We start from the raw sequence: 115343 nt of genomic DNA, 5'->3' as shown, positions 1-115343 counted from the left end.
CCGGCTGCTCGGCTATGTGGACGGGCGGATCTACCACAGCATCACCTCATTCACGAAGATGCTCGCTGTCCTGCCGCTCTTCGAGGGGCTGCGCCGGGACTGGGAGCGGCTGGTAGCCGAGCTGGACACCGCGTACGCCGAGCCCGCGCCACCGCCCGCGACGCCCCTGGGGCGTGCCCGGCACCACGCTCGACTGGCTCGCAGCTGGGGCCGCGCGGCCCGCAACCTTGCCACTCTGGTACCGGACTTCACCGCATTCGACCGGGATTGGAACCGGATTGTGCGCGAGCGGCGTGGCGCCGCCTCTGCCGACCAGCATCCGCTCGTCCTCGTCGCCGACTTCCGTGAGGTGTGGCGGCGCGCGGGCGACCTGTGGGGGGTGACGCTGGTCAACTACCAGTTCATGGTGGTGTGCCACAAGCTGATCGAGCAGGTCCTGGAGCGCAACGGGGTGCGGGAGTACGCGACGCTCTTCAGTCAACTGCTGTGCGGAGGACGCCAGTTGAAGGGCGCGGAGATAGCCCTGGAAGCAGTACGGCTGGCTGAGCGGGTGCGCCGGGATCCAGAGCTGTCGGCACGGTTCACCACCGGCGGGGCCAGGGAGGTCTGGGCGGAGCTGGACGCGGGGCGGTTCCCGGCGGCATTCACCGCCGAGTTCCGCGCTCATCTGCGCCGCTACGGCGACCGGGGCATCGAGGAGCTGAAGCTGGAGCGCCCCAACCTCCGGGACACTCCCTGGCACCTGGTCGAGCTGGTGCGGCAATACGTCGCGTCGGGCATGACCGTTGTGGAGCTGGAGGGCGCCGAGCGGCGCAACCGGGCGGAGGGCGAGGCGGAGTTGCGGCGCCTGCTGCCCGACCGTCCGGCGGCGCGCGCCCTGCTGCGGCTGCTCTTCGCCCGGCTGCGGACACACCTCTACCACCGAGAGGCCGGCCGGTACCTGCGCAGCGAACTGTTCGGCTACAGCAAGCAGGTGATCCTCGCCCTCGGCACCCAGCTGCACCAACGCGGCGTCCTCGCGGACCCGCAGGACGTGTTCCTGCTCGACCTGGACGAGCTGTTCGGTTTCGTGGACGGCTCCGGCTCGACGTACGACCTGGCCGGCCTGGTCGAGGTACGTCGGCGGGACCTGGAGCGGGCGACGCGGCTGGAGCCGCTCCGCGAGTTCGCCACCGCCGACGTGGTGGCACTGTCTGTGCCGCACCACGCACGGTCCGTCGACGCTCCCGACAACGACGCCGGCACCGTGCTGAAGGGGCTCGGTTCGTGCCCCGGCCGGGTCCGCGGCCGGGCCCGGGTGGTCCTGAGCCCGTCGCTGGACGCCGCGCTGGAACCGGACAGCATCCTGATCGCCCGGGAGACGGATCCGGGTTGGCTGTATCTGATGCTCGCGTCCCGCGGGATTGTCGTGGAGCGCGGCTCCATGCTGTCGCACACGGCCATCACCGGCCGCAAGTTCGGCATCCCGACGATCGTGGGGGTGCCGGGTGCGATGGACATCGTGGACGGCAGCCTGCTGGAGATCGACGGCGCGACGGGCCACGTCACGGTTATCCAGGACGCGGCGTGAGACACGAACTGCTGCTCTTCGGGCGGTTCTTCGTGAAGCGGTTCCCGCTCGGCCTGTACAGCGTGTACGTGCTGCTCCTGCCGGCCGCGGTGTTCTGCACCCTCGTGCCGGCGGACCGCTCCGGTCCGTCGGCGCAGCCCAGCGCGGCGGGCTCCGCCTCAGCTGTCGTGTCGGGACTGCTGGGTCTGGTGTGCGTACTGTTCTTCATGCGAGTCGTCGACGAGGTGAAGGACCTCGACTATGACCGCGTGTTCCACCCCTCGCGCCCGCTCGTCACCGGCGTGGTCGGCCCTCGACAGGTCGTCTGGTACCTCGGGGGAGCGGCGGGGGCGGCCGCCGTCCTGGCCGCTGGGGCGGGCGCGGCGACGACGGTGACGGCGGCCCTGATCATGGCCTACAGCCTGTTCCTGCTCCGCCTGGAGCAGACGTCGGCATGGTTCCGCGACAGCATGCACCGGAACATCGCGGTCACCATCCAGCTGAAGACGGGGGTGGTCGGCTACGCGGTCACGCTCGCGTACGCCGCCGGGGCGGCCCGGGCGTCCTGGCCCGCGCTGCTCTGCGCTGTGCTGACGTTCGTGCTCGCGTATTCGTCCTGGGAGGTGGCGCGCAAGACGGTGCGCCCCGAGTTCGCCCAGCCGGGGGAGAAGCTCTACTCCACCGCCGTCGGCGCTTCGGGAAGCCTGGTCCTGGCGGCCGGCCTGCTGGTCGCGGCATGTGTGCTGCGGGCGGTGGTGGCCGCCGTCTGGCAGGAGTGGGATGCGGGGTGGGTCGCCGCGTGCACCGTCCCGCTGGCCTGCGCGGTCTGGGGGTGGCTGCGCTGGCGCGGCCGGCGCACGGTGCGGTACGCGCCGGCCGGCCCGGCGCTGCTGGGCTATGTGCTGTTCCTCGCGGTGCCCGTCGCCCACTGGGCGTCGTCCGGCCTGACTCCGTGACCGGGCTCACCGGATGGACCGGACGGCCCGCCGGATGGGCTCGGCCGTGCGGTCATCTGCGGTGACCGCCGCCGTGCCGCAATGAGCGCTCCAGCCGGTCCACCAGCTCGCTCATACCGGGCGGCACCTCGGCCGGCGGCGAGAGCGGGCCGCTAGCCAGCCGCAGCAGCCGGGTGGCGAAGTACTCCGCCGCATACTCCTCGGGTCGGCTGTACTGGGTGCGCCCCAGCATGTGCTCGATGAGCGCGGGGTCGATGTCCGCGGGCAGCAGGGCGCTGCCCGCGGACATCTCGTCCGCCGCGCCGGGTCCCGCCGGGCCGTGGTCCCACAGGAGGTGGCCCAGTTCATGCATGATCACGTGAGTCTGGTGGACCACTGTGGTACAAGCCTCATAGAAGACGTAGTCCGTGGTGGCGGTGGAGACCAGGAGCCCGGCGGGGCCGCTGGCAGGGAATGCCAGCGGGGCCAGCTGGATCGGGCGCCGCCGGCGCTCGGCGATCTGCTCGCAGAGGTACTCCAGGGAGAAGGAGACGGGCAGGTCGAGACTCTGTACCAGGTCGCCGCATCTCCTGCGGATTTGCCGGCGTTTCATCGCTTGCCGTTCTCCTCGCTGCCGTGGGTGTCGCGGCTGCCCATGATGTGTCAGGCACCCCCAGGACGGAAGATCCGTTTCTCGGCCAGCGGATGACCGGATACTGTTCTCCGAGCTCCGTTCTTCCCGTGATAACTTTCTCCAAGCCGCTGAGCGCAACGACGAGTTCCGATACGTGCATTGAACCACTAGTTTGCCGAGTGAGCCTCGAACTGTGCGAAGGCGTGTTCGTCGGATGCGCACAAGTGGGCGTCGGCGCGGTGGCACTTGTTGGCAGAGGTCGGGCAGTTCACGGTGGCCGTAGCAGGGGGTGCCTGGGCGGTCATGCCGTGCATCTTGTGCTTCTGCGATGGTACGGCTTGTTTCACCCTCCAGCACAGGATGACAGAGGCTCAGTGTCGGCTGCGGTCTGCCTGAGCCGGAGCGGTGGGCGCGGCGCCAACCCACGCCGCAGGCACGGGATTTGCGATGCGCCTGGTGCTGGACAACCACGTCACCCGCAAGACCCGGCCGTCGAGCCGCGGTTGCTCGCCCGTACCCGCTTTCACCTGCACTTCACGCCCACGCGGTCGCCCTGGCCGGACCCCGTGGCGCGATGGCTCGCCGAGCCGGGAGAAGGGCGTCCGCGTCTGGAACGCCGCAGGGAACACCGTGCCCAAGTCCTGTGTGGGGACGACGGCTTGGGCGAGATCCTCTGACATCTTGCCGCATATCTGGCAAGAATTCCCGACTCAGAAGACTGGATGGTATGCAGTAACCTGACACAGGGAACGTTCAAGATCCTGCGTAACCCCTTGTGGATGCTTTGTCGCAGCCATGGTCTCGTCAACCTGCATGATGGCACCCCTCTGAGCTTCCACCCGATCGGCAGCTCAGGGACCAAGGAGTGGGGATAAATGAGGACAGACCCACCTGGATTGCTGGCTCGGCGGTTGAACCATCTGTTCGACACCGTGCATCCGCGCGGTCGTGGCCCCTTCAGCAACGAAGAGGTGGCCCGCGCCATCCGGGCCCAGGGCGGTGACATTTCGAAACAGTACATCGCCTACCTCCGGAAAGGGGAACGAGGTAATCCGCGGGTCCAGCATGTTGAAGCTCTGGCAAAGTTCTTTGGTGTACCGGTTGCCTATCTTCTCGACGACGAATCAGCGAGCCCGACCGAAAAGCGGCTGGAAGAACTGGCGGCCTGGCGCGACGCTGGTCTGACCGAGGAGGACCTGCGGTCCTTGGAGCGCGCCGGAGTCACCGGCGTGGCCATGCGCGCGGTGGGTCTCTCCCCGAAGGGGCTGGAGTTCGCGAAGGTCCTCCTCGACCAGCTCCGAGAGATGGAAGGGCTGGAGCCCAAGCAGCCCGGCTCCGGCAGCGACAGCCCGCGGCCCGCCGGCTGAGACGGCACCAGCACCGGCCGAGGCAAGAAGCCCCCGGGTGGGGCGTGTTCATGGCGGGAGAGCGGAATGCGTGCCCTGCGATACGAGCGGTTCGGAGGCCCCGAAGTCCTGCTGGAGGCCGATGTGCCGGACCCGGTGCCGGGACCGGGCGAGACTCTGGTCCAGGTGGAGGCGGCCGGCGTCAACTTCGGTGACATCAAACAGATCGCGGGCGAGCACACCGAAGGCCCCTACGCTCCCGAGGGCCCGCTGCCGCGGATCCCGGGAATGGAGGTGGCCGGCCGGACCGCGGACGGGCGCCGGGTCCTGGGCTACCTTCCGCAGGGCGGATACGCGGCCCGGGCGGTCGTTGCCGATCGCGACCTCGTGGCGCTGCCCGACGAGGTGGATGCCGGCGCCGCCCTCGCTGTCCTCGTCCAGGGCTTGACCGCCTGGCACCTGCTGAGGTCCATCGCGCGGATCCGGCCCGGTGAGAGCGTCGTGGTGCACTCCGCGGCGGGCGGCACGGGCAGCCTCGCCGTCCAGCTGGCCCGGGAGTACGGAGCCGGCCGGGTCATCGCGACGGCGTCCTGCGACGACCGGCGCGCCTTCGCCCTCGGGCTCGGCGCGGACGTCGCGGTCGACGGCGCCGCCGAGGGTTACCGGGAGCGCGTTCTCGACGCCAACCGGGGACGTCCCGTCGACGTTGTCCTGGATGCCGTCGGCGGCCCCGTCCTCGACGCCGCCCTCGACGCCCTCGCCCCTCTGGGCCGGCTGGTGACGTACGGCGCCTCGGCACGACGGCCGGCCGCTCCGGTCGACCCGGGCCGGCTCGCGCTGCGGAGCGTCAGTGTGGCCGGCTTCTGGCTCGTCCCGCTCCTCGCCGGGCACGGCGCCGGCGGCAAGGCACTCACGGAACTCCTCGAGCTCACGGCACGGGGCCGGCTGCGGCCGCTTGTCGGCGCGGAGTACGACCTCGGCCGGGCCCGCGACGCCCACGAAGCTCTCCTCGACCGCCGCAATAAGGGCAAGCTGGTCCTCCGCCCCTGAACGCAGTGCGGACATGGTCTCGGTGATCATGTGAGTGTCGAAGTCGCATGAACGCTCGGCGAGTCCGTTGTCGCTTTGCGCTGCCCGCGCTGGTGGCCGCTGCTGCGGGGGCGTCCTGGCGATCACCGGGTGGATCACGGATGCCCCGGCATGGGCCTGCCCAGCTCTCGGCTTGCCCTCGACCCGCTGACCGGCGCGGTGCACGTCCCACACCCTGACACTCCCGCACGCCGTCTTCTCGTCCAACTCGACGGCGACGCCCTGTACCGGGCGACCGGAGCGTTCCTCGCCGCCCGCACCGCCACCCCCGGCGGGGCTGCGGGCGATCGCCGTCGACGGCAGGCCCTGCGTGGCTCGCGCACCACCACGACCACGCACCACACGCTGCTCGCCGTAATGGACCACACCGGTCACGTCCTCGCCCAGCGCCAGGTCGCCGACACAGGCAACGAGATCCCCGGTGTCGAGCCCTGCTGGACACCATCGACCTGACCGGCACGGGCGTCACCGCCGACGCCCCGCACACCCAGCACGCTCACGGCACCTTGCCCCGCCGCCCCGGCGCGAGATCACGCCCGACCACCACGACCGGGCCCGAGCCCACCACCGCCCGGAGATCCGGCGGCTGAAAACCGCCGCCTTCGCCCGCCTCGATTACCCCGACGCCCGCCAGGCCCTCCACGCCATCCGGTGGAGAAAGGACTGCACCGCTGGCGAACTCACCACCGAACGCGCCTTCCTGATCACCAGTCTGGCGCGGGGACGGCGACCGGTGCCCAGCTCGCCGCCTGAACCAGAGGGCACCGGAAGATCGAAAATCTCCTGCACCATTTCCCCGACCGCACGTTCCACGAGGACGACTCCAAGATCCATATCGGCCATTTCCCGCGCATCATGTCCGGCCCCTGGAGTGGGACCTGTGTCCTATTGATGCTGCACAAGCCCCCTGACACGCTTTCCGACCATGGACGCAGTGAAGCCGGATATTCTTTACAACCCCCGCGATCCGAGAATGCGCAGCGACCCTTATCCGTTCTACGCACGGCTTCGCGAGGCTGAACCGGTCCACCAGACCCCCTTCGGATTCTGGGTCGTCTCCGGATATGACGAAGCCGCAGCCCTCCTCCGGGACCCGCGGCTCACCAGCGAGTTCCACCGGGACGCCAAATGGGCGGAGCACCGTGGCGGCTGGGAGAGCCCCGTGGTGAGCGACACCCGGCGCTGGATGCTCATGCTGGACGGCCGGGCCCACCGGCGCATCCGCACCTTGGTCAACCCGGTGTTCAGCGCGGGCTCCATCCAGAAGATGCGCCCGCAGATCTCCGGGATTCTGACGAAGGTCCTGGACCAGATGGGCGCGGGCGAGGGCATTGACCTCATCGACTCCCTCGCGCTGCCGCTGCCGGTCACGGTGATCTGCGGTCTCGTCGGACTGCCCGTCGAGGACCGGGATCAGTGCCGCAAGTGGACCGAGGCGATCGGACACGTCGTCGACCCGGCCCTGGACGAGGTCACCGAGAAGGCTATGAACCAGTCGGTGCTGGAGTTCCGCTCCTACATCGCCGAACACCTCGCCAAACGGCGCACCGACCCCCAGGACGACATCCTGACCCGGCTGATGCTCGCCGAGGTGGACGGCGAACGGCTCACCGACGACGAGATCATCGGCAATGTGCTGCTGCTCTTCAACGCCGGTCACGAGACGACCGTCAACCTCATCGGCAACGGCATGCTGGCCCTGCTGCGCCACCCCGAGCAGCTCCAGACCCTGCGGAACAACCCCGATCTCATCGAGGAAGGCGTCGACGAGTTCGTCCGCTACGACGCCCCCGTCCAGCTCGTCGCCCGTATCACCACGGCGGACGTCACCGTCGGCCAGAAGACCATCCCCTCCGGGTCGAAGCTGATGATCCTGCTCGGCGCCGCCAACCGCGATCCGCGCCGGTACGACGACCCTGATTCCCTGGACGTGTCGCGCACCGACATCAAGCCGCTTGCCTTCGGCGGCGGTCCGCACTACTGCATCGGCGCGCTCCTCGGGAAACTCGAAGGCCGCCTCGTATTCCGTGAACTGCTGCGGCGCTACAAGAGTGTCTCCCTCACCACAGAGGACGTTGTCTGGCGTCCGCATGTCAACTTCCGGGGACTGAGCGAGCTGCGGGTCGACCTAGTCTCCTGACCTGCCCGGCCCTCCGGCCACGGACACAGCCCCCCACGAAAGGAACCAACCCCTTGCGCGGCTCCCTGTTGTCCGGCGACACCCTCACCGAGACCTTCCTCCAGCACACTCGCAACTCACCCGAAGCTGTCGCCGTCTTTCCCGGCAGCGAGGAGCGGATCACCGCGGCCGAGCTCGCCGAGACCTCCTTGCACTGCGCCCTGGGCCTGCGAGAGCACGGCGTTGGCCCCGGGGCCATCGTCGGCCTGCTCGTTCCTACCGACGCACGATTCCTCAGCCTGTTCTTCGGTGTGCAGCGAGCCGGTGCCGCGTGCAGCGTGCTGCCGCTGCCGGCCGGCTTCGGCGACGAGCAAGGCATCGCCCGCCGGTTGGCCGGCATCCTGGGCGTCGCCGGCATCCGTCACCTGGTCCTCGGCGAGGCCTTCGGGAACCTGGGTGCCCTGCTCACCGAGCAGATCCCCGGGCTTGTCCTCATCGACCCCGACGTGTCCGCTCCCGGCGGTACCCACCAACTGCCCGGCGTCGACCCGGATGCCCTGTCCGTGGTGCAGTTCACCTCCGGCTCCACCAGCGCGCCCAAGGGCGTGCAGCTCACCCAGAGCGCGATGGCAGCCGGGCTGCGGGCTTGTGTGGTCTCCGGGCACTTCAGCCCCGACGACGTCTTCATGCAGTGGGTGCCCACCTTCCACGACATGGGCCTGGTCGGACTCTTCTCGCACCTGCTCAACGGTGCTGACGTGCACGTGTTCACCCCGACCGCGTTCCTGCGCCGCCCGGCGCAGATCCTCAAGTACTTCGCTGAGCACCGCGGCACGGTCATCACCGGACCCAACTTCTCCTACGAGCAGTTCGTGGCCGCCGCCCCCTTGGAGTTCGTCAAAGAGCTGGACCTCTCCGCCTGGCGGCTGGCGTTCAACGGTGCCGAGCCGGTCAGCGCCGAGACCGTCGAGCGATTCAGCGCCCACCTGGCCCCCGCCGGACTGCGGGACACCGTCATGTATCCGGTGTACGGCATGGCCGAGGCCACCTTGGGCATCACCTTCCCCGAACCCGGCAGCCCGGTACGAATCCTCTCCATCGACCGGGCCGAAATAGCCGCCTCCGGTCGGGCGGTCCCGGTGGCCCGCGGTGACCGGGGTGCCAAGGACGTGGTAGCGGTCGGCCGCCCCGTGCACGGCATCGAGATGCGTCTGGTCGCCGCGGACGGCCGGGTGTGCGCGCCCGGCGAGCTGGGTGAGGTACAGATCACCGGCCAGGCCGTGACCACCGGCTACTACAACGCGCCCGAGGCCACAGCGGCCGCCTTCGACGGACGCTGGTTCCGCACCGGCGACGTCGGGTTCCAGGACAGTGGCGATCTCTTCGTGACCGGCCGCATCAAGGACATGGTCATCATCCGCGGCCAGAACTACTACCCCGACGACATCGAGGCCGTGGCCCGCGAGGTACCGGGGGTCTACCGCAAGCGCTGTGTGGCCTTCTCCGACGTCACCGACGATGGTCGTGAGGTGGTTCGCGTCGTGGCCGAGGCCGACCCGAAGAAGGCCGGCGCCGACCTGGGCCCGCAGATCGCCACCCGGATCGTCCAGGAGATGGACTTCACCGACGTCCTTGTGCACCTGGTCAAACCACGCTCAATTCCTCGCACCACCAGCGGCAAATGGCAGCGCACCCGCACCCGCGAACAGCTGTCGGCGTCGGCCGACGTGGGGGCAGTCGGCACCCGGCCCGCCAGCCGAATCGAACCGGAGGAAACCACGTGACCACCCCTTACAAGCTCGAGAGCGCACGGAACCCGGAAGCGGAGCCGCTGCACAGCTACGACGTCTTCCCCACGTACCAGAACGCCTCGTGGGAGATGAAAGACATCCCGTGGGACGACTTCCGCCCCGACCTTGTGCGGCCGGAGTACATCGCCTTCGCGATGGGCGCCGTCATGGGTGAGTCCAACTCGATAGCCGCCCAGCACGGCTTCTTCAACGAGTTCGTCGACGACTACGACTTCTCGGCTTTCGTGTGCCTGTGGGGATACCAGGAGCTCCAGCACCACCTGGCGTTCAAGAAGTGGCTGCGGCTGGCCGGCAGCGACGTCGCCTACGAGCAGATCAACGCGATGCGGGCGCCGTACCCGCCCGGCATCACCCCGTCGGCGACACTGGCCACCAACATAATCTCCGAGATCGCCACCAACCACATGTACAAGTGCGTGAGCCGGGTCGCGGAGGAGCCGGTCATCGCCAAGATCATGAAGCGCGCGAGCGGCGACGAGGCACGCCACGCACGGGAGTTCATCCACTACACCGCCCGTCGGCTGGTCACTCACCCAGAGGAGCTGGCCTCGGTCCTGGAGACCTTCTACGTCTACATGGCCGACCCCGAGGGCCGCTACAACCACCCGGTCAGTAAGTTCAAAGGCAACCTCCCCGAACTCGACGGCCACGTCACCATCGATGAGGTCTTCCGCTACTTCGGCGAGGTGGACGACGGCACGGAATGGGCTCGGATCCACAAGCAGCTCTTCGACACGCTCGCCGAACTCACCGGCCGACCGGTGGAGAAACTCCGCGACATCCGGCGCATCCTCGCCGACCTGCCGTCCGCCGGAGACGGGGCCCGATGAACGAGGAGAACGCTCCCGTCGTGCTGCCCTGGCTCGACGAGCCGCGGTTTGAGTGCTTCGGCTGCTCGCCCCGTAACAAGATCGGCCTGGCCCTGAAGATGTACCGCCTCGGCGACGGCCGGCTCGGCACCGACATCACCTTCTCCGACGCGTATGCCTCCTACCCCGGGGTCGTCCACGGCGGCATCGTCAGCGTCCTCGTGGACGAGCTGATGGGCGACCTGATCGCCCTCGACCGCGGTCTGCTGGCCTTCTCGGTCACCCTGCGCACCAAGTTCCTGCAACCGCTGCAGACGGGTACCCCCTATCGGGCCGTCGCCCGCATCGTCCGGGAGAGCGGCGGTGTGGTGCACGCGGAGGCCGATGTCCTCGATGCCGACGGCACCCCGCACGTGATGGCGAACTCGGCCTACCAGCCGATCAGTTCGGAGCAGGCCGAGGGCCACATGGGGCTGGTCGGCGCAGACCGTGAACGCCTCGCACACTACTTCGATCACGCGATTGGATGACCATGCCGCAGCAGAACCACCCCCAGACCGTCTCTCTCCAGGACGCCACGGTCCTCGACGAGGTCCGCGCCCAGACCGCCAAAGAACTCGGCATCAACGTCGCCGAGATCTCCGAGACCACCGTCCTGAAGGAACTGCCCGGCGCGGACTCGGTACGCCTGCTGCGCGTCGTCGCGCAGATCGAGCGCGTCTACGACGTGGAGTTCGAGGACGAGGACATCTTCGCCGTGCGCACCCCCCGCGAACTCACCGACCTCGTCCTCGCTCAGGTACGCACGGAGGCATGAGATGACCACCGATGCGCATACGGAGGTCGGCCCGGTGCTCCACGCGGGACGGGACGACGATCTCTCCCTCCTGCCGAAGGACGCCGAACTGGCGACCAACGAGCACTATGAGCTGCCCCCGGAACTGTTCCGGGCGTTCCTCGACGAACGTGTCAAATACAGCTCGGCGCTCTACCGCACCCCGGGCGCCACCCTGGAGGAGGCGCAGACTGCCAAGCTCCACTTCGTCGCCGAGCGCCTGGGCCTGAAGGGCGGCGAGTGTCTGCTCGACATCGGCTGCGGCTGGGGCAGCCTCACCCTGTTCATGGCCCAGGAGTACGAGTGCGAAGTCGTCGGGGTCACTCCCTCCGGCCCGCAGGCCGAGTACATCCGGGAGCAAGCGGACCGGCTGAAGGTGTCTGCCAGGGTCGACATTCGCGTCGGCTCCTACACGGACCTGGACATCGAAGGACGCTACGACGCGGCGACGATGCTCGGTTCGATCATCCACATGCCCGACCGGGTGGCCGTGCTGCGCAAGGTGTACGACTCGCTGCGCCGCCAGGGCCGGCTCTACCTCTCCGAGAGCTGCTTCCGCAGCACCGAGGCGTACCGGAAGTTCGCGCTGCGGCCCGGCACCCGGCACGTCACCGAGACGATCTTCGGCTTCGCCGACATGGTTCCCTTTTCCCACCTCATCGAGTCGGCGGAGTCGGCCGGCTTCAGCCTGGAGCAGCTGGACGACCTCACCGCGCACTACCACCGCACCATCGAGGAGTGGCAGCGCCGGGCCGAGGCCAACCGCGACCGGATCGAGGCCGTCGCGCCCGGCATGGCGGAGCACCTCGTCCGCTATCTGCGCGTCGCCAACGCCGGCTGGGGCTACACCTCCAAGCACTATGCGCTGACGGCCACCAAGTCCCGGCTCGGCCCGAAGGTGGCGACATGACCGAGACGACCGTGTTGGACGACCTCCTGCCCGCTTTGGAGATGCACGAGCTCGTCGACCAGGCGGTGACCCGTGCGGGTGAACGGTCCTGGACGCTCGCCGAACTGGACTGGGACTCCCTGCGCCCGGAACGGCTCACCGAAGCCGACCGGTCCGCCGTGCAGTTCATCACCTACGTCGAGGACCACATTCCCGGCTATCTGTCGCACTTCCTGGAAGCGTTTCCGGTGGCCGAGGCCGAACAGGAGCTGGAGCGCTTCGGGTTCAACCGGGAGTACTTCCGGTTCTTGGTCGCCTGGGCGGGCGACGAGGAACGGCACGCCTCGGCCCTCGCCCGCTACCAGGTCGAGACCGGCATGGCGACTCGGGAGGGGCTGCTAGCCGCCCTTGCCGAGGAGGGCCGCAAGAAGTTCGCGCTGCCCTACGAGCACCCGGTGCAGTCCTTCACCTACACCCTGATCCAGGAGAAGGCGACCCAGCTGTTCTATCAGCGCTTCCGCGAGACGGTCAGCGAGCCGTTCCTGAAAAACCTGCTCGGTCGGCTCGCCCGCGACGAGGCGCGGCACTTCGCCTTCTACAGCAACCTGGTGGGCGCCTACGTCACCAGGGACGGCGCCTCGTCCGTTCCTGGCCTCAAGGAGGTCATCGCCACCTTCCGGATGCCGCTCGCTGACACCATGAAGGGCTACTGGCGCTGGTCGCTCAAGGTCGCGGATGCCCAGTCCTACGACCACACCGAGGCGTACGACGCGGTGGTCCGGCTGGTACAGGGCTTCGTGGACACCCCGGGCGAGCCGAGTGTCGCGGACCTGGGCTCCTTCGTGCAGGCCATTCGGCGTATCAAGTGACCTCCGGCGGTGCCCGGATCCTGGTCGTCACCTGCGACTGGAGCGGGCGGGAGGCCCCCGAGACACTGCTCGGGGGCCTCGAGCGCGCCCACGCCGCGCGGCTGACCGGGCCCCGGCGCGCCGAGTGGGTCCGCACTCGGCTCACCGCCAAGGCCGCGGTGATCTGGGCTACCGGGGACCGCGGCGCCCAGATCCTGCCCGACTCCGACGGCGCGCCGCGGGTGCTGGATTCCCCCTCCGGCGCGGCCGTCTCTCTCTCCCACTCGGGTGACCTCGCCGTCTGCGCGGTCACCCGCGCCGGGCCCGCGCCCGCGCTCGGGGTGGACGTCGAGCCGGTCGACGCGCGTAACGACGTACTGCTACCGCGGCTGCTCGGCCCGGGGGAGCCGCTCTGGACGGGACCGGGGCGGCTGCCGGACCCGCTGCCGCCCGGCTTCGTCGCCACGGTCCTGACGGCCTGCAAGGAGGCAGCGCTCAAGGCCTACCGCCGACCCTCGCCGGCGCTGCGCCACTACCGACTGGGCCGGGGTCCCGACGGCGGCCTATGGGTTCGGGCCGACGGCTCTGCCCTCGGCGAGTTGCGGGTCCGGTGGAGCTGTCAGGCAGGCCGGGTGACCGCCGTGTGCGCCGCGGGTCACCGGACACCGCTGTATGAAGTGGTCTCGGTGGACCGTGTCGTCGCCGCGTTCATACCCGTCCACGCACCCGTCCAGGGAGGATGAAACGTGATTCGGCACATCGTTCTTTTCAAGTTCAAGCCGGGAGTCTCCTGGGACGATCCCAGGGCGCAGGAAGCGGAACGTGTCGCTGCCAAGGTGGGCAGCGAGGTGCCCGAACTCCATGAATGGAGCGTCGGCCGCAACATATCCACGCGGCCCATTGCCTACGACTTCACAGTGATCGGTCTGCTGGGTGACTCAGCGGCGCTGGAGCGCTATTTGGTGCACCCGTTCCACCAGGAAGCGATTCGGCTGTGGCGAGAGATCAGCGACTGGGTCATCGCCGATCTCGAAGTATGACGAGAGAACAACGGGAACACGGAAAGGGCAAGGATCAGCGGTGAGTGCGCAGTACGAGAAGTGTGCCTTTGTTATCGAACGAGATCTCGCTGCCGGGCTGGCGATGAACACGGTGGCGGCGCTCTCGATGTCCGTCGGACGCTTCGTGGAGGGAATCGTCGGTGACTCGGTCAAGGACGCCGATGGCGAGGCGCACATCGGCATCACGGCGATTCCGTTGCCCGTGCTGAAGGGCGAGGCGACGGACCTGCGGGACATCGTGCTGAAAGCGGCCGGCCTGCCCGACGTCTTCGTGGTCGACTTCACCACGGTTGCCCAGTCGTCACGGAGCTACGACGAGTACACCCGCCGGACGGCCGAGCTGGCCACCGCCGAGCTGCCGTACATCGGAGTCGCCGTCTGTGGCAGCAAGAGCGCGGTGAACAAGCTCACCGGCAGCCTGCCGTTATACCGCTGACGCAACCGACACGCGAGGGGACCATGTTCACTGTCTTCAACGAAGAACTCGCCCAGCTCGCACGCGAGATACGCGACCGGCACCAGTCGTTCACGGCGGGTCGATGGACCGACGCGGCCCTCGCCGACCACCAACTCCAGGAGTTCCGCCGCACGGTGGCGTACGTGAAGGAGAAGTCACCGTTCTACGCGAGGCACCTGGCCTCCGTGGACCCCGAGGCCATCCCGTCTCTGGCTCCCGAGCACCTGGCCTCCGTACCGTTCACCACCAAGGACGACCTGCGACGCGAGTTCGAGAGCGTGCTCTCGCTGCCGCTGTCCAAGGCGTGGATCTTCTACGAGACCACCGGTACCACCGGCCGGAGCACGCCCTGCCCGCGCAACAACACCGACTCGCTGCACAACAACACGGCGCTGACGGTGTACTACGACACGATCTTCCGGCAGTTCGGCGAGGAGCAGGTGATCGGCGTCTCGGGGCCGACCGAGTTACACGCATTCGGGGACACCTTCGGCGACGTCTGCCGCAACCTGGGGCACGCGGTCGCCAAGATGTGGCCCCACTCGCCGATGGTCGGGTACGACCGCGCGCTGGAGACCCTGCGCGTCCTTCCGGCCACCGGCCTGTTCAGCACGCCAGGGATGGCGTTGTCCCTGGCGAAGAAGGCGTACGCGGCCGGTCTCCACCCGCGGCGGGACTTCGGCCTCGACGTTCTGATGTGCACGGGGGAACTCGCCTCTCCCAGCCTCCTGGAGAACATCGGCGAGGTGTGGGGCGCCAAGGTCTACAACGCCCTGTACGCCTCACAGGAAGCCTCCGTGATGGGCGCGGCGGGCGCCGACGGCGCTCTGTACACAGCCCCACTGCTCAACCTGTACGAGGTGATCGACCCGGACACCGCACGCGCGGTCGACCCGGGACCCGACGGGGTGCGCACGGGCGAACTCGTCGTCACCTCCCTCTACCAGGGCAGCAAGCCCCTGGTGCGCTACCGCACGGGGGACCTGGTCCGGCTGGGCCCCGTCGCCGCGGACCGCACCTTGCCCGCGCCCACCCTGGAGGTCCTTGGCCGGACCCGCGACACCCTGTCCATCGGCGGCAGCCGGATCAGCGGTTACGACCTCGAGGAACTGCTGCTGACCCACCCCCGGGGCTACCTCGACTACCAGATCGTCATCGACGAGGTGGACGGTCAGGACGAGCTGACCCTCCACTTCGAGACGCCCCCCGACGACGAAGGCGTGCGCGTCGACCGGGCGGCGATCGCCGACGCCGTGCGCGAGCGGCTCGGCGTCCCGGTCCGGTTCGCGTTCGGCCCGCTCGGCGGCGTCACCACGACCGGCGCCATGGTCAGTTGGAAGGCCGCCAGGGTCGAGGACCGGCGCCGGGCCGCTGCGGACGCGGAGCGCGTCGCCGCGCTCACCGTCGCAGGCGGGAGGGCCCAGTGACCAGCGCCGTAGCGGCGGAACCAGGCACGGCGACGCCCGCCGTCGCCGCCCTGGCCTACCACGACGGGCAGTTCGTTCCGTTGGAGCGGGCCCAGGTGTCGGTCACCACGCAGGCACTCCAGTACGGCACGGGCGTCTTCGAGGGAATCCGCGCCTATGCCCAGGCGGACGGCGGCCTGGCGGTCTTCCGCGGCCACGACCACTATCTGCGCTTCCTCAGGAGTTCTCGGACCCTGCGCATCGACGTCGGGCTGGACGCGGAGCAGTTGTGCGAGGTGACGGCGGAGCTGCTGCGTCGGATCGGCCCGACCACCGACATGTACGTCCGCCCGCTGGCGTACAAACGCGCGCTGCTGCCCGGGACGCCGCCCGGTGTGCAGCTCACGGGAGTCTCGGACGCGGTGTCGATCAACGCGTTCCGGATGGGGTCGTACACCGACCGCGGCGGCATCCGCGTCGCGATCAGCTCCTGGCGCAGGCCGAACTCCGGTGTGTTACCGGTCCGCGCGAAGGTCACCGGCGGCTATGTCAACAACGCGCTCGCCGTGGACGAGGCACGCGCCGCCGGATACGACGATGCCATCCTGCTCAACAGCCGTGGCCAGGTGGCGGAGGCCAGCACCTCCAACGTGTTCGCCGTCGTCCACGGCCGGCTGGTCACGCCCCCGGTCACCGCCGATCTGCTCGAGGGCATCACCAGGGACACGGTGGTAACCCTCGCGGCCGGCCTGCTGGACGTCGAGACCGCCTTCCACGATCTCGGCCGCGAGGACCTGGGCAACGCCGACGAGGTGTTCCTCACCGGCACGGGCGCGGAGATCGTACCGGTGACCGAGATCGGCGGCCGCCCGGTCGGGGACGGCGTCCCCGGACCCCTCACCACCGCCCTGATGACCGCGTATCACGAGATCGTCCGCGGCAAGGACGAGCGATATCAGCACTGGCTCCAGCCCGTCGGCTCGGCCACGGACTGACCGTCGGCTTCAGGGGGAGACATGGTTCAGGTAGCAGGATGGATAGACATAGCCCTGACCTCGGGGCCGTCGATGGAGACCATCGGCACGCTCGGCCCCGCCGGCACCAGCAGTGAACAGGCGGCGCTGTATCTCTGGGCGGATCGCGGCCGGGGCGGCCCGCCGGGGGTCGGGCTCTACGACACCTACGAGGAGGCCGGCAGGGCACTGCGCGAGGGCGCCGTCAGCCATGTCGTGATCGCCAACGCGTACGCCTCGGTGAACAGCTTCTACATGGACCCGTCGCTGCGGTTCGCCGGAGCGTTCCTCTTCGACACCCCGGACTACGGCATCGCCGTCTCCCCGGGGCACCGCATCCCCGCCGTCGCCCGGATCGCCACCCACCCGGCGCCGGTCCCGCTGGTCGAGGAACTCCTGCCGCGGGAGTACTCGGTGGCGGAGATCTGCTACGCGACGTCCACCAGCGCGGCAGCCCGCCAGGCCGGCCGCCGGGAGACCGATCTGGCGCTCACCACGCGGACGGCGGCCAAGGCCCACGCGTTGGAATTCATCTCCCGTACCCGGCCGATCCGCATGCTGTGGTCGGTCTTCACCCTCGCCGGGACGGACTCCTGAAAGGAAACAGGTGACCCATGCTCCTGATCGACCGTGCCACGGTGCGTGAGCTCTACCCGGTGAAACGTGCCCGGCCGGTGATGGCGGAGGCCCTGCGCCGGTACAGCAGCGGCCAGGTGGACCTGCCGCTGCGGACCATCCTCCGGCCCGAGAAGGACACCGGTCTGCTGGGCACCATGCCCGGGTTCGTCGCCGGCGACGACCTGGCCGGGTACGGGCTGAAGGCCATGGTCCTCAAGCCCGAGAACCCGGCCCGCGGTCTGGAGCTGCACATCGGGGTCGTCATGGTCTTCGACCCGGAGACCGGCGCTCCGCTGGCCCTGATGGACGCGGGAGCGGTGACCGCCGTACGGACCGCGGCCGTGTCCGCCGTCGCCACCGAAGCGTTGGCGCGGCCGGATGCCGGGGATCTCGCCGTGCTCGGCTCCGGTGTCCAGGCCCGCAGCCACCTGGAGGCCATGTACCTGGTCAGGCCGCTGCGCCGGGTCCGGGTGTGGAGCCGTACCGAGGAGCACGCCGAGGCCTACCGGGCGTGGGCGGCCACGGAGCTCGGCATCAAGGTGGAGACCGTGAGCACCCCGGCGCAGGCACTGGCCGGAGCCGACCTGGTCTGCACCACGACGGCGGCCAAGGAGCCCGTCGTCCAGGCCTCGGACCTCGCACCCGGCGTGCACGTCAACGCCGTCGGCGCCTCCTTCATCGACCATCGCGAGCTGTCCTCCCGTGCCGTGGCGGGCGCGTCCTTCTTCGTCGACAGCCGGGAATCGGCTCTCGCCGAGTCCGGTGATCTGCGCGCGCCGCTCACCGACGGCCTGGTGGGACCCGACCACATCCGGGCCGAGCTGGGCGAAGTGCTTCTCGGCAGCCGTCCCGGACGCCGCGAGGACACGGAGATCACCGTCTTCAAGTCCCTCGGCCTCGGCGTGCAGGACATCATGTCCGGCTTCGCCATCGCTGAGGAGGCCGCAGCCCGCGGGCTGGGCCGCACCTTCGAGCTCGACTGACCGGCACACCCGGGACACAGCAGAGGAGAACGACCGCAGTGAGTGCTCAGTCGCCAGCGCCGCGCACCGTGCTAGACGGCATCCCGGCCTACGTGCCCAAGTCGCCGCAACCGCCCGCTGCGGGCACGTCGTACCGGCTCTTCCTCAACGAGAACCCCTGTCCGCCGCTGCCTTCGGCCCTGGAGACGATCTCCGCGGCGGCATCGCACACCAACCTCTACCCGGGCATCTTCCCGGAACAGCTGACGGACGCCCTCGCCCGCAAGCTGGACGTCCCGCACACGCACGTGGTCACCGGTCCGGGGTCAGTCGGCATCTACCAGCAGATCGGGCAGGCCATGCTCTCGCCGGGCGACGAAGTCGTCTACGCCTGGCCCTCGTTCGAGGCGTTTCCGATCGTCGTGCGGATGGCCGGCGCCCTTCCGGTCGAGGTGCCGCTCAGCGACGAGACCCATGACCTGGAGGCCATGACCGCGGCCATCACACCGCAGACCACCATGGTGCTGCTGTGCGAGCCCAACAACCCCACGGGCACCGCCGTCGGCGCCGCCCAGCTCAAGCAGTTCCTGGACCGGGTGCCGAGCCACATCCTGGTGGTGCTGGACGAGGCCTACTTCGAGTTCTACCAGGGTCCGGACGCTCCGGACGGGGTGGAACTCCACCGTGACCGGCCCAACCTGGTGGTACTGCGCACCTTCTCGAAGGCCTACGGGCTGGCCGGGCTGCGGGTCGGCTACGGCGTGGCCCACCCCCGGATCGCCGAGGCGATGCGCAAATGCGCCGTGCCGTGCGGGGTGAACCGGATCGCCGAGCAGGCCGCCCTGGCCGCGCTGAACGCGGAGGACGAACTCCTGCACCAGGTGGACCGGATCATCGCCGAGCGGGAGCGGTTGCGGGAGGCCCTCGGCCGGCTGGGCTGGAGCCTCCCGCCCAGCGAGACCAACTTTCTCTGGATGCCGCTCGGCGAGGACTCCGACCGGGTCGCTGCCGCACTCGAGCAGCGCGGGCTGCTGGTGCGCACCTTCTCCGGCGCCGGGCTCCGGATCACGGTCGGCAGCCCGGAGGCGAACGATCTGCTGATCACAACCCTGGAGGGCCTCACATCGGGTCGATGACGGTCTTACGCAGGTGCCCGTAGACCACCGAAGTGCGTACGTCCGCGAGTTCCTGTCGTTCGGTCAGCTTGTCCAGGACCACCGAGTGCAGATGGTCCGTGTCGCGAACAGCCACGTGGAGGAGGAAGTCGTCGGTGCCCGTCAGCACGAAGACCGAGATCACCTCGGGCATCCGCGCCACGAAGGCCTGGAACTGCTCGATGACCGCGCGAGTCGGCGGCCGCACCCGCACGGCGATGATCGCCTGCAGTCCCCGGCCCAGCGAGGGGAGATCCACCCCTGCGTGGAATCCGAGCAACACCCCGCGCTCCCGCAGGGATCGCACTCGCTCCAGGCAGGTCGAGGGTGCGATCCCCAACTCCTGTGCAAGGTCCCGGTTGGTGCGCCGACCGTCTTGCTGGAGAAGCCGCAGCAGCGCCGAATCAAGTTCGTCCATGTTCCATCACTCTCCATCCCAGCCGAATTATATTCGGCCAACCTGCCATTGTCCCTGCGTGATTGCTAGCATGCACGCGATTGTTCCGCCCATGATTCGTTTCTCTACGGCGCGGACCGGGCGGAGTCGGGGAGTACGGCCGAAAGGGGAGATCGACCGTGGACGAGCGGAGGGGAAGGGTCTGGGCCATATGCGCCGTGGTGGCAGCCGCGCTCGTATGGAGCAGCTCCTTTGCGGTGACCAAGCAGGTGCTGGCGGACGTCGGCCCGCTGACCATCGGGGCCATCCGCTTCACGATCGCCGCCGGCCTGCTCGCCGTCATGGTGCGCATGCGCCGCAACCCAGGGGCGCGGCCGGATGCCCGGCAGCGGCGCATGATCTACCTGAGCGGCCTGCTCGGCATCACCGCCTACTTCGTGCTGGAGAACGTCGGTGTCGAGCTGGCGACAGCCTCCGACGCCTCCCTGATCGTGGCCACCTACCCGCTGATGACCATGCTCCTGGAGTTCGTGGTCTTCCGGACCAGGATGCCGCTGCTCCGGGTCGGCGGTGTGCTGCTCGCCACCGTGGGCGCCTTCCTGGTCGTGCGCAGCGGAGCGGAGGTCGGAGGCAGCGAGCGCTGGCTCGGCGATGTCCTGCTGCTGCTCGGCGGACTGGTGTGGGCCGGGTACAACGTGCTGGCCAAGTACGCGGGCCGCGGGCAGGACTCGATGAACCTCACCTACTACCAGACCGTGGCGGGCGCCGCCGGCTTCCTGCTCGCCTCGTGTCTGGAGATCGGGGACTGGCGGGCACCGGGCGGGACGGCCTGGCTGCTTCTCGCCTATCTGGCCGTGGCATGTTCCGTCGGCGGCTTCCTTCTGTACAACTACGGCCTGCGCCGCATGACGTCGAGCGCCGCGGTCAACATCCTCAACCTGGCGCCGGTGTTCGGAGTGCTCGGCGCCGTGGTGATCAACGGAGAGACGATCCGACTCCCGCAGGTCCTGGGCGGCGCGATCATCATCGCCGGTGTGGTGCTCGGAGTGGTCGAGCGCCGAACGGACGTGGAGAAGCCCGCGGTTGTGGAGCGGGCCCCGGTCGGCGAGAGCGCCTGAACGGCCCGCGGGCCATTTCCCCGCCGAGACCGTGCCGGCGACGCATCAGGTTCAGCGAGGCCCACAGCGCATGTGAAAGGTGAGCGATTTGAAGAAGGTCCTACTCGTCGAACTGTCCGTTTTCGAGCGGATGACACCGTTAGCCTCCGGCTACCTTCAGGCGTATGCCATGACGGATTCGTTAATTCGCAGCGAGTACCGATTCGAGCGGTACTCGACCGTCGCCAGGACGCCCCGGGCCGATGTCATCCGAGACCTGGTCAGGGCGACTGCCGATGTGTACGCGATCAGCTGTTACGTATGGAACATGGGCCTGGTGCGGGCCGTGGTGGAGGCCATCAGGCAGGCACGGCCGCAGGCACAGATCATCCTCGGCGGCCCGCAGGTGATGTCGCAGGCCCAGCGTTATCTGAGCAGGACCGATGAGAAGACGGTCATCTGCAACGGGGAAGGGGAGGTCACCTTCTCGCAGTACCTTCGCGCGCTGACCGAGTCTCAGGTGAGTCCGCGACTCGATGAGGTCAGTGGTCTCAGCTTCTACCGCGACGGCGAGTTGGTGACGACCCCCAAACAGCCGAGGATCAGCAATCTGAACGACATTCCCTCGCCGTTCCTGACCGGAATCTTTGATTCCGCCTACAGCATAGCCATCCTGGAGACGAACCGCGGCTGCCCCTACCACTGCGGATTCTGCTTCTGGGGAGCCGCGACGAACGACCGCGTGTACCGTTTCGACGAGGACCGGGTCCGTGAAGAAATCAAATGGACCGCCAAGAACGAGATCCTCTTCCTCTTCATCGCCGACGCGAACTGGGGAATGCTGAGCCGAGACGTCGACATCTCCCGGCACATCACCGACTGCGCGAAGGAGCACGGAGCGCCGAACGTCGTCTACTTCTCCGCGGCGAAGAACAAGCCGCAGGCGGTCACGAAGATCACCGGCATCTTCCAGGACGCGAACCTCATCGCCTCCCAGCCGGTGTCGCTGCAGACCCTAGAGCCGACCAGCCTTGACCTGATCCGCCGTTCGAACATCAAGCTGAGCGCCTTCGCCGCGATCCAGGAGGATTTACGGGAGAAGCAGATCAGCTCCTTCATCGAACTCATCTGGCCCTTGCCGGGAGAAACACTCGACTCCTTCAAGCGCGGCATCGGCACGCTGTGTGAGAACGAGGCGCAGACCGTGATCGCGTACCCTCACCTGCTCCTCAACAACACCCCCATCTATCACAGTGCCGACTCCATGGGGATCGTGACCCGGCCGGCCGGAGGGGACGTCGCCGAGGCTCAGATCGTCATCGGCACCAAAGAGGCCTCCGTAGAGGACTTCGTGGAGGGCATGTACTACTTCTATGCCTTCCATGCGCTGCACAACACGCGCAGCCTGCGGACGGTGAGCCGCTACCTGGTGCGTCAGAAGGGGATGAAGTACCAGGACATCTTCTCCGCCTTCGCCGATTTCCTGCGCCGGCAAGGGGAGGACGACCCCATCCTGTCGTACATCGAACGCTCCATCCGGGACGCCGACTACTACGACGTGAACAACTACGGTCTCTTCATCCATTCCGTGCTGCACGAGCACAGGGAGATCGCCGCCCGTCATGTGCGCCGCTTCGCGCAGAGCCAGGATTGGTGGGACGACGCCAAGGCACGGGCCTTGTTCGAGATCGACATGGTGAACCGTCCCTACATGTACAGCAATACACCCATGGACGTGCACACAGAGGAATTCCAGGCACTGCGCCTGCTGGACCGCGGTCCCCGCAGCTACACGGTGCAGGTCCCTGCGGAGCACCTGACAGATCTGGCCGATGCGGTCCATATTCCGGCGATGCCGGAGGACGGCATCTTCACCGTGGAGCACAAGCGGCTGCAATACCCCTTCATGCCGACGCAGAGTCGTGACCACAGCGGCTCGTACTGTCACGGAATGATCGAGAAGGTCGGGAACGTCCTGCCGTTGTGGCAGCCGGTCTCACCGTCGTCCGAGGAGAAAGGACTGGACGCCCATGTCGCAATCTGAAGTGGCGATCGAGGGTACCGACACGGTGACTCTCGCTCCGTCGGACCGTGACAGCTCGCTGTGCGATCTCTTCGCAGAGCACGTCGTACGCCGTCCCGACGCACCCGCCGTGACCTATGGTCCCGTGACGCTGACCTACCGGCAGCTCGACAGGGTGACCAACTCTCTCGCCTCCCGGCTGCGGGAACTCGGCGTAGGGACCGACCGGCTGGTCACGATCCTCGCCGACCGGAGCCTCGGCGTCGTGGTGGGCATGCTGGCCACTGTCAAGGCCGGCGGTGCCTATCTGGCCCTGGATCCCACCCAGCCGGCCACCCGGCTGCGCACGATCCTGGAGGAAGCCAAGCCCGTGGCGCTGCTGACCGAGGCAGGCGCAGAGGATCCGAGCGGCCTCGGGATACCCGTGGTCACGACCGCCCCGCATCTGGGGGACGCCGTACGGGACGGGACCGCCCACGACGTCCGGATCGACGGGGGCACCGGCCCCGAAGACCTGGCCTATGTGGTGTACACCTCGGGTTCGACCGGCACGCCGAAGGGCATCTGCGTCACGCACCGCAACGTGGTGCAGCGCACGCGGAACGTCGATTACCTCACCTTCGCGCCGGGGGACCGGGTGGCGCAGGTCTCGAACGCCGCTTTCGACGCCACCACGATCGAGGTGTGGGGGGCGTTACTCAACGGGGCGGAACTGCTCGGGTTCGACCGTGACACCATTCTCTCGCCGGGCCGGCTGGGAATCGCTCTGCGCGAGCGTCACATCGACACCATGGTGATCCCGACACCGCTGTTCAACCAGCTTGCGGCGGACGACCCTTCGACGTTCGCCACGGTCTCCCAGATCCTGGTCGGCGGTGACGTCATAGGGGTCAGCCAGGCCAACTCCGTGGCGGCACTGCCGGGTTGCACCCTGCTGAACGGTTACGGCCCCGCCGAGTGCACGACCCTCGCCACCGCACACCGCGTCACGCCGAAGCCCGCCGACCAGTTGCGCGTACCGATCGGTCGCCCCATCTCCAACACGACCTGCTACGTGCTCGACGACGAGCTGCGGCCCCAGCAGGCCGGGCAACCGGGCCTGCTCTACATCGCCGGCGACGGCGTCGCACGGGGGTACCTCGGTCGCCCGGACCTGACGAAGGAACGGTTTCTGCCCGACCCCTTCGCGGCAGAGCCCGGCGCGCGCATGTACGCGACAGGAGATCTGGTCTGCCAGTTGCCGGACGGCTCCCTGGACTTCCTCGGCCGTGCCGACTTCCAGGTCAAGATCCGGGGCTTCCGAGTCGAGATGAACGAGGTCGATGCGACGCTGCTGATGCATCCTGGGGTCGGGGAGGCGGTGACGGTCGCCGACACCGACCTCCAGCCCGGCGACAAGACACTCGTCAGCTACTACGTGGGAGCCGACGAGGCGTCCCCCCAGACGGATGACCTCAAGGCGTTCCTGCGTGACCGGCTGCCCGAATACATGGTCCCGTCACGGCTGATCCGCCTCCCCGAACTGCCGAAGAACAGCAACATGAAGGTCGACCGGGCGCAGCTGCCTTCCCCGGCGGTCTCCTCGTCCGAGGCGGATGACGACGCCGGCTCGGCGGCCCCCGAGATGCTCGACGACGAGATCACAGCCATCATCGGGCGACTGTTGGACGTGCCGAGCTTCGGTCGTGAGGAGAACTTCTTCGAGGGCGGCGGGCAGTCCATGCTGGCGATCCGGCTGCTCACCCAGGTCGGCCGTCGCTACGGCGTGAACATGACGCTGGCCGAGTTCTTCGAGGACCCGACGGCACGCGGCATTGCCGGCTACATCCGGGCCGCGGACCCCTCGGCCTCCGCCGCGCCTGTGCCCGAGGCGGACGCCCGGCCAAGGGACGGGCGTCCATGACGAAGACGACCGACGTGTCGTGGTTCCCTCCGTGCCGGCCGGAAGCCACTCCTGCGCCAGCACTGGACGCGGACGCGATCCAGTTGTTCTGCCTGCCCCACGCCGGGGCAGGTGCGTCGGCCTACCGGGACTGGCCCGCGCTGCTGGCTCCGGGCATCGAAGCGATACCCGTGCAGCTGCCGGGACGGGAGAACCGCCACAGGGAGCCGGCGCTACGTTCGGCCGCGGAGCTCGTCACCGAACTGACCGGGCCCGTGGCGGGCTACGCAGGAGGGGACTTCGCCCTGTTCGGGCACAGCATGGGCGCTCTGCTCTGTTACGAACTGGCGCATGTGCTGTCCGCGCTCGGCAAGCCTCCTAGACATCTGTTCGTCTCGGGGCTGGGTGCACCGCACATACCGCCCACAGGGCCACGGCTGTGCGACCTGCCGGACGACGAGCTGGTGACGGTCATCGCGAAGCTGGAAGGGACGTCACCGGAGGTGCTCGCCCAGCCGGAGCTGGTGCAGCTCCTGCTTCCCTTGTTCCGCGCGGACCTCGAGGTCTGGGAGACCTACATCCACCACCGGGGTCCGCTCCAGGTGCCGATCACGGCTATGGGCGGTCGCCGCGATCCCAACGTCGGCCTGGACCTGCTCGGCGCGTGGGGGGACCTGACATCGGCCGAATTCCATCTCGAGGTATTCGACGGCGGTCACTTCTATCACTACGCAGCGCCGGACGAGGTCCTGGCTGTCATAAAGGAGCGGCTGTGATGGGCACCCGGTATATTCGGAGATCTGGCTGACACCTGGTTTATCCGCGGCTCTGCCTGGTAATCGGCATATTGCGCGTTCGGGCTGATATTCGGTGTGTCCCGAGTGTCAGCCCGAACGCATGTATGGGCGACTGCAGAGGTACGAGTCAGCGCACTTGGACGGGGAGGACTTCCAGCCCATGGATGAGGCTGGAGGCCCGCCACCGCAGCGACGACTCGGGCACCGCCAGCGCCAGCTCGGGGAACCGGGACAGCAGCATGTCGAACGCGATCTCGCCCTCCAGTCGTGCCAGTGGCGCGCCGAGGCAGTAATGGATCCCGTGCCCGAACCCCACGTGGCCCGACGTATCCCGGCCCACGTCCAGGCGGTCGGCGTTGGGGAACCGTGAGGGATCCCGGTTCGCCGACGCCGACGCGAGCATGACCCATTCCTTCGCGGGGATGGTGGTGTCGCCGATGGTCACCGGCTCCAGCGTGAATCGTTCGGTCGCGTGGTTCAGCGGGTTCGCGTACCGCAGCAGTTCCTCGACCGCCGAAGGCAGCAGCGAGGCATCCTCTCGCAGCCGCTTCAGCTCGGCCGGATGCGTCAGCAGCGCCAGCACCCCGCCGGCGATGAGGTTCAGCATCGTCTCGTGCCCGGCAACGAGCAGCAGGAACATCATCGAGAGCAACTCGTTCTCCGAGAGCGAGTCACCCGAGTCACGGGCCGCGATCAGCGCGGAGAGCAGGTCGTCCGCCGGTGACCGCCGGCGCTTCCCGACCAAGTGCGTGAAGTACGCGTGCATTTCGACGGCGGCCGTGCGGGCCTCCTCGCGCGTCCCCCGCGAGGACAGCAGTGTCTCCGACCACTCGCGGAACAACTTCCGGTCGTCGACCGGGATGCCGATCAGCTCGCAGATCACGGTCACCGACAGCGGAAAAGCGAACGCCTCGATGAGGTCCGTCTCGTCGGGGCCGGCCGCCATCGTGTCCAGTAACTCGCCCGTGATGCCCGAGATCCGCGGCCGCAGGGAGGCCACCCGGCGTGGCGTGAACGCCCTCACCACCAGGCGGCGCAGCCGGGTGTGGTCGGGCGGATCGAGGTTGAGCATGTGCTGGTCGAGGTACGCCTGCACGGGGTCGACGTTGATGTCGAAATCCTCGGGCGTCATGTGCGCCACCCAGTCCTTGGCCAGCCGGGGGTCGGCCAGCGCGGCGCGCACGTCCTCGTACCGCGTGACGAGCCAGGCCCGGACGCCCTCGGGTGTGATGACCGGAGTCACCGGCGCGGACGAGCGCAGGCGTGCGAACAAGCCCTGAGGGTCCTGGAAAAATGAATCGTCCAGCCGCTCGGTTGTGGGCGGCGGTTTCCCCCCTGTATTCACCATGACCCCAGCTTAACCAGGACCGCCTTTGCCCTCAAGGGATACGGATGGATTACGGACCGGATGAGCACCGGCGGCGCGGAGTGGTTGCTGCGAGCAATACCGCGCAATTCCTTCGCTAAGCGCCGGAAAGCTATTGCTGGTTACCGATAGTTCGTTAAATCCGGCAGTCGCGGGTGGGCGCCGCGTTCACCGCGGTAGGTGCTGTGGGCGTGCTGGGTGTGCAGCGTGTCGGTGAGGTCGATGCTGCCCAACAGGTGCTGGAACGCAGGGATTTCATTGCCCTCGTCGGCGATCTGGCGCTGGGCGAGGACCTGGCCGCAGTGGTCCATGCCGGTCAGCGGGTCAGCGGGTCAGCGGGTCAGCGGGTCAGCAGGTCGACGGGGAAGCCGAGGGCCCGGCAGGCCCACACCGATGCGTCACTGATCCACTCTGTTGTCGCGGTGAGCGAGCGGGCGCCAGCCAGGACACTCGCCGCGGCCGCGGGCACCAGCGCGGACAACGGGTAACGACGTCCGCGACAACCTCGCGGATCGGGCACCAGGCCAAGGGATTCCGACAGGCACAGCGTGTCCGTCAGCGGGGTCGGCGCGACGGCCCGGGCCGGCACGGCATTCCCGGCCGACCCTGATCTTGCACGACACCCTGCCGCGGACACGGCCTTGGCGGCCCGTCTCAGGTGGGACGAACGGCCGGTTCTTCGGAGCACGGGCAGGGGTACGGTTCCGGAAGACAGTTCTGACGCGCCGTCAGCCGTACATATCCTTCCGCCACCTGACCGAGCCAGGTCAGTTCGTCCGCCACCTCACTACTCGGCTGACGTGACCCCCGGCCGGCCGTGCCCCCGGAGGGCTGGACGCCTTCTTTCTTGCGCCGTACCGCCAAGGCTATGACGGCCGCCTCCACCAGGGGACCCTCCGCAGCGGTTCCGCGCACCAGGCCCGTCTCCCACAGGAAGCGCCGCAACCGCTCCTCGCAGCCGTCGCAGACGTAGGGGCGCAGCAGTCGCTGTCCGTCCCTGATCTCGATGATCATCCGATACAGCCGAGTCCGGAGGTTGCCCCAGAACCGGGCCACGCGCGGCGAGAGCGGCCTGAACAGGGTCACACCCGGGGCGGCTTCGCACAGGACGGACCAGAGCGGGTGAAGCGTGCCATAGAGGCGGAACTGTTCGCGGCGGACGACGAAAAAGGCGCCCCAGCCCGGCAGGGTGTACCCGAGGACAAGTACCAGCGAGCCGAGGCTGGCCGCGATCGGACTCCACTCCACTGCGGCCCGGTCCCAATCGGTCACGCCGAACCAACGCCCCGTGATCCCGATCGCTTTCCCCAGGATGAAACCTAGGACGAAAACCGATCCGACCGCGGTCATCCGTAACGACTGAGCCAGCCATGACCGTTCGACGGCGCGCGAGGAGGGCCAGGTGAACCGCGCGGTGTTCGCGAGGCTCACGCCATAGGTCACAAGGAAGACCATGAGGTAGGCAGCGGCCGTGGGGGTGGTGGCGAAGTGCACCTCGAAGTCGACCGGGTGGGCGCCGGGCAGCGGCGCTGCGAAGAAGAGCACGCTCATGGTGGCGATGGCCAGCAGGTAGAACCCGACCACTCGCGGGAGGCGGCGTCTGGACTCCGCAGGCGATTGGAACCAGCCGAGCACCATCACATGAGCCGACAGCGCGGCCAGGACGATGGAGGAATGGCCGAGCAGCGTGGCGAGGTTGGGTATGCCTGTCAGCTCGCCGATCCAGACGTTCACCAGCGGCACCAGGAACAGATAGGCGATGCCGTTGAAGAGCCGGGTGCCGCACAGGGCCCAGAGTTCGAGGTTGCCCGCATCGCGTCGGAGGTCGAACCACTTGTAGCCGAAGGCGCTCAGCGTGATGACACAGGACACGGTGTGCGTGTAGTTGAAGACGTGCTCGACGGAGGCGGTCACCTCCAGTGGTCACCTCCGTGCTGCAGTGAGCGTCCGAGTCGGCCCACTATTAGGCGGCATACTCCTCGGGCTCACTGTAGTGGGTGCCCCCTGTATGTGTCCGATGATCATAGGAACAAGGTCGTCCGCAGTCGACGGAGGCGGTGGTGACCAGGAGGCGGCCGACCGGTTCATCGCTTCCCTTCCCCACTACGCTGTCCAGCGCCTTCGTCAGCGGGCGGGGATACCCGCGGATGCGGATGCCGTTCGGTGCAGAAATCCGCGGGCGAACGATACAGAGACCTGAGAGCGTTGCCTTCTATACGGCGAGGTCCATGTTCTGGGCGTACAGGGCGGCCTGCGTCCGGCCGGCGGCTCCTATCTTCAGATAGATGCCGCTGAGATGGTTCTTCACGGTTTTTTCGGAGATTTCCAGGCGACGGGCGATCAGCCGGTTCGTGAATCCTCGTGCAACCAGTCGCAGAACGCCTACCTCACGAGCCGTGAGCGAAGGGGTGGCGGATCTTTCCGGGTCGCGGGGTTCGGTGAGCCCCATGCGCTGGGCGAATAAGGCGGCCTGCGTTCGGTCTGCCGCACCGATCTTGAGATAGACACTGCTGAGGTGATTCCTCACGGTCTTCTCTGAAATTTCCAGGCGGCGGGCGATCAAGCGGTTGGGTAACCCTTGAGCTAACAGCCGCAGTACGGCCGTCTCTCGGCAAGTTAAATCTAATAAGGCAGGGTCTGCTTCCATGTGACGCCTCCTCCGTGCCGGTTCAGATGGGCATGAGAAAACAGACACTCAGCGAGTACGACGCACGGAGTAGAACTTCAGCGCGCGAAGACATGAGCATCGAATGCCATGTGCGTGATTCCTTGAAAATGCACCCGCAAACCGGTCGGACCGCAGGTTTCCGTATTTTCTAGGTGGCAAATGCGGGCATGAATGTTGAGGGTGCAGATGGTGCGCAGTAACCTCTGTCCGAGATGCTTGAAGAGGTCGGCATCAGCACCTCATTAATACTACGTAGCCGACGCCACTCCGTCAACAGGTGTGGTCTCCGCGGGACTTGATTGCGTCTCCAGTTGTCAGCCAGGAAGCCAGAGGAGTAAGGATAAATGCCGACACATCCGTCTAAAATGCTACCTCAGCGACTGAACAGCCTGTTCGAGACCATGCATCCACACGGCCGCGGCCCGTTCAGCAACGAGGAAGTGGCCCGCGCCATACGGGACCAGGGTGGCGACATCTCCAAGCAGTACATCGCCTACCTCCGGAAGGGCGAGCGGGGGAATCCGCGGATCCACCATCTCGACGCGCTCGCCAGATTTTTCGGGGTACCGGTCTCGTACTTCTTCGACGAGGACCCCGCGACCCTCACCGGACGGAGCCCGGATGCCTGGCACGCCACGGGCCCGACCGGGCCCGACCCGAAGTCGCCGGAACGGGCCGGCGTCACCAGCGTCGCCATGCGCGCGGTCGGTCTGTCGCCGAAGGGGATGGAATTCGCCAAGGCCCTTCTCGACCAAATCCGCGCGATGGAGGGGCTCAGCCCGGGAGCGGACAGGACCGCGGTGGCCCGCGAGCTTTCGGTCAACGAATCCACAGGGTGACAGAAGAGTTCCGGAACTGCGGGAGCCGGACGCCGAATTACCGCCGGGCAAACATCTCGCATCGACCGAATACGCCTTCCGGGACATCTACCTCATTGTCGCGCCGATCCCCAACCGGCATGCTCACGGAAGTAGTTGCAGTGGGTCGGCAGTGCTGCCACACTGACACTCTCATGTCCGGAGCTCAGCTGGAGGAGTGAAGTTGTCAGAGATCCATGTCCCCGACAAGCACACTGCCACGATCGAATGGCAGGACCAGGGGCCACTTTTCGCCACCCAGGCCGAGGCGACCGGCTTGTCCTATCTTCGCGGATTGATCTCTGGGGAAATCGTGTCACCGCCCGTCGCGCAGGCCCTCGATATCAGAGTCGTCAAAGCGGATCCCGGTGTGGTGCAGTTCACAATGCCGGTGAAAACTTACTTCACTAACCACCTCGGCTTCCTCGCCGGCGGTATCTTATCGACGATCATCGACTCGGCTCTCGGATGCGCGGTCCTCGCCCTGATCCCCGGGGACAAGGACATCGTCACCCTCGACCTCAACGTGGACTTCCTGCGTCCCATCCAAGAGGCCCCGGGCCTGATCACGGTCGACGCCGAGGTGGTCCACCTGGGACGCAACCGAGGTCTGGCGACCTGCCGGGCGATCGGCCCGGACGGCAAGCTGCACGCCGTGGGCAAGAGCAGCTGCCTGATCCGCGACAAGGCCCCCGTGGGGCAGCCCAACGGGCCGGCCACAGGACCCGAGGCACGACGATGACCCCGACGCCTCCGCCCCCGGGCCACCGCACGACGCCGCCCGCCCTCACCGTTGGCCAGGTCATGCGCGAGCAGCGCTTGATCACCACCGACGACATCACCGCCTTCGCCAATCTGGCGGAGGACCTCGGTCGGCACCATCTGCCCGACGAAGGCCGAGCGATGGCACACGGACTGCTCACCGCCTCGCTCGCCACGAAGATCGGTGGCCAGCTCGACTTCATCGCCCGCCGGATGGTCTGGGAGTTCCTCCAGCCGGTCTGGGCGGGCGACACCATCACCGCCGAGGTGACCGTGCGCGCACTGGGCGAGGCCAAGTCGGGCACCCGGACCGAGTTGGACATCGAGATTCACAACCAGAACGGGGAGACGGTGCTACGCGGCGAGTGCTCCGGCGTCATCCGCCGCTGACCCGGCCCACGGCTCGGGGCCCAATTCCCCGCCAGTCGCGGCCGGCTGGCGTTCCCCGGGCGAGTAGTCGAGAGCCCGGTAGTAATCGAGCAGTACGGGCATCCCGAGGGCGTCGGCCCGGCCGCTCCGCGACTCGCGAGCTACCGCGGCCGCCACCTCCACCGGGTGCGTCCGGGCCCGCTCGACCGCGTCCAAGAGGACGGCCCGCACCTCGCGCACCACGTCCGGATGGGCCTGCTCGCCCTCACGGCGCACCGCCCAGACGGCGAAGACCAGGGGCAGACCCGTCCAGCTCCGCCACATCGCACCGGTGTCATGGACGGTGAGGCCGCGCGGCACGTCCGCCGCAGGCGCAGGGTGTCGTCGCCGATGACCACGGCGGCCCGGGCCGCCCTCAGCATTCCGTCCACGTCCGGCGCAGGGTGCGGTCCACGGGGCGCACACCGACCGCATCCTCCAGCAGCATCCTGCAGGGCGGTGCTGCGACTGGCCGCGGAGAGCGCGACCACGCATCTGTCCAGGTCTTCGAGCGGGTCACGCGAGATGTCACCGAGGCGTGGGCAAGGTCTTCAGCCGCCGGATCTCCTTGCGGTGGGGTGGTCGACTTTGACCTGGGCGATGCAGTGGGCGCCGCGCGTCGGCGCTGATCAGGGTGTCGGTGAGGTCGATGCTGCCCAACAGGGCCTGGTGTCCGCGGCGTCCCGGAAATGGCGTGAATTCGCCACCGTGCACGGGCATCCTTTCGCGCCACGTAACTTTCAGAGGACTTTCGGTGGGACGTCAACCGAGTTCTGCGCACATCGGTCTAGGACGAATAGCCTAGTGGCCGACCCCTTGACGCGTGCCCCGGCCACCCACAAGCTCGTGAACAGCCGTAGTCGCCCCGGGAAGAGCGTCCTTGCGGCGGAAGAGGTGCCCCACGGTGCTTTCGTCCGGCCTCGTCAGGGACGGAATTTCCGCTGCGGTGAACCGAGGGCCTGTCGTCGGCGTCGATCCCGACAAGGAGAATCGAAGACGTGTACGTTCCCGCGCATTATCAAGGAAGTCCCGCCGCCGCGGTGACCCTTGTCCGGGCCAGCCCGCTGGCCACGCTCCTTTCCAGCGCGGACCCTGTGCCGTACGCCACCCATCTCCCGGCCGTCATTCCCGAAGCGACCGCAGACGCCCTGCGTAGCGGCCCCGTCGACCTCAGCGGACACCGACTCGCCGGGCACATGAACCGGGCCAACCCGCACTGGCGGCACATCGCCGAAGGGGAGACGCCGGCGCTGCTGATCTTCCGTGGGCCGAACGGCTACGTCTCGCCCAAGGTATACGACTATTCGCCTGCCGCGCCCACCTGGAATTTCACAGCGGTTCATGTCCGGGGAACTCTGCGGCCCCTGCCTGCCGGCGAAGCCACGCGCGCCGTTATCCGTCGTACGGTGCAGGAGCTGGAGGGTAATTTCGGCTTCGGCTGGGATATGACGGATTCCCTCGAATACTTCGACCGGATCATTTCCGGAGTCGGTGCCTTCGAGGTGGAAGTGGAGCAAGTGGACGGCATGTTCAAACTCAGCCAGGAGCAGAGCGACGGCGTGCGATCCAAGGTGACCCGACATTTCTCGGAATGCCCACACATGGGGTACCGGGATCTGGCGCACGCGATGGAACAGTTCGGAAAGGTCGACAACCAGAATTTGGGAGAGGCGTTATGACGGCAGAGTACGACGTCGCCGTGGTTGGGCTCGGCGCGCTGGGCAGCGCGGCCTGCCACTCGCTCGCCGCCGCCGGGCTGCGGGTACTGGGCGTCGAGCGGTACGGGCCGGCCCATGATCTCGGGGCCAGCCACGGTGAGTCGCGAGGCGTCTGGCAGGCGTACTTCATGGGCCCGCGCTATCTACCGCTGTTGCAACGCGCTTACACCCTCTGGTCGGAGTTGGAAGAGAAGAGTGGTGAGCGCCTGTTCCACCGGACCGGCGGGGTCTGCCTCGGCCCCGCCGACGGCGAGCTGCTGCCGGCCGCCCGGGCCAGCGCCGAGCAGTTCGGCCTTGAGCACGAATACCTCGACGCAGACGAAATACACGAGCGGTTCCCGCAGTTCACGCCGGCCGCCGACTGCGCGGCGATCTACGACCCCGGCTCCGGCTACGTACAGCCTGAGCAGACCGTGCGGGTCCAGCTCCAGCTCGCCGAGAAGCACAGTGCCGACCTGCGATACCACGAGTCCGTCGTGGAGATCGTGGAGGGTGCCCGCGGGGTCAGGCTCCGCACCGACCGCGGTGTCTACGACGCCGACCGCGTCGTGGTCGCCTCCGGCTGCTGGGCCCCCGCCCTCCTGCCCGATCTGGCGCCGGTGCAGGTGCTGCGCAAGGTCATGCTTTGGTTCGAACCCGAGGGCGGGGCACAGGACTTCCAGCCCGAACGCTTTCCCTACTGGATATGGGAGGGCGACGGCATGATCGGCTACGGGCACCCCGCCGCGAGCGGTTTGTACGGTGGGGTCAAGGCCGGCGTCCACAGCGGCGGCACCCCGACCGACCCGGACACTGTCGACCGCTTCGTGGCCCAGGGGGAGGTCGCCGAGATCCAGGAGTTCTTGCGCCACCGGATCCCGCGGCTGGGCGGCGGCCGGTACCGCAAGAGCGCCGTGTGCCTCTACGACAACACCCCCGACCTAGGATTTCTCATCGGGCAAGCGTCCGAGAAGGGGAACGTTCTGGTGGCCGGCGGCACCTCCGGCCACGCCTTCAAGTTCGCGCCGGCGATCGGGGAGGCCGTCGCCGAACTGGTGCAGTACGGCCGGGCCACCCACGACATTTCGGCCTTCGACCCGGCCCGGTTCGGCAGCTCCAGCCCGCAACGGTGAACGGCGCGTCGGTGATCGGAGTGACGCAGGACACGGAGCACCGCGCAGCGGTGGAACGGGCTGCGGCCCGGTGGGCAGCTGTGGACAGGGCGGCCGTGGAACGGGCCGTCGGATCCGCTCTTGCGGAGGACGAGGCCACCGAGGACATCACCACCCGGTGGAGCGTGCCGGAAAGGCTGAGGGCCCAGGCCGAGATCGTCACCCGGCAGCCGGGGGTGGTGGCGGGTTTGGCGGTGGTCGAGGCGGTGTTCGAACGCGTCGACCCCGAGGTGGAGGTAAAGGCGCAAGTGGCGGACGGTGCCGCGGTGGCTCCCGGCGAGGTGCTGCTGACCCTCCACGGCAGCGCGCGGAGCCTGATCACCGGCGAGCGCACGGCCCTGAACTTCCTGCAACGCCTCTCCGGCATTGCCACGTCGACCCGGCGCTACGTCGAGGAGGTGCGAGGCCTGCCGGTGCGCATACTCGACACCCGCAAGACCGCCCCGGGCCTGCGCGCCCTGGACAAGTACGCGGTGACGGCGGGAGGCGGGCACAACCATCGCCAGCACCTCTCAGCGATGGTGCTGCTCAAGGAGAACCACATCGCTGCGGCCGGCGGGGTGAGCGCCGCGGTCGCCGCCGTACGTGAGGGGATGGCGGCGGCGGGCCGGGAGGTGCCTGTCGAGGTGGAGGTGGAGACGGTCGAGGAGGCCGAGGAGGCGCTTCGCTGCCGCGCCTCCTGGATCATGCTGGACAACATGGCACCACGGTGGATGGAGCGGGTCGTCGCGGCGCGGGCGGCGACCGCCGGTGCCGCCGGCGTGCTGCTCGAAGCCTCCGGCACCGTCTCCCTGGACCGGGTGCGGACCGTCGCCGAGACGGGCGTCGACCTCATCTCGGTCGGCACGCTCACCCACAGCGCCCCGGCCCTCGACGTCAGCATGCTGCTGACGACCTGAAGGGGTCCTCATGGAGACGGCGACACAGAGGCACGCGGCAGCACCCCGACGAGCGGCGGCACAAGTGGAGGCACAGCGCATGGAGACCGAGATCCTCGACGTGCTGGGAGTGGGGTTCGGCCCGTCCGCCCTCGCCCTGGCGATCGCCGTGCAGGAACACAACGAGGAGAGCGCCGACCCGCCGGTCACCGCGCGGTTCCTGGAGCGCAAGCCGGCCTTCGGCTGGCACCGCGGCATGCTCATCGAGGGTGCCACCATGCAGGTCGCCTTCCTCAAGGACCTTGCGACGCCGCGCAACCCGGTGAGCCGGTTCGGCTTCGTGCCCTATCTGCACGACCAGGGCCGGCTGATCGACTTCATCAACCACAAGTGTTTCTACCCGTCCCGGGTGGAGTTCCACGACTACCTCACCTGGTGCGCGCGTCGACTGGAGCACCTGGTCGACTACGGCCACGAGGTGGTCACGGCCCGGCCGGTCACCGAGGGCGGGGTCGTCACCCATGTCGAGGTCGTCGCCCGTGACCTCACCAGCGGCGCGCAGGTCGTGCACCGGGCACGCAACATCGTCGTCGCGCCCGGTCTGGAGCCCCGGATGCCGGACGGGTTGCCCCACGGCGCCAGGGTGCGGCACAGCTCGACCACCCTGGACGACCTGCGTGGCCTCGGCGCCGATGGGTTTCGGCGGTTCGTCGTGCTGGGCGCTGGACAGAGCGCCGCCGAGGTGGTCGACCATCTGCACCGCAGCTATCCGGCGGCCGAGGTGCACGCGGTGTTCTCCCGGTTCGGCTACAGCCAGGCCGACGACAGTCCATTCGCCAACCGGATCTTCGACCCGGCGACCGTGGACGCCTTCCACCAGGCTCCGCAGACAGTCCGGGACACGCTCCTCGACTACCACGCCAACACCAACTATTCGGTCGTCGACGTCGACCTCATAGAGGAGCTGTACAGGCGTACGTATGACGAGCGCCTCACCGGCAGGGCGCGGCTGCACTTCCACAACGTGTCGGCGGTGGACTCCGTGGCCGAGACCACCGATGGCGTCGACGTGACTGTCCGGCATCTGCCCACGGGGCGCACCACCACGCTCCGGGCCCATCTGCTGATTTGCGCCACCGGCTACCGTCCGGCCGACCCGTTCGCTCTGCTCGGTCAGGTCGGCGCTGCCCTGCACCGTGACGAGGCGGGGCTGCCCCGGGTCGAACGCGACTATCGGGTCGCCGCCGACGCCCGCGTGGAGGCCGGGGTCTATCTGTGCGGGGCCACAGAGCACTCGCACGGCATCACCTCGTCGCTGCTGTCCAACACGGCCGTACGGGCCGGGGAGATCCTCGGCTCCGTGCTGGCCCGCAGGAACGGCGGTCACAGTCGGGTACACGCTGAAGTGAGGGGGGTCGCGGGAGCAGGCCAGGCATCGATGGGCGCGGGGTAGCGTCCTGGGGCAGGAACTGATGGTCACGGTCTACCGACCGGAAACTCTCAGGATGTGCTGGACGCGGGTGCGGGCCAGGCCGCGGTAGCGGGAGCCTCGCAGGCCGTGCCCTCGGACGTTCTGCGCGAGGGTGGCCTCGATGCCGGCGCGGATGGCGTATCGGCGCTGCCGCTGCTCGGTCTGCCGGTCGAGCCGGTCCAGGCCTGGCTGCTGTGGTCGGCGGCGATCGGGCCGAGCTGAGTGATGCCGTGTACCCTTCGTGCCCGCTCGAGGCGGGCCGGGGATGCGCAGTGACCAGCGGGTGAAGGGCCGGCCGAGCTTGGCAGGGCGGGTGGTGGCCGTCTGGAGGACGAAGTCCTCGTCGTCACGGTTGAGTAGGCGGGGACGGCCTCCCGCCCACCGAGGGTCCAGACAGGCCAGCCCGGCTCCGGGGCGAAGCGCGCCAGGAAGAACGGCTGATCGCAGCCATGCTCACTGAGGTCACCGACCAGGACGTCTCCCTGCTGCAACGATCAGTTACGCGTGCTGGCGCCTTCCGGCGAGCGGGTCATGGGTTCGACCGGCTCCGGCTCGGTGCGCCGGCTGGGGGGACGGTCGGTTCGGCCTCGGGCGAGCGTTGGCGGGTCAGGACAAGGCTGGTCATCGTCGTGATCGCCATCGCGGCGATGCCGACCAACGCTGCCGTGGTGTAGGCGCTGTCGTTCGGGAAGATATGGCCGATGTCGGTGCCGGCGTCGAGGACCAGGCCACCGATGGCACTGCCGAGCGAGTACCCGACGCTGCGCACGACGTAGTTGAAGCTCATGGCACTGGACGTCTCGCTTTTGGGGGTGGCGGCCAGGATGACGCCGGGCATAGCGGCCGAGAAGCTGCCAACACCGAAGCCCAGCACACTCATTGCTACGAACAGCTCGGCCAGGTTCGACCGGGCCGCGGCAAAGAGGACGAACCCGCCACCGATAACGACAGCGCTGCCGGCCAAGAGCCAGGAGGCGTCGATCCGTTCGAGCAGCCGAGGCGTGAGCTTGCCGGCAACGAATCCCAGCACCGAGAACGGGATGAGGACCAGCCCGGCGACGAAGGTGGTGAGCCCGTAGCCGTAGCCGGCGCTGTGCGGCGTCTGCGCGTACCGGGTGATGAGCGTGAGCAGGATGTACATGCCGATCGCACCGACGAACATGGCGACATTCGCTCCGGCAACCGCCGGGTGCCGTAACGCCCGGAGATCGACCAGGGGCGTCTTACCGCGCAGCCCGGAGACGGCCCAGACGCAGAGCAAGAGCACGGCAACGATGGCGAGGACCACCGCCACGGTGAGGTGATGGCTCCACAGGCTCCTCTGGCCGGCAAGGAACAGGACGAGGAACAGTCCACTCGCCAAGAGGAGCGCGCCCGTTATGTCCACGTGGGCGGAGCGGCCTTCGGGGGCTCTGGGCATGGAGAGCCAGGCGGCCAGGAAGGCAATAGTGGTGACGAACAGACCGAGGCCATAGGCGGCGCGCACCCCGCCGAACTCGGCGAGCAGGCCGGCGAGGGGGTAGCCGACACCGACCCCGATGATGGAGACCACCGAGATCAGGGCGATGGTGGCCGCGCTGCGTTCCTCGGGGAGATGGTCGCGGGCCACGCCCATCATCAGCGCCGTCAGACCGAGCCCGACGCCCTGTGCGGCCCTACCGACGAGCAGCCACGCGAACGGCAGCGGTAGCACGGTGAGCGCACTGCCGGCGACGACGACCGCCAGCGTGACGAGAATCGTGGCTCGTCGGTGTGGGCCGGCTCCGAGCCTGCCGAGGACGGGCGTAGCGACCGCGCCGCTCAGCAGCGCGATGGTCAGCGTCCACTGCGCGCTGTCGAGTGAGACGTGGAACGTGGTCGCCACGCTGGTGATGAGCGGCGCCCCGAGGCTGGCGACTGCCGCCACGACCAGAGCGATGAACATCAGGGAGGGGACCAGCAGTTGCGCCTTGGAGTGCTCCCGGGTAGTGCTCATCGGCTGGTCCCGGTCGTGATGTGGTCGAACAGCAGCATTCCGAAGGCCAGGAACGGCACCCTCACCTGCCGGGGAGCCGGACGCGGCAGGGCCGTTAACGCAGGTTGGGTGGTCATGTACAGGATCATATTTCCCGGAGCAAGCCGCCATCCAATCCAGGAATCGGACTGCTCTTGATAGCCCTAGGCTATCAACTGTGGAAATACAGCAGCTCGTTGCTTCGTAGCCGTTGCGGTGGTGAGGCACGTCACACGTGCGGCGTCGGTTCTGGGGGGCAGGTCCGCGATGAACTGCCCGGCCCGGTCGCGGACCAGGTACCGGAAGTCCGCTGCGCGAGCGCGCCGAACTCGCCGGCGATGTCCTCACCGGCAGGCCGAAGGGCATGTGGCCGACCTGCTTCGCCACCAACACCACCGGTACCCCGATCGCAGTCCTGGAGCTGCGGCACCGCAGGCGCGCTCGCGCCGAGGGCCGCATGCGCGCCGCCCGCGACACCGGCCTGCGCAACCTGCCTCGCCCCGACGGCGTCCAGAACCAGATCTGGCTCGAGATCGTCCAGCTCGCCCTCGACCTGCTCGCCTGGATGCCGATGCTCGCCCTGACCGGCGACACCCGCCGCTGGGAACCCAAACGCCTCCACCCGGCCCGCAACCACAGGCCGCCGCCGCTTCCTGTGCCTGGCCCGCCACTGTCCCTGGATCCACCTGATCATCAGTGCCCTCGAACGGCTCCAGGCCTACCGAACCCTGGCTGAACAGCCACAACGCCCCACCCCGACGAGCACTCGCCTACCACCGGAGCCGTGGAACCCTGCGCCCACCCGACGCGACTGTGAGGACGATCGGGTGTCGCCTCGGGCGGTGGTCCGACCCGCGACGCGACTGGCCTCGTGCCCTGCGTGCTGAACTGTCGACCCTGCCCGAGGCGCTGCTTGCTGCCGCCGGACCGGTAGGCGTGTCCCGATAGGGGCCTTCGCGACGCTGCTGTGATCATGACCGGGCTGACGCCTGCTGAGCAGGGGAACGGGAGGCCGTGCGGCTGGAGGCGGAGCCGGAGCGGGGCCCGCTGGCACACGGCTTCGACGGCGAGGACCAGGGCTGGACGCACGGATGGAGCTGCCAGGTGCCCGTCCGCCGCGCGCTGGAACGCGACGAGGCGGCAATCTCAAAGGCGAGGTCAGTAAGCGCCGTTGAGGAATGGGAGTACGTCTGCAGCATCCGTTATGCCGGGTGGCGGGCCGTCGACTCGTGTGCCCGGGTGCGCGTTTTGGATGATCATTGGTGCGAGTGTCGGGGTGGTGTTGACTTCGATGAAGTGGTTGATACCGAAGCTCTCTTGAAGGTCCGCGATGGATTCGATGAGGTTCGCGGGTTTGGTCCAGATGGCGAGTGACGCGTTTCTGACTGTGTCAGATTCGATGATGGGCCGGCATTCGGTAGTGAAGTACAGAGGAGGCAGTACGGGCTCCACGGTTCGCTCTTTTTGCCGGAGGATCGCCTGGAGGGCTGCCGGCCTAAACAGAGGGGTGTGGATGGGGAGGATGGCAGCGAGACGCCTACAGGGGATTCCTTTGCGTTCTGCGTGACTCTCCAGTAGGTCCAGGTCGTCGAATCGGCCGCACACAACCGTTTGATTCGGGGTATTGATCATGCCGACGTGGAGGCCGTCCTCCGAGATCTGCCGACACATCGCCCCAGCGGTCCGCTGATTGACGGCGAGGGCAAGCATTCCACCCCGCAGTGAAATTCTCTTGGCTTCGAAGAATCCCGTGAGGAGAACATCGATTGTTTCTGCCATGGACATGAGGTCCGTGATTACGCTCCCGACATTGAAGCCTGCGCCATGTCCGAGAAGGATAGCTGGCTGAACTTTCAGATCGAGTGACGCATATACGGAGTACGGGACGAGCGTTGCCGCGACCAGGTTATGGACGTATTCCGTTTCCAGGCTGGGGGCCGGCCCAGAATCTGTGGTGGTGAGTCTGCGTGTTACGGGTGGCTGGCCGATTTCCGCGAGCTTCTGGTCTGTTATCTCAAGGGCATCGGCCACGCTCGCGTTCGTGTGAGCCAGCGTGCGCAGGATCCCCGGAGGGTAAGGGTTGCTGAACGGCGGAAAAGCGAGGGCTGTCGTGAGCGGCATCTGTTCTCTCCCGGGATATCTGCCCGTTCGTAGCCACTAGGAGTAGGAGCTGTTCCCGCCTGATTATCCAGAAAGCGGATTCGGCCTGCCTCACTGCCGAATCCGTTTTCTGGACAACTGGCATGCGGTTCAGCTATTGGCTTTGTCAGGACTGGCTCTCGGGGCGTAGGTGGTGGAGGACGGTGGCGGCGATGCTGGTGAGAGGTGCGGTCATGACTTCGGGGGCGGGGATCGCGCAACCGGTGTGGCGGCGAATGTGGCCGATGAGTTCGGTGGCGGTGAGGGAGTCGGCGCCGAGTTGGTCGATGCGGCGGCTGACGTCGACGCGATCGGGTGTGGTGTGGAGACCGGAGGCCAGCCAGGAGGTGAGGGCGTCAAGCAGTACCGGGCGGGCTTCCTCCGCGGTGGCAGCGGCCCGCAGGCGCGGCAAGAGGCTGTCGTCAGCGCCGGTATCCGGTGTGTGGACCAGCGTGGCGGTACGGGGTGCGGTAACAGCGGGGAGGAAGGCCATGAGCGCTTGCTCACGGCCCCGGGATTCAGCGACGACCGCGGTGACCGTGGTGTCCGGGTGGTGAAGCAGCATGTCGAAGCGGTCCAGTGCCTGGGACGAGGTCATGGGAAGGATCCCGTAATCGCTCATCACTGAGGTGATTCCGGTGCGGAGCACGTATCCGACGTCGGAGATGGCGCCCAACTGCAGGACGGAGGCGGGCAGGCCGTCGCGCTCGCGCCGGCGCGCGATGTTTTCCAAGGTAAGGCTGGCGGCGCAATACGAGGCTTGCCTCCTGTTGCCGAGCAACGCAGCGAAGGATGAGTACAGGGCGAAGAAATCGAGGTCGCGATGGCGGGTGTGGGAGTCGAGGAGAAGCGCTCCGGTGAGTTTGGGGTTCAGGACGGTGAGGTACCGCTCGACGGACAGGTCGGTGATCTCGTCGTCATCGAGGACCATGGCAGCGTGGATCACCCCGGCGAGCCGGCGTCCGCTTGCGTCGAGGTCGCGGAAGAGCTGGTCGACGGTTTTCGGGTCGGAGATGTCGACAGCGCGCGCGTCCACCTGGACTCCCTGGTCGTTCAAGCTGCTGACCAGGGCGACGGCGTCTTGGTTGCGTGCGAGGCCACGTCGGCTGACGAGCGTGAGGTGACGCGCTCCCCGGCGGACCAGGTGCCGGGCGGTCTCGGCTCCGAAGCCGTCAAGGCCGCCGACGACCAGATAGGTTGCCGCGGGATCCAGCACTGGCGGCTCGGGGGCGCGATCGAGGAGGACCCCGTCGTCGAGGGCGACGACAGTCTTCCCGGCCCCCTGACCAGCCAGGAGGCCGTCCATGGCTTCGTGAATCTTGTCGGCAGGGTAGACCGTGTGGGGCAATGGGCGGCATTCGCCGCTGTCGATCACCTTCTGCAGGTCGCGCAGGCAGCGATCCACCGTGAGTGAGGGTTCCTCGAACCAGCCGACGACATCGATGGCGTGCATGGTGGCGTCGCGGTCCAGGGGCGGCATGTGCAGCGGCGTCGATGACGGCGCGACGAGCGGTTCGACGTCGAAGAAGTGCCCCCCCGGCGCCAGGAGGTCCAGCGCACGCCGGCGCAGGTCCGCCGTGATGGAGCTGAGGTTGAGGATGACGTCGACGCCGCCTTGGGTAACGTGCCGGACCTCCTCGGCGAAGCCGGGAGCACCCGAGTCCACCACATGGTCGACCCCCGGAAGATGCAGCAAGGCGCGCAGAGCCGGCGTGGGGGCGCCGACGATGACGCGGCTCCCGGCGAGCCGGGCGAAATCTATCGCCGCCAGCCCTGTCCCGTCAGCTCCGCCCAGGATGAGAACGCTGTCGTCAGGACCCACACCGGCCAGGTGTCCCAGGACATGGTGCGTGGTCAGCTGGGCTATGAGAAAGGTTGCCGCTGCGGCGAAGGTGACCTGCTCGGGGAGCTTCACCACCCGGTCGGCACGCAGGTTGATGTGCGAGGCCAGCCAGCCGCCTTGGGTGATCCCGGCAACCCGGTCTCCTGGGCGGATGCCGGTGACGTCGTCTCCGACCGCGGTCACGATCCCCGCGCCTTCGCAGCCGAGGTGGACGTCGCCCGGACGTGCGCCACGGGGCGGGAGCAGGCGCCCCGTGGCGAAGAGAGCGTCACGGCCGTTGAGGGCCGCGGCCTGCACGCGGACGGTGATCTCACCCGGCCCTGGGTCGGGGATGCTGCTGTCCTGCCAGACAAGCCTGTGGGGGGCGCCTGCTTCGCCGTGGACGGCTAGCGCAAAGTGCGCGGTGGCGCCGTGGGCGCGTGTCTGCCGGGTTTCTGGCAGCGCCTGCACCCGCACAGCGAAGCGCCCATGAGGAGTGATCACGCATTCGTCTTCGGCATCGGGATGGGTGATCTCGTACGCGACGCGGCCGGCCGCCTGCCGTGCCGACCCCGCGTTCCCGCTGACGACACGGATCTTGCGGACGGTCAGCAGCGGTTGTTCGTTGGCCAGAGTGCGGGTAGCGCCCCATAGGGCTGCGCCAGTATGTGTCATCGGGGCGTCCAGGCTGTCGGCGGTCGTCGACGCGACCAGCCACAGGGTGGGCTGGAGGTCACCGCCGGCCTGCGCGCAGGCGCCGGCCAGGGCGCTCAGCTCCGCACAGGTCCGGGCGACCCGCGCGGTGATCTGCTCGGCCGTCGCCGGCTCGGTGTCGTCGGCGATCAGCACGACGTCGACCGGCCCGGCGGCCGGCAGCAGGGCCGCCCAGTCCGTCTGCGGCTGGAAGGCCGAGACCGCCACCTCGCGGGCTCCCGTGGCGGTCAGGGCGGTTGCCACGAGGGCGCCCAGGCCCTCGGCCGAGCCGTTCCCGTTCTCGGTGATCAGCAGGCACGGGGAGGTCGCGACGTCCGCCTCCTGCTCCCACTGCTCGCCGGCGGGTTCGGCGCCCGTGGCGCGAACCGCCGCGATCACCGAGGCGGGAACGCCCTCCACGTCCGGCTGCGCGCTCAGGAACGCGCTGGTGGAGAAGCCCGCCTGCTCCAGCACCGGCGCCCACTGATCGCGGGTCAGCGCCGCGCCGGCCGGCCGCAGTTCGGTGTCGGTGGAGTCCCAGAAGGAGTCCAGGATGCCGAACAGGGTCGCCACGTAGGCGTTGCTGTGCATCTCGAGGGCGACGAGCTGGCCGTTGTCGTCCAGCAGCGTGGCGGCGTGGCGCATGCCCCGGGTGATGTCGGTGGTCGTGTGCAGGGCGTTGCTCGCGATGACGAGGTCGAAGGAGCCCGCCACGAACCCCTGGTCGAGCGGGTCGACGCCCAGGTCGAGAGCGCGGTACTCCAGGAAGTTGAAGGCGGCGAAGCGCGCCTCGGCCTTGGGGAAGAACGCCGAGGAGACGTCGGTGTACACGTAATGCGTGCGCTCCGGCGGCAGGTGGGGCAGGATGCGAGCGGTGAAGCCCCCGGTGCCGGCGCCGATCTCCAGAATCCGCAATGGCCGGTCGGCCGGCCAGTCGGCCAGGACGGCGCGGATATATGCCACGGCGGTATCGGACAGGTACGTGAGCCCTGGATCGTGGTTGTACACCTGCGCCGCGATCGGACCGGATTCGCCGAACAGCACCTCCAACCCCTCCACCTCACCAGTGAGGACGCTGGGCAGGCTGCGCCCGACCCACGCAGCGGCCTGCCACATCACGATGAGCTCGGGGAATTCCTTCAACCTGTCCTGCAAGAGCTCCTCAGGCACCGGTGTGCCGCTCTGGCACCAGCCCCCGTCGGCACGAGCGGTCAGCAGCCCGTACCGGACAGCGATCCCCAACATCATCTCCACCAACGGGCACAGGCTCTCCCTGAGGCCGGCACTCCTCAGGTCATCGAGGCTGAAGACCTGTCCACCGACCGGTCCGGCGACCTTGATCGCGCCTCGTGCCGCCGCGGAGCCCAGGATGCTGTTGACCGCAGCCGCCATGTAGTGCGCGCTCAGCTCCCGAGACCGTTCCATGTGGCCGCCATAGCCATGGTCCCGGAACGCGTCGTCGAGCCGGGTGACGACCGGGCCGCAAGCATCGATGACGCGTGAAGGCGCAGGGAGCGGACAGGGGGTGCCGGGCAGCGCGGTCATCCGCGGGCGTGCCCTGAGCACTTCGTTGTAGACCCGGGGCGCGGGAGAACCGCTGTTCTCGATGCGCCGCGCGTATACGTCCCCCAGGTCGAGCAGGACTGTTCCGTCGGTGTCACAGACGGTGATGTCGCACATGAGCCCGGTCTCGAGAACGGACGTCAGCCGCATGTACGCCATGACGGTGGCGGGCAGGGGACCCCAGGCGCGGACGCTCCCCACAGCCACCGGGAGGTGGGGAACGTAAGGTTGCGCGGAGCCGGAGACGACGCAAGCGGACAGCGGCAGCATCGCTTGGAGGCAGCCGTCGAGAAGAACGACACGGGCCTGATGCTCGGTGCCAGTGCCGGCGAACTGATCTGTGTGAAGCCTCGCCAGCCCTTCGCTGTCCTGGACGGCCAGCGATGCCAGCGAACGGAATGCCGGCCCGTAGTTGAGCGATACCGCGGCGCAGGCCCCGTAGTGGTCGGACATGTCCACGGGTTCGCTGATGCGGCGGGCGAGACCAGCCACGTCCACCGGAGCAGGCCTGACATCGGCCAAGCCGCGCCACCGCCCGTTCACGTGCTGGGCGGCCTCAATGTCCTCACCAGTGTGCCCGGCGACGACGAAGGTTCCATCGGGACGGACGGTGGTGGTGGTGCGTACCGGAGCCGATCCGGGATCGCTGGGCAGGACCAGCGACCTGGCCAGGGATATGTCGAGCAATTCCACGGGTCCGCCGTGCACCTCGCGGGCCGCCGACAGCGCCATGTCGAGAAAGGCCGTGCCAGGCATGACGACAGCGTCGCCGACCTTGTGATCAGCGATCCAGGCCGCGCTCTGCTCCCGCCCCCACGTCGGGTCGGCGGCAAGCAGGCGCCGGCCCAGCAGCGGATTGGACGCAGCCGGCTGCGGCGCCGGCGCAATCTCGTGGTCGGACCACCACGAGGGGTCTCCCAACTGGTAGCGCCGGCGTTGCCACGAGTAGGCCGGGACGTCCACGACGCGACCGCCCTGGGGGAAGAACCGGTCCCAGTCCAGCTGCGCCCCAGCCGCGGCCGCGCGCAGCACGGTGCCGCTCAGCGCCTTTGGGCCGGCGCTGATCCGGGTCAGCGTCGACGCCACCTCCACCAGCGCTTCCTCATCGACGGCGATGCGGCGCAGGTAGCCGCTGAGCGCCGGGTGAGGGCCGACTTCGACCAGAACGTCACAGCCATGCTCCTCACCGACGAGCGCCGCAACCGCCGCGGCGAACTGGACCGGTTCACGCACGTTGCGCCACCAGTAGTCGGCGTCCATCTCGTGATCTGCGACCGCGCGGCCGGTGACGGTGGAGACCAGCGGGATCCCGCCCTGACCAGCCTCAAGCTCTCCGAGGCCGTCCAGCAGCGGGCCGCGGACAGCATCCATGGCCGGGCTGTGGAAGGGGTAGTCCAGGCGCAGGAACCGAAAGGACACACCGTCGCGAACACAGCTTTCCTCAACAGCCTCCAAGGTTTGGCTGTCCCCGGCCAGGGTGACGTCGTTGCCGGAGTTCACAGCCGCGATCACCACGCGGTCGCCCGCCCCCATCTCATCGAGCAACCGCTGAGCCTGCGCAGGCGACAGTGCCAACGCCGCCATCCGCCCGGCCCCGAAGGTGGGCGCCTGCGCGAGGCTACGGTGTGCGATCACGCGACATGCCTGGGGACGATCCAGAACTCCGGCGCAGTAGGCGGCCGCGACCTCACCGACGCTATGACCGCAGACCCCGTGCGGTCGCACCCCCCGCTCGCGCAGCGACATGAACAATCCGGCTTGCAGGGCGAACAGCATCGGCTGCGCCACTTCTGTCAGCGCCCACCGTCCGGTGTCCGGCGCCGCCATTTCCGCCTCGACCGACCAGCCCAGCAGCGGTTCCAGTTCGCGGCTGACAGCCTGAACCTCGGCGGTGAAGGCAGCGTCGTGCCCCAGCAACTCCGCGCCCATCCGGGGCCACTGCGTGCCGTTCCCGCTGAAAACGAACCCGACACGTCCCCGGGCCATGCTGACGGCCGATGCCGCCTCGTCCGACGCGCCCTTTTCCGCCATCTCCCGCAGTGCTTGTGCGGCCGCTGCGCCGCTGGAGGCCAGCACGACCGTGCACAACTCACGGCGCTCGCGGCGCCGCACCGTGGTGAACCCGACATCCACCAGGGCGGAATCGTCAATGCCTTCCAGGTGGGCGGCCATCGCCAGCGCCGACTCCCGCAACGCCGCCTCCGACCGGCCGGTGACCACCACCGGCACAGCCACACCCGGCCGCCTGTCCTCGGTCCCCGCAGCATCGTTCCCGATGACGCCGGGGGCCGGCGGCGCATCCGGCAGCTCCAGGACCACGTGCGCGTTCGCGCCGCCGATACCGAACGAATTGACCCCGGCAATACGCCGCGCGCCGGCCCCACCGTCCAGCGGCTGCATCGCCGTCACCGGGTCCAGCCCCAGCCCACCGAAATCGATCGCCCGGTTCAACGGTTGCGCATGCAACGTAGCGGGCACCCGCTGCTCGCGCAGGACCAGCATGGCCTTGAACAGGCCCGCCATGCCGGCCGCCGCTTCCAGGTGCCCCAGATTCGACTTCACCGACCCGATCGGCAACGCCTTCCCCTCGCGCCGCCGCCCCAGAATCCGCCCCAAAGCCTCGCATTCCGCCGGGTCGCCCGCCGCCGTCCCCGTCCCGTGAGCCTCCACGTACGACACCTGGTCAGCGCGCACACCCGCCTCGGCGTACGCACGCTCCAACATCGCCGCCTGCGCATCGGCACCCGGCATGGACATCCCCAGAGTCCGCCCGTCGGCATTGACCACCGAAGCCCTGATCACCGCGTGCACCCGGTCACCATCGGCTACAGCACGGCTCAATGTCTTCAAGAGCACCACCCCCGCGCCCTCCGACCGGACGAAGCCATCGCCGTCCTGCGAGAACGAGTGACAACGCCCCGTCGGGGAGAGCATCGACGCCTGGCTGGAGATGACGTGCCCGCCCGGGCCGAGCACCAGATTCACCCCGCCGGCCAACGCAACCTCACAACGGCCCGAACGGACCGTCTCAGCCGCCAGATGCAGTGCCGTCAAGGACGACGAACACGCCGTGTCCACCGTGTGGGACGGCCCATGGAAATCAAAAAGGTACGACAGGCGGTTCGCCGCACTGAACGCCCCCGTACCGGTGGGGGCGAACGAATTCATCACCCCGGGACGTCGCAGCAGCAGACCCCAGTAGTCCTGAACGGTCAGCCCCATCACGACCGCCACGTCCGAACCCGCCAGCAGCCGCGGATCCACGCCCCCGTCATCGAAGGCCTCCACCGCGCACTCCAGCAGCAGCCGTTGCTGCGGATCGATCTGGCCTGCCTCCTTCGGCGAAATACCAAAATACTCCGGGTCGAACCCCCACACGTCCCCGAAAATCCCGGCCGCCCCGGTATACGCCTTCCCCGCTCGCACCTCACCATCACTGACGACGAAATCATCGGTACTGAACCGGTCGCCGGGTACCGACGTCACAAGATCCTGGCCGGCGGCCAAGGCATCCCACAACCCGCCCAGCGTTGTGATCCCCCCGGGGAGACGGAGCCCCACCCCAATCACCGCAACAGGCTCCCCCGACCCCTGGGCAGTGCTCGCACCACTCATGCCGCCTCGCTCCTGACTCACCATCGCTGCGCCTGCCTTTCACATATTTTTTCCACACGCGTGACCGCTCGCGTTTTTCATATGCGTGACCGCTTGCGTTTTCGGGCAGGGGATCCTGTAGTTGTTTACGCGGGGTCGGTAGTCCCCGGAAACCCTGGAGGCTTCCTCACTCCAGGGCACGGGCGACCTGTGCAATCGGCTTGCCGGCCTTCCTGGGCGGCAGGACCTGCCTCACCATCCCAGATGGATTCGTGCGCTCGCGCTATGATGTGCGCTCTGGTGCGGTCCTGGCACTCAGGCGCATCTTGAGATCACGTGGGCCCATTGAGGTAGTGATAGCCGGATATTTCTGTCCGGGAATGGGTTCCAGGCGCCAGCGAGAGGCGATGTCCGTAAGCGTGAGCGCAGCCTCAATGACGGCGAACTGGTCGCCGATGCATTTGCGTGCACCGCCGCCGAAGGTGAGGTAGGCGTTATTGCGCGGTGCTGAATGCTGCTTCTCGGCATCCCAACGGTCGGGATCGAAGACGTCAGGGTCCGGATAGTAGCGTGCCAGGCGGTGCAGAGCGTAAGGGCTGTACGCGATGGTCGTCCCGGCCGGGATGTCATAGCCGCCCAGGCGGGTGTTCGCTGTGACGAGCCTGGTCCATATCATCCCAGCCGGCGGATACAGCCGCAGCGTCTCGGTGATGATCTGGTTGGCGATTTTCAGGTCGGGCAGGTGGTCGTGGGAAACCGGCCTGCCGTCCAGGACGCGATCGGTCTCGGCCCACAGCCGCTCCTGGATGTCCGGATTGCAGGCGACGAGGTACAGCGCCCATGACAAGGCATGCGCTGTTGTCTCCGAACCCGCCACCAGGAAGGTCAGGATCTCGTTGCGGAGTTCGGCGCTGCTCAGACGCTCCCTCGGGCAGCCGTCGGCCGGGTCATCGGGGTTGCCTGGATCGCTTGCTGTCAGGAGCGCCGATAGCAGATCCCCATGGTCCGCCGTGTCCACCTGGGCCTTGGCGATAATGTCGGTCACGGTGTTGTGGAGCCCGGCCACAGCCCGCTGATAGCGCCGGTTGCCGGGGGTCGGAATCCGGTTCAGCACCGCTGGCGTGAATGTCTGCCGGTACGTCGCGTGTTGCACCACGATGGCGTCGTTGACCAACTGACGCATGTCCTCTGGGGGCAGCGTCCCGCCGAGCATCGCCTGCAGCATGTTATGCATCGTCAGGCTGAGCATTTCCGCCGGCATGTCCAGGACCTGACCATCACGCCACCGGCTGGTCAGCAGGGTTGTCCCCTCGGTCATAACCTGGGCGTAGCCGGAAAGTCGGCTGCGGTGGAACGCGGGCTGAACCAGCCGGCGCTCCCGTCGGTGCATGGCATGCGGGCAGGTCACGAGACCGTCGCCGAATACCTCCCTGGCCTTGTCGAACAGCAGACCTCCCTTGTCGTAGGTGCGATCGTTGAGAAGTATCTGTGAGGTCAGCTCCGGGTCACAGACCATCACCGCCTTGAGCGGGCCGACGTTGACGCGGATCATGTCGCCGTGCGCGGGCAGCGAACGCAGGAATTTCCTTGGATCACGGAGCGCCTTCACCGCATGACCCACGACCGGGAGGCCTCCAGGCGCCAAAGGAACGGTCTCGCTGGGATTTGCGGTGGTCCTCTTGCGTGCAAGCACGTTGCGCATGCAATCCTCCCAGGTGCGTCAAGTTGAGTGTTTTATTGATGCGACACAATTGAGCGCCTTTCGCGGCGGTCAGATCATCCGCATGCTCGCGACAGGGACGTGACCAGGGCGCAGTGCAAGGAGGCCTCGGCGAGCTCGGCCGCGGTGATCCGCTCCTCGCTGCCGGGAGAGACGTGCGGGGCTGTGTCCGTGGCCGGAGGGCCGGCCAGGTCAGGAGACCGCTTCCCGAGGAGCGCGCCGATGCAGTGGTGCGGACCGTCGCCGAAGGCAAGCGGCTTGATGTCGGTGCGGGACACGTCCAGGGAATCAGGGTTGTCGTACCGGCGCGGATGGCGGTTGGCGGCGTCGAGCAGGATCGTCAGCTTCGACCCGGAGGGGATGGTCTTCTGGCTGACGGTGACGTCCGTGGTGGTGATACGGGCGACGAGCGGGCGCGTCTTCTGGATGGAGCCCGCGCTCAACATCGGGTTGACCAAGCTGCGGATGCGCCGGTGGGCCCGGCCGTCCAGCATGAGCATCCAGCGTCGGGTGTCGCTCACCGCGGGGCTCTCCCAGCCGCCACGGTGCTCCGCCCTCAAGGGGATGTGGTGGACCGGTTCAGCCTTGCGAAGCCGTGCGTGAAACGGGTATGGGGCGCTGTGCATTCTCGGATCGCGGGGGTTGTAGAGAATATCCGGCTTCACTGCGTCCATAGTCGGAAAGCGTGTCAGGGGGCTTGTTCGGCATCAATAGGACACAGGTCCCACCCCAGGGTCTCTTGCGTGATCGCTTTCTGGCGGGGTTTATTCGGTGAGGCCGGGGCTGTCCGGGGTCGGTGGTAGTCGCGGGCGGTGTGGCGTGGTGCGGCGGCGATGTTGGTGCGGGGATCCTGAGGGTGGACGCCGAGGGAGAGGTTGCGTAGGCCGGACATGATGCGCGGGAGGTGGCCAGATATGGATCTTGGAGTCGTCCGGGCGCCAGACTGGTGATCAGGCAGGCGCGTTCGGTGGTGGGTTCGCCGGCGGTGCAGTCCTTTCTCCAGTTGCATTGTGCGTCCGGGAACCGAGACACCTCATGGCTTCATTTTGGCGAGAACTGCGGTGCGTTTCGCGAACGGCGATCCCTTGGCGATTATGAGACCCCGCCAGCGAAAAACCTTGTGCATCCTCTTACTTAGTGGCGAGCGCCGCGTGTCGGCGATCAAGTTGTCGTCTGTGGTCACCGACCTGCACGGGATAACCGGGCGGGACATCATGGGCCGCCTGATGCCCGGGGCCGACCGAAGCGAAGTCGCTACTGGCGCCGTGGCCGCTCAGGTGGCGGCCGTGAGCATAGGGACGAGGAGGAAGACCTTGAACAGGCAATCGCTGGCTAGGCTCCGACGTCGAGTGCGGCCGGGCGCCGTTCCGTTGCGGAATGACCTTGCCATGGGAGAGGGAGACCGGGTGCCGCTGCCGTACCCGTCGGGATGGTTCTGCCTGGCGCTGTCCCGTGAGGTGCCGGCCGGCGCGGTGGTGAACCGGCGTTTCATGGGCCGCGATGTTGTCCTCTACCGCACCAGGGGCGGCGTCCTGCGAGTCGTGGATGCCCACTGCCCCCACCTGGGCGCCCACCTCGGCGTCGGGGGGGTAGTCGAGGGCGAGAATCTGGTGTGCCCGTTCCACCGCTTCGCCTTCGACGTCGAGGGATCCTGCGTCAAGGTCCCAGGCGGAGCCCCGCCCCGGGCGACGTTAGCGCAGTCCATCGTGCGCGAGCGGGGCAAGATCATCTATGTGTGGCACGGCCATGATGCCGCACCGCCTGCCTGGGAGCCTTCAGAGATACCTGATGACAGGTTCGTGCCCGCCGCCTCCTGGAGCACGCTCCTGGCCTCGCACCCACAGGAGGTCATGGAGAGCTTCGTCGACTACCAGCATCAGCCGATCGTGCACAACGTTTCCCTTCGTGAAGTGGCCCCGCCGGTAGATGAAGGGCCGTTGCTGCGCATTTCCTTCAGTGCGTCCATCAGGCTGTCCGTCCGCTTGGCGACCATAACGGTGGAGCAGGGCCTGGCCCTGTCCGGCCTTGGCCTGGCCTCGGGGGAGGTGACGCTGCACCAGGTCGGAATGTCGTTGGGGGTACTGCTTACGGCGACACCGGTCGGGCCATGGCAGACGCACTTGCGTGTAGTCGCCATGACAGAGGCCGCGTCGCGCGCGGATTCCCCCCGGCTCCGGAAGGCCGCCTCCATGTCCTGGTCCGCGGTGGCTGGGCAAGCGCTCGTGCGGACCATAGCCCACCAGATGGGCCAGGACGCCATGATCTGGAACTGGAAGCGGTACGAGCCGAACCCCCGGCTCGCCCCTGAGGAGAGCGCCATCGGCCACTACCGCCGTTGGGTGCGTCAGTTCTACCCGCCGGACACGTGGCCTACCGGGACGTCATGATCGCCGCTGACTTGGTACCGCCTGCCACCACATCCTCCGGCGTCGCGACTCCGGGCTTGGGCGGCGAGCGCGCGCGTTGATTCCCTCACCTGTCGTGCCACCCGCTCGTGCCCGCGGCCTGCCCGCCTCGCCGCGGTGCCCGGCCGTCAGGGTGGCCGGGGTCACGATCCGGTGCAGCCTCAGGCGTCCCGGCACCAGAGTTACGCGGCCGCGCGGACCGGCGAACGCCGGCATGCGTGACACAACCTGTGCGAAACCGCATCGACGCCGAGCGGAGGGGGGGCTGCCGTGCGACGGCTTCGCGGCACGCACCGGGGTGGGGTCAGGACTGGGTGATCTCGATGTGCCGCAGCCTGGTGGCCTGCGCCTTGGGCGCTGCGGCGCAGCACGCCTTCACGTTCCCGCACCGCCTCCATCGGTCACGTGCGGTGCGTCGGCTCTGGGCTGGTGGGCCGCTGTGTACGAGGCGGGCACTCCTGGGTACCCGGGCGCTGTTGACCAGTACCACTGGCCGGGGAAGCGAATGACCTGACGGAGGTGGGCCATGCGGGCGCAACTGTTCGATCGGCTGGAGGCGTTCCGCCTTGCCACCGCCCGGCTGGAGCAACTGGGCTTTGAGCAGGTCTACGACTACGTCCTCGGCAAGGCCGACTGGCTCGCCGCTGACCAGCCGCTGGACGAGGTGCTGGCGGTGCTGGACGAGACGGCCCGGCGCTGTTGCGTGGTGGTCGATACCGAACAAGTGGTCCTCGGCCTCCTCTCGTACGAGGACGCGGCAGCCCGTACTGCAGCTGCTGGACCGTATGACGCACACCGGCACGGAAGCCGTCCCGGTCACCGATCCAGAGGGACGGCTTCTTGGTCTCCTCGAACGCCCCGACGTCGAACGCGCCACTGAGCAGCGAGAGGCCATGGCCGGCTGAGCTTGCTGCAAGAGCGGAAGGAGTTCACACCATGCGGTTCCGTGACCGTCGGCACGCCGGGCGGGATCTGGGCGAACGGCTGCGCTTCCTGCAAGAGAAGGGAGCACTGGCGCACCCCGTCGTGCTGGCCCTGCCCCGCGGCGGTACCACGGTGGGCCGCGAGGTGGCCCAGGCCCTGCAGGCCCCACTCGATGTGGTGGTGGCCCGCAAGATCGGGGCGCCCTTCCAGGAAGAGCTGGGCGTGGGTGCGATCGCGGGCGACGATCCTCCGCTGTTCGACGAGCGGGCCCTGGAGCAAGTGGGCCTGAGCAGCGGCGACCTGGAGGACGTGGTGGACCGTGAGCGGGAGGAGCTGCACCGCCGCGAAGAGCGTTACCGGCAGGGCCGCCCCGCCCCAGACCTCCAGGACCGTACCGTGATCGTTGTCGATGACGGCCTGGCCACCGGGGTCACCGCGCGTGCCGCGCTGCGCTGGGTACGTAGTCAGTCGCCCGAGCGCGTGGTGCTGGCCGTGCCGGTGTGCTCTCCGGAGGCGGCGCACGATCTGCGCGGCGAGGCCGACGATGTGATCTGCCTGCACCAGCCGGTCGCCTTCCGGGCCGTCGGCCTGTGGTACGAGGACTTCGAGCAGCTCACGGACGACGACGTACTGGAGGCTCTGCACGGTCACTGAGCCGTGAGCCGTGAGCCGTGAGCTGATGACGCCGGCGCAAGGCTGTAGAAATGGGCAGGATCCATGGGAGGCACGGTGATGCATGGCGGTCGCACCGGCACGGTGCTCGTCGGCGTTGACGACACCGCGCACAGCTGGCTCGCCGCGGACTGGGCCGCCGCCGAGGCCAAGCTGCGCGGCGGCACGCTGAGGGTGGTCCACGCCGTCCACGGCATCACGGGGGCCGAGCTGGAACTCGTTTCCGAGGGTGCCGATCAGCAGGTCCTGGACGCGGCGGCCACCGTGTTGGAGGACGCCCGGGCCCGGCTCGCCGCCGCTCATCCGGGACTGCGTACGGAGACCGTCCTCGCCCGGGATCATCCGGCCGAGGCCCTCCTGGGCGCGGCCGAGGACGCCGACCTGCTGGTGGTCGGCACGCGCGGGCAGGGCGGGTTCACCGGACTGCTGCTGGGATCGGTGAGCCTGAAGGTGGCCGCCCACGCCACCTGCCCGGTCGTCGTCGTACGCGGACACGCGGAGCAGAAAGCCGCCGACGGCGACATCGTGGTCGGCGTTCGCGACGAGCAGGACGAGGCGGCCGTACGGTTCGCTCTCGCCGAGGCAGACCTGCTTCAGACCCTCGTGCGACTGATCCACGCATGGACACCTCCCATGGCCGCGGGCCGGATGATTCCGCAGGTCAGTGAGGCGGACGCGGAACGGAAGGCCCACGCGCGGGTGCTCAGCCACGCGGCCCGGCCCGTCGCCGAGTACCCGCGGGTACACACGGACTCCGAACTGGTCGTCGGAGCGCCTGCCGCCGTGCTGGTGGAGGCGTCCGCCGGTGCCAGGCTGCTGGTACTGCCGCGCCATCCGCCCGCGGCCAGGCTCGGGCTGCGGCTGGGCGCGGTGGTGCACGCCGCACTGCACCACGCGAGCTGCCCGGTCGCCGTGGTGCCCGTGAGTTAGCGCGCGACTCCTCACGTACCCGTTTCAGGCGCGGCACCGGTGGGGACCCGACGTGGGACCCTGCGGAAGGGAAGCACGCCGTGCCCGACACCGACGAGGTCCGCATCCGGGACGAGGCCCTGCCCCTGACCGATCAGGCGTCGCTGGACCCGCTGCTGGACCGCATCGGCGATGCCCGCTATGTGCTGCTGGGCGAGGCGTCCCACGGCACCGCCGACTACTACCAGGTCCGGGACGTACTGACGCGCCGCCTGATCGAGGAGAAGGGCTTCTCCTTCGTCGCGGTGGAGGGCGACTGGCCGGACTGCCTGGCCGTGCACTGGGCGGCGGTCGCCGCGCCCGGCGCGCCCGAGGATCCCTGCGAGGTGCTGGCGGGCTTCAGGCACTGGCCGACCTGGATGTGGGGCAACACCGAGGTGGCCGCCTTCACCCGGTGGCTGCGCCGGCACAACGAACAGCTGCCGCCCGCTCGGCGCGTCGGCTTCTTCGGACTCGACGTCTACAGCCTCTGGGAGTCGCTGCACGCCGTACTCGACCATCTGCGCGAGCACGACCCCGCCCGGGTGGAGCACGCCTTGGAGGCGTACCGCTGTTTCGAGCCGTACGGCCAGGACCCGCAGTCCTATGCGCTGGCCACCCGCTTTACCCCCGAGGGTTGTGAACCTCAAGTGGTGTCCCTGCTCAGCGAGTTGCGGCAGCGGGCGGCGCGGCCCGCAGCGGCCCACGGCTCGCTCGCCGAGTTCGACGCACGGCAGAACGCGGAGGTGCTGGCGGGCGCCGAACGCTACTACCGGGCCATGCTCTCCAGCGGGCCCGAGTCGTGGAACATCCGCGACCACCACATGGCCGACACCCTGGACCGGCTGATGGAGCACCACGGTCCGGACGCCAAGGCGGTGGTGTGGGCACACAACACCCACATCGGGGACGCCCGCGCCACGGACATGGCCGACATCGGCGAGGTCAACATCGGTCAGCTGGTACGCGAACGCCACATGGGCAAGGGCGTGGTGCTCGTCGGCTTCGGCTCGTATTCCGGAACCGTCATCGCCGCGGAGGAGTGGGGCGAGGTGCCCCGGATCATGGTGGTGCCGCCCGCGCACGCCGGAAGCCTGGAGGAACTGCTGCACCGGGCACTCCCGGGGGAGCGGGCCCTGTTCGTCTTCCCGCACGTGCAGTTGCAGCGGCCGCCGTCCACAGGGCTGGGCGAGTGGTTCCACCAGGAGCACGGTCACCGCGCCATCGGCGTCGTCTACCGACCGCAGTTCGAACGTGCGGGCAACTATGTCCCGACCGTCCTGGCCCAACGCTACGACGCCTTCTGCTATCTCGACCGCACCCATGCCCTCACCCCGCTGCACCCCTTGGGCGAGGGGAAGCTGGAGGAACAGACCTGGCCCGTGGGCGTGTGACGACCATGGTGTTTGAGTACCTCCCGGTGAGGTCACTCGTGCTCGTCGGACGTGCTCGTAGTCCCGGTCGCTGTCCGCGGAGGCGTACGACGATGGCGCGCATGCTCGTCAAGGGTGATGACCTGGCCGTACGGCTGGCCTGGTGGGAGAAGGCGGCCGTGCGCCGCGGTGACGTGCGCGTGCCGCTGGCGGCGGTGCGGCGGGTGACCGTCGAGCCGGACTGGTGGCGGGCCTTGCGTGGCATCCACGAGCGGGGCGTCTGCATCCCCAGCGTCCTGTGCCTCGGCAGGCGCGGCCATCAGGGCGGGAAGGACTTCGTCGCGGTGCGGCCGGGCAGACCCGTGGTGTGCGTCGAACTGTGGCCGTCCGCCCCCTTCCGCCTTCTCGCTGTCGTCGCGCGGACCGATCGCGAAGGCAAGGCCATGGCCCGGGAGCTTCGCCGCAGCGCACCGAAGGCCGACACCTCCACGCGTTGGCGGCAGCCGCTGCCCGTGCCCGGGGAAGGGGAATCGGACGGAAGCTCTGCCAGGACACCTGTCCTGGAACCGCCGCACCGTCGATGAGCGTGAGCGACGGCTCGGCTCACCGCCACTCGCCCTCCGTCAGTGGCTCCGTGGGGTGCTTCGCGCGCGGCATGCGCAGGCGGTGGAAGATCTCCGCCGACTCGGCGTCCTCGGCCTCCGTGTCCAGCCGGACACCCAGCTCCTCCTCGACGTCGTGGGCGGCGCCGATCAGCACGAACTCGACGCCCTCCTGGTCGAGCAGGTCCGGATCGGCACCGGTGATCCGCCGCCCTTCGAAGCGCTCCCGCTCCCGTTTCGGTAGGTCGGCCTGCTGCTGCGGGGACAGACCGGCTCCGGCCGGTGCGCCGGCTTGGGGATTCTTGACGGCGATGATGTAGCTCGCCTCGGGCTCGATGGTCAGTTCCTCCTGGACATCCCCGGGCTGTTCGGGCAGTTCGAGCTCGTAGGTGAGATGTGTGTGGTCCCCGTGCCGGACGAGCGCATAGCGTCCTTCGCCCGCCGGCCGGGCCTCGGGCTGCGTCCGCACGCCGCGCGTCTGTGTGCGGTGCGTTCGCCGCTCCAGGTCCTCTGCGATGGTCTCCGGTCGACCGGTCACCTCCTCGATGAAGCCCCAGAACCGCTCGTGCTCCTCGGGCGCCGGCAGGCGCTTACGGCCGATGACCAGACGGCGACTTTGCTTGCCGCCGAACGGCTGAAGGATCACGAACAGACGCTGGACCTCTTCGATGTCATGAACCCGCTCCCGCTCCACTCGGGGCCGGTACGCGAAGTAGATGTCGCCGCGTTCGATGACATGGCCCGCCATGGTCACTCGCCGCCCCTCGTGCGCCGGTGACCAGCGAGTACCCGTTCTCATGAGGTCGGCTCAGGCCCCGGTGATCCCCTTTGGGGATCGAGCTGCGGCGGGCTGCCGTCGGCTTGCGGTGTCCGTGCGCCACGCTGCCCACGCGGAGGCGGCCGGGCTCTATGCCGGGCGGCGGACGGCCTGGACGGCCGTGTCGTAGAGGTCGAAGATGTCGGCCTGTCCGCTCAGGCGCATCCACTCTTCTGTTGCCGCCTGGAGGCAGATGATCGCCGTGGCCGCGATCGCGCGCGCCTGAAGGGTGCGGTGGTCACTGTCGGGCAGTCGCGGCTCGATCAGCGGTGCGAACAGGTCCTGCCAGCGGGCCTGTTTCTCGGCGTGGCCGGCGCGCAGGGATTCGTTGCCGAACAGCAGCGTGGTCATCTCGAGCCGGCGCTCGGCCGTGACGTCTATCTCCTCGAGCACCTGGAACGCCGCACGCAGTGCCGTCCACGCGTCTTCGCCCACCGGGCGCTCGGCGAGCCGCGCGGCTATCAATTCCCCTTGCTCGGACAGGCCGTTGAGCGCGAGGTCCTCCTTGTTGCGGAAGTAGTTGAACAGGGTCCGTTTGGAGACACCCGCTGCGGCGGCGACTTCCTCGAGTGTCGTGTCGTCATACCCCTTGGCGGCGAACAGATCGAGGGCGGTTCGGGCGAGTAGCGAGCGAACCACCGAGCGGGTCTGTTCCCGGAGGGGTGCCGGTTTCTTGGCCATGCGCCGATGGTACAGCGCTTCACGTGACGCAATTATTTGCACTTAGTGCAAGAATGTTCATTGGCTGCATGGCCCGTCGTTGACGGGGGCTGTTCCGCCGCCGTCCTCGCCAGCGGCAAAGGAACACCATCATGTCCATCACGGAAGTCACCTCACAGCCCACGGACGAGGAGCGCTGTTCCGTACTCTGGCGGGATGCGCATGCGCCCCACTTTGAGCTGGACCCCTACCGAGGACCTGCCGCCGGGGACCACGGATCTGGAGCCGGTCGCCGACGCACTGAGAGCCGGCAACGTGCTGGTGCTCAGCGGGGCGGGCCTCTCCACAGAGTCGGGTATCCCCGACTACCGGGGCCAGGGCGGGAGCCTGAGCCGGCACACCCCGATGACCTACCAGGACTTCACCGCCAGTGCCCGGGCCCGGCGCCGGTACTGGGCGCGCAGCCACCTCGGCTGGCGCACCTTCGGCCGCGCCTGCCCCAACGCCGGGCACCGGGCCGTGGCCGCGTTCGGGCGACACAGCCTGCTCTCGGCTGTGATCACCCAGAACGTCGACAGCCTGCACCAGGCCGCCGGCAGCGAGGGCGTCGTGGAACTTCACGGAAGCCTGGAGCGGGTCGTCTGCCTTTCCTGCGGCACCTTCAGCCCGCGCCGCGAACTCGCCCGGCGGCTGGAGGAGGCCAATGGGGGCTTCCAGCCGGTGGCCGCCGGCATCAACCCGGACGGCGACGCCGACCTCACCGACGAACAGGTCGGGGACTTCAGCGTGGTGCCCTGCACGGTCTGCGGCGGCATCCTCAAACCAGACGTGGTGTTCTTCGGTGAATCCGTTCCGCCGCCGCGGGTCGAACACTGCCGCCAACTGGTCCGTGAGGCGGCCTCGTTGCTCGTCCTGGGCTCCTCGCTGACCGTGATGTCCGGGCTCCGGTTCGTCCGCCAGGCAGCCCAGGCAGGGACGCCGGTGCTGATCGTCAACCGTGACCCGACCCGGGGCGACCGGCACGCCGTGACCCGGGTCGCGCTCCCGTTGGGAACGGCCCTCACCGCCGTGGCCGGCCGGCTGGGCATCACCGTCGACGAAGAGGCGACGGCCCGGACGACGGACTGACGGTAACGGGGCAGGGCTCGGTGCCTGGCGCACGTCGCGCCCCTCGGCGGCACCTGCCACCACGACGTTGCGCCGCAGTACGGCTGGTGAGCCGACGGTACGTCCTGAGTGTCGCTGACCTCAACCTTCGAGACGGTCAGGGCGCGGGGTTGCCGGGAAGTAGTTATGTGGGCATACTCCTTATGCCTCCATAGTTATGGAGCCATAACATCTGCTTCCCTGGGGACCGACATGACGACAACCACTTCCTCCCGGCATGGCGGAGCGACGACGCTCTCGCCTCATGCCGCGGCCCGCGCCGGCGGCCTGCACCCGGTCGGGGTGTTCATCCTGCTGGCCGGCGCGTTCCTGCCGATCATGGACTTCTTCATCACCAACGTGGCGCTGCCCAGCATCGACGCCTCGCTGCACGCCTCGGCGTCCTCGCTGGAGCTGGTGATCGCCGGGTACGGCGTCGCCTACGCCACCCTGCTGGTCCTCGGCGGCCGGCTCGGCGACCGCTACGGCCGGCGCCGGCTCTTCCTCGGCGCGCTCGTGGGCTTCGTGCTGGCCTCGCTCGCCTGTGGTGCCGCCCCGAGTGTGGGCACGCTGATCGCGGCCCGCATCGTCCAGGGCGCCACCGCCGCCCTGCTCATACCGCAGGTGCTGGCCACCTTCCACACCGTCCTCGAAGGGGAACGCAAGTCCCGTGCCGTGGCCCTGTACGGGGCCACCTCCGGCATCGCCGCGGTCGTCGGGCAACTGGTGGGCGGGCTGCTGGTCAGCGCCGACATCGCCGGCACCTCCTGGCGGCCGATCTTCCTGGTCAACGTACCCATCGGAGTGGTCGTGCTGATCGTGGCCGCCCGGATCGTGCCCGACACCCGCTCGCACCACCCGGTCGGCATCGACCTGCCCGGCACCGTGCTGTTCGCCGCCACCCTGACCGCCCTGCTGGTCCCGCTGACCGAGGGGCACTCCCTGGGCTGGCCGTGGTGGACCTGGCTGCTGCTCGCCGTCGCGGTCGTCCTCGGCGCCGCCACCTACGTCGTGGAGCGGCGCGCCGAGCGGCGTGGCGAGATTCCGCTACTGCCGCCGTCTCTGCTGCGCCTGCCGTCGATGTCCCGCGGGCTGACCATGGTGTTCGCCTTCAGCATCGGCTTCGGCGCGTTCATGTTCGTCTTCGCCCTCACCGTCCAGAACGGTCTGCACCAGGACGCCCTGCACAGCGGACTGGCGATCCTGCCGATGGCTCTGCTCTTCTTCGCCGGTTCGCTGTTCGCGCCCCGCCTGATCACACGGTTCGGCAGGGCCGCGCTGGCGGTCGGCGCCGTCGTCCAACTCGCCGGGCTGGCCTCGCTGGTGACGGTCCTGGTCGGGGGCTGGCCGCACGTCAGCCTGTGGACCATGGCCGTACCGCTCGCCCTGGTCGGAGCCGGACAGTCGATGCTGTTCGCGGGCCTGTTCCGCAGCGTGCTCGCCGACGTCCCCACGCACCTGGCCGGTATCGGCAGCGGCGTGCTGATCACCCTTCAGCAGAGCGGTCTGGCCCTCGGGGTGGCCACCCTCGGCACCCTCTACCTGGTCCTGGCGCCGCACAACGTCGCGCACGCCTTCGCCGGGGTCGAGTACGTGCAGATGGGCATCGTCGCCCTCCTCGCGGTCGGCTCCGCCGCCCTTCCGCGCTTCACCAAGGCCACCTCGGCCGCCACTCCGGTCGTCGAGGCCTGAATCCGCCCCTCCTGAATTCGCCCCTCCTGACTCCGCCCCTTACGAAAGGGAGCAGTGATGAGTCTTCTCGACTTGTCGCGATGGCAGTTCGCCATCACCGTGATGTTCCACATGACCTTTCCGGCGATCACCGTCGGCCTGTCGATCTTCCTGTCGGTCGTCTACGGCCTGTACTGGCGTACGGGCAGGTCGGTCTACCTCCAGATGTTCCGGTTCTGGCGGCGCATCTTCGCCGTCGGCTTCGCGATCGGCGTGGTCGCCGGCGCCGTCATCACCTTCCAGATGGGTCTCAACTGGGGTGTGTACGGGGCGAAGACGGGCCCGATCATCGGACCGATCATCGGTATGGAGGTCGTGACCGCCTTCTTCGTGGAGGCCGGCTTCATCGGCGTCCTGCTCTACGGGGACGGCCGCGTGCGCAAGGGCACGATGTTCGTGTCCACCGTGATGGTGGCGGTGGGCACCGTCCTGTCGTCCACGTGGATCATCGCGGCGAACTCGTGGATGCAGACGCCCGCCGGATTCAAGGTCGTGCACGGCGAGTTCGAGCCCACGGACTGGATGCGCGTCATCTTCAACCCGTCGTTCATCTGGCGCTGGCCGCACATGCTGGCCGCCGTGCTGATCTCGGCGAGCTTCTTCGTCGCCGGGATCTCGGCCTGGTACCTGGTCAAGGGGCGCGCGAAGGGCTTCGCCCGCCGCTCGATGTCGATCGCGCTCGGGATCGCCGCGCTGCTGATGCCCGTTCAGCTCTACCTCGGTGACAATGTGGCCGGGCACGAACTGCCGTATCAGCTCTCGAAGTTGGAGGCGATCGAGGGCAACTGGAACAATGGTGACACCGGCTTCGTCCTGTTCTCCGTACCCGACCAGCAAGCCGCGCGGAACATCGCCGAGCTCGACATTCCCTGCCTTGGCAGCTACATCGCCAAGGACCTCACCTGCAAGACGGCCATGCCCGGCCTGAAGCTCACCCCGGCGGCCGACCGGCCGGACATGGCCGCGACCTTCTGGGGCTTCCGCGTCATGTTCCTGGCGGCCGTGCTGATGTTCGGCACGGTGTTCGCCGCCACGGTCCTGCGCCTGCGCAACCGCCTGTGGACCGCGCGCCGCTTCCACCGGTTCGTCCTTTGGACGACACCGGTGGGGATCCTGGCCATCCTCGGCGGCTGGGTCACCGCCGAAGCGGGACGGCAGCCGTGGATCGTGTTCGGGCAGCTCCGCACCTCGGCCGCGGTGTCGCACCTGGCACCGGGCGAAGTCCTGTTCTCCGTGATCGGCTTCTCCGCGCTCTACCTGATCATGCTGGTGGCCTACGTCGCCTACATCGTCCGCACCATGCGCATCGGCCCGGAACGCGACGATCTCCACGAAGCGCCGCCACCGAAGGACCTGCCGGACACCGGCTTCGCCGAGGACGGCGTACCGCTGGACCTTCCCGTACCGCTGGACCTTCCCGTATCGCTGGAGCTTCCCGTACCGCTCGGCTCCCGGGAGGTGGCGGCGCGATGACCACCACCCTCTGGTCGGCGACCGTACTCGTCTGTCTCCTGATGTACGTCGTGCTGGACGGCTACGACCTCGGAGTCGGCGTCGCGACGCTCTTCGAACGCGACCCCGCACACCGGCGGCACATGCTGGAGTCGGTCGCGGTGGGCTGGGACGGCAACGAGACCTGGCTCATCCTGCTCGGCGTCGCGCTCTGGGCGGGCTTCCCCCTGGCCTTCGGCACGATCCTGCCGCACGCCTACCTGCCGATGACCGTGATGCTCTTCTCCCTGATCGTGCGCGGCGTGAGCGTCGAGATGGCGTCCCAGGCGCCGCCGGCTCCCCGCTGGACGACCGCCTTCGGCGTGGCATCGCTGCTGGCCTCGTTCGCACAGGGCTTCGCCCTGGGGACGCTGACCTCGGCAGTACATCTGCGCGGTGACGTGTACTCAGGGTCGGCCTTCGGGGCCTTCAGCTGGTTCTGCGTGCTGTCGGGGCTCACCGTCACGGCCGCGTACACCGCTCTCGGCTACGCCTACACCAAGCACAAGTCGTCCGGGTCGCTACGGGATTCGGCGGCACGACGGGGTGCGGTCGCCACGGTGGCCGGGGGAGTGCTGCTCGTCCTCGTCCTCGTCACTGTCGACACCACGGCGGCACCGCTGAACCTCGCAAGCCCGGGGCGCGCCTTCGCGTTCGCCGTCCTGCTGCTGTTCGCGGCCGGGGGAGCGGCCACCTCGCTCGTCACGTTCCCGCGGCAGCGGCACTCCGGGGCGGCGGACAGCCTGCCGCTCGGCGGGCTCGTGATCGCGACGGTGTCCGTGTTCCTCGCACTCGGCGTCGCCCGCTACCCGGTGCTCCTACCGCCGGGTCTCACGGTCGACGGCGCGGTCGGCCCGCATTCCACGATGGTCTTCATCCTCGTGGGGATCGGCCTGAACATGCCGCTGGTGCTGGCCTACAACGTGTTCGCCCACCGGGCCTTCGCCGGAAAGCTCGACACCGCAGGAGCGCACTCATGACCACTCGGAGCTCACTCCCCGCGCCGGTCCGTATCGGGCTGCGCCTGCTCGCCGCGGTCGTCTGGACCGTGCTGGGCCTGCTCGCCTACTTCGTGTGCCAGGGGATGTTCGGTGGCTACCGGCAGATCCACTCGCACCTGCTGACCACCCTGGGCATGATCGCCATCGCGCTGACCGGTGGCATCGCGTGGATCGTCGACGAGCGGCGCCCTCATGACGACGAATGAGGACGCTCTCATGACGACGAATGAGGACGCCTTCATGACGACGGCTCTCATGACGGCGAAGGAGACGGACGGGACGAGGGAGCCCGGCCCGGCCGAAGAGCGGCAGGACGACGACGCGTGGCTCACCGAGTGCGCCGCGCCTGGGCGGCACTGGTTCGGGCTGTCGGGCACCCTCCAGGCACTGGAGACGCTGCTCACGATCGCCCGCTGGGCGGCCCTGGCCTGGACGGCCCAGGCAGTGCTGGACCGGGCCGTGGCGCAGGAGACGTGGGGCCTCGTGGCCTTCGCCGTCGCGAGCGTGCCGGCGGTGGGCGCCGGCTGGACGGCGGGCACGCTCGCCGAGCGGGGCGCACGTGCCGTCGCGAGAGGCCTGCGGCAGCGGTTGACGGGCGCTCTGCTGCCGACCGCGGGGCGGATCAGCGAGACCGGTCCGGCCGAGGCCGCCTGGGCGATGGTCGATCTGACCGACGACGTCGCCGACTTCCACGCGCAGACCGTGCCCCTGCGCCGGTCGGCACCGCTGTCCATGCTCGCCGTACTGGCGGTCACGGCCGCCGTGCACTGGCCGGCCGCGATCGTGCTCGTCCTGACCACGGCGCTGCTGCCCCTCAACATGCGCCTGGCGGGACTGTTCGCCCAGCACGGAGCGGACCTTCAGTCGTCCGCGACCCGGCACCTGAACGCCGTCGTCCTCGACAGTTTTCGCGGCATGCGGACGCTGCGCGAGCTCGGTGCGGTCGGCCGGCGCGGCCGAACCCTGACCTCGGCCGCCGAGCAACTGAACAAGGCGACGATGAGCGTGCTGCGCCGGGCCTTCCTGTCCGGGATGATCATGGACATCGTCATCACGTTCTCCATCGCGGTGAACGCCACCTACATCGGCCTGTCGCTGCTCGGCTATGTGCGGGTGCCGCACGCGCCGCGCCTGGACCTGTTCACCGGTCTGCTGGTGCTGCTCGTGTGTCCGATGTACTTCGCCCCGATGCGCGCCAGGGCCTCCGCCTTCCATCAGCGGGAACGCGCGAGGGCCGCGGCCGACGCCATCCGCGGCATCGTCGAGGACACCCCCGCCGAGGTGATCCGGGCGGCCCGTCCGCAGCTGACCGAGCCGGTCGGTGTGTCGCTGACCGCGGTCCGGTTCCGCTATGGCGGCGCCGACCACGACACCATCGGTGCCGACGCCGAGTTCGCACCGGGCACCTGGACCGCGATCACCGGTACGTCCGGTTCCGGAAAGAGCACGCTGCTGTCGCTGATCGCCGGCCTGCGCCGGCCGTCGGCCGGTGCGGTCCGGTGGCAGACCTCGTCCGTACGGCAGGAGCCGGCCCTCGGCGGATGCGCCTGGGTCGGACAGCAGACCGTGCTGCTCGACGCGACCGTCCGCGACAACATCCGCCTCGGTCGCCCGGACGCCACCGAGACGCAGATCCGGCGGGCCGTCGACGCCGCCGGGCTGAGCGCCGTGCTCGAGGGCCTCCCCGAGGGATTGAACACCCGGCTCGGCGAGGGCGGTTGGGGTGTGTCGACCGGCGAAGCCCGCCGGATCGCCATCGCCCGTGCCTTTCTGCGCGGAGCCCGGCTCTGGCTGCTCGACGAGCCGACCGCCCACCTCGACGCGGACAGCGAACGCGAGGTCGTCGAGGCCCTGCGGCGGGCCACCGACGGCTGCACCGTCGTCGTCGCCACCCATTCCTTCCCGCTGGCCGCCGCGGCCGACACCGTGCTCGTGATCGACGACGGCCTCCTGCACGACGCGAAGCCGGCGAACGCGCGATGAGCGGCAGCAGCCGTGGCCCGAACGGCCTTGGCCGGCCGGCGCGTTCCCTCGCGGCCTGCGGGCTGGCGCTCGCGGTGGTCGCCGAACTGTGCTCCGCCGGGCTGCTCGGTCTGTCGGGCTGGTTCATCAGCGCCTGCGCCGTCGCCGGGGCGGCCACCTTCAGCTCCTTCTCCTACATCGCCCCCAGCGGCGGTGTGCGCGCCTTCGCCCTGGCCCGAGTCGCCGGCAACCACAGCAAGCGTCTGGTGCTGCACGCCGCCGCCCTGCGCCGGGTCGCCATCGCCAGGGCCGGCCTCTTCGACCGTGCCGCGGCCACCGGTCAGGCACAGGAGGACGGCCCGTGGTCGGGTGAACTGCTCGACCGCAGCATGGCCGACGCCGACAGCGCCGGGATGGCACTGATCGAGTCCACCGCCCCGGTCGTCGTCACCGCCGCGCTGACCGTCGGTGCCGTCCTCGCCGTGGCGGCGGCCACGTCCACCGGGCCGGCGGCCGTACTCGCGGCCGGCGTCGTCGTCATGGCGCTGATCGCCCACCGTGCGCCCGGCACCGCCCGCGAGGCCGAGCAGCACACCCGCAAGGCGCTGCGCGCCGAACTCGTCACCGCCGTCGACGCATGGCCGGAGCTGGCCTCGCTCGGCGCCGCCGGGCAGCTGGCGGCGCGTGCGACGGCGAGGTTCACCCGGCTCGACACCGCGCGCGCGGTGGCCGGCCGGCGCAGGCGACGGACCACGCTGACCACCGGCCTGATCGGCACGGCCACGCTGACCGCCACGGCCGCCACCGGCCGCGCACCGGACGTCCCCACGTTCGTGTTCGTCACCCTGCTGGCTCTCGGCGTGCTGGCCCAGGCCGAGCAACTGGCCAACGCGGCCGAAGCCCGAGCCATCGCGAAGGCCGCACACCGCAGGCTCACGGCAAGCGTGCCGCACACCGCGAGCGACCCCACCGCCGCACAGATGCGGTCATGGTCCACCGAGCAGGGCATCGGCTTCGCCGACTACCTCCTTGAGCCGACGGCCCTGCGGCCGGGGCGCGTTCTCGGTGCCACAGTCGCCCGAGGCGCGATGCTCGTCGTCACCGGCCGCTCCGGCAGCGGCAAGAGCACCCTGCTGCGAGCCCTCGCCTCGTCGCTGCGGCACACGGCCGTAGAGCGCGACGGCCGGCCCGCCGTCGTGGCCGTCGCCGCCGACGACCACCTCTTCACCGGCACACTCGGATCCAACTGGCGCCTGGCCGACGCCGCCCTGACCGACGACGAGATCGACGAACGCCTCGCCCAGCTGCGGCTGAACGACAGCGGACTGACCGCCAGTACCTCTGTCGGCCCCGGCGGGAGGCAGCTCTCCGGCGGTGAACTCCGCCGGGTCTACCTGGGCCGGGCCCTGGCCCGTCACCCGCAGGTACTGATCGTCGACGAACCGGCCACGGGCCTGGACGACCGAACCGCCCGACACGTACTCGGCATCCTCGAGAACCTCCCCGACACCACCGTCGTCATCGCCCTGCACGACGTACCGGTCTGCCTCGAGTCGGCCGGACACGTGACCCGGCTGCCGCTCGACCACACCTCCCAGGAGGCACCATGACCGTGAGCCGATCCCTCTCCGCAGCCGCCCAGGACACCGTTCGCGGGCGCCAGTCCTCGACGCTGTCCGATGCGGAGCTCCAGGCCCGCTTCGAACCGGCCCTGGCGTTCGTCGACCGGCTCTACTCGGCCGCGCTGCGCATGACCGGCCAGCCGGCCGACGCCGAGGACCTCGTCCAGGAGACGTACGTCAGGGCCTACACCTCGTTCCACCAGTTCCGTGCGGGCACGAACCTCAAGGCATGGCTGTACCGCATCCTCACCACCACCTTCCTCAACTCCCGTCGCAGCCAGCGGCGTCGGCCGCGGTACGACGGCACGGCGGAGATGGACGACCGGCAGCTGGCCCGTGCCGAGTCGCACACGTCCACGGGCCTGCGTACGGCCGAATCCGAGGCGCTCGACCACCTGCCCGACGCGGACGTCACAGCGGCACTGTGGGCCATCCCCGAGAACTTCCGCATCGTCGTGTACCTCTTCGACGTCGAGGGCTTCACCGTTCGGGAGATCGCCGACATCATGCGGACCCCCGTCGGCACGGTGCTGTCCCGACTGCACCGGGGCCGCAGCCGGCTGCGCTCGCTGCTGGAGGGCTACGCCCGGGAGCACCGCCTCGTCCCGGCGGGCCGCACAATGATTATGGGGCTATAGTTATGAGGTCATATTCTCTCGAAATCGAGGTCTGACGTGAACCAAGGAACGGAACCCACCGGAAGTTCGACACGACGTCAACTGCTGCGAGCCGCGGCCGTCGGAGGGACGGCCGCCGCCGCGGCGTCGCTGCTTCCCGCACCTGCCGCCTGGTCCGACTCACGGGCCCGCGGCGGCTCCCAGTACGTCGCGGGAGTCGACGTCATACCCGACGCCTCCCACGCCACCAGTGCCCTCGTCGCGCGGATGCGCGGCTACTTCCAGGCGAAGAGCGACCGCGACCTCGCATGGCAGTCGTCCTACTTCTCGCACCGGCAGACCACCTACATCGACGCGATCCTCGGATGGCACTGGTACACCTGGCAGGACCTGCACGACGGACTCGCGACGTTCTATCCCAAGTGGCCGAAGGGCAGTAAGTCGTATCCCACCCGGATACTCGGGGACACGACGAGCGCGATCTTCTTCTTCACCGACACACCCGGCATGTTCGGCCCCGGCCAGGTGCGCAACGCGGGCGCGGTCGACTTCGACTGGCAGGGAAAGATCGAGCGTTGGGTCGACTACTGGGACTCCAGGCAGTTCGGTGTGTCCAGTTGGCGGAAGGAGCAGGAGCCGCCGAACCAGTGGCCGGCCGACTTCCGGGAGTCCACGGTCGGAGAAACCGCCTCACCGCTGATGCGCCGAGTCGCCGCCGGCCTCGCGGACGCCCTGCGCAGGGGTGACATCGCCGCGGCGATGGATCTCTTCTCGTCCGACGCCGTCTTCGAGGACGTGCCGGCACACATCCAGATCACCAGCAAGGCGAGCATCCACGCGTATCTGACGAGGGCCGGCTCGGCACTGCCGTACGTCGGCGCGGGCACCGGCGTACGGCACGTGCTCGGCAACGATGTCGGAGGGGGATACGAATGGACCGCGGTCAACGGCCCGGTGCCCCGGGGCATCACGGGTATCGAACTCGACCCCTGGGGCAGGATCGAGCGCTTCACCGCCGTGTGGAACGGGGCCTATGCCGACGACGCCCTGCTGACCCTGTTGGCTCGGACGGCGATCGAGCGCTGACCTGAGCGTCGGGCTCGGAGCACGCCACGCCGCTCAGCGACATCGGCAGCAGCGAGAACCCGTGCGGCGGGAGCGCGTGGAGGCGGCGTGGTGGTGGGCCGGGGCTACCGGCCCACCACACGCTCGACGCCGCTCTTCGTCGGGGCCGGCTTGAGGTCCACCTGCACCCGGTGTACCGAGTCATGGCTCACCGCGCCGCCGATGCGCGCCTCCACGACGCCCAGGCGCAACCCCGCGCCGCCCTCACCGGCCCGGTGGAACTGCACCGAGAACTCCACGCTCACCTGTTCGACGGTGAACCGCCAGTCACTGCCCGCGCCGTCCCGCTCCGCCTGCGCCAGTTCCCTGCGGATGGAGTCAATGGCCTGCGCGAGACCGATCGGTTCTGACTGATTGATTGCCAAGTCTGTTCCCCCGTCCGGCACTTGGCTGCGCTGATGAGAGCACGAGTCTAGTCCCGGCGGGCCGTGGTGCGTAGCGTGATGAAGATGGCTGAATTGGCTGCGGACTGGCGGGTGCGCCTGCGGTCGGGGGACGCGGCGGGCGCGGTACGGGGCGCCGGTGTCCTCATCGACGCGCGGACCGTGCTCACTTGCGCACATGTGGTCCGGGACCCGGACGCGGTGATGTGGGTCGAGTTCGTGGAGAACCCGCGCGTCGAGCCGGTCGCCGCGCGCGTCGCCGACGACGGCTGGCTGTGGGACCTGCCGGACGGGGACCGTGCGGACGTCGCGGTGCTGCGCCTGGACAGCCCGCGCCCGCAGGCCCGCCCGGCCTCCCTGTCGACCGAACTCACCGCCGGTCTCGCGGTCACCGCCACCGGGTACGCGGAGCGCTTCGACGACGGCATGACGCTCACCGGGACCGTGCGCGGCCTGAGTGGGCACCGGGTGCAGCTCGATGCGCGGCACCGCAGGGAAGTGGTGCGCGGCGGGTTCAGCGGGGCCGGGGTGTGGGCCGTGTCCGCGGACGGAGGGGGGCCGGTCGTGGTGGGGATCGTGGTCAGCTGGCGGGGCGACCTGGACCAACCGCTGCCGCAGGACAACGTGCTGGCGTTCTCGTACCTGATCCCCGTCGCGCGCGTGGCCGAACTCTCCCCGGTTGTACGTGAGTTGGCGCGTTCCGAGGCCTGGGACCGGGGCTTCGACGAGCGGGCGCGGCGCTGGCTGGCCGACCCGTCCGACACCCCGGTCAAGGTCAGCGTGGTCGAACGCGGGAGCGGCCGGGAGCGGACCCTGCGCCACCTCGAACACCTCGCCGGCACCGTGCACCGGCCTGCCGACGCCTCCCGGGCCGAACTGGTCGACCGGCTCCTGGGCGGGACACTCGCCTTCGCCCCCGGCCGCTACCCCGCTTGCCGGGAGTGGCTGCTGGGCCGGGGCGCCCGCCCGGCCGGAGACTCTCCCTACGCCGGCGAGCCCGGCATCACCGTCCTCGTCGACGGCGTGGACGAGGCCCACAGCCCCGCCCGCCTCGCCGCACTGCTCGCCCGGCTCGCCGAGTGCGGCGTGCGGCTGCTGCTGGTCTTCCGCGACAGCGGCGGCCCGGGATGGCGGGAGGTGCGCGACACGGTGCTCGAGCCCGGCCTCTTCGTCTACGTCGACGACCTGCTCGCGCGTGCGAAGGAGTGGGAGGCCCGCAGGGCGCGCGAGGCCGGGATGGTCGACGCGGAGTCCCTGCGCCACGCGGCCGCCGCGATCGCGGACCTGATGGCCCGCCGCGAGGCGATCACGGTCATGGCCGATCCGGCCGAACGACTGGGTGCGCTAAGGGAATTGGCCGACGGGTTGCGAGCGGCGTACGCGGGGTGCGGGTGAGCGGCGCTGCTCGACGTCGTGCCAGTCCCTCGGGGCGCAGGCGGTCGTCGGTGGCGTGCGTCGGAGTGCCGGCGGCCGTGGGGGAGACGGGGAAGGAGCATGCGCGTGAGACCGGAGTCGTGCCGTCAGCGACGGCTCAGTGGAGGGCCCTGTGGCGGGGAGATCCTGCCGACCGGGTACTGCGGCAGCTGCGGCCGGCGGCGGGACGCGCGGCCGCTGCCGGAGCTGGGTGACGGGCCGTGCGGCCCCCGGCAGTTGCTGAGACTGCCGCCCCGACGGCCGCGCTCGTCCGAGGAGCGGCTCGCCGGCGGCGCCCACATCGCGGACCAGGCGCAGCGCTGCCGAAGACGGGACTGCGGTGCCACGATCCCCATCCTCGCCGACGGCCCTGACCGGCAGTACTGCCCGCGCTGCGGCGCCCCGCACGCCATGCGGCCCGACTTCGTACAGGGCGCCACGCTCAGCGACCACTACCACATCAAAGGGCCCGTCGCCCGCGGCGGTCAGGGATGGGTCTATCTCGCCGAGGACACCCACCTCGGCGACCTCGTCGCCGTCAAGACCCTGCGCGACCGCTACGGCGCGGACGGCGCCGCCCTCGCCGACCTGGAGCGGCGCACTCTCGTCGCCACCCGGCACCCCTACATCGTGCAGATCCGCGACTTCCTCCCCTACGAGTCCCCCAAAGCGGGCGACGACGGCGCCACGCATCCCGAACTCGAAGTCAGGGGCGGCCACATCGTCATGGAGGACGTCGGTGACCACACCCTCCAGTCCGTCATCGACGAGGTCCGCTGCGGGCGCGAGACACTCGACATCGAGCACGTCGCCACGTACGGCATCCAGATCCTGACGGCCCTCTCCCACCTGCACCGGCAGGACCTCCTGTACGGCGACATGAAGCCGTCGAACGTCGTCCACTTCGGCGACCACGTCAAGGTCATCGACCTGGGCAGTGTGCGCAAGGTCCACCAGACCGAGCCGCCGCCCCATGTGACGCCCGGCTTCCACGCGCCGGAGCTGGCCGGCGAACTCAGCCTCGCGAACGACCTGCACACCGTCGGCGTGACCCTGCGCTGCCTCGCCGCCCCCGCCGTCCGCGACGACGTGCCCGGCCTCGGCGCGCGTTCGCTCGACGCCGTCATCGACCGCGCCACGCGCACGGTGGAACAGGGCCCGCGGTTCAAGGACGCCGAGGAGATGGCCGACCAACTCCGTGGCGCGCTACGGGAGATCAGGGCCCTGCGCGGCAAGGGAGGCTCGCCCGAACCGTCCGGCTACTTCGATCCGTTGCCGGACTGGCTGGGCGAGCGGCTCGGCTACGTACCCACGACGTCCGACCTCGCGCGCCGCGGCGAGGACCGCCCGCGCCGCGGCACCCCGCCCGTCCTGCGGATCCTGGACCCCGGCCGGCCCACGCCGGTCGAGATCGCCCGGCGGCTCCCGGTGCCCAAGCCGTTCCCCGACGACCCCCGGACCCCGGAGTTCCGCGTCAGCGGCGGGTACGCCCCCACGGTGCGGCTCCAACAGGTCCCCGGCGCCGAGCCTTCCGCCGAAATATGCCTGCACAACGTCCGCGTCGCCCTCGTCGCCGATCCCGCACCGCCCGATGTCACGGCCGCGGAGGCGGAGCTGGCCCGGGCCGAGGACATCCCAGGTCCCGAGGAGGTGCGGCGCTGGCGCCTGGAGTGGCACCGCGGGCTGATCGCGCTCGCCCGGTTCGGGGCGGGCACCGTGCGGCAGCCCCCGGGCCGGGCGACGGACCTGGCCGAGGCGCGCGCGAGCTTCGAACGGGTCCGCGCCGACCTGCCGGGGGAGTACGCGCCGAAGCTCGCCCTCGCCTACGTCCACGAGTGCGTCGCCCATGCCGACCCGCGGGCGCCGGGCGCCGCCGCGGCACGGGCCCTGGCCCGGGATCTGTTCCACGCGGTGCATCTGCGCAACCCCGCGCACTGCGGCGCCGCCCTGGGCCTGGCCCGCCTCGCCCTCGACGAGCACGACCGCGTCCAGGCGCTCGCCGTTCTCGAACGGGTGCCGCGCGGCACCCGCGGCCGTACCCTCGCCCAGCGGGCCGCCACCCGGATCCGGGCCGCGTGCCTGGGCCCCGACCCCGACGACCTGCCCCCGCCGGACGCCGCCGAGTCCGTGCTCGCCGCGCACGCCGTCGACCGGCTCCGCCCGTCCCAGGAACGGGAGCTGGTCCTCGCGCCGCTCGACGAACTGCGGCTGCGCATCGAGGTCAACGAGTGGCAGCTCGCCGCGCTGCACCTGACGCACGGCATCGCCGGCGCGGGCGAGGCCACCCTGTGGCGCCGCCTGCGCAGCGGGTGGCGCCCCGCGTACGAACCGACCCCCGCCGAACGCCGGGCGGTGGTCGTCCGCGCCCAACTGGAGCGCGACTACCTGGAGCTCGCCGCCACCGACGCGGACCTCAGCGAGGCCCTGGTGGAACGTGCCCATGCCGTCCGCCCGACGACATCGACGTGAGACGGCGCGGTTGTGTGCCGGACCACCTACCAGGAGGCCCTGATGAGATCTCCGGCCGAGCACGTTCCGCCGACGCCGCCCTCGGCCGGTGGCGGGACCGCGATGCCGTACGCCACCACGCTCGTCGTCGACGTCGACGAGCCCGATCTCGTGCCGGACAAGCCGGGCGAGTCGGTCAGGCTGCTCGCGACGGTGGAGGCGGCCGTCTTCGACCAGGCGCAGGGCGAGCACGCCGACCCCGGGCATCTCGCCCTGCTCCTCGCGCTCGACCTCGCCGAACACCGCAGGGAGCGCATGGTGGCCGCGGTGCGCGACGCGCTCACGGCGCTGCCTTCGGGCGCGTCCTTCGCCGTCGTCACGGCGGGCTGGGAGGGCGACGACGGCCCGGTGCGCTACTACCCGGCCGGGCCCGGCTCCTGGGCGCAGGCCGATCGGCAACACCGGGTCACCGCGGCCTTCGCGATGGGCGCCGCTCCGCTCGCCGCCGACGGCGTGCCGAAGTCCTTCGGCTACGAGGAGTGGCTGGCCGAGGCGCGGCGGCTGTTCGCCGGGTGCGGTCGGTCGCTGCGCCGGCTGCTGCTGGTCACCGACGGGAGCACCGGATACGAGGACGCGTCGCTCACCGCCCAACTGGCCGCATGCGGGGCCGAGTTCACCTGTGAGGTGATCGCTGTCGGCAAGAACTGGGACTACCGGCCACTGGACCGGATCGCCGGCCGTCTGCGCGGGACGGCCGAGGCGGCGGGCCCCGACTTGGCCGCCGCGCTCGCCGCGGCGGTCCGCCGGGCCTGCCGCCGGGCCGTTCCCGCGCTGCCGCTGGAGGTCATCGTGCGCCCCGGCGTGAGCGTCGAGTCCTTCGTCCAGTTCACGCCCCAGCAGCTCGAACTCCCCGCCGACGAACCGCCGCCCGGAGCGCACCGTCACGTATTCCCCACCCAGCCGTGGGATCCGGCGGGCGCCACCAGCACCTTCCTGCTCGCCCTGCGCGCCGACGGCACCGGCGACCCGCTCGGCGAGTTACTCCAGTTCGCCATGGTCTCGCTCGGGGACCTGCACGCCGCCGTCACCGCCGGCTGGCGCGACCCCGGCCTCCCACCCGCACGGACGACCCCGCGCACCACCGACGGGACACCCGGCGACAGCAGCCGCGTCCTCGACTCACGGCGCCGGATGATCGCCCATCTCAAAAAGGGACTCGAAGCCCTCCGAGCCGATCGACGGGCCGCCGCGGAACGGTACTTGGGGCAGGCCGCCGCGGCGGCGTACCGGCTCGGCGAGGACTGGGTACTCGACGAGATCGTGGCCTGGGGCGAGATCCGTGACGCCGCCGGCGGATCCGTCAGCGTACGCCTGCCCGCCGACACCCACCGGGTCAGCGTCACCCTGCTGCACCTCGGCGCCCGGTCCGCCGCCCGGACCACGAACCGCACGGCAGGCGGGCAGCGCACCCCCGGCCCCTGCCCGGACTGCCGGGAACCGGCCGCCCCCGGGGCCCGGTACTGCGTGCGCTGCGGAAAGGAGCGGGCATGAGACGGGGGCGCGAGCGGCCCGGCGAGGCCCGGCGTGGTACGAGCACACGCCGGCTGCTGCTGCGTCACCTGTGGGCCTTCCTCGGCTGCGCCACCGTCGGCGTCACCCTGCTCACCGGCGTGGCCGTGCCACAACTCGACGCACGCGTCCGGGAGTTGCGCGAGGAGGTCGCGCCGTCCGTGCAGGGCTCGGCGGCCGTCAGGCTCGCCGTGCTGCGCGCCGACGAGGCGGCCCGGGACTCGATCCGCCGGAAGGTCGCCGGGACGGTCGGCGCGGGCGAGACGGCCCAGAGCCAGCTCGCCGCCGCGGACCAGGGCCTCACCCATCTGGCGGACCACGTCGGCAGCGGCATCGACCAGGACATCTCCGCGGCCAACGGCCTGCTCGCCGCCTACAACAACGCCATCACACTCGCCACGGTCAAGTACCAGGCGGACGGCGAGATGCGGGAGGAGAAACTCGCCGAGGCCCGTGCTCTCCTGAAGCGCCCCCACACCGGCCTGCTCGACCGCCTCGACAAGGTCGCCACCGCGGAGCAGCGCCGAGCCGGTGAACTCGCCGACCCAGGAGCCCTGTTGACCGCCGCCTGGGTGGCGGCCGCAGCCGCGCTGGCCGCCGCTGCCGGCGTGGCGGGCTTCGCCTGCGGGGTCATCAGCCGGCGCTGCGGCCGGCTGCTCGCCCCCTGGATCCTGGTCGGCGTCATCGGCACCCTGGCGCTGGCCGTCGTACCGGCTCTCCTCGCGTTCCGTACCGCGCAGCGCCTGAACACCGCCCGCATCGACCTCGCCCGCATCCTGGACATCGCCCTGCGGGACGCGCCGCGCGCGAACGCCGAGGCCCTCGCCACCGCGCAGCAGCAGGTCGCCGCCACCGGCCTGCCCGCCCCGTTCGCGTTCGGCTGGTGGAACGTCGCCTACGTCGTGGCGGGCGTGGCCGTCATCTGCGCCACCGTCGCCGGCATCGTCGTCCGGCTCACCACCGACTACCCCGAACGCCCGGTCGACTGGTCGTGGGCGCGCGCTCTGTGGAACCGCACGACCCGCACCACGCGGCGCCGCCGAATCGCCGCGGCGGCGGCCGCGCTGGTCGTCATGGCGGCGATCGCCACCCCCGAGGTCCTGGAACGTGACCCCGTCGTCACCGTCCTCGGCCCGTGGACGGGCAAGGAGGAAGAACGCTTCCGCGACCTCATGGCGGACCAGGGCATCCGCATCCGCTACCAGGGCACCCCCGCCCAGCGCGAGGTGCTGCTCTCCCGTGTCCAGGCCGGCGACCCGCCCGACATCGCGATCATGCCGGGTATCGGGGAACTGGCCGAATACCGCGCCGAGCATCACCTCGAGCCGCTCGACGACCTGGTCAAGGGCCTGCGGTACGCGGGCCCCTGGCGCCCGGAAGGCAAGGGCCCCACCTACTGGTGGCCGGTCAACGCCAACCTCAAGAGCATCGTGTGGCAGACCCGCGATGCCGTCGGGCCTCCCGACACCCTGTCCTCCTGGTGCCTCGGCATGGGCGAAGACGGCGCCGCCGGCTGGCCCGGCACCGACTGGATCGAGGACATCGTGCTGCAACGGGCGGGACCGGACGCCTACGCGGACTGGGCCCGCGGCACCGGCAAGGACGCCCGCACGGCGTGGACCAAGGGGCCGGTCCGGGAGGCATGGCGGCAGTGGGCCCGGTTCCTCGCCACGGACGGCGAACTCGCTCAGCGGGCACTGACCACGGACTGGCGCGGCCCCGCCGCGCTGGACCCGGACAACGACACCGCCTTCCGCGAGGCCACCCCCCGGTGCGCCCTCGAACACCAAGGGTCCTTCGCACAGGGGGACGACGGCGCCCGCCTCACCGACGCGGCACCGCTGCTCCCGGGCGGTCCCTACCGCACCCGGGCCTACGAGGTCTCCGGCGATTTCGCCGCCCTCTTCAACAACAGGGAACCGGCCCGCAAGGCGCTGCGCGCCCTCTTCTCCGAGGCCGGACAGCAGAGGTGGGCGGGCCAGGGCACCATGTACTCGGCCATGACCCCGGTCATGGCGGAGGTAGCCGACCACCGCCAGGTGGATGCCACCGCACGCGCGATCTACAGCAGGCTCCGGCAGACCGAGGTGCCGCGCTGCCTCGACGCCTCCGACATCATGCGCCCCGCCGTGCGGGACGCGTTCTACGAGGCGGTGCTCGGGACTGTCGCCGCCGTGGCCCGGGGCGCACTGACCGACGCGGACCTCGATGACATCCTGGACGGCGTCCAGAACGTCCAGGAGGTGACGGGCCAGGACGCGGGGATCGCGGGCCTCCAGGTGTGCAGCGGCGAGTCCGGGGCGTAGGTTCGGCTTACCGCGGCGGGCTGGGACAGCAACGGGTGGTGGCCGGCGTCGAGTTCGACGACGTTGTCGGCCCGGCGGGCGGGACTGGTGTCCCCGAACTCCGACAGGCTCTGCCCGACGTGGCGTACCGACCCGATTCCCGCCGCGGCTTCCGCGGTGACGATGCCGCTGTAGCTGTGGGCGACGACGACGGTCGGCTCGTCGCCGGCCCGCAGCACCTGCCGTACCGCGGCAACGTCCTCGGACAGCCCCGGACCGCCGACGCCACCGGGCAGGCCCGCCTCGCCGCAGCTCGGCAGCGCAGGGGCCATGCTCAACACCCCTCGCTCCTGCAGCAGCTCGGCTGCGCTGATCACGCCCTCGCGCACGGCCTCCCGGACCGGCTCGAGCCGCCGTCCACCCGCCACCGGCACCTCAGCGCGCATGCTGATCTATCACGTAGTGCTGCGTCGCCGCTGCCGTCATGCCCAGCACGAGAGGAATACGATACCTTCACGCGTATCAAGCGTTTGAAAGCTAGCAGAGGCTTGAGTATCCTGGGGTCGTGGCTCGGACCCTTGCTCTCATAACAGGCGCCTCCTCCGGAATCGGCGCCGCCTACGCCCGTCTCCTCGCACCCGACTCGGACTTCGTCCTCGTGGCCCGCCGCGCCGGCCGGCTGCACGACCTGGCAGGCGAACTCCGCAAGGAGGGTGCCGCCGTAGAAACCCTTCCCGCCGACCTCGCCACCCGCGACGGCATCGCCACGGTGACGGACCGCTTGAGAGTCGGGGACGTCCGCCTTCTGATCAGCAACGCCGGCGTCGGCGGTTACGCCCCGCTCATCGACGTCGACCCGGCCGCGATCGACGACCTGCTCACCCTCAACGCCGAGGCGCACGTCCAGCTCGTCCGCGCCGCACTCCCCGGCATGCTCGCCGCTGACGACGGCACCGTGGTCACCGTCGCCTCGCTGCTCGCCTTCAGCGCCGGACAGACCGGCCCACGCCCGCCCCGCCGCACTCTGTACGCCGCGGCCAAGGCCGCCACCGTGGCCTTCACCCGCACCTTGGGCCACGAACTCGCCGACACCCAGATCCGCACCCAGGTGGTCTGTCCCGGCCCGGTGGCCACCGAGTTCCACCAGGGCGTCGGGCAAACCGTCCCCGCCTCCATGACTGCCGAGGACGTCGCGCGAGCCAGCCTCACCGGGCTCCGGCTGGGCGAGACGATCTGCGTCCCGGGCCTGGAGGACCAGTCCGCGGCACTCGACGCGCTGCTCGCCGCCGAAAGCGCCGTGCTGTCCGGCGGCCGCCGCTCGAACCTCGCTTCCCGCTACCAGCAGCCGCTGCCGCGGTGAACAGACGTCGGGCCGCCGGGACGGCGGCTCGACATACAACGAAACGGAGATCGATATGGGTAGGTTCAACGCACAGGAAGTCGGTTTCCTGCGGGAACACATCCTTGGGCGACTCGCCACCTCGGGTAAGTCCGGCAAGCCGCATGTGGTGCCCATCGGGTACCACTTCGATCCCGAGCACGAGGTGATCAAGATCGGGGGCCGCATGCTGGAAGGACGTGGTCAGGAGCGGCTGTACATTCGTCACCTCAAGGTCAACCCGCAAGCGGCATTGGTGGTCGACGACGTACCGGATCCGCAGACGTGGCAGCCGCGCGGGATCCTCATCAAGGGGACGACGGTCCTGCACACGGAGGGTGGCGAGCCGCTGGGGCCGGGGTTCGGTCCGAACTGGGTCGAGGTAGTGCCCGACTTCGTCACGTCCTGGGGCATTGACGCCCCTGCCCTGTAGCCGGTGAGGAACCACACAGATACGTGCGCCGCGGGCCTCGCTTCCCGCGGCGCACGATTCATCTGAGCCAGGTCGGTCATATCTCGACGGAGTCCAGTGGAATCGACGGATACATCTGCGGCTCCTGGTCGGGGGTCAGCGCTGTGGGACCGTAGATCCAGTCCATGAAGGAGTAGTCGTACGTGTCGCGGGCGCGCAGCACCGCGTTGCGCTGCTCCCGCTCGACCCCGACGTGGTGCCACAGTTCGCCCCACGAGCGTGCGGTGAGCACCACCCGGCGGCAGTGTTCGGGACGTACGGCCTCGTAGGCGGTGAGCGCCACCTCCCAGTCGACCCCGGAGCCGTCCTCGGACCGCTTCGCGTGCTGCGCGCCCACGTGCTCGCCCAGCACCCAGCCGTCCTCGATGGCCATGACGGCACCCTGGGCCATGTACTGAAGCGGCGGGTGGGCCGCGTCGCCGAGCAGGGCGATGCGGCCGGTGACCCACGTCATGAGCGGCTCGCGGTCGAACATCCGCCACCAGCGGTCGCGCCACATCAACGGCAGGCCCTTCTGGATCTGGTGACACGTTCCCTCGAAGGCGCGGTCGAGTTCGTCCGGGGTGCCCCAGTCGTCCTCGCCGGCCAGTGCCTTCGGCGACTGAAACACCGCGACCTGGTTGAACATGTCGCCGCCGCGGAGCGGATACTGGACGAAGTGGCAGTGCGGGCCGACGTACAGCACCACGTCCTTCTCGTGTACGGCGTTCGCGCGCACCTGCTCGAAGGGGACCGCGCCACGGTAGGCGACGTACGCCGAGTTGACGGGCTCGTCTTCGACGTTGAGCTTGCGTGCGACCGAGTGCAGCCCGTCCGCGGCGATGACGATCTCCGCTTCGTCGGTTCCGCCGTCGTCGAAAGTGACCCGCGCGCCGCCCGCGATGTTCTCGTACGCCACACAGCGCGCGCCGGTCACCAGTTCCACGCCCGCCCGCTCGCAGCCGCGCAGGAGGACGCCATGCAGGTCGCTGCGGTGGATGACCAGGTACGGGAAGCCGTAGCGGTGTTCCAGGTCCTTGAGGTCCACCCGGGTCAGCTCGGCGGCACTCAGGGCGTCCTTCATGATCATGTGCTCGGGCAGCACGCCGAGTTGGACGGCCTCGTCCAGGAGCCCGTACTCGTGCAGGATCCGCGTGCAGTTCGGCGCGATCTGCAGACCCGCGCCGACCTCGCCGAACTGGGAGGCCTGCTCGTAGAGGCGGACCCGAAGTCCCTGTCGGGTGAGAGCCAGCGCGGCCGAGAGCCCGCCGATTCCGCCGCCGACGACGAGGACGTCGGGGCGGGGGGTGTCTGTGGTCTTCATGCCTCTCTCCCGTGTCACAGCCATGGAGTCAGGGGCTCGGCCGGGGAGCCGTCCCCGGTAGTCACACCTGTGTACGGGCGGCCCGCCAGGTAGGCGGTGATGTCGGCGGAGCTGCCCCGGACGGTGGGGACGGTGTCGCTGCCGCGCTTGCCGACGATGTCGTGGCGGAGCTCGGCGAGGAACTCTTCGGGCAGGTCCGCGAACCGGATACCGGTGTCGAGGTCGACGGCATGGACCATGACTTCCCTGGTGCGCATCCACGGGACCTCACTCGCCGGGACGGTCCGCCCCTGCGCGGTCACCACCGGCGCCCGCCACTGCTCCTCGGTCAGTGCGGCCATCGCGTAGGTCAGCAGCTGCGCCGACCCCTCGAACCAGGAGGTGAGCCAGCTGGCGGGCAGCCGCGCTCCTGACTCGATGTCCGCCAGGCGCTGCTCCGGCGAGCTGTACATCGCAGTGGGCTTGCCCGTGTGGGCCCAGTGCATGAGGTTGCTGAGTGCCCGGGCGTTGGCGGCCAGGTGGGCCACGACGTGCTTGCGGGTCCAGCCCGGAAGCGATGAGGGTGCGCTGTACGAGGCCTCGTCGAGGCCGGCCACGGCCTTGTGGCACAGCTCCGTGCCCTCGGCGACCCAGGCCCGTGTCGTCTGCGAGGTTCTCATCACGCTCCCTCGGAGACGACGCGGTTCTCTAGGCGGCCCAAACCCTCGATCTCGGTGACGATGGTGTCGCCCTCGCGCAGGAACACCTGCGGCTTCCGGGCGTGGCCGACACCGCCGGGGGTTCCCGTGGCGATGATGTCGCCGGGGTTGAGCCGGATCATCGTGGAGATGTAGCGGACCAGGTGGACCGGGTCGAAGAGCAGGTCACCGGTGTTGTCCCGCTGCATGACCTGCCCGTTGACCTCGCAGCGGATGTCGAGTGCGGGGCGCGGGCCGCCGGCCTCGTCGGTGGTGACCAGGAACGGGCCGAGCGGGGTGGTGGAGTCCCAGTTCTTGCCCTGCAGCCACTCGCGGGTGCGGAACTGCCAGTCGCGGCAGGTGACGTCGTTGAGGACCGTGAAGCCCGCGATGGCGGCCTCCGCCTCGGCCTCGTCGGCGCGCCGGACCTGTCGGCCGATGACCACGGCGAGTTCGGCCTCCCAGTCGAACTGCTCGGTCTCGACGGGGCGTCGGACGTCGTCGAGGGCGCCGATGAGTGTGTCGGCGAACTTGCAGAAGAGGGTGGGGTGGTCGGGCAGGTCGCGGCCCATCTCCTTGATGTGCTTCTGATAGTTGAGGCCGACGCAGACGACCTTGGTGGGGCGGGGGACGAGCGGGGCGAACTCGGCGTCGGCGCCCGCGTATCGCCGGCCATCGGCCGCCGCCGCTGCCTCGATACCGCCGGCCGATGCCAGTACGGCACCCACGTCGGGCAGTCCCAGGTCGACGAGGGAGCTGCCCTCGACGCGAACCGCGGTGGTGCGGTCACCGAGCCGGATGGTGGCGAGCTTCACGCGTTCTCCTCGATGTGGGTGCGGAACAGGTTGAGCTTGGTGAACAGGGGGGCGTCGCTGAACTGGAACAGGTCGAGCGCACCGGAGTCGGAGTCGGACGGCGACGCCTCGGACCGGATCGACAGAGGCTGCCAGGACGGTACGACGAAGAGGTCGCCGCGCTGGACCGACCAGGAGAAGTCGCCTACGGTCACGCGGCCGGAGCCGTCGAACACCTGGTAGACCGACGAACCCGTCTCCCGGCGCGGGGCGGTCTCGGCGCCGCTGACGACGCGGTGGAACTGGGCGCGGATGGTCGGCAGGACGTCCTGCGCGGTGGTGGGGTCGGTGTAGCGCACCAGCGCGTGGCCGGGCCCGACGGTGCCGGGGTGACCCTCGCGCTCCAGCTCCAGCTGGTCGGTCAGAGCGCCGTCGGTGTCCGCCCAGCGGTAGCACAGCAGCGGGGTGCCCTCCCTGCGGCCGAGCTGCGAGACCGGCACCAGCCCCGGGTGGCCCCACAGCCGCTGTGAACGCGACCGGTCGGGCGTCGCGTGCTCCTCCTCGGACAACTCGTCGCGGCCGAAGTCGAAGAACTGCGCCTCGATGTCGTACTGCAAGGGGATGTCCAGGCCGTCGATCCAGGCCATGGGCTCGCCGGCCGAGTTGTGGTGGGCGTGCCAGCGCATACCGGCCTGCGGCAGGAAGTCACCTCGGCGCATGGGCACCGGGTCGCGCTCCACCACCGTCCACACGCCTTCGCCCTCCACGACGAACCGGAAGGCGTTCTGGGTGTGGCGGTGCTCGGGGGCGTCCTCGCCGGGCATCAGGTACTGGATGGCGGCCCAGAGGGTGGGAGTCGCGTAGGGTCTGCCGCCCAGGCTCGGGTTGGCCAGGGCTATGGCCCGCCGCTCGCCACCACGGCCGACCGGCACCAGGTCGCCGGAGCGGCCGGCCAGGTCGAGCAGGGTCTTCCACTCCCACCGGTGCGGCTGCGCCTTGGACCTCGGGTGCTCGGGCATCAGGTCCCCGATCCGCGTCCACAGCGGCACCAGCAGGGCGCTCTCGAAGCCGCGGTAGAGGTCCCCCAGCTCGGGAGTCACCGGGGGCTGATCCGGCCGGTTCTCGGCGGTCAGGGAGACGGGGGAGACCACGTCGTCGTGTTCGCTCATACGAGAACCGTGCCTTGAGAGTTCTGGAACGGAACAGTAGATTCTGGTTACCAGAACATCCAAGGAGCGGTCGCCGTGGCCAAGTCGATGAAGAACCCGCCGACCTACGGCGTGGCGAGCGTGGATCACGCGCTTCAGCTGGCGGTCATCCTCCAGGTCGAGGGATCGCTCACCGTCTCCGAAGCGGCTCGACGCATCAGCGTGGCCCGCTCCAGCGCCCACCGTCTCCTGTCCACGCTCGTGTACCGGGATTTCGCTGTGCAGAACGAGGACCGCAGTTACGGTGTCGGCCCGGTCCTGGAGATCGCCGACAAGGCGCAGTCGAACGTCTCGGCCATCCGCGCCGCTGCCCTCGGCCCGCTGCGCACCCTCGTCGACACCCTGGACGAGACCGCGAACCTGTGCATCCGCACCGGCCGGACCGTGCGGTTCATCGCCTCGATCGAGTGCGCACAAGCACTGCGGGTGGGAAACCGCGAGGGCATGGTCTTCCCGGCTCACCAGGTGAGCGGCGGCATGATCACGCTGGCGGCCCTGAGCGAGGAAGAACTCGCCGCCCTTTATGCCACCGCCCCCACCGACGCCTCCGAACAGCGTCCAGACCTGTCGAAGCTGTGCAGCGATCTGCGCGCCGTCCGACGCAGCGGTGTGGCGGTCAATCTGGAGCGCTCCGAACGCGGAGTCGTCGCCGTCGGCCGAGGCGTGAGGGACGCGGGCGGCGACACGGTCGCGGCGCTGTCGGTGTCCATGCCGAGCGTGCGCTACGCGCCGGAGCGCGTGAAGGAGATCGTCGAGGCTCTCACCCTCGCGGCGGAGAAGATCTCCGCGGGGCTCTGACCTGTCGACTCGGGCCGGCCGAACTCGCCGCGGGCAGCGCGCTCACACGCGGGCGCCGACACAGCGGGGGACGGGGCCGCTCTTTCGGTAGCGATAGTCCCGTCACCGATATGAAAGGTATGTTTGATTTGTCCAGTGGTGAAGCCTCGTCGCTCCGGTGTGCAGGTGAGCAGGAGGCGCGGTGACGCTTGGAAGGTTGGCCTTGTGAGCGACGCGGAGCGGCCTGACCGGGTGCCGGGGGAAGACACTCGGGGCACGGAGGCGCTCGCCCTCGTCCTCCAGGCCGCGACGGCGTGCTTGGGCGGCCTGGGTGCGCTGGTGCACAGGCGCGACGGTGCTGCCGGCCGGTTGCACCTGGTCGCGGCCAGTGGGCTCGCCCAGCAGAGTGCGGGGGAGTGGGCGGATCTGCCGGACCGGCACGACGCCGCGCCCGCGCATGCCGTGCGGAGCCGTGAGCTCGTCTGCGTTGCCGGGGACAGCCTGGGTATCGGTGCGGCCGGCACGGTGGCAGCACCCCTCCCCGGCGTCGATGGGCCGGTCGGTGTCCTCTCTGTGTTCACCGCGGCTCCCGGTGAGCCGGACGAGGAGCAACGGTCCCTGTTGCGTGCGTTGGCGGCGTGGGCCGGAGCACGCCTGTGCGGTGGGCCGGGCCCGGGCCCGGTGGCCGAGGCCCAGCGGTCGGTACGTATGGAGGAGCTGACCGCCGCACTCGCTGAGGCTGCCACCGCCCGAGATGTCGTACAGGCCGTCGCCGCGTTCGTCCTGCCTCCTTTCGGTGCCGACGGACTGCTGTTCCAGACACTGGAAGGCGTCCGGCTGAAAGTCGTCGGCGCCGCCGGTTATCCGCCGGAGTTCCTCAGCATGATCGACGGACTCTCGCTCGCCTCCCATGCCGCGTTCCTCGACGTGATGCGGAGCCGCACGCCCCGGTTCGTCGAATCGAGGGAGGAATTCCAGAGGCTCTACTGGCATTCTCCGGCGCTGCGGACCGTGATCGAGATGTCGCCGAAGGGAGCGTGGGCGTTCCTGCCCATGCTGGCCTCCGGGCGCGCCATCGGCCTGTGCGTGGTGTCCTTCCGCGAGCCGCGTTCCTTCAGCGACGAAGAGCGCACCCTGCTGACGGCGCTGAGTGGCCTGGTCGGTCAGTCGCTGGGACGCGCCCGTCTGTACGACGTGGAGCACGCCCGAGCCCAGGAGCTGCAGCGCGGTCTGCTGCCGAGGACACTGCCCCGCCTGCCCGCCGCCGTGGCGGCCGCCCGGTACCTGCCCGCCGGCCGGGGCGAGGAGGTGGGCGGTGACTGGTACGACGTGATTCCGTTGTCGGCCGACCGCGTGGCCATGGTGATCGGCGACGTCATGGGGCACGGCATCACCGAGGCTGCCACCATGGGCCGGCTGCGCACGGCCGTACGTACCCTCGCCGATCTGGAGATGCCTCCCGGCGAGTTGCTCAGCCATCTCAACGACCTGGTCTCCGACTTCGGCGAGGACTTCTACGCCACCTGTCTGTACGCCGTTTTCGACCCGGTCCCGGGCACGTGCTCGTATTCCCTGGCCGGCCACCCCCCGCCGGTCGTCGTTCACCCTGACGGCACCGTCCACAGCCCCGATGTGGCACCTGACCCCCCATTGGGAGCCGCCAGGCCGCCGTTCGCCACCCACCAGCTGCATCTGCCCGATCAGAGCCTTCTTGTCCTGTACACCGACGGGCTCGTCGAATCCATCACCCGGGACGCCGACCAGGGACTGGCGCAACTGCGGCAGACTCTCTCCCGGGCCCCGCTCGGCACCGGTTGCTTCGAGACCGCCGACGAGGACGACGGCATCCGGCGCATCAGGGAGGTGTGCGATCAGGTCGTGGCGGCTCTGCTGCCCGACCGCGAGCTGACGACGGACGATGCCGCCCTGCTCATCGTGCGTACGCGGTGTACCGCCGCACACGATGTCGCCTCCTGCAGCCTTCCCGACGAGCCCCGGGCAGCCGGGCAGGCCCGGAAGTACGTGCGCGAACAGCTCGACGCGTGGGGGCTGGATGATCTCGTGCTCACCACTGAACTGCTGGTGAGCGAGCTGGTCGGCAACATCGTCCGACACGCCAGGGGGCCCATCCACCTGCGTCTGCTGCGCAGCCGCTCCCTCATCTGTGAGGTCTACGACGGCAGCCTGACGACCCCGCGCATCCGTCATGCCAGTCACACCGACGAGGGCGGCCGCGGTCTGCAACTCGTCGCCGCCCTGTCCCGGCGCTGGGGCGCCCGCTATCTCGACGACGGCAAATGTATCTGGACGGAGCAGGACCTCCCGCTCGCAGCCTCTATATCACAGAAAGTTATTCTGTGATATAGAAAGCACGGCGACGCGTCCTCGGAGTGCCCCAGGGGGAGTCGTTGGTACAGCCTCCATGGTCAAACGCTGGACGTTTACGGGGCACTCCTACATAATTGCGGCGGTACTGGCCAGGTCAACGCCTTGATCGACCTGCGGTCCGGTGGTGAGGCTCGCGGCGAGCGAGCGGTCCGCGATGGCGGCGGGCATGTTCGTCCCCCGCACATGGATAGACCGCACTCGAGGTGCCGGGACTGCCCTGCAGTTAACTGTTCTGTCATCCAGAATTATTTTCCGATCAGGTCGCATCCGGCCATAAGGTCCCCGGCATAGCCACCACGGGCGAGTCGCCCGGCTCATGGGAAGGACACTCAATGGCGAGAACGTCTGATGTGGCCGCTTCAGCAGGGTCCGAAGATCAAGTGTCCGCCGGTGATCAACGGTCCGGCGAGATCGCGGCCCGCATCGATCGGATTCCCACAGGAAGATTCCATGGCAGGGTCGCGGCCCTCATCGGTGCCGGCACTTTCTTCGACGGCTTCGACGCGATCAGTCTGGCCGTGATATTGCCGATCGTCGTCAACGTCTTCGATCTGGGATTGGCCGAAGCCGGGCTGATAGTCAGCGCCGGATTTCTCGGCCAGCTCTTCGGTGCGGTGGTTGTCGGGGTCCTGAGCGACCGAATGGGCCGAAGACCGACGTTCTTGATCTCCGTCGCCATTTTCAGCTGTTTCTCCCTCGCCTGCGCCCTGGCGTGGAGCGCGGAGAGCCTGCTGGTGTTCCGCGTGCTTCAAGGCATCGGTCTCGGCGCTGAGGTGCCGATCGCCACTACATTCATCAACGAGCTACTCGGAGCTCGCAAGCGGGGACGCATCGCGGTTCTCTTCACATCGCTCGTTGCGTGGGGGATCGCGTTCGCGCCGCTTGCCGCACTGCTCAGCGTGACCGCGGCCGGACCAGAGACCGGCTGGCGGATATTGCTCGCCGTAGGTGCGTTGCCGCTTGTCCTGGTTGTATGGGGCTGGTTCGCGCTGCCGGAATCACCGCGCTGGCTGGCAGAGGCGGGGCGGGTCGCGGAAGCCGAAGTCATCGTGGCGAAGATGGAGCGCGCGGCCATGGGGCGCGGCCAAGTGCTCGCAGAACCACGCCAACACCCCGCGCAGGGCGCCAGGCGCAAGTTCCGTATGGCCGAGCTGCTCGGCCCGCAGTACCGAGTTCGCACGATTTCGCTGTGGGTGATCTGGTTCTTCACGTTCTTCGTGACCTATGGCTACCAAGTGTGGCTGCCCACGATGTATGTGCGCATCGGTGGACTTGATCCGTCGTACTCACTGATGCTCACATTGCTCCTGGGAATCTTGCAGCTTGTCATGACGATCGTCGCGGCATGGCTGATCGAGCGCATCGGCCGGCGGGCGCTCTTCATGGCGGGATTCATCATCGCCGCTCTGGGTGGGCTGTTCGGAGTTGTCACGGTGGGCGTACTAGGCCATACCGGATGGCCTGCGCTGGCTGCCTCTGGAATGTTCATTGCGGTGGGAATTGGCATTCCTTCCGTCGCACTGTGGGTCTACACGGCGGAACTCTTCCCGACGCGTATGCGAGGCTGGGCGACATCCACCTGCAGTGGCATGCTCCGCCTTTCGAGCGTCGTCTCCCCGGTCTTGATCGGGTCGATCCTGGGCAGCGGCGCGAGTCCGGGCACCGTGTTCGCGCTGTTCACCGCGAGCGCCATCATCGCACTTGTCATGGTGTGGATCTTCAGTGTGGAGACCCGCGGCCGTGTCTTGGAGGAGATCTCAGCATGAGTGCAGAAAAAGAAACGTCAGCATGTGGGAGGCGTAATGCTTTTCAGTGACATCGAGATCGATGAACCGATCGAGAAGGTCGTCGATGACTGGGACTACCTGAGTGAGCGCGTTGTGGCGCGCTTCCTCGGAAAGTTCCGGCCAGAAGGCGACAGCGTCTTCGGTGTCCGCCACGTGGTGCCCACCATGGGCGATCGCAAGCGGGGCTTGGACATGCTCCAGACCAGGCGGAACTTCGAGATAGGCCCCGCCGGTTGCGTCCAGGTCGCTCGCGACCCGCTGACCGTGCACGTCACGGCGAGCGGGACTCCGCACCGCACCGAGCACCTGTTCGGCTACTGGCACATCAACGACAAGGACGAGCTCATTCTGCCGCTTCCGGCAGTCTCCCCCGAGAAGCCGGCTCACCTCCTCATCATCATGGGCCGTCCGACGGGGAAGGAGACCGACCGGGTCGCGTGGTACTGCGAGCGCTGCACGGAGCTGGTCTTCATGCGGGAGCTGGTCACCGGCGATGTCGGCTTCCAGCATTTCTGGCTGTGGGAACAATCGAGCGTCGCGGAGTACAACTCGTCCGTCGAGAACCGGACCTGCCCCGAGTGCCGCCACGTCAACCCGCACGGCTATACGGGATTTTCGCACGACGACGATGAGATCATGCGAGCTGCTCGGATGGAATGGTGACGACCGTGTCGGGCAAAGAGTCGAAGTTCTCATCCCCGCCGCTGCTCATGCATTACACGAGGAGCATGACCGCTGTTGACAGCAGGTGGTCAAGTATCGGGGACTATGCCATCTGGACCGGCAACCAGAAGATCGAGGAACCGCCGTACGTCCTGATGGAATTTCGGGAGGGGAAAGTCCTCACGGTTCCGCCCGGGAAGGTCGCCCCGGTCCTCCATCGCATTGCCGCCGGCACGCCGTACCGAGTTTCCGGGCTCTTCGGTTTCTGGCATGCGAGCGATGCCGACACGGTATGGGTGCAGGCCGAGTACGACGGCAAGAGGTTCTACTCGATGATGTTGGGCGGGTCGCGGGCGCGGCCGAGCCTCAACCGGTGCGAGTGGTACTGCCCCAAATGCGCCCGGCCCCTGCGGCAGCGGACGTTCGATACGGCGACGGCCGGCTTCACGGCGTTTCTCGGCGCCACTCAAGAATGGGTTCGCGAGTTCAACGCCGACGCGACTGCACGGAAGTGCACGGACTGTGGGTTCTCCCACCCTCTCGGATACGGATTCGATCCGCAGGACGACACGGAGACCGAGGCATTGGAGAGGAAGTCGTGGTAGCCGAGATTGAGCGTGTCGAAGTCGGCTCGGTACGCGACCTGGACGAGAAGTCCGTACTGCGACAGACGCTTCCGGACGGCCGGGCGATCGCGGTGGCGCTGCTGGCCGACGGAGAATACACGGCCTTCGAAGGTCTCTGTCCGCACAAGGGCGCTCCGATCACGGAAGGCCGCATCTGCGAAGAGGCCGTGATCTGTCCCTGGCACGGATTCCGGTTCGACCTGCGCAGCGGAAAACCCGTGGGAACGCCGAGCATCATGAAACTCTCCGTCCTTCCGGTCACTGTCGAATCCGACCGGATCTTCGTCACCATCACCAAGTAAAACTCGTCCGCGGTTGGACGCCCGCACTACGGAGTTCTCCATGCAGAATGATGAAAACCCCCTGACCATCATCGGTGACTGGGGGAATGCCAACTTCCACGCCATCGCCGGGTGGATCGCCGCCAACCTGAGGTTTCGGATCCAGGGTCCCGGAGCGCCCGGGTCCCAGTACGTGATCAAGACCGGCTCGGGATACCGCGACAACATAGACGCGGTCGCCAGTGGAGCGGCTGACGTCGCGATCACGACGCCCGCCGACATCGCTCTCGAAATGGCCGTGGCCGGCCGGGACTTCTTCGCCGGCACGCCCTACCCGCACCTCCGGACCCTGGGCTACATCCCCCAGGACGACCGGCTCGTCCTTGCTGTTCGGGCGGACACGGGGATCGAGTCGTTCGCCGACATCCGGGAGAAGCGCCCCGCCCTGTCTCTCGCCACCGGAAGCCGCGGCGAACACAATCTGATGACGTGGGCCGTCATGGAGGCGCTGCGCAGCCACGGGATCGACCCGGCCGACATCGAAGGGTGGGGCGGGCGCTGGATGGAGCACGACCATCCGCGTCGCGCGCTCGAGTGGGCGATCAGCGGTGAGGCCAATGCCGTGTTCTTCGAGGGAATCCTGGTCCCTCAGTGGTGGAGCTTCGTGGAGAAGGTACCGGTGCGGTTCATCCCGATGGAGGAGGAAGCGCTCGGGGACCTGAGCTCCCGGCTGGGCCTGCGCCCGGGGACGCTTGAGCGCGGGAGGCTGGGGGCGGAGACCGACGTGCCGTGTCTCGACTGGTCGAACTGGGGCATCGTGGTCCGTGACGACATGCCGGACGAGATGGCGCACATGATCACCGCCGTGATGGTGGAGGAGCGTGCGGAACTCGAAGGGCGATACCGGCACCTGCCGTACGAGCGCTCGCCGTTGTCGTATCCCATCGACCCGTACACGATGCACAAGGGCCTGGGCGCCCCGTTGCACCCCGGTGCCGAGCGGTACTACCGGGACAACGGATACCTGAGCTGACCTTCCCGCGCACGATCAACCGCCTCCCGTCGCGCCTCCGCGCTGGACACGGTCCGCGCGGCGGAGGGGCGCGGCGAGGTGGCCTGCACACCTGTTGACGCTCTTGCCCGCGCGGCTGACGCGGTCGAAATCATGGGACACAAGGAGAACTGACATGGCCGTCATGAAGGCCGACCTGGAATTGTGCAAGGGCTACGCGAGCTGCGTCGTCGTCGCGGACGACGTATTCGACCTCGACGACGAGGGCCTCGTCGCGGTCGTGAGGAGGGAGATCCCGGAGTCGGACATGGCCCGCATGCAGGAGGCGGTGCTGGTGTGCCCGGTGGCCGCTCTCGTGATCGAGGAGTCATGACCCGGACCACGGTCATCGTCGGGTCCTCGGTGGGCGGCGTCCGGACCGCGCAGGCGCTGCGCGTCGCAGGGTACGACGGCGAGGTCGTGCTCGTCGGCGAGGAACACACGCTGCCCTATGACAAGCCGCCGCTGTCGAAGGGAATGCTGGCCGGCACGACGACGGCCGACGCCATCGCCCTGCTGACCGAGCCGGCCGCCGACAAGGCCGGTATCCGGCTGATGCTCGGCCGCCCCGCGACTCGGCTGCACGTGGACGAGCGCATCGTGGAGCTGGCCGGAGGGGAGCGGTTGGCCTTCGACGACGTGGTCATCGCGACCGGGGTGCGGGCACGGCCGTCACCTTGGGGCGAGCAGCCCGGCGTACATGTGGTGCGTACCCTCGACGACGCGGTCGCCCTCGGCGCGGCCCTGCGCCAGGGTGGTCCGTTGGTGGTCATAGGCGCCGGGTTCATCGGCGCCGAGGTGGCCGCGACCGCCCGCGGCCTCGGTCTTGAGGACGTGACGGTCGTCGATCCGGTCCCGGTACCGCTGAGCCGCGTACTCAACCCGGCCGTGGCCGAGCGGTTCACCCGCCTGCACGCGGACCGGGGCGTCGACACGCGCTTCGGGGTGGGGGTCTTGGGGATCGACCAGGCCGCCGATGGTCTTGCCGTCCGCCTCACGGACGGGACGACGCTGCGGGCGGCCACGGTGGTCGTCGGGATCGGGGCGGTTCCGAACGACGAGTGGCTGCGCTCGTCGGGGCTGCAGATCGACGACGGCGTGGTGTGTGACCAGTACAGCCGAGCGGTCGGGGCACCGCATGTGCACGCCGTCGGCGATGTCGCGCGCTGGTTCCATCGGCGGCACGGCCGCCTCGTGCGCGCCGAGCACTGGACCAACGCCGTGGAGCAGGCCACCTGCGTCGCGCACAACATCGTCCATCCGGACAGGCTCCGCACCTATGAGCCGGTCGAGTACGTCTGGAGCGACCAGTACGACTGGAAGATCCAGCTGGCCGGGCAGACCGGTGGCGACCTCGTGCACGTCACAGTCGGCGGGGCCGACCCCACGCGGACGTTCGCCGTGCTCTACGCCGATCCCGACGGAGGCTTCCGCGGTGCGGTCACCGTCAACTGGCCGCGCGCCCTGATCGCCTGTCGGCGGGCCCTCACCGCGACGCACACACTCGTTGAGGTTCGGCGCACGGTGGAGGCCACGCTGAAGCGGGCCTCCGTCGGCGCAGCCGGATAACTGCCCGGACTGTGGGCGTGAGTCGCGAGCTCGCCGCGCTTCGCGGCCTGGCCGACGGCATCCTCGGCCACATCAGCCCGCGCGTCGATGGCCGGCGCCTGTTGGTCCGTCCGGTGCCTTGGTCCTCACGACCGCGGCCTCGCCCTCACCATGGACGCCGGCGCCCGGCACATCCACCTCACCGGGCACGAGGCAGCGCCCGATGAACTGGGCGGCGATTACGACTGCCCACCGAACCAGGTGCGTTCGACATCCCGGCACGCGGCGCGAGCCGGAGGCGTGCCGTTCAACACAGTTCATGAGGAGTCGTCATGAGTATGCGTGTACCGATCAGCCTTGCCTGCTGGGACTATGACCGAACGCGAGCCCTCGCCGACGGAACCGTACAACCCGAGGGCATTGACCTCACCTATCTGAATCTTCCCATTGAGGAAACGTTCTTCCGCATGCTGCGGCACCGGGAGTTCGAGGCGGCGGAGATGTCGCTGTCGTCGTACGTCGTCCACGTCGGTGCGGGACACATCGACGCCTCCGACGGCCTGGTGGCCATTCCTGTCTTCCCTTCGCGGGCCTTCCGTCACAGCGGGATCTACGTCCGTGCGGACAGCGACGTCACCGACCCCGCCGACCTCGCCGGCGGCACTGTCGGTGTGCCCGAGTATCAACTCACCGCCGTGGTCTGGATTCGAGGCATGCTGGCCGACCGCCACCGACTGCCGATCGAATCGGTTCGCTATCGGACCGGAGGCATGCACGAGCCGGGAAGAATCGAGAAGCAGCGTCTGGATCTGCCGTCCGGCCTCGACGTGGCTCCGATTCCACCCGACCGCACTCTCGTCGACATGCTTCTCCACGGTGAGATCGACGCCCTCTACGCCCCCCGCACACCCAAGCCGATGCTCAACGGCGACCGACAGCGGCTCCGGTATCTGTTCGCCGATCCTCGAGCGGAGGAGGAGCGCTACGCCGCGGAGACCGGTATCTTCCCGATCATGCATGTCGTCGTGCTGCGTCGCGACGTCTACCAGGCTCATCCGTGGATCGCGCGCTCGCTGTACAGCGCGTTCGAACAGGCCAAGCTCCTGACCGAGGCACGCATGGCGGAAGCCGCCGCCCTTCCCTGCATGATGCCGTGGCTGGCCGATGAACTCGAGCGCGCCCAGACGCTGTTGGGCCGGGACTTCTGGCCCTACGGTCTGGATGCGAATCGGGCCACGCTGGAGGTGTTCCTGCGCTACGCCCACGAGCAGGGCCTCACACCGCGAAGGCTCCAGGCCGACGAGTTGTTCGCCCCGGAGACCGCGGAGAGCTACGTGATCTGAAGCGACTCGCCCACAGCGATGACGTGGCTCCACCCTCGACGCCGACGAGGAGCGCCGCCGGGACGTGACTGGCGCGGACGGTGTGGTGCGCACGCGTGCCGAACGCGGGCGTGTGAGCTCCATAGCAGGCCGTGGGCTTGACGCGGCTGAGGAATCCGAGGATGGCGAGGTGAGGACACAGAACGGTGAGTCGGTTCTGGCGAGGGTCGTAGGGATCTTGGAGGTGTTCACGCCGGAGGCCTCGGCGCTGACTGTCTCGGAGATCTCCCGGCGTACGGGACTGCACGTGGCGACGGCGTCGCGACTCGTGGCCGAGCTGGTGTCGTACGGGTTCCTGACCCGGGACGCCGACCGCCGGGTGCGGATCGGCATGCGCCTGTGGGAGCTGGCCACCCGGGCCTCGCCCTCCCTGTCGCTGCGCGACGCGGCCATGCCGTTCATGGAGGGCGTCCACGACGTCGTCGGCCACCACGTGCAGCTCGGTGTGCTGGATGGCGACGAGGTGCTGTTCCTGGAGCGGCTGACGGCACCGCGCGCGGTCATCAACTACACCCGCATCGCCGGGCGCCTTCCGCTGCACGCCTCCTCCAGTGGCCTGGTCCTCCTCGCCCACGGCCCCGCCGACCTGCGGCGGCGGGTACTCGACGAGCCCCTGCGGCGCTACACCCCGACCACTCCCGCCACGGTCGCGCGGCTGCGGGCCGTGCTGGCCGAGATCCGCCGCCAGGGCTGTGCGTATTGCCCGGGGTACGTGCACCCGGACGCCCTGGGGATCGCGGCGCCGGTGCGTGACGCGCGCGGGGAGGTGGTGGCAGCGCTGGCGGTGATCGTCCCTAACGAAGCCGGGGCCACGTCCGTCGTGCCGGTGGTACGGACCGCGGCACGCGCGATCTCCCGAGCGCTGGGAGCCCCGCACGCCCAGCGGACAGTGACGGCATCCGGGCGGGTCACGTGACGGCAGTGCAACGGCCGTATGACAGCCAGGCGGAAGGCGGAAGTTCGTCTCTCACTGATTGAGAATGCCGTCGCGGCCGTCCGTCGGGAACGCGCATCCTGCCTGCAACCCAGCGGGAGGCGACAACGTGGTCGGAACCAGTGCGGTAAACGCGGCGACCTTGACGGTCTCCGCGAAGGCGGACGTCGCCGAGGGGGTCGTGTCACTCACCCTCCGGCACCCGGACGATGCCCGGCTGCCGGACTGGACGCCGGGTGCCCACATCGACCTGATACTCCCCCGCTCGAGCGAGGCCGAGAGTGAGGGAGGGGCGACGCGGCAGTACTCGCTGTGCGGCGACCGGTGGGACGCGTACACCTACCGGATCGCGGTGTTGCGGGAGCCCGAGGGCCGAGGAGCATCCGCGTACGTGCACGACCGGCTGCGGCCGGGGGACCGGGTCGGGGTCGGCGGCCCGCGCAACCACTTCCCCCTCGTGCCGTCGGAGAAGTACCTGTTCATCGCGGGCGGCATCGGCATCACCCCGCTGCTGCCCATGGTGCGCCAGGCCGAACTGCTCGGCGCGGACTGGCAGTTGCTGTACGGCGGCAGGACCCGGGCGTCGATGGCTTTTCGCGAGGAGCTGACGGCCGCTTACGGCGACCGGGTGCGCATCGTCCCGCAGGACGAACTCGGCCTGCTGGACCTCGCGACCTGGCTGAGCACCCCGCGCCCCGACACCAAGGTGTACTGCTGCGGCCCCGCCCCGCTGCTCGCCGCCGTCGAAGCCGCATGCGTCGCCTGGCCGCCGTACGCCCTGCGGTTCGAGCGCTTCACCGCCGCCGCGCAGACCGCGCCGGTGCGGGAGACGCCCTTCGAGGTCGACCTGCGCCGTACCGGACGCACCGTCACCGTCACCCCGCACATCTCGGTACTGGAGGCGGTGCGCCGCGCCGGCGCCGACGTGCTGTCCTCCTGCGAGCAAGGCACCTGCGGAACGTGTCTGACACCTGTGCTGGAGGGGCAGCCGGACCACCGCGACTCGGTGCTGGCCGACCACGAACGGGCTGCGAACGACTGCATGTTCCTGTGCGTGTCGCGTTCCTGCGGCGACCGCCTCGTTCTCGATCTCTGAGCCGAATCTCTGTTCTCTGAGCCTCTTCACTTCCCAAGGAGCCGCAATGACCGAGGCATTGGGGCGTGCCGTCATGCCGCCCGTCAGTGACGCCGACCCGTTCGCCCACGAGGTCCTGCTGGATCCAGAACCACTGCACCAAGCGCTGCGCGAGGCGGGTCCGGTCGTGTACCTCTCGCGCTACGACGTCCACGCGCTGGCCCGCTACGAGCAGGTGCACGCCGCTCTGGTGGACTGGCAGCACTTCGAGTCCGGTTCGGGCGTAGGTCTGGCCAACTTCCGGCACGAGAAGCCGTGGCGTCCGCCGAGCCTGCTGCTGGAGGCCGACCCGCCCCGGCACGATGCCCCACGACGGGTGTTGCGCGAGATCCTGGCCCCGCCTGCACTGCGTCGGCTGCGTGAGACCTGGGCCGCGGTGGCCGAGGAGCTCGTCGACCAAGTTCTCACCGAGGCAACCGAATTCGACGCCTTCACCGCGCTGGCGCAGGCGTTCCCACAACGGGCCTTCCCAGACGCGGTGGGCCTCGGCGCCGACGACCGGGACAACCTCCTGCCGTACGGCAACATGGCCTTCAACGCCTTCGGCCCGCGCAACGACCTCGTCTCGGCGGACACAGACCGGGTCGCCGAACTGTCGGCTTGGGTGACCGCCCACTGCGCAAGGGAGGCGTTGAGTGAGGGCGGCTTCGGCGCGCAGATCTGGGCCGCCGCCGACCGCGGCGACCTGACGTACGAGCAGGCACCGTTGGTGGTGCGTTCCGTGCTCACCGCCGGCGTCGACACCACCGTGCACGGCCTGGCGGCCTGCCTGTACGCCCTCGCAACCCACCCCAGTGACTGGCAACGGCTTCGGGAGCGACCGGAGTTGGCGCGGGCGGCCTTCGACGAGGCGGTGCGCTGGCAGTCACCGGTGCAGACCTTCTTCCGTACCGCGACCACCGACGTGACGATCGCCGGCACGGTCGTCCCGGCGGACACGAAGATCCTAATGTTTCTCGGGGCGGCCAACCGCGACCCGGACCGTTGGCACGATCCTGACCGCTTCGACCTCACTCGTGACCCCTCCGGCCATGTCGGCTTCGGCATGGGCCTGCACCAGTGCGTCGGCCAGCATGTTGCCCGTCTGGAGGCCGAGGCTCTGCTGACCGCCCTGGCCCGCCGCGTCGAGCGAATCGAACTCACCGGCACACCGCACCGCCACCCCAACAACACGCTGCGCTCGTGGGCGTCCCTGCCCCTGCGCGTGCAGTTGGCTGCTTGATCAGCCATTGATTCATCGCGCGTCCAGTTGCTCGCAGTTGGATGTTCTGGCTTCCAGAATTTCTTTCCGGTCGAGCGGTGCCCGGCCATAGATTTTGTGTACACGAGGAAGGCGCCCAAATCATTGGGAAAGGACACTCAATGGCGAGAGAAATTGCGACCCGCCCTGATAGTGAGCGCGGGTTTTCTCGGCCAGCTCCAATCCACCCAGCGCGGCAGTGATGAATCTCGCCAGGAAGAGCACCCGGCGCCCGATGCGCTCGATGCGACCGGATCCCCCTACGTGATCAAGACCGGCTCGGGAAACCGGGACAACATAGAAGCAGTGGCCTCCGGGGCGGCTGACGTCGCGATCACGACGCCCGCCGACATCATGCTTGAAATGGCTGTAGCCGGCCGGGACTTCTTCGCCGGCACCCCATACCCCCACCTCCGGACCCTGGGCTACATCCCCCAGGACGACCGGCTCGTCCTTGCTGTTCGGGCGGACACGGGGATCGAGTCGTTCGCCGACATCCGGGAGAAGCGCCCCGCCCTGTCTCTCGCCACCGGAAGCCGCGGCGAACACAATCTGATGACGTGGGCCGTCATGGAGGCGCTGCGCAGCCACGGGATCGACCCGGCCGACATCGAAGGGTGGGGCGGGCGCTGGATGGAGCACGACCATCCGCGTCGCGCGCTCGAGTGGGCGATCAGCGGTGAGGCCAATGCCGTGTTCTTCGAGGGAATCCTGGTCCCTCAGTGGTGGAGCTTCGTGGAGAAGGTACCGGTGCGGTTCATCCCGATGGAGGAGGAAGCGCTCGGGGACCTGAGCTCCCGGCTGGGCCTGCGTCCTGGAACGCTTGAGCGCGGGAGGCTGGGGGCGGAGGCCGACGTGCCGTGTCTCGACTGGTCGAACTGGGCCATCGTGGTCCGTGACGACATGCCGGACGAGATGGCGCACATGATCACCGCCGTGATGGTGGAGGAGCGTGCGGAACTCGAAGCGCGATACCGCCACCCACCTGCCGTACGAGCGCTCGCCGCTGTCGTACCCCATCGACCCGTACACGATGCACAAGGGCCTCGGTGCCCCGTTGCACCCCGGTGCCGAGCGGTACTACCGGGACAACGGATACCTGAGCTGACTTCCCCGCGAGGGCCCGCCATGCAAGGCGGTCGCGGCTGTTGAGGGGTGGCCGACCCATCCGGCGGGCCGGCGGGCCGGTGGGCTCCGAACAAACGACAGAAGAGAGCAAGCACAGCCATGACAGCTATACACACGGCATCCGTCGACGTTCCCACGTCGGACGGCACCGCCGATGCCTACCTCGCCCACCCTGACGACGGCGCCGGGCACCCGGCCGTGCTGGTCTACATGGATGCCTTCGGGCTGCGTCCCGACCTGTGGAAGACGGCCGACCACCTCGCCGAAGCCGGCTATACCGTCCTGGTCCCCAACGTGTTCTACCGTCACGGACCCGCACCGGTGGTCGAACTGCCTGACTTCATCCACCTGACCGAGCGTCCGGAGATATTCGGGCGCATCGTGCCCATCATGCGGTCGCTCACTCCCGACTTGGCCATGCGTGACGCCGACGCCTACCTGCGCTGGCTGGCCGACTCACCCCTGACCGGTGACGGACCGGCCGCCGTCGTCGGCTACTGCGTGGGCGCGGGCCTGGCGCTGCGCACCGCCGGTACCTATCCGGAGCGAGTGACCGCAGCGGCCGGCTTCCACGGCGGGAATCTCGCATCCGACGCCCCCGACAGCCCGCACCTGCTCGCCGACCGCATCACTGCGGAGCTGTACTTCGGCCACGCCGAGAACGACCACGGCCTGCCCCCCGAGCAGATCGACCGCCTGGAGAAGACGCTCACCGCGGCAGGTGTCCGCCACCACTGCGAGGTCTACACCGGCGCACCCCATGGCTTCACCCGGGCCGACACCGACGCCTACCAGCCCGAAGCCGCCGCACGCCACTGGACAGAGCTGCTGAGCCTGCTGAACCGCGCCTTCTGACCCGTGTTCACGCCAGCTGCGCCGGGCGCGTGACGTATCTGCGGTGCGCCTGCAGGCCGTTCCGGTCACGTCGAGTCCCGACCGGATTTTCGTAACTCTCAACGGATGGGGCCACCGTCTCGGTAGGCCTCGGCACCCGGAGGAATGAATGCTAAAAGGTAAGTCTCTGACGATCATCGCCGATTGGGGAAACGCCAACTTCCATGCCATCGCGGGATGGATCGCTGCCAATGTGAGGTTTCGTATCGACGGAGGTGGCTCGAACGGAACCCAGCACACAATTCTTACCGGCTCGGGATACCGGGAGAACGTGGAAGCAGTCGCCAACGGTACGGCCGACATCGCGATCACGACGCCCGCCGACATCACTCTCGAGATGGCCGTGGCCGGCCGGGACTTCTTCGCCGGCACGCCCTACCCTCACCTCCGGACCCTGGGATACATCCCCCAGGACGACCGCCTCGTGTTCGCCGTCCGGGCGGACACGGGAATCGAGTCGTTCGCCGACATCCGGGAGAAGCGCCCCGCCCTGACGATCGCGACCGCGACCCGCGACGAAGCCAACCTGATGACGTACGTCATCATGGAGGTGCTGCGTAGCCACGGAATCGACCCGGCCGACATCGAGGCGTGGGGCGGACGTTGGCTGGAGCACGATCATCCGCGCCGGTCGCTCGAGTGGGCGATCAACGGCGAGGCCAACGCCGTGATCAACGAAGCGATCCTGGTCCCCCAGTGGTGGAACCTCGTGGAAACGGTACCGATGCGGTTCATCCCGATGGAGGAGGAAGCGCTCGACGACCTGACTTCCCGGCTGGGCGTGCGCAGGGCCACGCTTGAGCGCGGGAGGCTGGGGGCGGAGACCGACGTGCCGTGTCTCGACTGGTCGAACTGGGCCATCGTGGTCCGCGACGACATGCCGGACGAGATGGCGCACATGATCACCGCCGTGATGGTGGAGGAGCGTGCGGAACTCGAAGCGCGATACCGCCACCTGCCGTACGAGCGCTCGCCGCTGTCGTACCCCATCGACCCGTACACGATGCACAAGGGCCTCGGTGCCCCGTTGCACCCCGGTGCCGAGCGGTACTACCGGGACAACGGATACCTGAGCTGACCTCAAGACCGACCGGTACATGGGGGAGGGTGAAGGAGCGGGGGTGCACGCAGTCGGAGTGGGGGAGTGCGTGCCCAACACTGCGACGCCGCCCTCCATTTGCCGGTCGGTCCAAGTATCCCCACACACAATCACCGGTGCCCACGCCACCACGTTCGCCCTCACCAGAAGGAGCATCACCATCACCGTTCCGGAACTGACCCAGCTCAGCCCACGCGTCTTCGCGTTCTCGACCGGTCACGCCAACGCCTACCTCTGGCGACACGGGCGCGGGGTGACCCTGGTCGATTCGGGCGAGGTCGGTCGTGAGTCCCTCGTGCTGGACGCGATACGCCGAATCGGACGCACCGAGCAGGACCTGGTCCGCATCGTGCTCACTCACTGGCATCACGACCACAGTGGCGGGGCCGCGGCCCTCGCCGAGCTGACCGGCGCCCAGGTCTGCGCCGGCCGCGCCGACGCCCCGGTCATCCGCGGTCAGCGGACTGGCGCTCCCGCGGTCCTCACCCCCGCCGAGGAGCCCCTCATGGCCCGCATCGCCGGGCAGGTGGCCCCGGCCCCCGCCTGTCTCGTCCACCGGGAGCTCGACGACGGTGACATCCTCGCCGACCCCGACATCGACCCGCATGCCGAACTCGCCCCGGGCGCCGTCGTCCTCGCCGTGCCCGGGCACACGCCGGGCAGTATCGCATTGCACCTGTCCGGTGAACGCGTCGTTCTCACCGGTGACATCGCCGGACACCTGAAGGGGGAGCACATCGCCCTCGGCCCCTTCAACACCGACCGCGAGCAAGCCCGCCACTCGCTGCGCCGGCTGGCGACTCTCGACGTCGACGCCGCCGGCTTCGGCCACGGAACCCCCATCACCCGCGACGCCGCCGTCGCCCTCGCCGGTTGGACCGACCCGCTCGCCCAGTAGGACTGCATGTCCTCGTGCTGCGTCGCGACGTCCACCAGGCCCGAACGTGGATCGCGCGTTCGCTGAGCACCGCGTTCGAACGGGCGAAGTCCGGATGCGCATCGGGCCACGCTGGAGGAGTTTCCGCGCACCGGGAAGGCTCCAGGCCGACGAGTTGTTCGCGCCGGAGACCGCGGAGAGCTGCGTGATCTGACACGCAGGGTGCGCCCTCTCCGTGTCCGGGCGCAGGCCCGCTTCACGACCTGCCGGATGATCTCCGCGGTCGACGCAGGCGTGAACACTGCCGACGACCGCACATTGCCTGCTACGGCACTAGCGATCATCGACCGAAACGTCCGCGCGCCGATGCGGGCGATGGACCGCCGCACCTGCCGGCGGACGGCACCTCACCGCGACGTCCTACCGCGAGCGGCACTGGGACGCCGCGGAGTCGGGAGGCGACCCTGCTCGCTCACGGCGTGCCGTGCACGCGGTTCCGCACGGTCGACGAGGCCTTGGCGGACGAGCAGTTGGGGTGCGAGCAGTCCTGCCGACCGCCGAGGACGTCACCTGTCGCTATCGCCACCAGTACGTCGGCGCACCCTTCCAGTCGTTGCCCTCCGCCCGGGGGAGTGCCCCGATGCGCCCCAGTGCGGCTTGGAGCAGGTGGGCAATGGCAGGACCGAGCCGTTGGCCTCCGCAGGCCGGGCGTTCACCCGAGCCTTGCGGCGAGCCGGTCGGCCACGATGCGCCCGAAGACGGCGCCTTTCCCGAGCAAGGTACCGGGCAGGTATGCCGCACCGTGGAAGCCGCCGGTGACCTCCCCGATCGCGTACAGGCCGTCGATGACGTCGCCGTCGACGTCGACCACCTGGCCGTTTCGGTCGATGGTCACGCCGCAGTAAGTGGTGGTCAGCAGCGACTTGGCCGGGTAGGCGTAGTAGGGGGCGGTGTCGATCGGGAGCAGGTCGCCGACGCCGTTGCACAGGCTGGCGCGGCCTACCTCGTCCGGCTCCTCACCCGCCGTCGCGGCGTTGTACCGGGACACGGTATCGACCAGGCAGGCCGGGTCGATACCGGCGACGGCGGCGAGCTCGTCGAGGGTCTCGGCCGTGAAGACGTGGCCCAGATCTTCGAGGGCGTCGATGTCCTTCAGGGGAAGGCCGCGGTGGGACTTCGCGCGGACCTTGGCGTCGAAGATCTGGAAGCCGAGCCCGTCGGGTTGGTCGAGGACCACCCGGCCGAGGAACTTGTAGTTCTGGGACTCATCGACGAAGCGGCGGCCGTTCTTGTTCACGACGATCGCGCCCATGTAGTACGCCAGGAGGAGTTCGTGGGACTCCTCGCCGGTGTCCGGGTGGGATCCGTAGGTGCCCGAGACGGAGGACACGTCCGCCATGCCGGCGCCGAGCTTCCAGGCCATGCGTAGTCCGTCGCCGGTGTTGCCCCTGCCCCCGTACGGAATCGCGGCGAGCTGCTCGGGCGCGAAGATCTTCAGCAGCTCCGTGCCTCGGGTGAACCCGCCCGTGGCCAGCACCACGCCGAACCGGCCGCTGAAGAGTGCTTCCTCCCCGTCCGGAGTCCGCGTGACGACGCCGGTGACCCGGCCCGTGCGTTCCTGCTCCAGCCGGACGGCCTGGTGGTTCAGTCCAGTGTGCCCGCCGGCTTTGGTGAATGCCTGGTGGAGCTGGGCCAGGACGTCCTTGATCGCTGAGTTGTGGCTGCGCCGGGCCGAGTGGCCCGAGCTGCTCTCCACCTCCCGGAAGACCACCCCGTGGGACCTCAGCCACCGGTAGGTCTGCTGCTGATGCGTCAGGTACGCCTCCAGCAGGGCCCGGTCGTTGCGGTGCTCGCCCACCTCGAGCATGTCCTCGAGGAACAGCTCGGCCGAGTCCTCGATACCCTCCGCGGCCTGTTCGTCGGTTCCGCAGAACGCGAACGAACCGCCACTCATCGCCGAGGACCCGCCCAGCGCGTCGGTCTTCTCCAGCAGAACCACCGAGAGGCCGGCCTCCGCAGCCGAGGTCGCCGCCGTCTGCCCGGCAATTCCGGATCCGACGACCACGACATCGAAGTCATGCTTCATTTCAGACGACCTCACCATTGAATGCGCCCTTCCGATGCAGCGGCGCCTTCGCCCGCTGCGGCTGTGCCGATGAGTATGGCCACACATGGCCTTAATACCGTCGAAATTCTGGAAGCCAGAATTCGTCACCGCAGAGCAGTCCCGGCACTCCCCAGTGCGGTCGGATCTGGGCATACTCCTGGCCACGGCCCCCTGAAGTCAGGCGCCCCCACTCCAACTCTGTTGAGGTTCTTCTCGATGAAGACCACCACCCAGCGCATCCTGGCCCTCGCCGTGGCCCCGCCAACAGCGCACGGCATCCACGTGCGCGCCCGTCCCACGGGCGCTACAAGCCCCTTCCACATACCTGCGGCACGGCTCCGGTGAGCCGCCGACCCGATGTCGTCGTTGTCGGTGCCGGCACCTCTGGCGCGGTGCTCGCGGCACGGCTGACCGAGGACCCCGACCGCGAAGTGCTGCTGCTGGACGCCGGGCCGACGCCGCGCGGCAAGGACGGCTTCGGCCCCGCGCTGCTGGACGCGCGTCTGGTTCCGGGCGCGCAGCCGAACCATCCCGCCACGCAGGCGTATCCCGTGCGACTCACTCCGGAGCGGCCGTGGACGGTCACGCGCGGACGCGTCCTCGGCGGCTCCAGTACCGTCAACGGCGGCTACTTCACGCGGGCCCGGCGTGCGGACTTCCATCGCTGGGCCGCCGCCGGCAATCCGGCCTGGGCCTACGACAGAGTCCTGCCGCTCCTGCGCGCTCTGGAGAACGACCTCGACTTCGGCCCGAGCCAACTGCACGGTGATCGCGGCCCCATGCGGATCCGCCGCGGAAGCCTGACGCACCCGGCCGCCGCGGCCTTCCGCGACGCCGCCCACGCTCTCGGCTTTCCCGCCGACCCCGACAAGAACGGCCAGGCACCACCCGGTTTCGGGCCCGTGCCCTCCAACTCGATCGACGGGATACGCCGCAACACCGGAATGAGCTATCTGCCTCCCGAGGTCCTGGACCGCCCCAACCTCACCGTCCTCGGACGCCGCAAGGCCCTGCGCGTCGTGATCGAGCACGGCCGCGCCGTCGGCGTCATCGCCGAGGGCAATGGCCTGGACTCCGTGCTCGAAGCCGACAACGTCGTACTCAGCACCGGTGCCTTCGCCACGCCGCACCTGCTACAGCTCTCCGGTGTCGGACCGCGTGCCGACCTCGAACGACTCGGCATACCCGTCGTCCAGGAGGCCCCCGCCGTCGGCACCCGCTTCAGCGACCACCCACAGGTCATTCTGGACTGGAACCCACTGCGGGACCTGGGCGAACCGGCCGACACCTGGCTCGGCGGCTGTCTGCACCTCCCCTCCACGGATCGCACGACCGAGAACCCCGGCGGCCCAGGAGATCTGGAGATACTCCAGTCCCTGGTCCCCATGGCCGGGCTCGTGGGTGGAGCCGTGAGCGTCCCCGGCGCCCCTCTGTCGTTCCTCGTGTCCGCCCAGGCACCCCGGCCGACCGGCCGCATGCGAATCCGGTCCACCGACCCCACCACACCACCCAGCATCGACTACGGCTACCTGGGCACCCCCGACGACTGCCGGCGCATACGCGAAGCCGTACGCGTCACCGCGTCCCTGCTCGACACCCCGCCCCTGGCGGACATCTCCCACGGCCTGCTCGACCCCGGCCCCGACGTCCTCGACGACGACCGCGCCCTCGATAACTGGATCCGCGACCACCTCGGCACCGCCCAGCACACCTGCGGCACCGTCCCGATGGGACCGGCCGACGATCCCCGCCGCGCCGCCGTAGACCAGTTCGGGCGCGTCCACGGCGTGCGGGGACTGCGTGTCGCGGACACCTCGATCCTCCCGGACGCGCCCCACCGCGGGCCGGCGGCGACCGCCGTCCTCATCGGCGAACTCATCGCCGACGCCATCCGGCGTGACCTTCCCTGATGTCGTCCGCTCGCTTGAACTCCGCGACTCGTCCAAATCGCTGCTGTAGACACCTTTCTTTTTGGCACCCGATGCCAATACTCTTCCCGGTGTCTGCACGTCGCGGTCACAGACGCTCGTGTTCCCGAGCGCCTTCCGCTGTCCTGCCTGCAGCCCATTCCACACTCGCCGGGTGTGCGGACACAGGTGTGTCCCCACTCGCTTCTGCCCGCGCACCCCGGGATTCGCATGCACCGCGCATGTTCGCACTCGGCAAGGGAGATTCGCATGAACGAGCTCGACTTCGGTCAGACCGAGGAGAACCACGCCGACGAGAACCCGTCGCCCGACGCGCTGATCGAGGCCGACGCGTTGATCGAGGAGGTCTCGATCGACGGCATGTGCGGCGTCTACTAGGTCGCGCACATGTCCACGCTGAACCTGGATCGTGCCTGGGACCTGCACCCACAGGTCTCGGTACGGCCGGAACCCTTCGGTGCCCTGCTGTATCACTTCGGCACCCGCAAGCTGTCCTTCCTCAAGGACCGCCGTCTACTCGCGGTCGTCCAGGCGCTCGCGACGGCTCCCACCGCGCGGGCGGCCTGTGCGGCCTCCGGCGTCCGCGACGGGGAACTGCCCCGATACGGACAGGCCTTGGCCGCGCTCGCCCAGTCCTCGATGGTCATCGAAAGGTCCCCGAGCACATGACCACAACCCCGGAAATATCAAGGCCCGCGCCGGCTGCCTCGCGCCTGGTGGACCTCTTCGAGTACGGCCTCGACGCCCCGATCTGCCTGACCTGGGAACTCACCTACGCCTGCAACCTGTCCTGCACCCACTGCCTGTCCAGCTCCGGCCGGCGCGACCCGCGCGAGCTGACCACGGCGGAGGCCAAGGCCGTCATCGACGAGCTGGAGGCCATGCAGGTCTTCTACGTCAACCTCGGCGGCGGCGAACCGACGGTCCGCCCCGACTTCTGGGAGCTGCTCGACTACGCCACCGCCCACCACGTGGGCGTCAAGTTCTCCACCAACGGCGTGCGGATCACCCCCGAGGTCGCCCGGCGCCTGGCCGCCAACGACTACGTCGACGTGCAGATCTCCCTCGACGGGGCGACCGCCGAGGTCAACGACGCGGTGCGCGGACCCCGTTCGTACGACACGGCGCTGCGTGCGATGCGCAACCTGGCCGACGCCGGGATGAAGAACTTCAAGCTCTCCGTGGTGTGCACCCGGCACAACATCCCGCAGATGGACGAGTTCAAGGCCATCGCCGACCGCTACGGCGCGCAGCTGCGGCTGACGCGGCTTCGTCCCTCCGGGCGTGGCGCGGACGTGTGGGACGAGCTGCATCCCCTGCCGGAGCAGCAGCGGGAGCTGTATGACTGGCTGGTGGCGCACGGCGAGCAGGTACTCACCGGTGACTCGTTCTTCCATCTGTCGGCGTACGGACAGGCGTTGCCGGGCCTGAACCTGTGCGGGGCCGGGCGTGTGGTGTGCCTGATCGACCCGGTCGGCGATGTGTACGCGTGCCCGTTCGCGATCCACGACGAGTTCCTCGCCGGGAACGTCCGTGGGCCCGGCGGCTTCGCCGGGGTGTGGCGGGAATCCGAACTGTTCCGCGGCCTGCGCGAACCGCAGTCCGGTGGCGCCTGCACCTCGTGCACCTTCTACGACACCTGCAAGGGCGGCTGCATGGCGGCCAAGTTCTTCACCGGGCTGCCGCTGGACGGCCCTGACCCCGAATGCGTCCAGGGGTACGGCGAACAGTTGCTGGCCCAGCGCCCCAAGGACCGCGGCCCCATCCCCAAACCATCCGGCGATCACTCCCACCGCACCGCACCGGCGCGCGGACCGGGGCCCGTGGACGTGGTCCTCACGCGCCGCCCGGATCTGGACCGGCCGCCGGTCAGCGCCTGCGCCGAGGATCCGCTGGCCGGCGTGAGCCTCACCTAGTTCCGCATGACAACACTTGACAAAGAGAGAGCCGCACATGGGCAAGAATCCCTGGTTCGAGACCGTCGCTGAGGCTCAGCGCCGCGCCAAGAAGTATCTGCCGAGCACCGTCTACGGTTCGCTGGTGGCCGGTTCGGAACGCGGCCGCACGATCGACGACAACACCGGAGCCTTCGCCGAACTGGGCTTCGCCCCGCGTGTGGTGGGCCATCACGCGGAGCGGGACCTTTCCACGACCGTGCTCGGAGTGGAGTCCGCGTTCCCGGTGGTGATCTCGCCGACCGGCGTGCAGGCCGTCCATCCCGACGGCGAGGTCGCGGTGGCCCGCGCGGCGGCGAACCGAGGCGTGATCATGGGCTTGAGTTCCTTCGCCAGCAAGCCGGTGGAGGAGGTCGCCGAGGCGAACGCGAACACCTTCTACCAGATGTACTGGACCGGCACCCGCGAGTCGATGGCGCAGCGCATGGACCGGGCGCGGGCCGCGGGGGCGAAGGCGCTGATCGCCACCCTGGACTGGTCGTTCTCCCACGGCCGGGACTGGGGAAGCCCGCCCATCCCGGAAAAGGTCGACCTCAGGACGATGATCAGGTTCGCGCCGGACGTCCTGCCTCACCCGCGCTGGCTGTGGACGTTCGCCAAGTCCGGACGGATCCCCGACCTGACCGCCCCCAACCTCCAGCCGCCGGGCGGTAAGGCACCCACCTTCTTCGGCGCCTACGGCGAGTGGATGCAGACCGCGCCGCCCACCTGGGAGGACGTCAAGTGGATGCGTGCGGAGTGGGGCGGTCCGTTCCTGCTCAAGGGCGTGAGCCGAGTGGACGACGCCAGGCGGGCCGTCGACGCCGGCGTGTCCGGCATCTCGGTCTCCAACCACGGAGGCAACAACCTGGACACCACGCCGGCGTCCATCCGGCTGCTGCCCTCGATCGCCGAGGCGGTCGGCGACGAGATCGAGGTCCTGCTCGACGGCGGTATCCGCCGCGGGGGCGACGTCGCGAAGGCCCTGGCGCTGGGGGCGCGGGCGGTCCTGATCGGCCGCGCCTACCTGTGGGGGCTGGCCGCGGGCGGGCAGGCGGGCGTGGAGAACGTCCTGGACATCCTGCGCGGCGGACTCGACTCCGCCGTACTCGGCCTCGGGCACTCCTCGGTCCACGAGCTCTCGCCGGGCGACCTGGCCGTTCCGGACGGCTTCACGCGCACCCTGGGTGCCGCGCGCACAGCCGGCACAGCGGGCTAGCGATGCCGTCGCTCCGACAACCGCCGGCGGAACCGGGGGACTTGGCCCGATCGGTCTGGCCGGCCGTCCCGGCCGACGCGCTGGTGCTGGTTCCCGTCGGCTCCACCGAGCAGCACGGGCCGCATCTGCCGTTGAACACGGACAGCGTCATCGCCCGGTCGGTGGCGCGGTCGGCGGCGGAGCGACTGGCGTCCGGCGGACCGGATCGTCCCGTGCTGCTGGCTCCGGCCATCGCCTACGGTGCCAGCGGCGAGCACGCGGCCTTCCCGGGGACGGTCTCGATCGGGCACGAGGCGCTGCGCCTCGTCCTGGTCGAGACCGTACGGTCCCTGTCGCTGTGGGCCGGTCGCATCGTCTTCGTCAACGGCCACGGCGGGAACGTCCCCACGCTCGACGCGGCCGTCGGCCAACTCCGCGGCGAAGGCCACGACGTGTCGTGGCTCAACTGCGAGATACCCGGCGGCGACGCGCACGCGGGCCGTGCGGAGACCTCGGTGCTGCTGCACCTGGTACCCGGCGACGTCCGTCTGGCCGAAGCCGTTCCCGGCGAGACCCGCCCGCTCGCCGACCTGATGCCGGACCTGATCGCCCGTGGGGTCCGCGCACTGTCACCCTCCGGCGTGCTCGGCGACCCGACAGGTGCCACGGCCGAGGAAGGACGCGTCTCGTTCGAGTCGATGGTGGCCACCGCCGTACGCCGGATCACCGCAGGCCGCGCAGCCTCCCGGGGCCGACTGATCGACACGAGCACGACCTCCGCGACGCCGGGTCGGCCCGGCGCGGCCATGCCTGGCGAACCGCCCACTCCTCGCACGAAATCGGCGCACCCATGACCCTTCCCCACGGCTTCGTGGTCACCCTCGACCAGCACACCCGTGTCCTCGACCAGGGCCGGTCACTCCTCGGCGGCTGCCCGACCCGCCTGCTCAAACTGAGTCCCCGGGCGAGACCGCTGCTGGCCGGCCGGACGGTACGCGTGGGGGATGCCGCAAGCGCGGTCCTCGCCGACCGCCTGCTGGAGACCGGCCTGGCCCACCCGGCCGTGCAAGCCCTGCCGCCCCATCCCGCACCCGGCAGCAGTCACGGTCCGAGCTGCACGTACGTCATCCCGGTACGCGACCGCCCCCGCGAACTCGCCCGGCTCCTGGAAAGCCTCCCTTCAGGCAGCCCGGTGATCGTCGTGGACGACGCGTCACGCCACCCCGATCCGATCAGCGCCGTCGCCGCCCAGCACGGCGCACACCTGGTCCCGCTCACCGTCAACGTCGGACCGGCCGGTGCCCGCAACGCCGGGCTGCGCCTGGTCACCACGCCCTACGTGGTTTTCTGCGACTCCGACATCGTCCTGCCGGCCCGGACGGTGCCGACCCTGCTGCGGCACTTCGCCGACCCGCGCGTCGCCCTGGCCGTCCCCAGGATCACCGGCCTTGCCACCTCCCGGTCCTCCGGCTGGCTCGGCCGCTACGAATCCACCCGATCCTCCCTCGACCTCGGGGCACACCCGGCCGCCGTACGACCGGGCACACCCGTCTCCTGGATCCCCAGTGCCTGCATGGTCGCCCGAGTCGACGCGCTCGTCGACGGCGGCGGCTTCGACGCGCGCATGCGCGTGGGCGAAGACGTCGACCTTTGCTGGCGCCTGGGGGACAAGGGCCGGCGTATCCGGTACGAACCGTCCGTCGAAGCCGCCCACGAGCACCGGATCCGCCTCGCCGACTGGTTCTCGCGGAAGGCCGTCTACGGCACCGGCGCCCACCCCCTCGCCCAACGCCACCCCCAACACATCGCGCCCGCCGTGCTCGCCCCCTGGAACACCGCTCTGCTCCTCGCCCTCCTCGCCCAGCGGCGCTGGTCCCTCCCCGTCGCCGGCGCCATCTGGACCCTCGCCGCCGCCCGCATCGCCCGCAAGCTGGAGGACACCGAGCACCCGGTCCGCCACGCCGCCCGGCTCACCGCCGACGGCACCGTCTCCGCCCTCGCCCAGGGATCGGCGCTGCTGACCCGCCACTGGTGGCCGCTCACCGCCATCGGCTGCCTGACCTCCCAACGCGTTCGCCGCGCCACGGCCCTGGCCGCCATCACCGACATCACCCTCGAACACCGCCGCGGCCGAACCCGCCTCGACCCCATCCGCTACGGAGTGGCCCGCCGCCTCGACGACCTCGCCTACGGCACCGGCGTCTGGATCTCCGCCTTCCAAGGCCGCTCCACCATCGCCCTCCGCCCACGTATCGTCCTGACCCCCACAAGGACGCGGCGCCAAGACCGATAGCAAGGTTGGGAGGGATCACGCACGGCTGCGAGGATGGTCATGAGTCCTGGTGCTGGACGCAGGAACGCCGGGTGGGGCGCGACCGGAGGGGAATCTTCGTAGATGGCTTCGTCAGATCCGACCACGAGGGCGGGCTCACCCAGGTCGCGGGTCGGACGGCCGTCGGCCACCTCGCGTGACCAGCTCGAGCGTCTCGCGTTCGAGCTGTTCGCGCGCAAGGGTTTCGAACAGACCACCATCGACGACATCGCCGCAGCGGCGAAGATCAGTCGCCGGACCTTTTTCCGGTACCACGCGTCGAAGAACGACTTGGTGTGGGGCGACTTCGACAGCGAACTGGCGCGCTTCCACGGCCTGCTCGCCGCCTGCCCGCCGGAGCTGGCGATGATGGACGGCTTGCGCGAGGCCGTCGTGTCCTTCAACCAGTTCGACCCGATCGACGTGCCCTGGCATCGTCGACGCATGGAGCTCATCCTGCGCGTGCCCGCTCTCCAGGCCGACTCCACACTTCGTTACGCGTCCTGGCGGTCGGTGGTCGCCGCCTTCGTCGCTGATCGGACTAGCCGGCCGCAGGACGCCCTGCTGCCGCGTCAGGTCGGGTACGCCGCACTGGCGACCTGCATCGCGGCGTACGAGCAGTGGCTCGCCGACGAAGGCACGGACCTGGCCGAGCTGTTGGATGCGGCCATGCGTGAGCTCCAGGGGGGCTTCGCAGGCCACGAGCCGGTCACCGGCCGCCGGGCGGCTCCGTAAGGGCAGGGCCGCCCCGGCGGCACCACTCCTACTTCGGCAGCTGCTCCGCGCTGGCCAGCAGGGTCTTGTACTCGAAGTAGGCGTTGAGTCCCTCGGCACCCAGTTCCCGCCCGATACCACTGTCTTTCATGCCACCGAACGGGGCGTTGATGTCGAGGCTGTAGTAGTTGACGCCGATCGTCCCGGTGCGGACACGTCGCGCGATGTCGAGACCACGGGACTCATCGGCGGTCCAGACGGACCCGGCGAGTCCGTAGTCGCTGTCGTTGGCGATGCGCACCGCGTCGTCGTCGTCATCGAACGGGATGACCGCGATGACCGGTCCGAAGACCTCCTCACGCGCGAGGCGATCGGTGTTCTTCACGTCGGCGAACACAGTCGGCTCGACGAACCAGCCACGGTCCTGACCGGCCGGACGGCCGCCACCGCTGATCAGCCGGGCGTCGCTGTCCCTCGCGATGTCGATGTATCCGAGCACCTTCCGCTGTTGCTGCTCGCTGGCCATGGGCCCGATGGTGACGGACGGATCCAGCGGATTGCCGATCGTCTGCGACCTCGTGAACGTCGCCAGCGCGTCCACCACTTCGGCATAGCGCGACCGCGGCGCGAGGATCCTGGACTGGGCCGCACAGGTCTGGGAGTTGTTCATGAACGAGGCCGGCCCGATGCCTCCCAGGAACACGTCGAGGTCGACGTCGTCGAGGACGATCGCGGCGGATTTCCCGCCGAGTTCGAGGGTGGCCCGGCGAACGAGCCGGCCGCACTCGGCTCCGATCCACCGGCCCGTGGCGGTCGATCCGGTGAAGGCGATCTTGTCCACACCCGGGTGGGTGACCAGGGACGCGCCGGCCTCTCGGCCGGCCGTCACGATGTTCAGCACGCCAGGCGGGAGTCCCGCTTCACGGGCCGCTTCGCCGAAGACGTAGAGATCGAGTGCGGTCTCCGGTGACGGCTTCAGCACGACGGTGCACCCGGCGGCCAGCGCCGGGGCGACCTTCCAACTGGCTATCATCTGCGGGTAGTTCCACGGCACGATGGCACCGACGACCCCTACCGGCTCACGCCGGACGATCGTCGCCCCGAAGGGGCTCGGCTGGATGACCTCCAGCGCGACCGTCTTGATCATCTCGGCGTAGGTTCGGAACACGCCGGCGGGCGCATGTCCATTGAGCGCTCGGGACGTGCCGATGGGCATACCGTTCTCGCGCGTCACGACCTCGCTCGTGACATCGGCGCGCTTCAGCAGGGCATCGGCGAAGCGGTGCATGATCTCCGCGCGCTCGGCGGGAGTGGTGCGTCCCCACGGTCCCTCGTCGAGCGCGCGCCGGGCTGCGAGGACGGCGGCGTCGATGTCCGCGACGCTGCCGAGGGCGGCGGTCGCGAACTCCTCCTCGGTCGCCGCCTCGATCACCCGGTGGGTGTCTGTGCCGTGCGGTTTGGCCCACTCGCCGTCGATGAAGAACTCGAGCCGGTCCAGGTCTGTGGTGTGTTGGGCGGAACGTGTCATGGTCGACTCCAATGCGGGATACCCACGGTGTCGCCGGGAACTGGCGACACCGTGAGGCGTGAGACATGAACGAAGTGCGGATCAGTGCTCGTGGACGATGACCCCGCGCAGCAGCCGGCCGGCCAGCATGTCGTCGTACGCCTCGTTGATCTCGTCCAGGCGGTACGTCTTGGTGACCAGCTCGTCGAGCTTCAGCTGCCCGGACTTGTACAGGCCCAGCAACAGCGGAATGTCGGACCGTGGATTCCCCGCCCCGAACAGCGAGCCACGGATCTCCTTCTGGAACGACGTCAGCTCCATGAGGTGCAGCTTGGCGTCCAGCTCACCCATCCTCGCCAGAGCGGTGATGACGGCCCTGCCGCCCTTGCGAATGAGCTCCAGCATCTGCTGCACCATGTCCCCGTGCACGACCCCGACTGTCAGGATCGCGACGTCGGCCATCACTCCACGGGTGAGCTCGTTGACCAGTCCCTTCGCCTCCTCCACGCTTCCGGCGAAGTGCGTGGCCCCCAGGCGCGCGGCCATCTCCTTCTTCGCATCGGCGATGTCGACGGCGACGACGTTCTTCGCACCAGCCATTTTCGCGCCCTGCACGGCATTGCCGCCGATGCCGCCGATCCCGACCACCACCACGGTGTCACCGGGCGACACCTCGCCGGTCTTGACCGCGGATCCCCAGCCGGTCATCACGCCGCACCCGGTCAGACAGGCCAGCTCCAGCGGAACATCCTTGTCGATCTTCACCACGGAGTCCTCCGCGACCACCGCATAGGTGGCGAAGGCGCCGAGCAGCAGCATCGACCCGAGATCTTTGCCGTCCGCATGGGCTCGGAACGTGCCGTCCAGCTGTTTCCCGCCCGCGATGAACGCCCCCCGGTCGCAGAGGTTGGAGTGTCCGGTAGTGCACCAGTGGCACTTTCCGCACGCCGGGATGAACGACAGGACGACGTGGTCTCCGACCTCGACACCGTGGACCTCGGGTCCGACCTCCTGGACGATTCCCGCGCCCTCGTGGCCGCCGATGATCGGGAGCGGGATGGGAAGGTCACCGGTGCGAACATGGTCGTCCGAATGGCACAGGCCGGTGGCGATCAGCTTGACGAGGACTTCTTTGGCCTTCGGCGCGTCGAGCTCGACGTCCTGAACGACCCACGGGGATTTCGCTTCCCACAGAACTGCGGCTCTTGCCTTCACAACTGCCTGCTTTCCAATGGAGCACTGGTGCTGGTGACGGTCGTCTCGCGGCCGGTCATGCACCGAGGGTGGATCGCAGGACTAGGATGAGGACAGAAAATTCTGCATAGCAGATCAGGGATCCAATGTCGAAGCCGATGAAGAGCCCGCCGGTGTACGCGCCTGCCAGCGTCGACCACGCACTGCGGCTTGCCCAGATCCTGCAGATGGAAGGTGTGATCACGGTTTCGGCGGCTGCCGAACGGCTTGGCGTGGCGCGATCGACCGCGCACCGGCTGCTGTCGGCGCTGGCCTACCGGGACTTCGCGCTCCAGGACGAGGACCGCTCCTACCGTGTCGGGCCGATACTCGAGCTCGCCGGACAATCCAGGTCCAACGTGGGCGCGCTCCGTGCCGCCGCGCTCGAGCCCATGCGCGCCCTGGTCGACAGGCTCAACGAGACCGTGAACCTCAGCATCCGCACCGGACGCAACGCGCGGTTCATCGCGTCGGTCGAGTGCTCGCAGGCACTCCGCGTGGGCAGCCGCGAAGGCATGGTCTTTCCGGCGCATCTGGTGTGCGGAGGGCTCATCACGCTGGCGGCGCTGAGCTACGACGAACTGGAAGCCCTCTACGCTCCGGGCCCGACAGGTGGCCATGACGACCACCCGCCGGATCTCAGGGCGTTGTGCCGCGAACTCCGCGAGGTCCGGGACAGCGGCGTCGCGCTGAACGTCGAGAGGTCCGAGCGGGGCGTGGTCGCCGTCGGATGCAGACTCACCGACCGCGACGACGTCGTCGTCGCCGGTCTCTCGATCTCGATGCCGAGCGTCCGCTACTCGCCGACGCTCGTGCGACCTCTGCTGCGCTCCCTGAGGTCGACGGCCGACCTGATCTCGCGGTCGTTGTGACCCGTCGGTGCGGCGGCCCAGAAGAAGTCCCTGGGGCTTGTCCCCAGGCTCAGTGCAGCACTTCGACTGCCTCCTCGGCGAGGTCCCGCAGCACGGCGCTGATGCGGCGCTGGTCGGCGTTGTTCATACGGCTGACGGGCACGGAGACATTGAGGGCGACCGGCATGGG

At 69.1% G+C, this 115343-nt stretch carries 103 protein-coding genes and 4 pseudogenes (1 of these 107 running past the window's edge); 81 read left to right on the top strand and 26 right to left on the bottom strand.

The window, feature by feature from the left end:
* Positions 1-1570 carry the 3' portion of a PEP/pyruvate-binding domain-containing protein gene (locus tag AB0I77_RS34400; protein WP_363286688.1) on the top strand. 1118 nt of this gene lie to the left of the window's left edge, so only the last 1570 of its 2688 coding nucleotides appear in the window; its start codon lies beyond the left edge, outside the window; its stop codon occupies positions 1568-1570.
* Positions 1567-2505, top strand: a complete 939-nt coding sequence (locus AB0I77_RS34395) for a UbiA family prenyltransferase (protein WP_363286687.1) — start codon at positions 1567-1569, stop codon at positions 2503-2505. Before AB0I77_RS34400 ends, AB0I77_RS34395 begins: the two co-directional genes overlap by 4 nt.
* Before the next feature lie 52 nt (positions 2506-2557).
* On the opposite strand, the gene AB0I77_RS34390 is transcribed toward AB0I77_RS34395, so the two are convergent.
* Positions 2558-3097 carry a hypothetical protein gene (locus AB0I77_RS34390; RefSeq protein ID WP_363286686.1) on the bottom strand — a complete coding sequence of 180 codons (540 nt, stop codon included), beginning with the start codon at positions 3095-3097 and terminating at the stop codon, positions 2558-2560.
* 896 nt (positions 3098-3993) lie between these two features.
* Here AB0I77_RS34390 and AB0I77_RS34385 point away from each other — a divergent pair.
* From AB0I77_RS34385 to AB0I77_RS34300, 18 genes are all read left to right on the top strand, one after another.
* Entirely contained in the window at positions 3994-4485 is a 492-nt protein-coding gene (locus tag AB0I77_RS34385) for a helix-turn-helix transcriptional regulator (RefSeq protein ID WP_363286684.1), read from the top strand.
* A 66-nt stretch (positions 4486-4551) separates the two neighbouring features.
* A complete protein-coding gene (locus tag AB0I77_RS34380) occupies positions 4552-5514 on the top strand; it encodes an NADPH:quinone oxidoreductase family protein (RefSeq protein ID WP_363286683.1) in 963 nt (320 codons plus the stop codon).
* A 150-nt stretch (positions 5515-5664) separates the two neighbouring features.
* Positions 5665-6006: a hypothetical protein gene (locus tag AB0I77_RS34375; RefSeq protein ID WP_363286682.1), complete on the top strand. Its 342-nt coding sequence runs from the start codon at positions 5665-5667 to the stop codon at positions 6004-6006.
* A 520-nt stretch (positions 6007-6526) separates the two neighbouring features.
* The gene (locus tag AB0I77_RS34370) at positions 6527-7693 is read left to right on the top strand and encodes a cytochrome P450 (RefSeq protein ID WP_363286681.1); all 1167 of its coding nucleotides are present in this window, start codon (positions 6527-6529) and stop codon (positions 7691-7693) included.
* Positions 7694-7746: 53 nt separating this feature from the next.
* On the top strand, positions 7747-9456 hold the full coding sequence (locus AB0I77_RS34365) for an AMP-binding protein (protein ID WP_363286680.1): 1710 nt from the start codon (positions 7747-7749) through the stop codon (positions 9454-9456).
* Positions 9453-10313 carry a ferritin-like domain-containing protein gene (locus tag AB0I77_RS34360; RefSeq protein WP_363286679.1) on the top strand — a complete coding sequence of 287 codons (861 nt, stop codon included), beginning with the start codon at positions 9453-9455 and terminating at the stop codon, positions 10311-10313. The genes AB0I77_RS34365 and AB0I77_RS34360 overlap by 4 nt, the downstream gene beginning before the upstream one ends.
* Entirely contained in the window at positions 10310-10822 is a 513-nt protein-coding gene (locus AB0I77_RS34355; RefSeq protein ID WP_363286678.1) for a PaaI family thioesterase, read from the top strand. Before AB0I77_RS34360 ends, AB0I77_RS34355 begins: the two co-directional genes overlap by 4 nt.
* A complete protein-coding gene (locus tag AB0I77_RS34350; protein WP_363286677.1) occupies positions 10819-11109 on the top strand; it encodes an acyl carrier protein in 291 nt (96 codons plus the stop codon). Before AB0I77_RS34355 ends, AB0I77_RS34350 begins: the two co-directional genes overlap by 4 nt.
* A 1-nt stretch (position 11110) precedes the next feature.
* On the top strand, positions 11111-12037 hold the full coding sequence (locus AB0I77_RS34345; RefSeq protein WP_363286676.1) for a class I SAM-dependent methyltransferase: 927 nt from the start codon (positions 11111-11113) through the stop codon (positions 12035-12037).
* Positions 12034-12885: an acyl-ACP desaturase gene (locus tag AB0I77_RS34340; protein ID WP_363286675.1), complete on the top strand. Its 852-nt coding sequence runs from the start codon at positions 12034-12036 to the stop codon at positions 12883-12885. Before AB0I77_RS34345 ends, AB0I77_RS34340 begins: the two co-directional genes overlap by 4 nt.
* A complete protein-coding gene (locus tag AB0I77_RS34335; RefSeq protein WP_363286674.1) occupies positions 12882-13607 on the top strand; it encodes a hypothetical protein in 726 nt (241 codons plus the stop codon). The genes AB0I77_RS34340 and AB0I77_RS34335 overlap by 4 nt, the downstream gene beginning before the upstream one ends.
* Positions 13608-13610: 3 nt before the next feature.
* On the top strand, positions 13611-13904 hold the full coding sequence (locus AB0I77_RS34330; RefSeq protein WP_363286673.1) for a Dabb family protein: 294 nt from the start codon (positions 13611-13613) through the stop codon (positions 13902-13904).
* A 40-nt stretch (positions 13905-13944) separates the two neighbouring features.
* A complete protein-coding gene (locus AB0I77_RS34325) occupies positions 13945-14361 on the top strand; it encodes a DUF2000 domain-containing protein (protein WP_363286672.1) in 417 nt (138 codons plus the stop codon).
* 23 nt (positions 14362-14384) lie between these two features.
* Positions 14385-15809, top strand: coding sequence for a phenylacetate--CoA ligase family protein (locus AB0I77_RS34320; protein ID WP_363286671.1), 1425 nt, complete (start codon positions 14385-14387; stop codon positions 15807-15809).
* Positions 15806-16783, top strand: coding sequence for a branched-chain amino acid transaminase (locus AB0I77_RS34315; protein ID WP_363286670.1), 978 nt, complete (start codon positions 15806-15808; stop codon positions 16781-16783). Before AB0I77_RS34320 ends, AB0I77_RS34315 begins: the two co-directional genes overlap by 4 nt.
* 21 nt (positions 16784-16804) lie before the next feature.
* Complete coding sequence (locus AB0I77_RS34310; protein ID WP_363286669.1) at positions 16805-17398, top strand: prephenate dehydratase domain-containing protein; 594 nt, start codon at positions 16805-16807, stop codon at positions 17396-17398.
* A 17-nt stretch (positions 17399-17415) separates the two neighbouring features.
* Complete coding sequence (locus AB0I77_RS34305; protein ID WP_363286668.1) at positions 17416-18402, top strand: ornithine cyclodeaminase family protein; 987 nt, start codon at positions 17416-17418, stop codon at positions 18400-18402.
* A gap of 38 nt (positions 18403-18440) precedes the next feature.
* Entirely contained in the window at positions 18441-19517 is a 1077-nt protein-coding gene (locus AB0I77_RS34300) for a histidinol-phosphate transaminase (protein ID WP_363286667.1), read from the top strand.
* On the opposite strand, the gene AB0I77_RS34295 is transcribed toward AB0I77_RS34300, so the two are convergent.
* Positions 19501-19953, bottom strand: coding sequence for an Lrp/AsnC family transcriptional regulator (locus tag AB0I77_RS34295; protein ID WP_363286666.1), 453 nt, complete (start codon positions 19951-19953; stop codon positions 19501-19503). The genes AB0I77_RS34300 and AB0I77_RS34295 overlap by 17 nt on opposite strands.
* 158 nt (positions 19954-20111) lie before the next feature.
* Here AB0I77_RS34295 and AB0I77_RS34290 point away from each other — a divergent pair, with 158 nt between their 5' ends.
* The 4 genes from AB0I77_RS34290 to AB0I77_RS34275 all read left to right on the top strand — a co-directional run bounded on the left by AB0I77_RS34290 (position 20112) and on the right by AB0I77_RS34275 (position 25710).
* Positions 20112-21050 carry a DMT family transporter gene (locus tag AB0I77_RS34290; protein WP_363286665.1) on the top strand — a complete coding sequence of 313 codons (939 nt, stop codon included), beginning with the start codon at positions 20112-20114 and terminating at the stop codon, positions 21048-21050.
* A gap of 79 nt (positions 21051-21129) precedes the next feature.
* Positions 21130-23073, top strand: coding sequence for a cobalamin-dependent protein (locus tag AB0I77_RS34285; protein ID WP_363286664.1), 1944 nt, complete (start codon positions 21130-21132; stop codon positions 23071-23073).
* Positions 23060-24955, top strand: coding sequence for a non-ribosomal peptide synthetase (locus tag AB0I77_RS34280; protein ID WP_363286663.1), 1896 nt, complete (start codon positions 23060-23062; stop codon positions 24953-24955). The genes AB0I77_RS34285 and AB0I77_RS34280 overlap by 14 nt, the downstream gene beginning before the upstream one ends.
* Positions 24952-25710: an alpha/beta fold hydrolase gene (locus AB0I77_RS34275; RefSeq protein WP_363286662.1), complete on the top strand. Its 759-nt coding sequence runs from the start codon at positions 24952-24954 to the stop codon at positions 25708-25710. Before AB0I77_RS34280 ends, AB0I77_RS34275 begins: the two co-directional genes overlap by 4 nt.
* Before the next feature lie 148 nt (positions 25711-25858).
* On the opposite strand, the gene AB0I77_RS34270 is transcribed toward AB0I77_RS34275, so the two are convergent.
* From AB0I77_RS34270 to AB0I77_RS34250, 5 genes are all read right to left on the bottom strand, one after another.
* Entirely contained in the window at positions 25859-27004 is a 1146-nt protein-coding gene (locus tag AB0I77_RS34270; RefSeq protein ID WP_363286661.1) for a cytochrome P450, read from the bottom strand.
* Between the two features lie 215 nt (positions 27005-27219).
* Positions 27220-27408, bottom strand: coding sequence for a hypothetical protein (locus tag AB0I77_RS34265; protein ID WP_363286660.1), 189 nt, complete (start codon positions 27406-27408; stop codon positions 27220-27222).
* 29 nt (positions 27409-27437) lie between these two features.
* Entirely contained in the window at positions 27438-27686 is a 249-nt protein-coding gene (locus AB0I77_RS34260) for a transposase family protein (RefSeq protein ID WP_363286659.1), read from the bottom strand.
* 65 nt (positions 27687-27751) lie between these two features.
* Complete coding sequence (locus tag AB0I77_RS34255; RefSeq protein ID WP_363286658.1) at positions 27752-29011, bottom strand: MAB_1171c family putative transporter; 1260 nt, start codon at positions 29009-29011, stop codon at positions 27752-27754.
* Positions 29012-29309: 298 nt separating this feature from the next.
* On the bottom strand, positions 29310-29744 hold the full coding sequence (locus AB0I77_RS34250; protein ID WP_363286657.1) for a response regulator transcription factor: 435 nt from the start codon (positions 29742-29744) through the stop codon (positions 29310-29312).
* A 365-nt stretch (positions 29745-30109) separates the two neighbouring features.
* Between AB0I77_RS34250 and AB0I77_RS34245 the strand changes: the two genes are divergently transcribed.
* The 3 genes from AB0I77_RS34245 (at position 30110) to AB0I77_RS34235 (ending at position 31774) form a co-directional block, all read left to right on the top strand.
* On the top strand, positions 30110-30604 hold the full coding sequence (locus AB0I77_RS34245) for a helix-turn-helix transcriptional regulator (protein ID WP_363286656.1): 495 nt from the start codon (positions 30110-30112) through the stop codon (positions 30602-30604).
* A 202-nt stretch (positions 30605-30806) separates the two neighbouring features.
* On the top strand, positions 30807-31364 hold the full coding sequence (locus AB0I77_RS34240) for a PaaI family thioesterase (RefSeq protein ID WP_363286655.1): 558 nt from the start codon (positions 30807-30809) through the stop codon (positions 31362-31364).
* The gene (locus AB0I77_RS34235; RefSeq protein ID WP_363286654.1) at positions 31361-31774 is read left to right on the top strand and encodes a hypothetical protein; all 414 of its coding nucleotides are present in this window, start codon (positions 31361-31363) and stop codon (positions 31772-31774) included. Before AB0I77_RS34240 ends, AB0I77_RS34235 begins: the two co-directional genes overlap by 4 nt.
* Here AB0I77_RS34235 and AB0I77_RS34230 read toward each other — a convergent pair.
* Complete coding sequence (locus AB0I77_RS34230; RefSeq protein WP_363286653.1) at positions 31739-32077, bottom strand: MqnA/MqnD/SBP family protein; 339 nt, start codon at positions 32075-32077, stop codon at positions 31739-31741. The genes AB0I77_RS34235 and AB0I77_RS34230 overlap by 36 nt on opposite strands.
* Positions 32078-32790: 713 nt before the next feature.
* Here AB0I77_RS34230 and AB0I77_RS34225 point away from each other — a divergent pair.
* The 4 genes from AB0I77_RS34225 to AB0I77_RS34210 all read left to right on the top strand — a co-directional run bounded on the left by AB0I77_RS34225 (position 32791) and on the right by AB0I77_RS34210 (position 36992).
* On the top strand, positions 32791-33471 hold the full coding sequence (locus tag AB0I77_RS34225) for an FMN-binding negative transcriptional regulator (protein WP_363286652.1): 681 nt from the start codon (positions 32791-32793) through the stop codon (positions 33469-33471).
* A complete protein-coding gene (gene solA, locus AB0I77_RS34220; protein ID WP_363286651.1) occupies positions 33468-34622 on the top strand; it encodes an N-methyl-L-tryptophan oxidase in 1155 nt (384 codons plus the stop codon). Before AB0I77_RS34225 ends, solA begins: the two co-directional genes overlap by 4 nt.
* A gap of 20 nt (positions 34623-34642) precedes the next feature.
* Positions 34643-35560 (top strand): carboxylating nicotinate-nucleotide diphosphorylase, encoded by a 918-nt coding sequence (gene nadC / locus AB0I77_RS34215; protein WP_363286650.1) that lies wholly within the window; start codon positions 34643-34645, stop codon positions 35558-35560.
* Between the two features lie 79 nt (positions 35561-35639).
* Positions 35640-36992: a SidA/IucD/PvdA family monooxygenase gene (locus AB0I77_RS34210; RefSeq protein WP_363286649.1), complete on the top strand. Its 1353-nt coding sequence runs from the start codon at positions 35640-35642 to the stop codon at positions 36990-36992.
* Between the two features lie 30 nt (positions 36993-37022).
* Here AB0I77_RS34210 and AB0I77_RS34205 read toward each other — a convergent pair whose 3' ends face one another.
* The 3 genes and pseudogenes from AB0I77_RS34205 to AB0I77_RS34195 all read right to left on the bottom strand — a co-directional run bounded on the left by AB0I77_RS34205 (position 37023) and on the right by AB0I77_RS34195 (position 38985).
* Positions 37023-37193 (bottom strand): transposase, encoded by a 171-nt coding sequence (locus AB0I77_RS34205; protein ID WP_363286710.1) that lies wholly within the window; start codon positions 37191-37193, stop codon positions 37023-37025.
* 84 nt (positions 37194-37277) lie between these two features.
* Positions 37278-37415: pseudogene (locus AB0I77_RS34200) on the bottom strand (helix-turn-helix domain-containing protein); the annotation flags it as partial.
* 124 nt (positions 37416-37539) lie between these two features.
* A complete protein-coding gene (locus tag AB0I77_RS34195; RefSeq protein WP_363286648.1) occupies positions 37540-38985 on the bottom strand; it encodes an MFS transporter in 1446 nt (481 codons plus the stop codon).
* Positions 38986-39364: 379 nt separating this feature from the next.
* On the opposite strand from AB0I77_RS34195, the pseudogene AB0I77_RS34190 reads away from it, so the two are divergent.
* Positions 39365-39739: pseudogene (locus tag AB0I77_RS34190) on the top strand (transposase); the annotation flags it as partial.
* A 284-nt stretch (positions 39740-40023) separates the two neighbouring features.
* A pseudogene (locus AB0I77_RS34185) lies at positions 40024-40152 on the top strand (transposase); the annotation flags it as partial.
* Between the two features lie 9 nt (positions 40153-40161).
* Here AB0I77_RS34185 and AB0I77_RS34180 read toward each other — a convergent pair.
* From AB0I77_RS34180 to AB0I77_RS34165, 4 genes are all read right to left on the bottom strand, one after another.
* On the bottom strand, positions 40162-41124 hold the full coding sequence (locus tag AB0I77_RS34180; RefSeq protein WP_363286711.1) for a hypothetical protein: 963 nt from the start codon (positions 41122-41124) through the stop codon (positions 40162-40164).
* A gap of 145 nt (positions 41125-41269) precedes the next feature.
* The gene (locus AB0I77_RS34175; RefSeq protein WP_363286647.1) at positions 41270-48835 is read right to left on the bottom strand and encodes an SDR family NAD(P)-dependent oxidoreductase; all 7566 of its coding nucleotides are present in this window, start codon (positions 48833-48835) and stop codon (positions 41270-41272) included.
* 262 nt (positions 48836-49097) lie between these two features.
* Positions 49098-50516, bottom strand: a complete 1419-nt coding sequence (locus AB0I77_RS34170; protein ID WP_363286646.1) for a cytochrome P450 — start codon at positions 50514-50516, stop codon at positions 49098-49100.
* 74 nt (positions 50517-50590) lie between these two features.
* Positions 50591-51055, bottom strand: coding sequence for a cytochrome P450 (locus AB0I77_RS34165; protein WP_363286645.1), 465 nt, complete (start codon positions 51053-51055; stop codon positions 50591-50593).
* Positions 51056-51940: 885 nt separating this feature from the next.
* Between AB0I77_RS34165 and AB0I77_RS34160 the strand changes: the two genes are divergently transcribed.
* The 6 genes from AB0I77_RS34160 (at position 51941) to AB0I77_RS34135 (ending at position 57440) form a co-directional block, all read left to right on the top strand.
* Entirely contained in the window at positions 51941-52921 is a 981-nt protein-coding gene (locus AB0I77_RS34160; protein ID WP_363286644.1) for a Rieske 2Fe-2S domain-containing protein, read from the top strand.
* 544 nt (positions 52922-53465) lie between these two features.
* Positions 53466-53819 carry a hypothetical protein gene (locus AB0I77_RS34155; protein ID WP_363286643.1) on the top strand — a complete coding sequence of 118 codons (354 nt, stop codon included), beginning with the start codon at positions 53466-53468 and terminating at the stop codon, positions 53817-53819.
* 56 nt (positions 53820-53875) lie between these two features.
* Positions 53876-54517, top strand: coding sequence for a phosphoribosyltransferase family protein (locus tag AB0I77_RS34150; RefSeq protein ID WP_363286642.1), 642 nt, complete (start codon positions 53876-53878; stop codon positions 54515-54517).
* A 63-nt stretch (positions 54518-54580) separates the two neighbouring features.
* Positions 54581-55465: a universal stress protein gene (locus AB0I77_RS34145; protein WP_363286641.1), complete on the top strand. Its 885-nt coding sequence runs from the start codon at positions 54581-54583 to the stop codon at positions 55463-55465.
* Between the two features lie 80 nt (positions 55466-55545).
* Entirely contained in the window at positions 55546-56877 is a 1332-nt protein-coding gene (locus AB0I77_RS34140) for an erythromycin esterase family protein (RefSeq protein WP_363286640.1), read from the top strand.
* A gap of 101 nt (positions 56878-56978) precedes the next feature.
* Complete coding sequence (locus AB0I77_RS34135) at positions 56979-57440, top strand: hypothetical protein (protein WP_363286639.1); 462 nt, start codon at positions 56979-56981, stop codon at positions 57438-57440.
* Positions 57441-57459: 19 nt separating this feature from the next.
* Here the strand turns inward: AB0I77_RS34135 and AB0I77_RS34130 are convergent, their stop codons facing one another.
* Together AB0I77_RS34130 and AB0I77_RS34125 are read right to left on the bottom strand one after the other, a co-directional pair.
* The gene (locus AB0I77_RS34130) at positions 57460-58212 is read right to left on the bottom strand and encodes a hypothetical protein (protein WP_363286638.1); all 753 of its coding nucleotides are present in this window, start codon (positions 58210-58212) and stop codon (positions 57460-57462) included.
* Between the two features lie 153 nt (positions 58213-58365).
* Complete coding sequence (locus AB0I77_RS34125) at positions 58366-58956, bottom strand: helix-turn-helix domain-containing protein (protein ID WP_363286637.1); 591 nt, start codon at positions 58954-58956, stop codon at positions 58366-58368.
* 195 nt (positions 58957-59151) lie between these two features.
* Between AB0I77_RS34125 and AB0I77_RS34120 the strand changes: the two genes are divergently transcribed.
* From AB0I77_RS34120 to AB0I77_RS34080, 9 genes are all read left to right on the top strand, one after another.
* Positions 59152-60063, top strand: coding sequence for an NAD-dependent protein deacetylase (locus AB0I77_RS34120; RefSeq protein WP_363286636.1), 912 nt, complete (start codon positions 59152-59154; stop codon positions 60061-60063).
* A gap of 231 nt (positions 60064-60294) precedes the next feature.
* Positions 60295-61773, top strand: a complete 1479-nt coding sequence (locus AB0I77_RS34115; RefSeq protein ID WP_363286635.1) for an MFS transporter — start codon at positions 60295-60297, stop codon at positions 61771-61773.
* A gap of 57 nt (positions 61774-61830) precedes the next feature.
* Positions 61831-63285 (top strand): cytochrome ubiquinol oxidase subunit I, encoded by a 1455-nt coding sequence (locus AB0I77_RS34110; protein WP_363286634.1) that lies wholly within the window; start codon positions 61831-61833, stop codon positions 63283-63285.
* A complete protein-coding gene (locus tag AB0I77_RS34105; protein WP_363286632.1) occupies positions 63282-64283 on the top strand; it encodes a cytochrome d ubiquinol oxidase subunit II in 1002 nt (333 codons plus the stop codon). The genes AB0I77_RS34110 and AB0I77_RS34105 overlap by 4 nt, the downstream gene beginning before the upstream one ends.
* Positions 64280-64510: a hypothetical protein gene (locus tag AB0I77_RS34100; protein ID WP_363286631.1), complete on the top strand. Its 231-nt coding sequence runs from the start codon at positions 64280-64282 to the stop codon at positions 64508-64510. The genes AB0I77_RS34105 and AB0I77_RS34100 overlap by 4 nt, the downstream gene beginning before the upstream one ends.
* A 10-nt stretch (positions 64511-64520) precedes the next feature.
* Positions 64521-66287, top strand: coding sequence for an ATP-binding cassette domain-containing protein (locus AB0I77_RS34095; protein WP_363286630.1), 1767 nt, complete (start codon positions 64521-64523; stop codon positions 66285-66287).
* Positions 66284-67876 carry an ATP-binding cassette domain-containing protein gene (locus AB0I77_RS34090; protein ID WP_363286629.1) on the top strand — a complete coding sequence of 531 codons (1593 nt, stop codon included), beginning with the start codon at positions 66284-66286 and terminating at the stop codon, positions 67874-67876. The genes AB0I77_RS34095 and AB0I77_RS34090 overlap by 4 nt, the downstream gene beginning before the upstream one ends.
* Entirely contained in the window at positions 67873-68526 is a 654-nt protein-coding gene (locus AB0I77_RS34085; protein ID WP_363286628.1) for a sigma-70 family RNA polymerase sigma factor, read from the top strand. Before AB0I77_RS34090 ends, AB0I77_RS34085 begins: the two co-directional genes overlap by 4 nt.
* A 36-nt stretch (positions 68527-68562) precedes the next feature.
* Complete coding sequence (locus tag AB0I77_RS34080) at positions 68563-69591, top strand: nuclear transport factor 2 family protein (protein ID WP_363286627.1); 1029 nt, start codon at positions 68563-68565, stop codon at positions 69589-69591.
* Positions 69592-69695: 104 nt separating this feature from the next.
* On the opposite strand, the gene AB0I77_RS34075 is transcribed toward AB0I77_RS34080, so the two are convergent.
* Entirely contained in the window at positions 69696-69995 is a 300-nt protein-coding gene (locus AB0I77_RS34075) for a trypco2 family protein (RefSeq protein WP_363286626.1), read from the bottom strand.
* Positions 69996-70079: 84 nt separating this feature from the next.
* On the opposite strand from AB0I77_RS34075, the gene AB0I77_RS34070 reads away from it, so the two are divergent.
* The 4 genes and pseudogenes from AB0I77_RS34070 to AB0I77_RS34055 all read left to right on the top strand — a co-directional run.
* Entirely contained in the window at positions 70080-71408 is a 1329-nt protein-coding gene (locus AB0I77_RS34070) for a serine protease (protein WP_363286625.1), read from the top strand.
* Between the two features lie 99 nt (positions 71409-71507).
* Positions 71508-73895 (top strand): tetratricopeptide repeat protein, encoded by a 2388-nt coding sequence (locus tag AB0I77_RS34065; RefSeq protein WP_363286624.1) that lies wholly within the window; start codon positions 71508-71510, stop codon positions 73893-73895.
* A gap of 42 nt (positions 73896-73937) precedes the next feature.
* Complete coding sequence (locus AB0I77_RS34060) at positions 73938-75425, top strand: hypothetical protein (protein WP_363286623.1); 1488 nt, start codon at positions 73938-73940, stop codon at positions 75423-75425.
* A pseudogene (locus AB0I77_RS34055) lies at positions 75422-77398 on the top strand (extracellular solute-binding protein); the annotation flags it as partial. The gene AB0I77_RS34060 and the pseudogene AB0I77_RS34055, both read left to right, overlap by 4 nt.
* Before the next feature lie 188 nt (positions 77399-77586).
* On the opposite strand, the gene AB0I77_RS34050 reads toward AB0I77_RS34055, so the two are convergent.
* Positions 77587-78174, bottom strand: a complete 588-nt coding sequence (locus AB0I77_RS34050) for a hypothetical protein (RefSeq protein ID WP_363286622.1) — start codon at positions 78172-78174, stop codon at positions 77587-77589.
* A gap of 119 nt (positions 78175-78293) precedes the next feature.
* Between AB0I77_RS34050 and AB0I77_RS34045 the strand changes: the two genes are divergently transcribed.
* Both AB0I77_RS34045 and AB0I77_RS34040 read left to right on the top strand, forming a co-directional pair.
* Positions 78294-79088 (top strand): SDR family NAD(P)-dependent oxidoreductase, encoded by a 795-nt coding sequence (locus AB0I77_RS34045; protein WP_363286621.1) that lies wholly within the window; start codon positions 78294-78296, stop codon positions 79086-79088.
* Between the two features lie 55 nt (positions 79089-79143).
* A complete protein-coding gene (locus tag AB0I77_RS34040; RefSeq protein ID WP_363286620.1) occupies positions 79144-79539 on the top strand; it encodes a pyridoxamine 5'-phosphate oxidase family protein in 396 nt (131 codons plus the stop codon).
* A 76-nt stretch (positions 79540-79615) separates the two neighbouring features.
* On the opposite strand, the gene AB0I77_RS34035 is transcribed toward AB0I77_RS34040, so the two are convergent.
* Genes AB0I77_RS34035 through AB0I77_RS34020 form a run of 4 tightly spaced genes read right to left on the bottom strand, consistent with a single transcriptional unit; the run spans position 79616 to position 83521 of the window.
* The gene (locus AB0I77_RS34035) at positions 79616-80881 is read right to left on the bottom strand and encodes an FAD-dependent oxidoreductase (protein ID WP_363286619.1); all 1266 of its coding nucleotides are present in this window, start codon (positions 80879-80881) and stop codon (positions 79616-79618) included.
* A 14-nt stretch (positions 80882-80895) separates the two neighbouring features.
* Positions 80896-81540: a maleylpyruvate isomerase family mycothiol-dependent enzyme gene (locus tag AB0I77_RS34030; protein ID WP_363286618.1), complete on the bottom strand. Its 645-nt coding sequence runs from the start codon at positions 81538-81540 to the stop codon at positions 80896-80898.
* Positions 81540-82373: a fumarylacetoacetate hydrolase family protein gene (locus AB0I77_RS34025; protein ID WP_363286617.1), complete on the bottom strand. Its 834-nt coding sequence runs from the start codon at positions 82371-82373 to the stop codon at positions 81540-81542. The genes AB0I77_RS34030 and AB0I77_RS34025 overlap by 1 nt, the downstream gene beginning before the upstream one ends.
* Positions 82370-83521 carry a cupin domain-containing protein gene (locus AB0I77_RS34020; RefSeq protein ID WP_363286616.1) on the bottom strand — a complete coding sequence of 384 codons (1152 nt, stop codon included), beginning with the start codon at positions 83519-83521 and terminating at the stop codon, positions 82370-82372. Before AB0I77_RS34020 ends, AB0I77_RS34025 begins: the two co-directional genes overlap by 4 nt.
* Positions 83522-83596: 75 nt before the next feature.
* Here AB0I77_RS34020 and AB0I77_RS34015 point away from each other — a divergent pair, with 75 nt between their 5' ends.
* From AB0I77_RS34015 to AB0I77_RS33935, 17 genes are all read left to right on the top strand, one after another.
* Complete coding sequence (locus AB0I77_RS34015) at positions 83597-84358, top strand: IclR family transcriptional regulator (RefSeq protein ID WP_363286615.1); 762 nt, start codon at positions 83597-83599, stop codon at positions 84356-84358.
* A 204-nt stretch (positions 84359-84562) separates the two neighbouring features.
* Positions 84563-86698, top strand: coding sequence for a SpoIIE family protein phosphatase (locus tag AB0I77_RS34010; protein WP_363286614.1), 2136 nt, complete (start codon positions 84563-84565; stop codon positions 86696-86698).
* 407 nt (positions 86699-87105) lie between these two features.
* Entirely contained in the window at positions 87106-88491 is a 1386-nt protein-coding gene (locus AB0I77_RS34005) for an MFS transporter (protein WP_363286613.1), read from the top strand.
* A complete protein-coding gene (locus AB0I77_RS34000) occupies positions 88492-89175 on the top strand; it encodes a hypothetical protein (protein ID WP_363286612.1) in 684 nt (227 codons plus the stop codon).
* A 5-nt stretch (positions 89176-89180) separates the two neighbouring features.
* Positions 89181-89780 carry a hypothetical protein gene (locus tag AB0I77_RS33995; RefSeq protein WP_363286611.1) on the top strand — a complete coding sequence of 200 codons (600 nt, stop codon included), beginning with the start codon at positions 89181-89183 and terminating at the stop codon, positions 89778-89780.
* Positions 89774-90103 (top strand): Rieske (2Fe-2S) protein, encoded by a 330-nt coding sequence (locus tag AB0I77_RS33990; protein ID WP_363286610.1) that lies wholly within the window; start codon positions 89774-89776, stop codon positions 90101-90103. Before AB0I77_RS33995 ends, AB0I77_RS33990 begins: the two co-directional genes overlap by 7 nt.
* A 40-nt stretch (positions 90104-90143) precedes the next feature.
* Complete coding sequence (locus tag AB0I77_RS33985) at positions 90144-91115, top strand: TAXI family TRAP transporter solute-binding subunit (protein WP_363286609.1); 972 nt, start codon at positions 90144-90146, stop codon at positions 91113-91115.
* A gap of 154 nt (positions 91116-91269) precedes the next feature.
* On the top strand, positions 91270-91467 hold the full coding sequence (locus AB0I77_RS33980) for a ferredoxin (RefSeq protein WP_363286608.1): 198 nt from the start codon (positions 91270-91272) through the stop codon (positions 91465-91467).
* Positions 91464-92702: an FAD-dependent oxidoreductase gene (locus tag AB0I77_RS33975; RefSeq protein ID WP_363286607.1), complete on the top strand. Its 1239-nt coding sequence runs from the start codon at positions 91464-91466 to the stop codon at positions 92700-92702. Before AB0I77_RS33980 ends, AB0I77_RS33975 begins: the two co-directional genes overlap by 4 nt.
* A gap of 311 nt (positions 92703-93013) precedes the next feature.
* A complete protein-coding gene (locus AB0I77_RS33970; protein ID WP_363286606.1) occupies positions 93014-94024 on the top strand; it encodes an ABC transporter substrate-binding protein in 1011 nt (336 codons plus the stop codon).
* Positions 94025-94193: 169 nt separating this feature from the next.
* Positions 94194-94979, top strand: a complete 786-nt coding sequence (locus tag AB0I77_RS33965) for an IclR family transcriptional regulator (RefSeq protein WP_363286605.1) — start codon at positions 94194-94196, stop codon at positions 94977-94979.
* A gap of 127 nt (positions 94980-95106) precedes the next feature.
* On the top strand, positions 95107-96093 hold the full coding sequence (locus AB0I77_RS33960; RefSeq protein WP_363286604.1) for a PDR/VanB family oxidoreductase: 987 nt from the start codon (positions 95107-95109) through the stop codon (positions 96091-96093).
* A 46-nt stretch (positions 96094-96139) separates the two neighbouring features.
* Complete coding sequence (locus tag AB0I77_RS33955) at positions 96140-97354, top strand: cytochrome P450 (RefSeq protein ID WP_363286603.1); 1215 nt, start codon at positions 96140-96142, stop codon at positions 97352-97354.
* 282 nt (positions 97355-97636) lie between these two features.
* A complete protein-coding gene (locus AB0I77_RS33950; protein WP_363286602.1) occupies positions 97637-98524 on the top strand; it encodes a TAXI family TRAP transporter solute-binding subunit in 888 nt (295 codons plus the stop codon).
* A 75-nt stretch (positions 98525-98599) separates the two neighbouring features.
* On the top strand, positions 98600-99355 hold the full coding sequence (locus AB0I77_RS33945; RefSeq protein WP_363286601.1) for a dienelactone hydrolase family protein: 756 nt from the start codon (positions 98600-98602) through the stop codon (positions 99353-99355).
* Between the two features lie 148 nt (positions 99356-99503).
* Positions 99504-100472 carry a TAXI family TRAP transporter solute-binding subunit gene (locus tag AB0I77_RS33940; RefSeq protein ID WP_363286600.1) on the top strand — a complete coding sequence of 323 codons (969 nt, stop codon included), beginning with the start codon at positions 99504-99506 and terminating at the stop codon, positions 100470-100472.
* 43 nt (positions 100473-100515) lie between these two features.
* A complete protein-coding gene (locus AB0I77_RS33935; protein WP_363286599.1) occupies positions 100516-101391 on the top strand; it encodes an MBL fold metallo-hydrolase in 876 nt (291 codons plus the stop codon).
* A gap of 691 nt (positions 101392-102082) precedes the next feature.
* On the opposite strand, the gene AB0I77_RS33930 is transcribed toward AB0I77_RS33935, so the two are convergent.
* Complete coding sequence (locus AB0I77_RS33930; RefSeq protein WP_363286598.1) at positions 102083-103456, bottom strand: FAD-dependent oxidoreductase; 1374 nt, start codon at positions 103454-103456, stop codon at positions 102083-102085.
* Positions 103457-103693: 237 nt separating this feature from the next.
* Here AB0I77_RS33930 and AB0I77_RS33925 point away from each other — a divergent pair, with 237 nt between their 5' ends.
* From AB0I77_RS33925 to mftR, 9 genes are all read left to right on the top strand, one after another.
* The gene (locus tag AB0I77_RS33925) at positions 103694-103822 is read left to right on the top strand and encodes a hypothetical protein (RefSeq protein ID WP_363286597.1); all 129 of its coding nucleotides are present in this window, start codon (positions 103694-103696) and stop codon (positions 103820-103822) included.
* Entirely contained in the window at positions 103819-105387 is a 1569-nt protein-coding gene (gene mftG, locus AB0I77_RS33920; protein WP_363286596.1) for a mycofactocin system GMC family oxidoreductase MftG, read from the top strand. The genes AB0I77_RS33925 and mftG overlap by 4 nt, the downstream gene beginning before the upstream one ends.
* A gap of 267 nt (positions 105388-105654) precedes the next feature.
* Positions 105655-105783: a mycofactocin precursor MftA gene (gene mftA, locus AB0I77_RS33915; protein ID WP_363286595.1), complete on the top strand. Its 129-nt coding sequence runs from the start codon at positions 105655-105657 to the stop codon at positions 105781-105783.
* Between the two features lie 9 nt (positions 105784-105792).
* Positions 105793-106074, top strand: coding sequence for a mycofactocin biosynthesis chaperone MftB (gene mftB, locus AB0I77_RS33910; protein WP_363286594.1), 282 nt, complete (start codon positions 105793-105795; stop codon positions 106072-106074).
* Complete coding sequence (gene mftC, locus AB0I77_RS33905) at positions 106071-107321, top strand: mycofactocin radical SAM maturase (RefSeq protein ID WP_363286593.1); 1251 nt, start codon at positions 106071-106073, stop codon at positions 107319-107321. The genes mftB and mftC overlap by 4 nt, the downstream gene beginning before the upstream one ends.
* Positions 107322-107358: 37 nt before the next feature.
* Positions 107359-108558: a pre-mycofactocin synthase MftD gene (gene mftD / locus AB0I77_RS33900; protein ID WP_363286592.1), complete on the top strand. Its 1200-nt coding sequence runs from the start codon at positions 107359-107361 to the stop codon at positions 108556-108558.
* 41 nt (positions 108559-108599) lie between these two features.
* Positions 108600-109391 (top strand): mycofactocin biosynthesis peptidyl-dipeptidase MftE, encoded by a 792-nt coding sequence (gene mftE / locus AB0I77_RS33895; protein WP_363286591.1) that lies wholly within the window; start codon positions 108600-108602, stop codon positions 109389-109391.
* A complete protein-coding gene (gene mftF / locus AB0I77_RS33890) occupies positions 109388-110830 on the top strand; it encodes a mycofactocin biosynthesis glycosyltransferase MftF (RefSeq protein ID WP_363286590.1) in 1443 nt (480 codons plus the stop codon). Before mftE ends, mftF begins: the two co-directional genes overlap by 4 nt.
* Positions 110831-110932: 102 nt before the next feature.
* Positions 110933-111583: a mycofactocin system transcriptional regulator gene (mftR, locus tag AB0I77_RS33885; protein ID WP_363286589.1), complete on the top strand. Its 651-nt coding sequence runs from the start codon at positions 110933-110935 to the stop codon at positions 111581-111583.
* A gap of 28 nt (positions 111584-111611) precedes the next feature.
* On the opposite strand, the gene AB0I77_RS33880 is transcribed toward mftR, so the two are convergent.
* Both AB0I77_RS33880 and AB0I77_RS33875 read right to left on the bottom strand, forming a co-directional pair.
* On the bottom strand, positions 111612-113090 hold the full coding sequence (locus AB0I77_RS33880; protein ID WP_363286588.1) for an aldehyde dehydrogenase: 1479 nt from the start codon (positions 113088-113090) through the stop codon (positions 111612-111614).
* Positions 113091-113171: 81 nt separating this feature from the next.
* Positions 113172-114284 carry an NDMA-dependent alcohol dehydrogenase gene (locus AB0I77_RS33875; RefSeq protein WP_363286587.1) on the bottom strand — a complete coding sequence of 371 codons (1113 nt, stop codon included), beginning with the start codon at positions 114282-114284 and terminating at the stop codon, positions 113172-113174.
* Between the two features lie 125 nt (positions 114285-114409).
* Here AB0I77_RS33875 and AB0I77_RS33870 point away from each other — a divergent pair, with 125 nt between their 5' ends.
* Complete coding sequence (locus AB0I77_RS33870) at positions 114410-115174, top strand: IclR family transcriptional regulator (RefSeq protein ID WP_363286586.1); 765 nt, start codon at positions 114410-114412, stop codon at positions 115172-115174.
* Positions 115175-115343 lie beyond the last annotated feature (169 nt).

It is taken from the genome of Streptomyces sp. NPDC050619 (genome assembly GCF_040654815.1).
GTDB lineage: Bacteria > Actinomycetota > Actinomycetes > Streptomycetales > Streptomycetaceae > Streptomyces.
This window is presented reverse-complemented; position numbering and strand designations above follow the sequence as displayed.

What these genes read in the sequence shown, in the direction of transcription:
- AB0I77_RS34390 (WP_363286686.1), bottom strand. Translation starts at nt 3,097, where the DNA reads ATGAAACGCCGGCAAATCCGCAGGAGATGCGGCGACCTGGTACAGAGT.
- AB0I77_RS34385 (WP_363286684.1), top strand. Translation starts at nt 3,994, where the DNA reads ATGAGGACAGACCCACCTGGATTGCTGGCTCGGCGGTTGAACCATCTG.
- AB0I77_RS34380 (WP_363286683.1), top strand. Translation starts at nt 4,552, where the DNA reads ATGCGTGCCCTGCGATACGAGCGGTTCGGAGGCCCCGAAGTCCTGCTG.
- AB0I77_RS34375 (WP_363286682.1), top strand. Translation starts at nt 5,665, where the DNA reads ATGGGCCTGCCCAGCTCTCGGCTTGCCCTCGACCCGCTGACCGGCGCG.
- AB0I77_RS34370 (WP_363286681.1), top strand. Translation starts at nt 6,527, where the DNA reads ATGCGCAGCGACCCTTATCCGTTCTACGCACGGCTTCGCGAGGCTGAA.
- AB0I77_RS34355 (WP_363286678.1), top strand. Translation starts at nt 10,310, where the DNA reads ATGAACGAGGAGAACGCTCCCGTCGTGCTGCCCTGGCTCGACGAGCCG.
- AB0I77_RS34350 (WP_363286677.1), top strand. Translation starts at nt 10,819, where the DNA reads ATGACCATGCCGCAGCAGAACCACCCCCAGACCGTCTCTCTCCAGGAC.
- AB0I77_RS34345 (WP_363286676.1), top strand. Translation starts at nt 11,111, where the DNA reads ATGACCACCGATGCGCATACGGAGGTCGGCCCGGTGCTCCACGCGGGA.
- AB0I77_RS34340 (WP_363286675.1), top strand. Translation starts at nt 12,034, where the DNA reads ATGACCGAGACGACCGTGTTGGACGACCTCCTGCCCGCTTTGGAGATG.
- AB0I77_RS34320 (WP_363286671.1), top strand. Translation starts at nt 14,385, where the DNA reads ATGTTCACTGTCTTCAACGAAGAACTCGCCCAGCTCGCACGCGAGATA.
- AB0I77_RS34310 (WP_363286669.1), top strand. Translation starts at nt 16,805, where the DNA reads ATGGTTCAGGTAGCAGGATGGATAGACATAGCCCTGACCTCGGGGCCG.
- AB0I77_RS34305 (WP_363286668.1), top strand. Translation starts at nt 17,416, where the DNA reads ATGCTCCTGATCGACCGTGCCACGGTGCGTGAGCTCTACCCGGTGAAA.
- AB0I77_RS34295 (WP_363286666.1), bottom strand. Translation starts at nt 19,953, where the DNA reads ATGGACGAACTTGATTCGGCGCTGCTGCGGCTTCTCCAGCAAGACGGT.
- AB0I77_RS34280 (WP_363286663.1), top strand. Translation starts at nt 23,060, where the DNA reads ATGTCGCAATCTGAAGTGGCGATCGAGGGTACCGACACGGTGACTCTC.
- AB0I77_RS34275 (WP_363286662.1), top strand. Translation starts at nt 24,952, where the DNA reads ATGACGAAGACGACCGACGTGTCGTGGTTCCCTCCGTGCCGGCCGGAA.
- AB0I77_RS34265 (WP_363286660.1), bottom strand. Translation starts at nt 27,408, where the DNA reads ATGGACCACTGCGGCCAGGTCCTCGCCCAGCGCCAGATCGCCGACGAG.
- AB0I77_RS34250 (WP_363286657.1), bottom strand. Translation starts at nt 29,744, where the DNA reads ATGGAAGCAGACCCTGCCTTATTAGATTTAACTTGCCGAGAGACGGCC.
- AB0I77_RS34245 (WP_363286656.1), top strand. Translation starts at nt 30,110, where the DNA reads ATGCCGACACATCCGTCTAAAATGCTACCTCAGCGACTGAACAGCCTG.
- AB0I77_RS34235 (WP_363286654.1), top strand. Translation starts at nt 31,361, where the DNA reads ATGACCCCGACGCCTCCGCCCCCGGGCCACCGCACGACGCCGCCCGCC.
- AB0I77_RS34230 (WP_363286653.1), bottom strand. Translation starts at nt 32,077, where the DNA reads ATGTGGCGGAGCTGGACGGGTCTGCCCCTGGTCTTCGCCGTCTGGGCG.
- solA (WP_363286651.1), top strand. Translation starts at nt 33,468, where the DNA reads ATGACGGCAGAGTACGACGTCGCCGTGGTTGGGCTCGGCGCGCTGGGC.
- AB0I77_RS34210 (WP_363286649.1), top strand. Translation starts at nt 35,640, where the DNA reads ATGGAGACCGAGATCCTCGACGTGCTGGGAGTGGGGTTCGGCCCGTCC.
- AB0I77_RS34195 (WP_363286648.1), bottom strand. Translation starts at nt 38,985, where the DNA reads ATGAGCACTACCCGGGAGCACTCCAAGGCGCAACTGCTGGTCCCCTCC.
- AB0I77_RS34180 (WP_363286711.1), bottom strand. Translation starts at nt 41,124, where the DNA reads ATGCCGCTCACGACAGCCCTCGCTTTTCCGCCGTTCAGCAACCCTTAC.
- AB0I77_RS34175 (WP_363286647.1), bottom strand. Translation starts at nt 48,835, where the DNA reads ATGAGTGGTGCGAGCACTGCCCAGGGGTCGGGGGAGCCTGTTGCGGTG.
- AB0I77_RS34170 (WP_363286646.1), bottom strand. Translation starts at nt 50,516, where the DNA reads ATGCGCAACGTGCTTGCACGCAAGAGGACCACCGCAAATCCCAGCGAG.
- AB0I77_RS34155 (WP_363286643.1), top strand. Translation starts at nt 53,466, where the DNA reads ATGCGGGCGCAACTGTTCGATCGGCTGGAGGCGTTCCGCCTTGCCACC.
- AB0I77_RS34150 (WP_363286642.1), top strand. Translation starts at nt 53,876, where the DNA reads ATGCGGTTCCGTGACCGTCGGCACGCCGGGCGGGATCTGGGCGAACGG.
- AB0I77_RS34145 (WP_363286641.1), top strand. Translation starts at nt 54,581, where the DNA reads ATGGGAGGCACGGTGATGCATGGCGGTCGCACCGGCACGGTGCTCGTC.
- AB0I77_RS34135 (WP_363286639.1), top strand. Translation starts at nt 56,979, where the DNA reads ATGCTCGTCAAGGGTGATGACCTGGCCGTACGGCTGGCCTGGTGGGAG.
- AB0I77_RS34125 (WP_363286637.1), bottom strand. Translation starts at nt 58,956, where the DNA reads ATGGCCAAGAAACCGGCACCCCTCCGGGAACAGACCCGCTCGGTGGTT.
- AB0I77_RS34120 (WP_363286636.1), top strand. Translation starts at nt 59,152, where the DNA reads ATGCGCATGCGCCCCACTTTGAGCTGGACCCCTACCGAGGACCTGCCG.
- AB0I77_RS34115 (WP_363286635.1), top strand. Translation starts at nt 60,295, where the DNA reads ATGACGACAACCACTTCCTCCCGGCATGGCGGAGCGACGACGCTCTCG.
- AB0I77_RS34110 (WP_363286634.1), top strand. Translation starts at nt 61,831, where the DNA reads ATGAGTCTTCTCGACTTGTCGCGATGGCAGTTCGCCATCACCGTGATG.
- AB0I77_RS34105 (WP_363286632.1), top strand. Translation starts at nt 63,282, where the DNA reads ATGACCACCACCCTCTGGTCGGCGACCGTACTCGTCTGTCTCCTGATG.
- AB0I77_RS34100 (WP_363286631.1), top strand. Translation starts at nt 64,280, where the DNA reads ATGACCACTCGGAGCTCACTCCCCGCGCCGGTCCGTATCGGGCTGCGC.
- AB0I77_RS34095 (WP_363286630.1), top strand. Translation starts at nt 64,521, where the DNA reads ATGACGACGAATGAGGACGCCTTCATGACGACGGCTCTCATGACGGCG.
- AB0I77_RS34090 (WP_363286629.1), top strand. Translation starts at nt 66,284, where the DNA reads ATGAGCGGCAGCAGCCGTGGCCCGAACGGCCTTGGCCGGCCGGCGCGT.
- AB0I77_RS34085 (WP_363286628.1), top strand. Translation starts at nt 67,873, where the DNA reads ATGACCGTGAGCCGATCCCTCTCCGCAGCCGCCCAGGACACCGTTCGC.
- AB0I77_RS34070 (WP_363286625.1), top strand. Translation starts at nt 70,080, where the DNA reads ATGGCTGAATTGGCTGCGGACTGGCGGGTGCGCCTGCGGTCGGGGGAC.
- AB0I77_RS34065 (WP_363286624.1), top strand. Translation starts at nt 71,508, where the DNA reads ATGCGCGTGAGACCGGAGTCGTGCCGTCAGCGACGGCTCAGTGGAGGG.
- AB0I77_RS34060 (WP_363286623.1), top strand. Translation starts at nt 73,938, where the DNA reads ATGAGATCTCCGGCCGAGCACGTTCCGCCGACGCCGCCCTCGGCCGGT.
- AB0I77_RS34050 (WP_363286622.1), bottom strand. Translation starts at nt 78,174, where the DNA reads ATGCGCGCTGAGGTGCCGGTGGCGGGTGGACGGCGGCTCGAGCCGGTC.
- AB0I77_RS34040 (WP_363286620.1), top strand. Translation starts at nt 79,144, where the DNA reads ATGGGTAGGTTCAACGCACAGGAAGTCGGTTTCCTGCGGGAACACATC.
- AB0I77_RS34035 (WP_363286619.1), bottom strand. Translation starts at nt 80,881, where the DNA reads ATGAAGACCACAGACACCCCCCGCCCCGACGTCCTCGTCGTCGGCGGC.
- AB0I77_RS34030 (WP_363286618.1), bottom strand. Translation starts at nt 81,540, where the DNA reads ATGAGAACCTCGCAGACGACACGGGCCTGGGTCGCCGAGGGCACGGAG.
- AB0I77_RS34020 (WP_363286616.1), bottom strand. Translation starts at nt 83,521, where the DNA reads ATGAGCGAACACGACGACGTGGTCTCCCCCGTCTCCCTGACCGCCGAG.
- AB0I77_RS33985 (WP_363286609.1), top strand. Translation starts at nt 90,144, where the DNA reads ATGCAGAATGATGAAAACCCCCTGACCATCATCGGTGACTGGGGGAAT.
- AB0I77_RS33980 (WP_363286608.1), top strand. Translation starts at nt 91,270, where the DNA reads ATGGCCGTCATGAAGGCCGACCTGGAATTGTGCAAGGGCTACGCGAGC.
- AB0I77_RS33975 (WP_363286607.1), top strand. Translation starts at nt 91,464, where the DNA reads ATGACCCGGACCACGGTCATCGTCGGGTCCTCGGTGGGCGGCGTCCGG.
- AB0I77_RS33970 (WP_363286606.1), top strand. Translation starts at nt 93,014, where the DNA reads ATGAGTATGCGTGTACCGATCAGCCTTGCCTGCTGGGACTATGACCGA.
- AB0I77_RS33955 (WP_363286603.1), top strand. Translation starts at nt 96,140, where the DNA reads ATGACCGAGGCATTGGGGCGTGCCGTCATGCCGCCCGTCAGTGACGCC.
- AB0I77_RS33945 (WP_363286601.1), top strand. Translation starts at nt 98,600, where the DNA reads ATGACAGCTATACACACGGCATCCGTCGACGTTCCCACGTCGGACGGC.
- AB0I77_RS33940 (WP_363286600.1), top strand. Translation starts at nt 99,504, where the DNA reads ATGCTAAAAGGTAAGTCTCTGACGATCATCGCCGATTGGGGAAACGCC.
- AB0I77_RS33930 (WP_363286598.1), bottom strand. Translation starts at nt 103,456, where the DNA reads ATGAAGCATGACTTCGATGTCGTGGTCGTCGGATCCGGAATTGCCGGG.
- AB0I77_RS33925 (WP_363286597.1), top strand. Translation starts at nt 103,694, where the DNA reads ATGAAGACCACCACCCAGCGCATCCTGGCCCTCGCCGTGGCCCCGCCA.
- mftA (WP_363286595.1), top strand. Translation starts at nt 105,655, where the DNA reads ATGAACGAGCTCGACTTCGGTCAGACCGAGGAGAACCACGCCGACGAG.
- mftB (WP_363286594.1), top strand. Translation starts at nt 105,793, where the DNA reads ATGTCCACGCTGAACCTGGATCGTGCCTGGGACCTGCACCCACAGGTC.
- mftC (WP_363286593.1), top strand. Translation starts at nt 106,071, where the DNA reads ATGACCACAACCCCGGAAATATCAAGGCCCGCGCCGGCTGCCTCGCGC.
- mftD (WP_363286592.1), top strand. Translation starts at nt 107,359, where the DNA reads ATGGGCAAGAATCCCTGGTTCGAGACCGTCGCTGAGGCTCAGCGCCGC.
- mftF (WP_363286590.1), top strand. Translation starts at nt 109,388, where the DNA reads ATGACCCTTCCCCACGGCTTCGTGGTCACCCTCGACCAGCACACCCGT.
- mftR (WP_363286589.1), top strand. Translation starts at nt 110,933, where the DNA reads ATGGCTTCGTCAGATCCGACCACGAGGGCGGGCTCACCCAGGTCGCGG.
- AB0I77_RS33880 (WP_363286588.1), bottom strand. Translation starts at nt 113,090, where the DNA reads ATGACACGTTCCGCCCAACACACCACAGACCTGGACCGGCTCGAGTTC.
- AB0I77_RS33870 (WP_363286586.1), top strand. Translation starts at nt 114,410, where the DNA reads ATGTCGAAGCCGATGAAGAGCCCGCCGGTGTACGCGCCTGCCAGCGTC.